Below are 115343 nucleotides of genomic sequence, written 5' to 3' on the forward strand. Positions count from 1 at the left end.
AGGGGCTTGCACTTCTATTAAGCCTAGTTGTTGTTCCAGCTGACTCGAAAAAAACTGTTTCACCTTGCTGATTTGCTGCTGCTGTTGCAGGTAGTGTGAACTCATAATAATTGGCCTCATTCCCAGTTATTGTTACTTGCTTATTTGCTTATTTGCTTATTTGCCACTGCGGCAAAAGCTCAATAACGTAATCCTCAACCATTTATACATTTAATTCAATAACCAATAATAAAAATACCTTTAATGTATTAAATCCATTAATTTAATGGTATAAAAAACAAAGATTCAATAATTACTAAGTACTATTCATATGGAAAGTTATCAAATCGATAATCTCGATAAACAGATCCTCTATGCTTTAATGGACAATGCCCGCACTCCCTACGCAGAACTGGCTAAACGCTTTACTGTCAGTGCCGGCACAATTCATGTACGAATTGAAAAAATGAAACAAGCCAATATTATTACTGGCACTCAGGTAACTATTAACGCGAAACAACTCGGTTATGATGTATGTTGCTTTATTGGTATTAACTTAAATAATGCCCGTGATTACCCACAAACCTTACTGCATTTAAAGGAGTTAGAAGAAGTCGTTGAGGCCTACTACACGACGGGCAATTACAGTATTTTTATTAAAGTGATGACTCGCTCGATCGATCACTTACAAGATGTGTTGATCAATAAGATTCAAGCGATTGAAGCAATTCAATCAACCGAAACTTTAATATCACTACAAAACCCAATTAGCCGCTCAGTTATGCCTTAGCAATGATATACTTACAAAAAATTGAAATTTCAGACAAGGTTAACAATGCAAAACACTCGCTATCACCGTGTTAAAGAGGTGCTTGACCGTCGCCAAACAGACTTAACCGTGTGCCTTGAAGATGTACATAAACACCATAATTTATCCGCTATTGTCAGAAGCGCAGATGCTGTCGGGTGCCATCATGTTCACGCGGTATGGCCTGAAAAACAAAAGTGGTTAACCAGCAACACCTCTGGTGGCAGTAAAAACTGGGTTGCTACTCATTTACATAGAGATATCAACACCGCTGTCGCCACCATACGCAAGCAAAATCCTCAAGTTCAGGTACTTGCTACCAATTTAAGTCCTGATGCTGTTGATTACCGCGATATAGATTACACTAAACCAACCGCTATTATTGTCGGCCAAGAAAAAACAGGTATTTCAGAGCAAGCGCTTGCTCATGCAGATAAAAACATCATCATTCCCATGCAAGGTATGGCGCAATCACTTAATGTATCAGTTGCTGCCGCACTGATTTTATTTGAAGCCCAAAACCAACGTCTTAATGCAGGTTTATACCAACGCAATATGCTTGATAAAGATATTAAACACACTATGTTGTTTGAAGGTTGCCACCCTATTATCGCGCAAAAGTGCAAAGAAAAATCATTACCTTACCCAGCTCTTGATGAACAAGGTGAAATAGTTGCCGATAATGCATTTTGGCAGCGACTAAAACATACTTGATGACAGCCGTGTTCGCACGTAAACTCAAAAGCACCTAAAATGAAAAGTTTGAGCAGACTTTGTCAACGTTAACATTAAGCCGCTACCCAATTACGGATCTTAAAGGCGTGGGCCCTAAAATGGCTGAGCGCTTAGTAAAACTTGGAATTTATACAGTGCAAGACATGCTCTTTCATTTACCGCACCGCTATGAAGACCGCACCCGTATTTATGCGATCAATCAGTTACAACTACATAGCCATGTAAGCATTGAAGCAACAATTGAAACGAGCCAAATCACCTTTGGTAAACGCCGTATGCTGGTGTGTCAGGTTAATGATGGTACCGGACGTTTAACCCTGCGCTTTTTTAACTTTAGCGCGGCGCAAAAAAATGCGCTAAGCGCAGGAAAAGTAATTCGTTGCTTTGGTGAGGTCCGCCGTAGTCGTAATGGTCTTGAAATGACTCACCCAGAATACAGCTTAAGCGATAGTCTCTCAGAGCAACCCTCAACGACGACCTTAACGCCTGTATACCCCATTACTGAAGGATTAAAACAACTATCGATTAGGGCCCTTAGCGATCAAGCTATCAGCTTATTAGAAAAGTACACTGTAGAAGAGTTATTGCCACCTGAGTATCAGCTATCACAATTGAGCTTAACTGAGGCGCTGCTCACTTTACATCGCCCGCCTAATGATGTTGACTTAATAGCACTTGAACAAGGCTTGCACCCAGCACAGCAGCGTTTAGTTTTTGAAGAGTTACTGGCACAAAACCTCAGTTTATTAAAATTACGACAACAAGGACAAACAGTAAAAGCCGTTGCATTAAAGCCAAATAACCCGCTTGAACCGCAATTTTTAGCAAAGCTGGCTTTTGCACCAACTAATGCACAAAGTCGTGTAGTCGCAGAAATAAAAAATGACTTGCAAGAGCCCTACCCTATGATGCGATTAGTGCAAGGTGATGTTGGTTCTGGTAAAACCTTAGTGGCTGCCCTAAGCGCGCTTACAGCTATAAGTAAGGGCTATCAAGTCGCATTGATGGCACCCACCGAAATACTTTCAGAGCAGCATGGCATTAACTTCACTCAATGGTTTGAAGAGTTAGGTATTAATGTCGCTTGGCTAGGCGGTAAAACCAAAGGCAAAGAACGCGTTGCTACTCTTGAAAAAATAGCCTCAGGCAAAGCGCAAATGATTGTTGGTACCCATGCACTCTTTCAGCAAGATGTAATTTTTAATAACCTCGTACTTATTATCATCGATGAGCAACACCGTTTTGGTGTCCACCAGCGTTTATCACTCAGAGAAAAAGGCCGTTTCGGGGATTGTTACCCACACCAATTAGTGATGACTGCCACCCCTATTCCACGCACTCTTGCGATGACGGCATACGCCGATTTAGAAACATCAGTAATTGATGAGTTACCGCCAGGACGCACACCTATAACAACCGTTGCAATAGCAGATACTCGTCGCGAAGAAATTATTGCTAGAGTAAAAACCGCCTGCACAGAGCAAAGCCGCCAAGTTTACTGGGTTTGCACCTTAATTGATGAATCGGAAGCATTGCAATGCCAAGCAGCAGAAGATAGCGCACTGCAGTTAACTCATGCACTGCCTGAGTTAACTATAGGATTAGTTCATGGCCGTATGAAAGCAGCAGAAAAGCAAGCTATTATGAGCGAGTTCAAAGCTGGAAAAATTCATATATTAGTGGCGACAACGGTTATTGAAGTCGGGGTTGATGTGCCGAATGCCAGTTTGATCATCATTGAGAATCCTGAACGGCTTGGCCTTGCACAATTACATCAGTTACGTGGCCGAGTTGGTCGTGGTGCAATCGCATCCCATTGTGTGCTTTTATACCACGCCCCCTTGTCTCATACGGCACAAAAACGTTTAGCTGTGCTAAGAGATAGCAATGACGGTTTTGTAGTTGCTGAACGCGATTTAGAAATTCGTGGTCCAGGTGAAGTGCTCGGCACTAAACAAACAGGTTTAGCGGAATTTAAAATTGCTGACTTAACCAGAGATAAACACACACTCAACTTAGTCAGACCTATCGCACTACAAATGCTCCGCCAGTACCCTGAACAAGTAGAACAACTTATCAATCGCTGGCTTGCGGGTAAATCAGTGTATGCACAAGCTTAATAGTAAACAGCCTTACTGTAAGAAGTAAGGCTTTTTCAATAGTCTCAAGACTAAAACTTGTATTCCATGCCAACACCTAAGTAATCTTGATCAACATTGCTGTCCATATCAAAATTAGTATAGAAGGCAAATAACGTGGTGTTTTTGCTCAATGAGTGATCAACACCTACTGAGATCGCAGAGTTGTTATCACCATCTTTAAAATCAATCGTTTGATACTGTAATTTGAACGTATTGCTATTCAAAGTATATGCCGCATTGACTAAATAGCCATCAGCTTCACCAGTCCCATCAACTTTTTCTTGCTTTTGATACATAGCGCCTAATTTAATATCAGCCACTTTACCTTGAAGACTTGCGCGGATGACATCATACCCATTTACTTCGCTATCTGCTGCAATTGAAGCATACACATTGCTTTTTTTAAGACCTGAATCGCCATAAGTAATAGCCATTGAATAACCGCTATCACCTTCACTATCTTGCTCAGCCACATAAGTAGCAAACACTTTAAAACCGCTAAAATCATTAGAAGAGTAAGTGACGGTATCACTTAAACGATTTTCACCTTGAAAGATATTTTTAACATCACCTTCAAGGTCATTAAATAAATCTATTTTTCCTTGTGATACTTTTAAAGCCGTATCGTTACGGCCAATCACAACCTGACCAAAACCACCTTTTAAACCTACGTATTGATTACGTGAAGTAACCGTGTCTTTAGAGTCATCGGATATATTAACTTGAAACTCAAACTTATAAACGGCTTTTAATCCATCGTTAATTTCTTCAGAGCCCTTAAAACCAAATCGTGATGCATTACTTTTAACTTCAGTGAAAGAGCCCTCTCCATCATCTGATGATTGTACTGTCACATTAGCTTTACCATAAACGTCAACCTCGGCTAAAGCTGAAAAAGGTAAACAGCTAAGAGTAGCAAAAAGTAAACCCGATTTTGCAAAATTCATGTAATTTCCTCAGTAAACGCAACAAACTAATATTTAAAACAGAAGCAGTCTGCCAGCAGTAAATGACAAAAATATTACAATAGAAATATAATTGTCGTTTTTTATTCATAAAAATAAACCAAAAAAGACATCAAAGTGACACAAATGAAGTAGCACCCCACCATTTAAGCAGGTTGGGTTAATAAATTGACGAGAGTTTCTATTAATGGCTTTTGTTCATTATCACGATGATAAGCAACGAAAATATCACGAGAAGTATGAGCCACATCTTGAACATGATAGAGCTCGCCCTTATTTAAATGCGCTTGTACCAAAACTTGTGGAATAAACGCGCTCCCTCCGCACTGTAAAATAAGATCAAGCGCAATACGTCCTGTACTTGTTCTAAAGTATGGCGGCGTTCGAGCTGTAAATTGGCGCGCATGCCAAAGTGAAAATGTCGTGCCCCAATCAACATAAACATATTGGTTATCAAAAAAATCTTCGTTAATGGCGCCTGCAAAGCTACTAACAGCAATAATCGGCAACTCACAAATTTTTTCAACCACCAACTCATCGACTTTTGGCGGATCAAATAAAATGGCTAAATCGAGTGTTCGCTCCAGTAATAATCGAGTGCTTTCTTGTTGCGCTTTTACCTCAGCAACCAAAGGCACTCCAGGCATCGCTGAGACAATATTAGTAATACCAAACTGTAAAAATGCATCCCAAATATTTGGCGTACCAGCTAAGCTCACTTGTTTGTGTATGTTATCAGCAAGGGCAACATCAACTTTGGCGCGTTGCATGGCAGTAATAATCATCTGTGCATGTGGCAATAAGCGCTCGCCCGGCGCGGTTAATTGGATATTATTGCGCTGACGAATAAATAAGTTAACCCCTAACACTTGTTCGAGTTGGCGAATCCGAAAGCTCACAGCTGACTGCGTTATATATAAATTCTCTGCAGCTTTACCAAAGTGGCGAGTACGTACCACTTCAACAAAGGTCTTCAATAAATCGATATCCATTACTTACCCTTACGATAAAAATAACTTGTTTAATAAATCACACAACTTACCTCAACTCTAGCTAAGCAATAAGGTATCAGGAAACAACTATGAGCTATGATTTTTACCACTTCGCTAAGCGCTTATTTGCTAACGTCAGTTTTATAATGTTCAGAGTTTTCCAAGCGGATTCGCCCGTAATAGCTACTTTACCTTGCTTAAAACAAGCATATTAGAACAGCATAGTATGGTATTAAAAAGTTTATACAACAAAACCTTCGCACTACCAATGAAATTAAAGAACAACTTTAGCCGTTTTTACTAATGACCATGAAGCCAGCAATACAATTAAGCGTGTTTAGATAAAGAATTTAAAGCGACCCCGTAAAATCAAACCTCACACCTAGAGAAGTCCTCAAAGACTTATCCGTGTACTTTACTAGGGGCTGTTGATCTTTGTAGTACATATATCAATCAGCCCACATTGGTAGCCACATCATAGTAAATGCTAAAGCGAGCATTGAATGATAATTTCGTTCAAGCTTTTCATACCGCGTGGCTATCCCTCTATATTGCTTAATACGGCCAAATGCATTCTCAACCAAGTGCCGATATTTGTACATGCACCAGTCAATATCTTCATTGCCTACTAAACTGTTGCCCTTACGTGGAATAACGGGTGTAGCGTTATTATCACGAACAAACGCTCTCAGTTTTTCACTGTCGTAGCCTTTATCTGCGACAACCATATTACTTGTTGGGCAATTAGCTACGAGTGACTCTGCATGGACGATATCATGCGTATTCCCACAGGATAATTCATAATAAACAGGCAACCCTCCGCTATCGACTGCAAGATGAATTTTCGTAGAATTTCCACCTCGGCTCTTTCCAATTGATTCATTGTCAGCAGTTCTTGCACCGCAACTATGTTGATGAGCCCTGACAATACTGCCATCAATGAAGACCCAATCCATGTCCGCATCACGAGATAATGCGCGAAACAGTTCATTCAAAATCCCTTTTTTGGACCATAAATTAAACCGTCTGTAGATAGCACTCCAACGGCCAAAATCAGAAGGTAAATCTCGCCATGGAATACCTGTGCGCATCTTATACAGTATGCCTTCGAGCGTTTTTCTATGGTTGGGCTTATTATAAATTCGACCACTTAAGTACATTACTTTTGATAAGACATTCCATGTCCCGTCTGTTAACATTAATCTTGGCATGTAGGTTCGGTGTAAAGTTTTCTGGCGAATTCAATTATACCTTATCTTCATGCTGTTTGTTTTTCATACCACAAAGATCAACACGCCCTAACTACTTTAAAAAATATTTAGTTGTCCGATTAGCCGGGGAAGAGTTTGTGGTTTATTTTGCCAATACGGATAAAGGTGAAGCACTCAAATGTTTAGGAGGGTTTCGACTGTTCCTTAAAAAATAGCCCTGAGTTTACCAATAGAATATTAAATTTACGCTGTCTATTGGCTATGCTCAAGGCAATATAACGCTAAATAATCTGGCTACAACCGCATTGCAGACCAGACACACTCTAAAGCGGTTTAACCACTGCCAGCTTTGCTTGTTGCTTACGCTTTTTAGACTGGTAAAACGAATCCCAGCTAAATATTGCCAGCGCACTCCAAATAAAGGCAAACGTAACCAGCCTTTGGGTATCAAATACTTCACCATAAAATATCACCGCCAATACAAACATAAGGCTTGGCCCAATATATTGGAAAAAGCCCAGAGTAGTATATTGCAAACGCTTAGCTGCAGCAGTAAAGCACAGTAACGGTAAGGTCGTTATGATCCCTGCGCTTATAAGCAATACATTGACCTGCCAATCATTTATAGTTAAATCAGAACTTGTCGTTGGTGCCATAAACCACCAATAAATAAGCGCTACTGGCAACAAAACAACGGCTTCAAGTAGTAGTCCGGGTAAAGACTCAACGGCTAGCTTTTTACGTAATAGACCATAAACAGCAAACGAACCTGCCAATGAAAAGGCCACCACAGGAAACGAACCAAAGCTAATTAGCTGAATAACCACACCACTGAACGCCAATGCAACTGCAATAGCTTGCCACTTTCTAAGCCGCTCACCTAAAAAGAACATACCAAGAAGAACATTTAATAACGGGTTGATGTAATAACCTAGGCTTGCATCAAGCATGTGATTATTATTTACTGCCCAAATAAATAGCCCCCAGTTAAAGCCCAGCAATGTCGCGGTGATCATCAACATTAGCCTAGGCTCTTTGATTATATGGCGAATACGCGGCCATTGTTGGCGAATAGTTATAATTACCATTAAAAATAGTACCGACCAAATAACCCGATGCATTAAAATTTCAAATGCCCAGATATTCTGTAAAAGCTTAAAATAAATAGGTGCCAGACCCCACATAAAAAAGGCCATACACGCAAGAATAGCTCCTTTACGCTGCTCTAAATCGGTTGACATAACACGCCCTGAACTGTGAAAAAGGCCGCTAGTCTACGCTCTTAAGCTTGGTTATCCAACTAAATAAGTCCCTGTGCCAAACGCAATTTGTACGCCTTGTTCATTGTGTAATTCCATTCTGCACACGCACACCTTATTACCCGCACGAATGAGCCTCGCACTAGCGGTAAACTCCTCCCCTTTTCCTGGGCGTAAATAATCGGTGCGTAAATCAATCGTACCCAAGGTCGCAAGCTTTTGCTGCACTTTGGTAATATCAAAATCAGTTAACTTATTTATTACTGAGGCCGCCGCCAACATACCCCCTACATTATCGAGTACCGCAGAAATAACTCCGCCATGGAGAATCTTTTGTACTGGGTTGCCAATCAATACATCTTGAAATGGAAAACTAATTTGCGCCTGCTCACTATCAAGCGACTTAACACTCAATTGTAAAAATTGATTAAATGGCATTTGGCTTATAAATACATTCGCAACTTGTGACATCAACATGGTTTTATTCATTTTTATTATTCACATTTTAGACTGGTATGATGAGTAAAGCACAATCAACATAAAAGTGCGATAAAAAGCACCTATGCAAGGGGCCATAAAAACACTAAAATGTCGGCGATGAATATTCAAACTCCAACTTCAAGCGCACCTGTTCGTACTGTGCAAGCTATTTTAAAGCAAGTGTTTGGCTACAGCGAATTTCGCGATGGCCAGAAGGCAGTGATAGACGCAGCGTTACAAGGTCAAGATTCGTTAGTACTGCTGCCCACGGGCGGTGGTAAATCAGTGTGTTACCAAGTTCCTGCACTTGCGCTTGATGGCGTTACCGTTGTGATCTCCCCGCTTATTTCTTTGATGCAAGATCAAGTATCACAATTAAGAGCCCTAGGCGTGCAAGCCGCATACATTAATAACAGTTTAAACCGTGATGAGCAGCAGAAAATATACCAACAACTGCATAACGGACTTATCAAATTGCTTTATGTCGCGCCTGAAAAAGTATTACAACATGAATTTAAAGAGCGCTTGAGCCATTTAAAAATCAGCTTATTTGCTATTGATGAAGCCCACTGCGTGTCACATTGGGGCCATGATTTTCGCCCACATTACTGTCGACTAAGCGAGCTTAAACAGCATTTTCCACATGTGCCGATGATGGCGCTGACTGCCACTGCCGATAAAGCCACCCGCTTTGATATTGTTCAGCAGCTTGGTTTAACCACCCCCTATATTCATACTGGCAGTTTTGACAGACCCAATATTCGTTACACCATAGAAGAAAAGTTCAAGCCGTTAGCGCAATTACTTCGCTACTTAAAAGAACAACACAATCAAAGTGGTATCATTTATTGCACCAGCCGTAAACGGGTTGACGAAATAGCAGAAAAAATTGCCGATGCTGGCATGAATGCAGCGGCTTACCATGCCGGTATGAGTAACGAACAACGCCAATTTGTGCAAACAGGCTTTGCCCGCGATGATATTCAAATTGTGGTAGCCACCGTTGCCTTTGGTATGGGGATTAATAAACCCAATGTCCGTTTTGTATTGCATTACGATATTCCCAAAAGTATTGAATCTTACTATCAGGAAACTGGCCGCGCTGGCCGTGATGGGCTTGCAGCTGAAGCAATTATGTACTTTGATCCTGCTGATATTGGCCGGGTAAGACGTTTTTTTGAAGACATTGAAGATGAACAGCGCCGCCGCGTTGAAGAGCAACGCTTTAATGCCATGGCAAGCTTTGCAGAAGCACAAACCTGCCGCCGCCAAATACTGCTTAACTATTTTAGTGAATACCAACGTGAACCCTGTGGTAACTGTGATATTTGCCTGAACCCACCAAAAAGCTTCGATGGTACCTTAGTTGCCCAGCAAGCTCTGTCATGTGTGTATCGCGCCGAACAGCGCTTCGGTTTAGGTTACATCGTAGAATTACTACGCGGAGCTAACACCAGCCGTATTCGTGATAATAATCACCATCAGCTCAGCACTTACGGTATTGGTAAGGAGCACAGCAATGAGTTTTGGCTTAGTATTTTACGCCAATTAATCCACCAGGGATTATTAAGTCAAGATATAACCCAAGGTTCAGCCCTTCGCCTAACAGAAGCAGCTCGCGCCATTTTAAAAGGCGAATATGCCTTGCAGCTCGCTGAACCTCGCTTACAAGCTAAGCACGTTTACCAAGATAAGCTTACGCAGTTTAACTATGACAAAAAGCTTTTTGCCAAGCTACGTAACTTACGTAAAGAACTTGCTGATGCGGATGATGTACCACCATATGTAGTATTTAACGATAAAACCCTAGCAGAAATGGCGCAGCTTATGCCCACCAACGACAGTGAATTTTTAAAAATATCAGGGGTTGGTTTTACTAAACTCAATAAATATGGCAGTCATTTCCTGCATGCCATTCGCAATTATTTAGCTACCTCATAGGAAACCAGTCATGACTCAAGCTGAGTTTGATAGCCAACACAATGTAATACTTATTACCCCCAGCGAAATGCCTAACGATGAAGACTTTGAGCTATGGGCCAAATTTTACCTAATGGGCGAGGAGATCACGTTAGGTGATTTTACGCCTGGCGCTGATCGCCATCAATTACGTTTTAGTTATGAACTACAAACATTCAATATACATTATGAACATTATAGCCAAAGTGTCTGGATCACCGCAGAAGGCAGTGACGCAGAGCACTTATTAGCAGCGCTAACTTATTATTTGACCCTATAAATTGTGCTGAGTTACTAATAATAAGCTAGACTTAGTCATTGAGTTAGTATGTAGTAGTAAATTCATGTCGCAGCCAATATGGAACTATATGGTATTGAATAAAAAGTTTGCCAACATGCTTATAAACAGTTGCTCATTATTTTTATTCGCAACCAATAGCTACGCTGCAAGTGAGCATACAGAATCAGTTGAATCTTGCCGATCACAACAAACATCCTCCCACCATTCGACTAATTTATTACGCCAGCTTGATGGCGACCAACAACTTCCAACTAAAACGGCTAATGCAAAAATAGTCAACATTGAGTTAAAGCAATTAAACATTTTTAATACTGAGTTAGAAGAGGAGGATAACGCCCTCTTTCGTTTTGCTAACGATGTACATATAACCACTGAACATGACGTAATTAACAGCATTTTATTATTTAAGCAAGGCGACGAATATGACCCTCGCTTACTCGCTGAATCTGAGCGTTTATTGCGTCGTCAAAGTTACTTATATGATGCCCGAATTAATGCTCAAAGTGATTGCCAGGGTAATGTCAATGTTACGGTAATTACACGAGATTTATGGACACTTTTACCTGAGATAAGCTTTAGCCGCAGTGGTGGAGAAAATAGCTCGAGCATAGGCTTTCGTGAATCTAATTTATTTGGTTGGGGCAAGCGTTTATCTATTTCTCGCACCAGTGACGCGGAGCGTAATGGTTACTTGTTTGTCTATGACGACCCAAACATTCTTTCAAGCCGTTATCGTGGTCGTGTAGAATACTCAGATAACGACGATGGTAAGCGCCATTTACTTGAACTAACTTATCCGTTTTATTCAATCGATACACCGTTTAGTTATGGATTACTGAGTTTTTCAGATCAACGCGTCGAATATTTATATAACCGCGGTGAAATAATTAGCGAATTTGAACAAAAAACAGACCTTAACCGTATCCACTTTGGCCACTCAAAATCATTAGGTGACGGTTGGACTCAGCGTTTAAGTGTAGGCTATGTACACGAGCAACATCGTTTTGCTGAACTAACAGATACCACCACTGCCATCGCTGAACTACGAGAGCTTAGCTACCCTTACTTAAGCGGTCACTGGTTTGAAGATCACTATATAAAAGTACGTAATTTTGACAGTATTTCTCGCACCGAAGACCTTAATTTAGGCTGGAATATTGAGGGCCTTTTTGGCTATTCAGATGAAAGCTTAAGTAATGACGACAGCCGTTATATCTATTCATTTAACGCTAAAACAGCCCACTTTAGTGGTGACAATACACTTTGGCGCTTTCATACAGATCTCAAAGGCTATTGGAATGATCCACAAGGCCAAGTTGAAAACTTATTCGCCAGTAGCCAAGTACAATATTACCTTAATACCAGTGTTGACCAGTCATGGTATGCCAAAGTACGTTTAGACTACGCAAAAAACCTCACAGCCGATAAACAACTTACTTTAGGCGGCGAAAGTGGCCTGCGCGGCTACCCGTTAAATTATCAACAAGGCGACCGTAGCTTTTTAGTCAACCTAGAAAAGCGCTATTACTGGGAATATGATTTACTACAATTATTTAAGGTCGGCGGAGCTGCATTTTTTGATATTGGCCGCGCTTGGTTTAACAAGAAAAACAATGGTGAAAACGGCCAAGTACTGAAAAATATAGGTGTAGGATTACGCTTTGCACCTAGCCGCGCCAATGCAGGCACTGTCATTCACTTAGATGTTGCCGCGCCACTTGATAACGCTAACGATGTAAATACCCTGCAATGGTTGGTGACGGTTAAGAACTCATTTTAAAAGAAGCTATTAATTTTTAACCATAGGGCTAAACTAGACCCTAAATACAGTTAAGTAGGACTTACCTTGGAATTGTTAGATATTCTCAGCACTCAATACCGCTTAGTCGTTACACTCGCTGCGGTTATATTATTCCCAATATTACTTAAACTAACCAATAAGTTGCTCGAAAAAACAATTAAAGGCAAAGTCGACGAGCACCGAAAGCATCGTGCTGAACTATTACTAAAAATCATTCTTGCCTTTGTAATGCTTTGTTTAGTACTGGTCTTTTGGGGCATAGAGCTACGAGGTTTACTGGTGCTTGGCTCCTCTTTATTTGCTATGTTAGGTGTGGCACTTTTTGCTGCTTGGTCGCTGTTAAGTAATCTAACTTCGTTTTTACTAATGTTTATTCAAAACGACTGCCGTGTCGGCTTTTGGGTGCGCGTGGTCGATGGCGCTAACTTTATTGAAGGGAAAATTATAGAAATGGGCCTAATGAATGTAGTGCTTGAGCATATTGACGGCCATCGAGTTATTTACCCTAATAACCTATTTGTAACTCGTCCGGTGATGGTATTAGCCAAAGAGCCTAAAGCAACTAAAGCACCCGTTATAAAAAAAGTGCTGGGACCAAAAAAGTTCTAACCCAAAAAATTACAAACAAAAAAGCCGCTAACAGTAGCGACTTTTTATTAGCGTTGATCTTAACCCGTTGGTTCATTTACAGCTTGGTTAATTGTTCAGTTCAGCGGTTTTAAGCTCATCTTCAATATCGCTTATTTCACCTATAAAAGTACCTAACTGCTGCTCTACCAAGCTATTTGCATGCGCAAAGTAAGCTAAGTGGAATACCGCATCACCTTCGTTAACTAATGGCAAAGTTTGCTGACCAATTACAATACCACTGCGTGGTGCTAGTAACGTAAGCGCGCATTTAAGCAGTGCGCTTAGCTATAATCGAAGTCTAGCTGCACATTCCACGGCATTAGGTCGGTAAAATCATCATCACCCTCATCTCGATTCGGCAACGTTTTAAATAAATGCACAAAGTAGTTATAAGGATTGATGTCATTGGCACGACACGTCATCACAATACTATAGAGTGTGGCGCTTGCTTGGGCACCATTAATTGACTTTGAGAATAGCCAGTTTTTCCTACCAGTGGTAAACGGCCGAATATCTCGCTCAGTAATATTATTATCAATCCCTAGTTCGCCATCTTCACTATATCGCATTAATTTCGGCCATTGATTAAGCGTGTATTTTATCGCTTTGCCAATATAACTCCCCGCCGTTACTTTACCTTCGGCTTCATCAAGCCACGCTTTAAAGTGCATTAATATGGGTAAGGCTTTTTCTTGTCGTAACTGATACCGCGCTTGAGGGGATAACTGTTTGTTTTTAGCCTGGGTTTCCAGTTTATATAATTGGCTGATAAAGCTGATGGCTTTATGCGCTCGACCTTTGTTTTTCGACTCTGCTTTTAAGGCATCGTTATATTTGCGTCTAGCGTGTGCCCAACAACCAACAGGGGTAATGCCTTCAATACCGTCATAAACACGGTAACCGTCGCACTGTAAATAGCCTTGATAACCGGCAAGAAATTCTTTTGCGCAAGCGCGACTTCGACCTGCTTGGTAATCGTAAATCACGACAGGCTCATGGCTAACCTCATTGCTGCGATAAACCCACATGTAGGAATTGCTGCTAGGATTGTCACCTTCATCTAAGACTTGTGTACGGGTTTCATCGGCACATAAACTGTGCTCATTAAGCAAGTGACGTTGCATGGCTGCCACTAAGGGGCTGATTAGCAGGCCCGCTTTAATACACCAATTAGCTAATGTTCCGCGCGATAGTTCAAGGCCGCCACGGCCCAGTATTTCAACGAAACGATAAAGCGGTAAGGCATCGCAGTATTTGCCTGTCACAACCGCCGCTAATGCCTCGGGACTGGCAATACTCCCCGGTATCGGTTGTTTAGGTTTAGGCGCGGTGATGATTTTACTGGTCAATTGTTCATGCTCGCAATGTCTGCAAGCATATTTAAATTGTTTGTGCTTAATGACGCTGACTTTCGCCGGAATAATTTTAACTTGTTCGCTGTCTTCACTACCACATTGATGTAGTTGCTCACCGCAACACTGACACGTTAACTCGGTTAAGGTGTGCTCAACCTCTTCTCGTTCAAAGTGCTCAGCCAGCGTTTGTTTGCCTTTCTTATGGTGTTTAGGCGGCTCAGTCGTTTTATGCTGCTCCGCTTCATTGAAGGTGCCCCGTGGGGCTTTTTCACTTTTTTTACCGTATTTTTGGGATTTACTTAACTTAAGCTCAGCAAGCAAGTGGTCAATCCGCGATTGCATTTCAACCTTATCTTCTTGTAAAGCATCAAGCTTAGCCTGCATAAGTGCAAGCTGATTTTGTAGTTCGGTGATGAGAATAGTGTCTGGCATTTTAATAGCATGACACATGGGAAAGATCGTTCAAGTAAAAAAAACGATCTGATTAATTTACATCACCGATAACCCCGATAAAGTCGGGTGCCGTGTTTGATTACTGACCGGTAACCCTGATAGCAACCACTGTAATTGGCGTTGCTCGATGCCCATAGCCGTGTGTTCATTAGTCTGTTTTGGCCACTGAAATCGTCCTTGTTCTAAACGACGATAATAGAGCCAAAAACCGTTGGTATCCCAAAATAAAATCTTTAATTTATCGCGTTGTTTATTACAAAAAACGAACCACGCTTGGCTTAAAGGATCGAGAGATAGGGTATCGCTGACAATAATACTTAGGCCATTGATTGATTTGCGCATGTCGGTGAACCCCGTGACCAAGTAAACTTGGTGTGTGCAAGGTGTCACAGTACGCTCAATAATTTGGCTAGCGTTTGGTTAGCTAATGTCGACTCGAAGTCTATTTGATAGCCGTTTGGTGTGGTGAGTTTAATGATTGAAGGTTGCGTAAAGGCTTGCTCATGAATAACAAACGGGATCACCTGTTGCTTTTTAACCCTTACCGTTTCGTCAGAAAGGCGTTTACGCCAAACATAGAAAGTCGATGCGTTAATGTTGTTATCACGACAAAATTGAATGATGGCTAAACCACTCGATTTTTGCTGCTCAAAAATGCCTTGCCAGTGTTTTATTTTTTGCTGTTTATTCATAATTACCTCAGGTTAATATGCTGAGTAAATTATGCATAGGTGCCATTAACATTGGTATGTGGGGCTAATTACGCGCTTACCTAGTAACTCCAGTTCAGAGTCACCCAGCGGGCTACTAATATACGCCAGTACTTGGCCTTTAGTAACACGCTCACCAAGGGATACTTGTGCACGTAAAATGCCATCAACTTCAGCACGAACCCAACTTGTTGAGTCAGCAATAACCGGCTCTGGCAGTTTCTTAGCTCGTTTGCCTCGCACCATTTTTAAGTGACGCATTACATAATCAACACCTTGTACACCCGCAGCAATTGCAATGGGATCAAAGCGTAGTGCTTCGCCTGCTTCATAGGTAATTACAGGAATACCTAAGTTAGCCGCTTCGCTGCGCAAAGAGCCATTACGCAGCGAAGCATCAATTACCGCAGGTGTACCAAATGCTTTAGCCATTTCAGCGGTAGCTTCATCACTTAAATTGGCGCGAATTTGCGGTAAATTAGTGCGATGAATAGCGCCAGTATGTAAATCAATAATATGCGTGCAATTCACCGCAACTTGATTAAAAAAGCCATGCGCCATGCGCCCAGCAATTGAGCCACTTATTGAACCTGGAAAGCTACGATTTAAATCACGGCGATCGGGCAAATAACGTGACTTATGAATAAAGCCAAACACATTAACAATAGGCACCGCGATTAATGTACCGCGTAACTGTTCAGGGTCAATCTTTGCAATTAATTGCCTAACAACTTCAACCCCATTGAGTTCATCACCATGAATTGCTGCACAAACCATCAGTACAGGCCCTGCATGCACACCGTTAACCACTTCAATAGGAATGTTTAACGGTGAGTGGGTGTAAAGCTTAGCGGCTTCAAGGGCCAACGTTTTACGCTCGCCTGCAGCCACTTCTTCACCAAGTAATGTAAACGAACTATTCTTCTTAACCTTTGCCACGCGTTGCGGTCCTTTTGCTTGCGGCTGTTTTCTCAATAAACTCGATAACCATGCCCGCAATATCTTTACCTGTTGCTTGTTCGATACCTTCAAGACCTGGTGATGAGTTAACTTCCATCACTAACGGTCCACGAGATGAGCGAAGTAAGTCAACCCCAGCTACATTCAACCCCATCGCTTTAGCTGCCGCCACTACTGTTTTACGCTCTTCAGGTGAAATGCGTACCAATGTTGCGCTACCACCGCGATGCAAATTAGAGCGAAACTCGCCCTCTTGAGCTTGGCGTTTCATAGCAGCAATCACTTTATCACCAAGTACAAAACAACGAATATCAGCACCACCAGCTTCTTGAATATATTCTTGCACCATGATGTGTGCCTTCAAGCCCATAAAGGCTTCAATTACGCTCTCTGCCGCTTTACGCGTTTCGGCAAGTACGACACCGATACCTTGCGTACCTTCTAGCAACTTAATAACCAGTGGCGTGCCACCAACCATAGAAAGTAAATCTTTCACATCGTCAGGCTTACTAGCAAAACCAGTTACCGGCATGCCCACATTTTTACGAGAAAGTAGCTGTAATGAACGTAGCTTATCTCGTGATCGAGAAATCGCAACAGACTCATTTAGAGGATAAACCCCCATCATTTCAAATTGACGAAGTACCGCACAGCCATAGAATGTAACTGACGAGCCAATTCGCGGCACAATAGCACCGAACTCTTTTAAGTTTTCACCACGGTAGTGGATTTCTGGTTGCTCAGAGTTAATATTCATATAGCAACGTAAAGCATCAATTACTTTTACTTCATGGCCGCGTTGCTCTGCCGCTTCAATTAAACGTCGAGTTGAATACAAGTTTTTATTACGAGATAAAATACCGATTTTCATAGTTAAACCCTTAACTATCTAGAAAATAAGATAAAGCCGGATCAACGACTATACGATTTTCCATGGCTGTACGCCCTAATAACATTCTAAATTTCATACTTGCACGACTTGTTAGTGTCATCTCAATAGGCCAACTTTGTCCACCAGCAAAAACTGTAGTTTCAATAAAGTAGCGTAGTTCTTTTTGCCCACTTGAGCTGGTTACGTGCTTATGCTTTTTTACTTTAGCCTGACACTGCACTTTATAGTCAAGGTTGTCTTGTAGCGGCTGCGCTATAAACTTCACCCATTTTTCCCCCTCATACTCATACTCTTGAATATCAAGTGCATGAATACATGAAGTACGTGCACCGGTATCAATTTTCGCTTTTATTTCTTCGATACCAAGCGCGGGTAAACTTAACCACTCACGCCAACCGACCACTAACTTTGTCGTCATAAATGCGCCCTTTAATTAAAAAATGCTTTATACGTTAGCTGAGAAAAAACACCAACAAAATAAATTCATCGACTCTACAAATTTTTTCGATTGACCCAACGTACTTTATAATTAACTATATTAACCATACAGTAATAATGGAGATTTACTATGTTCAACGGTTTGCTGCATGCACTACATCTTGATGGTCAAGGAGGTGTAAAAAAAATTGCAAATCCCCAAGTCCTTCAGAATTGGCGTCCAGAGCAAGGTAAACTTTGGGTGCACCTTGATTATAGTCAAAGTGAGGCGATAGATTGGCTTAAAGGCTGTGAGTTTTTAACCGATTATGAGCTGGAGTCTTTAACTGCAGATGAAACAAGACCTCGCCTTACAAAGGCAGCTAATGGCTGCATGCTGTTTTTACGTGGAGTGAATTTAAACCCAGCGCAAAGCCCTGAAGATATGGTGTCATTACGTCTGTTTATTAATGAAAATGTGCTTATTACCACTCGTAAACGTCGTTTATTATCAGTGCAAGATGTACTAAATACATTTGAAGATGGCAATGGTGCGCATAATATTTCACAGCTTGTCACACAACTTGCACAAGACCTGACCTCGCGCATGCAAGATGTAATAGATGACCTTGACGACACACTCGATACTTTTGAAGAAGAAATAGACGAGCCCAGTAAAAAGTTTAACAACCAAGGGTTATCACAACTCCGCCGCCAAACGGTTGGCTTAAGACGCTACTTAAAACCACAAAAAGAAGCGCTTTGCACTTTAATGAGCAACACCTTTAACTGGCTTAATGATGAAGATAAACCACGTTTAAATGAAACCACTAACTTACTCATTCGCTATATTGAAGGGTTAGACAGCTCAATTGAACGAGCGCAAATAATTCAGCAAACAATTACTAATCAGGTTTCTGAGCAACTTAATCAACGTATGTATGTAATGTCGGTTGTGGCCGCATTATTTTTACCTCTAGGCTTTTTAACCGGTCTTTTAGGGGTTAACGTGGGAGGCATCCCTGGTACTGAAAACCCCTATGCCTTTAGCGCATTTGTAATATTTTTAATCGTGCTAACCGGTGGTATAGGTGTTTACTTTAAAAATAAGCAATGGCTTTAATTTCATCAAGGCGAACTTTATGTTCGCTTTGCTCTTTAGTTGATAAATCATAACAATTAGATCCACCATCCAACTATCGGTAACGCGTAACTCGCTTTTTAGCTAATATAGTCACTACAATCAATGCACTCAATGACAATTGTCCACACCACCAAACAATAGCCGAGCCCGTGCTTAATTGTGTAACATTTATAAGCAACGAAAGGCTGATAATAATCAATCCAGTGACTAAATACACTTGCTCTCTAACAGAGGATATTGGAGTCAACGCAAACGTTTTACGATGTCTTGCCATACCTAAGGCTAATACTGTGAAGCCGACAAAACTAATAATTAAACTAATAAATAATATCATCAACGCGGTTCCACAAGCTGGTGCTTTTTCAGCATATCACCGGCATAAAGCGCTGCACTTGACACTGTAATACCTATAATAATAATTAAACTACAACGCATTAATTTATTGCTAGCAAATATCCACATTACTAAGCAGCAATACAAAATAATGCCAATTAACATCAGCCATAACATCAATGTCGCTTTGCTCAAAGCAAATAAAGCACTCCCAAGGCTTGCCACCCCAGCGATAAATACACTTAAAAAAACAAACCCTACAACACTTGCCAGCACTACACGCCATAGTGTTTGCATACGCTGAGTATTACTAATTTTTTGAAGAGCCTTGATTATCATTGTGAGACTCCTTGTGTTTGTGCTTTAGGACGGGAGGTAATAGCTGAAGTTTGGCCTTTGCGTCTTACTACTCTGGCAATATAAATGAACAACCCGCCGGTAAAAAATAACAATAAATCCATAAACAGCAAAGTCGCATCTCGGTCATATTGGTAGTGGATAATATTTCGTGAGGTAGAGAAAATACTGACTACAGGTAATGCCAAATAGCTTAAGCCTGTTATAAAGCTCAGCTCTTGCCAACTTTGTTTAATCCCTCTTAGTAACGGATAAATAAACGCTACAAGCCAAACAATAAAAAAATAATGAATTTCCCATTCTGCGCGACCTTCGAGCTGCAAAGGCAATAATCGGTTTGCGGTAAAGTACCCAGCAACAGCTAAAGGCAACCCAATTACTGAGCCTATATTCATTACATCCATGGTTTTGTAACCCCACTTATAGCGTGGATTGGCTTTTTGTTTACGTTAATTTGCCCATAGCAACAAACCCGTTGCCACCATTATGGACCCCATAATGCCAGATAAAAAATACAGCCAACGCGTTGTAATATCAGCAAAACGTCCTGCGTGTAGACTTATCATAGTACGGCGCGCTTGCTCTGCTGCGTTGGTTACAGCAGTATCAGATAATAATTCACCACTTACGCCATGAAAACGAAGAGTACGATAATCAGAGGTTAACGCTGTAGTGGCATTTTCATAAACTTCAACCATGGCATTACTGTCTCCAGGATGGCTAACAACAAGCGAACCAACTCCACTATGACCTAGTTGGGCTTTGGCTTGGTTGTATATTTCCCCTAGGTTCACCAACGGCGCAGACTGTCCGGTCGCTTTCAAAGCAGGTGTTTGTTCAGTAAGTGCTGAAAAAAAACTGCCTCTGTCGCTATCACCCATATTTATTGCCCATGAGAAATATATAAGCATTAGCGTCACTATGCCGGTATAGGTAATCATAATATGAAAGGGCAATGCCAACACTGAGCACACGGTATGGCCATTCAACCAACTCTTGCTGCCTTTATTAAATTGCAGGGTAAAAAAGTCTTTAAAAATCTTTTTATGGATCACAACACCAGAAAAAATGGCTATCAGCATTAAAGTGGCACATATTCCAACCAGCCATCTTGCATAAAACGCTGGCATATAATGCAAATCAAAGTGAAAACGATACAAGAACTCACCACCACGAGATGCACGACTTGCAATTTTTTGCCCTTGCTGATCAAATCGCGCAACGCTAAAGCGTCCTTGAGTATTTTTATCACGCCAATAAGTTGTGATAGGTGAAAAGCGCTGTGTCGGAGGGATTATTGTCCAGCGGGAGGCACTTTCTGTGTGCTCTTGAAGGTATTGCTGAGTATGAGTAATGGCCTTATCAGGCGCAGTGATCTCTGCGACTTCTGGTTGCATCCACTGCGTTATTTCATGCTGAAAATACGCTAATGTTCCCGTTAAAAATACTGCGAATAAAAGACAACCAACCAGCACCGAGCTCCATGTATGCAGCCAGTTCATACTATCTCGAAAACGCGCTTTCACATGTACGTCCTAAAATGAGTTGCGAGTAAACATAAAGGGCGCTGTTAACGCCTTTACAGTCACGGCTAGCGCATTTTAATCCCAGACTCTAACAGGGTTGAGCGGTAATCATCGTCTAGCCCTGCCATTTTCTTTTTCCTCGCCATACTTGCTGACTTAGATGCATCTTGTTTAAAAAGCGCCATGGCTATCTTTCGCATTACATTAAACATTAATGGCCCTTGAAGTTTGCGTATTCTCGATTCATCTTCTCTGAAGTTCATATCAAGCATCCAATGCATGCTTTCAACCTGCCAGTGACTGCGTACTGCATTGAGTGCTTGCGCTGCATTTAAGTCTAATGAACTTATATACCAGCGTGTTTCAGTGGTATCCGACCCTGCCGACTTATCATGAACTTCAGCCCTGACCTTAATAATACTCGTTAAGCCAGGCCAACGATAATCCTTGCCTAGCCAGCTTTTATCTATAAGTAACTGCTGGCATGTACGTGTTTCAACACGCCCATGTCCTGAGCTTATTTCGGTATGTTCATCACAATTATGCTTAGTTAACCTTTCACGCTCGCACTTGTGCCACCACGCTTCTAGTTCCTTTTGCATGCCTGAATGATTACCTTTAAGTGCAAGAATATAATCTGCTTTTTGTTGGATGATTTGTTTTGCTATTTCTTGTTGGCATCCCATCGCATCTAACGTAATGATACTGTTTTCAATATCGAGCAGGGTGAGTAATTCTGGTATTGCGGTGATTTCATTTGTTTTATTATCAACAGCCGTCTGCCCAAGCACTAACTGGTGTTGGCAACTCCATGCACTGACCGTGTGTAAGGCACTTTTTCTGTCTTTTGTGGTAAATGAACGCCGTGCGGTTTTGCCATCGATAGCGATGATATCTGCACCTGTAGTTTCAATCAGTGATGATATCCAAGATTGAAATGCCCTTTCTATTTCATTTGCTTTTAACCGACACATGACGCGAGCAATCGTGTCATGTTTTGGAATTCCTGCGTTGAACGTGCCGTATTTTTTTAACCAATCAAGCTTTAGGTGCCCAAAGTCTTCAATATCTTCCCATCCTTCTGCACCAGAGAGTACAGCGCTAATAGAAAGGAGAAGAATATCGATAAGTTCATGCTTTTTACAACGTTCAATGCGAGGATCTGTAATTGAATTAAAATGTTTCAGAAAAGTAGTGCTCATATTTATGCGACCAAGTAATTATTATGCCTTGATCTGATCACTACTTGCTCTATAAGTTCAATTTATAATGATCTTGCCGTGCCTTTACAGTAAGACGGGCCTTAGTTTGCAGGCCCAACGTAATAATAAATTAGAATTTATAGATAAAACTTAATAATGCATTGCGCGATGTACCATAACGATAGTTATTGTAATAACTCGCCGTGATATAGCTATAAGAGATGAGTTTAGACTACACGCCTAATGCACTTCAAAACTGACACTTACAATATTATATGTACTGTCAACCTGATTACCGGCAATCATGGCCTTCCCTTCAACTGGATAATCGCTAGAAATAATATACGTACCCTCCTCTTTGGTGGTTATAGTCAGCTGGCCATTTTTATCTGTTTTTGCTTTTACTTGCTGACTCGGTGTCTGTATTAAAACGTCGTGCTCATTAACAGGATTATTTTTGTAGACTAAGGTAAAGGTGTTGCCTTGTGACTTTGTTGGTACAAATTCGAGATTTTGTTTCGCTTGAGTATCTTCACGTCCTGCTTTGGCATAAAGTTTAGCGGCTTGAAGTTTATCAACCTCTTGCTCAGACGCTTTTTTCATTTTCCAAGGCTCCCATAGATCATCAGTATAAGCTCTTACGTCTCCTTGCTCTTTAAGCGCAGCGGACCAATAATTTTGATGCTGAGTAAGTGCTAACGCCGACTGCGTTGAATTTAAAAATACTTTTGTGTTTTTAAGTCCTGCAATTTTGTCACCCGATTCAGGCTCTCCCGGCTCACCTAAATAAAGCCTTACACTATCAGTCGCTGACTTCTCTAGCCAAATTTCATGTGCGTGAGCCATGTTACTAAAAATAATAAGTCCCGAAATAAAAAGTAGTTTTTTTAAACTTAGCATAGAGCTTCCTTTGAGTTTATTTTGTAGTTTGTTATTCAACAGTGTGGAAAACTTAGTATCAAATCGATTAAATCAATTTAAAGTAATATGAATATTTCAAAACAATAACAAAGATGATAATTATTATCAATTACAATTTAACCACCTTATTGTTCATATAATAAAATTATCCAAAGTAAGCTAGTTAAAAAATATAAAAATTGAAAACTACTTTAATATATTTAAAAAGAAAGTATTACAGCTAGGTGTAATTCAAAAGAGATGCTGAGAAGGTATATTAAAAGCTAAAATAATAATGCAGTATTGATATTGCAAGAATTGAAGAAAATGGCGCTCTCGGCAGGAATCGAACCTGCAACTTAGCTTCCGGAGAGCCACGTGATATCCATTTCACCACGAGAGCCATTTAGTTGCCACCACACTAACTCGCGATATCAGCGCTTAGGCATGGCAATAATAAAGCCATCTGCACGTAATTACTAGTAGCTAGTCACTATATGCTTATTAATTGGGCTATTTATAATAAATTACTTCACAAGTAAGCACAAAATCGTTATCAAGTAACAACAATTAATAAAATGCGTTACGAGAAAGCACTAGTGATTTTTATTTTCGCGGGTCAGCTTGCTTATTTTTTAGATGTTAAAGTTAAGCATGTCAGGGTTTCGTAAAAGATAACTCATCTTGCAAAGTCTCAGATGAGAATAGAGAACCACAATTTGATACTTGATAAAGTCGCTAAATATAAAGAGATTGCAACATGCTTTAATGGTATTTAAAACGTAACTTCTTTGATCAGCTCATCTAATTGAGCGCATAGTAAAAGCACCTTTTTGTTAATTTCATGCTGGTTAATTGCGCACTGACTAATTTCATACTGATCGTACCAACAAATACATAACACTAAAAATACCACTTGGTAGCAATGCAGCTTATCAAGGGAGTTATAAAATAACGGCTCTTTTGGTGACTGCAGCTGTTTTAATTGCTGTTGATAGTCATCAAGTAATTGCTGCTTTTCAGTAGCGCTCATGTCAAAACTAACCACCAGTGACGCTAAGTCAAAATAAACATCATTAGTTTTAGCATATTCAAAATCAATTAAATAAGCCTGAGATTGGTTAATAATAATATTTTCACGCACTAAATCATTATGACAAAAACCAAAGTTACCTGGAAGTTTTCCAATCGTTCTAAGCGCCTTAGTAATGACCTGACTATAAAGCTGGTATAACCTACAGTTTTTATAATATTCAAGCTCCCAAGTAATGTTCATACACGCTGTCTGCACTGAATACCCATGTAGCGACACTAGCTGTTTAATTAAATCAGGGTGATAGCATGTGCCAACTTCACCTTCAATGTAGTTAAAAATAGCAATACGATTCTTTTTTTCACGCCATACGGGGGCTGGGCAAAACCCTTTAGTTGCATAGTGCTGCTGTGCATCAAGGCCTATATCCGGCCAATGATCACGATAATATTTTATTAAAAATGCAGCGTCTTGGCAGCATATTAAGTAGTTATCGTTACTCAAGCCACTTAATAAGGGGGTGATAGAGCTTAGCGTTAACTGTGGATTATAGCGATGAAAAACAGATGTAATTTGCTGTTTCGTCATTTATAGTTGCTCAAGCGGTTTTTCATGACTTTGCTCGTATTCTTCATACCAAGTTTTAAATCCCCACACGGCCATAATAGTGTAAAAGACGAATAGTACAAGCGTTGGGTAATAGCCTTTCTCGTAATAAAGGTACATAGATGCAGCATCAATAACGATCCAGTACAGCCAATTTTCGAGAACTTTTTTTGCAACCAAATAAGTTGTTACAACAGCAAAGCAGGTGGTAAAACTGTCTAAATAGGCAAAATCAGCATGGGTGTAGTGAGACATCAAAAAGCCAATCGCTACTGATACCAATGACGTCATTAATAAAATAACCATATGGCGATGTACTGACCACGAAGTAATGGATAAACTTTGTGGCTCGCCTTTATTTTTTCGCCATAACTGCCAGCCATAAACGGCCATATACATATAGTAAAAATGCAGTAATGACTCCATCAATAAAGCACCATTCCAATACATAATGGTATAAATTAATGTGCTTACAAATGCAGCAGGCCAACACCATAAGCTTTCTTTTATCGCTAATAGCAAGTAAGTCATTGAAAGCCCAACCGCTATATATTCCCATACTGACATAGCAGTAAAACCTGCCAGCATTTGCGTAATCATGTCCATTATTCAGTCGCTATACTAAAAGGTTATTGTTACTCTGGCGACAGATCGCCTGAAATAAACTTACACACAAAAATCGCTTTGCCAAACTCTTCATATGAGCGCTTTATTTCAGTATTAATTACAGACATTACTAAATCGTAGTCACCAAAAATTTGCGTCGACATGGTATTGGTGATCACTTTAAGGTCGTCATATTCGTTTAAACGGTCAATAAAGCCTTTAATAAAAGGGATGTAATCTTGATGTAATGGGTATTTGCTGATCTCTACAGATAATTTCATTGTTACTTCTTATTGGGCTAAAAATAGTTTCCTTATTGTAACTTGACCTTGCCCACAAGTCATTCAAAGGTAGAGAGGTGCCTCAAGAATGTGTAAAATTAGCTTAACTTCACATATTAACCGAGCTTGTTATGGCACGACGCATTACCTACACATTTAAAAATCAGCCCCGTGAGATTAATTTTTCAAAAGATAAGTACCACGATATGTATCACGCAATTGCTGCCGCTGAAGGTATTGATCTGACTAATTACTTACGCATGGTGCAGCAAATCGAAATGACTTCTAAAGGCTCTGCCGCAGTACGCAATTTTCGTGACCAAGAATTTGCTCGCATGGGGTTTAGTGATGTTTACTTTATAAAAGAATAATTAAGCCCACAAAAAAGCCCCGTATTTGCATACGAGGCTTGTATAATTGTTTAGCTTAAAGCTCTGTTAGACCATCGCTGTTTGTAGCTTTTTCATTGCTGTCTTTTCAAGCTGGCGAACACGCTCTGCAGATACACTGTACTTTTGTGCAAGCTCTTGCAATGTAGCTTTGTCGTCAGACAACCAACGCGCACTAACAATGTCTTGAGAACGCTCATCTAACGTTTTTAAAGCGCTAAATAAACGAGAGTGTGATTGCTCTTGCCATTGCTGCTGTTCAACGTCATCCGCTAAATCATTACTGCCATCAGTAAGGTACTGTACAGGTGAATAAGTGCTAGTTGGTGCGTCATCATTGTCGTCACCGGTTAGATCAAAACCCATGTCTTGACCGCTCATGCGCGATTCCATCTCACGAACTTCTTTTTCACTCACACCTAGCTCGCTAGCAACAGTGCTAACCTCAGCTTGGTTAAACCAACCTAAACGCTTTTTATTTTTGCGCAGATTAAAGAATAATTTACGTTGTGCTTTAGTGGTTGCCACTTTCACAATGCGCCAATTTTTAAGCACAAATTCATGAATCTCAGCTTTAATCCAATGCACTGCAAAAGAAACTAGACGAACGCCGACTGTTGGGTCGAAACGTTTTACCGCCTTCATTAGGCCGATATTACCTTCCTGAATTAAATCAGCTTGAGGTAAACCGTATCCTGAATAGCTTTTCGCGATATGTGCGACGAAGCGTAAATGCGACATAATGAGTTGCTTTGCAGCACTAAGATCGCCTTCTTCCTGTAAGCGGGTTGCTAATTTCTTTTCTTGCTCAGCTTTTAGCATAGGAATGGTACTTACCGCTTGAAGGTAACCGTCCATACTTGCGCTTTGTTGCCCTACAGTCAGTGCCATCGCGTATAAATCTTTACTCATTTTTCACCTCAGTGATAAACATTTGAAACTATCTTAGCACTCTTTAACCGAGAGTGCTAACCTGAATTAAAAACTTTTTTAAAGTTTAAATCAAGTGGTTTTTTACTATTAATTAATTTTACGCTAAGCCACTGAATAAGCGATGAACTATAGCTTTGCGAGCAGTTTAGAAAAATAAAACTTATTTTTCTAAACTGCTAAAAAGAGAGGATAACAACTCATTATGACAAAAATAAGATCATACTTTGTCAGGTTCTATTTCTTTAATATAGCGATTAACCGATAAATAAGAGCCAATAAAACCAAGGCTGGTTGCCAGTAAAACTAACACCCCAAACTCACCAACACTCAAGCCAATTAAATCAAACGATGTTTGATAAACCCCTGCCACTTCACTTACCGCAGCGCCTAGCCACCACATCATCAACGCCACACAAATAAAAGCGAATAAACCACCTATAACGCCATACCAAATACCCGTCCATAAAAATGGCGCATGGATAAAGGTATTCGTTGCACCAACTAGTTTCATCACTTGGATTTCTTCTTTTTTATCCATGATTGATAACCGTATAGTGTTGCCGATAATTAAAGTAACTGAAGTTAACAGTAGTAAGGCAATGGTAATAACACTCTCTTTTAATAAGCTCAGCAGCGCATTGAGTCGCTCAAGCCAAGCAATATCAAGTTTGCCAAAGTCGACCTCGCGTTCTGCTTCAAGCTTTTTTAAAAGCGCTTTGGCAGTCTCTGCTTGTCTAAAGCGTGAAGTAGGCGTAACCACCACCACATCAGGTAAAGGATTGGCATCCAGATACTCTAATGCTTGACCAAACCCTGACACCGACTTGAACTCAACTAGCGCGTCATTTTTCGCTATAAACCGTACTTTATCTATTTCGGGATAAAGCCCAAGACGCTTAACTAAGGTCTGGGTTTCTTTCTCATTTATGGTCTCTTTTACGAATAAAGAAATCTCAGCGGCTTCTTCAAAACCACTACTCACTTGTGAGACATTTTTTACCACTAAATAAAGTGTCGCAGGTAAGGTTAAACTTAAGCCTAGTACCGCAATAGTCATTAACGATGCAAGTGGTGTTCGCCACATTTCACCTAAACTATGCACACCTTGACGAAATATATTGATTATAAAAAAGTAACCGCCAGCTATCGCTGATTTTTTCGGTCGTTCAGTGGTACTTTTTCGCCCTTTAAAAAGTAAGCTCATAGCGTAGCCTCCGCTAAAGGGTCTTGACTCATGCGACCATCGCTTAATGTTAAACTGCGATAACGCATACGCGAGATCAAACCAATATCATGGGTGGCAATTAATACCGTAGTACCATGATTATTAAACTCTTCAAATAACCTTAATATGTCCATTGAAAGCTCAGGATCAAGGTTACCCGTTGGCTCATCGGCAAGTAATAATGGTGGCGAGTTAACAATGGCACGAGCTATACCAACTCGCTGCTGCTCACCGCCTGAAAGGGTTGATGGATGGCATTTAACTTTATCAAGTAAGCCAACCTTATCAAGAGCACCATGCACACGCTTAGCAATTTGCTTATGGTGAGTGCCTTCGATAATCAATGGCAAAGCGACATTATCAAACACTGTATAGCGCTCTAATAAACGATGGTTTTGAAAAATAATCCCAATATCACGGCGCACATAAGGTATTTGCCGAGACTTAACAGCGTTTAAATCAACACCATTAATAAGTATATTGCCAGTTGAAGGTCGTTCCATCAAACTGATAAGCTTTAACAGGGTACTTTTACCTGCTCCACTGTGACCGGTTAAAAAAGCCAGTTCTCCGGGTTTAATATGAAAACTGACTTTCTCCAGCGCACGGTGGCCACCAGGGTATGTTTTACTAACTTGCTGAAAATTTATCATTTTTTATTATCAATCATCTTACAGCGAAAAGGGAGCACGCTCCCTATATGAGATTAAACCTCGTCCTCGTCTTGGCTAAATAACGCATCAATGAAGTCGTCACTTTTAAAAGCGCGAAGATCATCAATACTTTCACCAACACCAATGTAACGAATAGGAATATTGAATTTGTCTGCTACAGCAAAAATGACCCCGCCTTTAGCGGTTCCATCAAGCTTTGAAAGTGTGATCCCGGTTAGCCCAACACATTGGTTAAACAAGTTAACTTGGCTAATAGCATTTTGCCCAGTGCCCGCATCAATTGTTAGCATCACTTCGTGCGGTGCATCAGGATCAATTTTTTTCATAACGCGGGCTATTTTTTCAAGCTCTTGCATTAAGTTATCTTTATTTTGCAAACGCCCTGCTGTATCTGCGATTAACACATCAACATTGCGCGCTTTAGCAGCCTGAAAAGCATCAAAAACCACTGAGGCACTATCGGCGCCAGTATGTTGCGCTACAACCGGAATGCTATTACGCTCGCCCCACACTTGTAATTGCTCAACTGCAGCGGCTCGAAAAGTATCACCCGCAGCTAACATCACTGACTTGCCTTCACTTTGAAATTGCTTAGCAAGCTTACCAATAGTTGTGGTTTTACCCACGCCATTTACGCCGACCATTAAAATAACAAATGGCTTTTTATTTGCTGGGATCTCAAGTGGTTGCTCTGCCGTTTTAAGCATGGCTGCCATTTCTTGTTTCATCAACTCATAAAGGGCATCACCATCTTTAAGCTGTTTACGATTAGCTGCATCAGTAAGGCTATCAATTAGCTTCATGGTGGTATCTACGCCTAAATCGGCTGTAAGTAGCTGCGTTTCTAATTCTTCAAATAAGTCATCATCAATTTTTTTACCACTAAAAATTGATGAAAATCCAGAGCCAATATTAACTCTCGTTTTTAATAAGCCCTTTTTAAGACGTGAAAAAAAGCCTTCTTTTTTTGGTTGTTCTTTTTTAGCTTGTTGCGCTTCTTTTGCCTCTTGCTCAGCAAGATGTTGCTCTTCAAGTTGCTCAGCTTCTGCTAATTCTTGACGTTCGGCCTCAGCGTTTTCAGCATCAACTTGCTCTTTCTCTAAACGAGCGGTCTCTTGCTCCGCAGCAACACGTTCTTGCTCTACACGCTCAGCTTCTGCTTGCGCCTTTTCAGCGGCAACACGTTCTTGCTCTACGCGCTCAGCTTCTGCTTGCGCCTTTTCAGCAGCAATACGTTCTTGCTCTACGCGCTCAGCTTCTGCTTGCGCCTTTTCAGCAGCAATACGTTCTTGCTCTACACGCTCAGCTTCTGCTTGCGCCTTTTCAGCAGCAATACGTTCTTGCTCTACACGCTCAGCTTCTGCTTGCGCCTTTTCAGCAGCAATACGTTCTTGCTCTACGCGCTCAGCTTCTGCTTGCGCCTTTTCAGCAGCAACACGTTCCTGCTCTACGCGCTCAGCTTCTGCTTGCGCCTTTTCAGTGGCAACACGTTCTTGCTCTACACGCTCAGCTTCTGCTTGCGCCTTTTCAGCAGTAATACGTTCTTGCTCTACGCGCTCAGCTTCTGCTTGCGCCTTTTCAGCAGCAACACGTTCTTGCTCTAGGCGCATAGCCTCTTCTTGCTCTGCAAGTCGTGTCGCTTCATCACGACGTTGTTGCTCTGCTTTTTGTTCGGTAGCTATTTCTGCATGCGCTTTTTGTGCAGCAACACGTTCTTGCTCTACACGCTCAGCTTCTGCTTGCGCCTTTTCAGCGGCAACACGCTCTTGTTTTTCACGTTCAGCTTCTGCTTGTTCGGCTGTGAGGCGTTCTGGTGTTTGCTGCTTGTTTTGCTGTTGTTGGTTATCAGCATCTGTTACTGCCTGCTCTTCTTGTTGTTTGTTTTCTGATTTACCAAAACCTAACCAAGACAGGAATTTACTTTTTTTTGCCATACTTGCTAATAACCACTTATAAAAATCTGATAAACTAATATGAATAATAGTCTGATGATTGACTAGCCCATGGCCAGCAGTTAACCAACTATTGCCTAAGGTATTAATGGTAACACTTTTAGCGCAGTTGAAAAATGACGCGCTACGATATGCCTATATATTATCTGAGCTACGTTTCAGATACCATTTTTTAGTGAGCGAAATGAGAAAAAAATCCCCCCCTAAAAATAGCAAAAACACCATGAGTGACGGCTTTATTCGTATCATTAGTGGTCAGTTTCGAGGTCGGAAATTACCCGTTAAAGATGTACAAGGTCTGCGACCAACAACTGATCGCATTAAAGAAACTGTTTTTAACTGGTTAATGCAAGATACGCACGGCGCTAAGGTACTTGATTGCTATTCGGGTTCTGGTGGGCTTGGTTTTGAGGCTTTATCACGTTTTGCACAGTCCGCACTTTTTATTGAGCTAGATAAAGCAGCAGCAACGCAATTAACCAATAATATCACTACCCTCGAACTGACAAACGCAAAAGTAAAGCAAACAAACACGTTGACTTTACTTGCTGATAATACAGACTCAGAGCAATTTAATTTAATCTTTATTGACCCACCATTTCGTCAGAATTTGGCTGAAAAAACCTGCCAATCACTTGAAGAAAATCGCTGGTTAAGCGACCAAGCTTTGATATATGTGGAAGTAGAAAGTGAACTTAATAACCTTAACACACCCGCTAATTGGTTGTTAATAAAAGAGAAAAAAGCAGGCCAAGTATTATGTCAGCTATATCAACGAGGCTCAAATTAACCCTGTTGCGTATTGCGACTTTCTGTTATTATTATCCTTTACATGTGGTGCCCCTTCGGATTATAATGCCGCACCATTTTTGAACCACTTGATCATTGTTTGATCAACTTGAGCAACGCTCATTATTTAGGTAGGTGAATTTTTAATGCCAGTAATTAAAGTAAGAGAGAACGAACCGTTTGACGTAGCACTTCGTCGCTTCAAGCGTTCATGTGAAAAAGCAGGTATCCTTTCAGAAGTTCGTCGTCGCGAACATTATGAAAAACCAACTGCTGAACGTAAGCGTAAAAAAGCTGCTGCCGTTAAACGTCACATGAAAAAGCTTTCTCGCGATAACGCACGCCGCGTTAGATTATACTAATCAGTTTGGTCTTGTATAAATGAGCCTTTTAATAACGCTAAAAGATGCGCAAAAAGATGCAATGCGAGCGAAAGACAAACAACGTCTTAACCCGATCCGCATGGTACTTGCTGCAATCAAACAACGTGAAGTTGACGAGCGAATTACACTTGACGATGACGCTATTACCGCCGTTTTAGTGAAGCTTGTTAAACAACGTCGTGATTCTTACACCCAGTACAAAGATGCCGGTCGTGAAGATTTAGCTGAAGTTGAAGCCAATGAGATTAAAGCACTTGAAGAATTCTTACCTCAACAATTGAGTGAAGAAGAGATCATTGCTCTTATTGACACGGCTATTGCTGACACTAACGCAACAGGTATGCAAGACATGGGTAAAGTAATGGGTACAATCAAAAGCAAAGCCGAAGGTCGTGCCGATTTAGGTAAAATCTCAGGCTTAATTAAGCAACGATTAACTGCCTAATATATCCCACATACGATTGTATGATTTAAGTAAACCGAGCCAAGTGCTCGGTTTCTTGCTTTATAGCATTTATAAATTTGTTATTTAACTTTTATAAGCTAGTCTTTTGTGTTCAAATTTACTATCTGCGTTTTTTTGAACATATAAACATTTTGATATTCTCTCAGGAAATAGCTTAACCCATGGCTGGAAAGATCCCCCGTAACTTTATAGATGACTTACTTGCCAGAACAGATATTGTTGAACTCATTGACGGTAAAGTGGGTTTAAAAAAAGCAGGTAAAGACTATCAAGCCTGTTGCCCTTTTCATAATGAAAAATCGCCTTCTTTTACAGTATCGCAAGATAAGCAGTTTTATCATTGCTTTGGCTGTGGTGCTAACGGCAACGCTATTTCATTTATGATGGAATACGAAAAGCTCGAATTTGTTGATGCCATTGAAGAGCTAGCCAGCATGCTCAACATTGATGTCCCCCGAGAACACGGTACAAGTAATGGCCCTGAGCGTACTGCGGCGCAAAAACGCTCTGATTATGATTTAATGCTTCACGCAGCTCGTTTTTATGCGCATCAATTAAAGCATCACAGCAATTCTAAAGCCGTTATTGATTATGTTAAAGGCCGTGGCTTAAGTGGCCAGACTGTTAAAAAGTTTATGATTGGTTATGCTCCCAATGAATGGGAGGCTCTTTGCCAACAACTCGGTCGTAATAAAGAACAAAAAGAACAGTTGATTGAACTTAAGCTCGCCTCAGAAAAAACGCCAAGCAGACAGTTTGATTTTTTCCGTGATCGTTTAATGTTTCCTATCCGTGACAAACGCGGACGAGTCATCGCTTTTGGTGGCCGTGTTATGCAAGCAGATCAAGGTCCAAAATATTTAAACTCACCAGAGACGCGTATTTTTCATAAAGGTTTTGAGCTTTACGGCTTATATGAAGCTAAACAAGCCCATAAAAAGCTCGAACATGTATTAATTGTTGAAGGTTACATGGACGTGGTTGCACTTAGTGAGCAAGGTATTGAATACGCAGTTGCAGCACTTGGCACCGCCACCACCGCTGAGCATATGCACACCTTATTTAGAACCACCGATAAAGTTATTTGTTGTTACGATGGTGATCGTGCTGGTCGTGATGCTGCTTGGCGCGCCCTTGAAAATGCGCTACCGTATTTAAACGATGGTAAATCCCTACAGTTTGCATTTTTACCAGATGGTGAAGACCCTGACTCACTCGTACTGCAAGAAGGTAAGAACGCTTTTGAACAACGCTTATCGCAGGCGGATGATTTTACCAAAGTGTTATTCAACAAGCTCAGCCAAGACATTGATTTAACAACTGATGCAGGTAAAGCCAAATTACTTAGTGCAACCTTGCCACTGATTGAAAAAATCCCCAGTGACTTCTATCAAGAAAATATTTTAGAACACTTAGGCCGATTAATTGGTCGCACTAAAGAGCAACTTAATAACCGTTTAAAAACACCAAAACAGCAACATGCTATTGAACGTAAATTCAAAATTACTCCCATGCGCCGTGCTATTGGCTTATTAGTGCAACACCCAGAACTTGCCAAAGCCATCCCCTATTTGCCAGATTTAGCACAAATGAATATCGCAGGGATCAGCTTGTTGTTGCGCTTGCAACACTTTGCATTAGAAAAAATATCAGTAACCACAGCACAATTACTCGAAGCTTTTAGAGAAAGCTCGGAATATGAAGCACTTATAAAATTAGCCACTTGGCGTCATGAGATAAATGAAGAGCGCTTAGAAGCTGAATTCAAAAATACTTTTAAATTTATTGAAGATCAGTGTTTAAATTATCGACTAGAGACCTTATTAATTAAGGACAAGACACAAGGCTTAAATAGCGAAGAACGACTTGAGTGTCATTTATTGACTCAAGCATTAAAAGGCACTACACCTAAGTAACCTTAAGTTGCATGGGTTAGCGGCTAGTCAGAATTGATAAATGCTGTTATACTGTGCTATTCACTGCGTCTAATAATACTTAGTTTAGCTTGATAAGTAAGCAAACTGGCGCCTGTTGTATCAACTTTCAGTGTGGAAGAATAAATCTCTATGGATCCAACTCCTCAGTCACAATTAAAGCTTCTGATTCAAAAAGGTAAAGAGCAAGGTTATTTAACTTTTGCAGAAGTTAATGATCACCTTCCACAAGATATTATCGATTCAGATCAGGTAGAAGATATCATTAGCATGATCAATGACATGGGTATCAAGGTTAGCGAAAACGCGCCTGATGCTGATGAATTGATGATGCAAGAAACGACGACAGACGAAGACGCGGCAGAAGCCGCGGCCGCTGCCCTTGCGACTGTAGAAAAAGAGATCGGTCGAACGACTGACCCAGTGCGTATGTACATGCGTGAAATGGGCACGGTTGAACTTCTTACTCGTGAAGGCGAAATTGTTATCGCTAAACGTATTGAAGAAGGTATTAACCAGGTTCAAATTTCGGTAGCAGAATACCCGGAAGCGATCACTTATCTACTTGAACAATGGGATAAATTTGAAGCAGAAGAAATGCGCTTAAGCGACATTATTTCTGGCTTTTTCGATCCTAACGAAGATGAAGCGCCAATTTCAGCAACCAATATCGGCTCTGAATTAAGCAAAGAACAGCTTAATGAATCAAACGATAATGATTCTGATAGCGACGACGATGAAGACGAAGAAGAAGTCGATACTGGCCCAGATCCTGAAGAGGCCCGTGTTCATTTTGAAAACCTTCGTGATTTATACAATAAAGCGCGTGAAACATTCGACGCAAAAGGTCGTTCGCACCCTGATTCGAAAGCCGCTATTTTAGAAATTGGTGATCTGTTCAGAACCTTCAAGCTTATTCCTAAGCAGTTTGATCGCATGGTTAATAATATGCGTGAAATGATGGATCGTGTACGTATTCAAGAACGTTTGATCATGAAGCAAGCTATACAAATTGCCAAATTGCCTAAGAAAACCTTTGTTAAGCACTTTGCTAACAATGAAACGGATGCTACTTGGATTGATATAGAAATTGCTGCTAACGACAAGCATTCAGCTAAACTTGAAGAAGTTAAGCCTGAAATTATTCGTTGCGTCAATAAACTTCGCGTTATTGAACAAAGCACAGGCTTAAATATCGAGCGTATTAAAGATATCAACCGTCGTATGAGCATTGGTGAAGCAAAAGCCCGTCGTGCGAAAAAAGAAATGGTTGAAGCAAACTTACGTCTTGTAATTTCAATTGCTAAAAAATATACAAACCGTGGTTTACAGTTCTTAGATTTGATCCAAGAGGGTAATATCGGCCTGATGAAAGCGGTTGATAAATTTGAATACCGTCGTGGCTATAAGTTCTCAACTTATGCAACGTGGTGGATCCGTCAAGCAATCACACGTTCGATTGCCGACCAAGCCCGCACTATTCGTATTCCGGTGCATATGATTGAAACGATCAATAAATTGAATCGTATTTCTCGTCAAATGTTGCAAGAAATGGGTCGCGAGCCAAATCCTGAAGAATTAGCTGAGCGCATGTTAATGCCTGAGGATAAAATTCGTAAGGTACTTAAAATTGCTAAAGAGCCGATCTCAATGGAAACACCAATTGGTGATGACGAAGATTCGCACTTAGGTGATTTTATTGAAGACTCCACCATTGATTCGCCTATTGATTCAGCAACGATGGAATCTCTTCGTGGTGCAACGAATGACGTACTTGCAGGTCTTACCGCCCGTGAAGCTAAAGTACTACGTATGCGTTTTGGTATTGATATGAATACCGATCACACTTTAGAAGAAGTAGGTAAGCAATTTGACGTTACTCGTGAGCGTATTCGCCAAATCGAAGCGAAGGCATTGCGTAAACTACGTCACCCCTCTCGTTCAGACTTACTGAAGAGCTTCTTAGACGCTAAGTAACTAGCGACTAACAAATAATAATCAAAAGGCCGCTAAGCGGCCTTTTTCAATTTGTAGGAAAGATAATGGCTTGGATCCAAATTCGTATAAATGCAAATGCCAGTAATGCAGATCTTATTAGTGATATTTTAATGGACGCCGGCAGTGCATCTGTAACCTATGTTGATGCCAAAGACACACCTATCTATGAGCCAAAACTTGGTACTGTAGAGCTATGGACTGACACTACTGTTATTGGCTTATTTGAAGCCACTCATGACATGCCAAGCGTCGTTGCTTTATTAAATGCAGATGAATCACTTACAGATAAACTCGTTTATAAAATTGAACAACTTGAAGACAAAGACTGGGAACGTGAATGGATGGATAACTTTCACCCTATTCAATTTGGCGAGAAATTATGGGTGTGCCCAAGCTGGCGTGATATTCCAGATCCTGACGCGGTTAATGTGTTGCTTGATCCAGGTCTTGCGTTTGGTACGGGCACCCACGCGACTACCGCACTGTGCTTAAAGTGGCTTGAAAGCCAAGATTTAACCGGTAAAACTGTGGTTGATTTTGGCTGTGGTTCTGGCATTTTGGGCATCGCAGCGATTAAGCTCGGTGCAGAGCGCATGATAGGTATAGATATCGACCCTCAAGCACTCGCTGCAAGTAAAGATAATGCACAGCGTAATGGCGTCGCAGATCAGCTCGAGGTTTATTTACCTGAAGATCAGCCTGAATTTACCGCTGACATTGTTGTTGCTAATATTTTAGCGGCTCCTCTTAGAGAATTATACAGTGTTATTCTAAGTCTATTAAAACCCGGTGGAAAAATTGCTATGTCGGGTATTTTAGAAGAACAAGCACAATCTGTGACTGATGTTTATACGCCTTTTTTGAACCTCGATGAAGTTGCAGTTGAAGGTGAATGGACACGTATAAGCGGCATAAAAAAGGCCTCCCCCGAATAAAAACTCTAAATTAAAGTGCACATACCAGTATTCTTGTAAAGCCTGTTGTTAACAGGCTTTACCTAATATTTACACAGGTGATAATAATCATTTTAATTAAGCTAAATTATTATTGGTTAAATAACAAACAAATAAACCTACTTATCAAACCGTTATCAAATGTCAATACACAAAAGTTAAAAAAAATCACTTTTGTTCAATTTATAGCCTTTGATTTTTGCTAAAAAAACCGTAAACTTAGCGCCCCTTGAAAAGAGGCCTATTGAATAAAGTGCGAATCGGTTCATACCAACTTGAGAATAATGTAATTGTCGCTCCAATGGCGGGTATTACAGACAGACCATTTAGACAACTTTGCCGTCGCTTAGGTGCCGGGCTTGCTGTATCTGAAATGTTATCGTCAAACCCAAAGGTATGGAAAACCGAAAAGTCGATGAACCGTATGGATCATATCGGTGAGTCGGGTATTCGTGCAGTGCAAATAGCAGGAGCTGATCCTGAGCTAATGGCTCAGGCCGCACAATTCAATGTAAGCAATGGTGCACAGATCATAGATATTAATATGGGGTGTCCAGCAAAGAAAGTGAACAAGAAACTCGCAGGCTCTGCCCTGTTACAGTTTCCTGATTTAGTGGAACAAATTATTGATGCGGTGGTTAGCGCTGTTGATGTACCTGTGACACTAAAAATTCGAACAGGATGGGATCAGGACAACCGTAACGGTGTAAAGATTGCGGGCATAGCTGAACGTTATGGCATCGCTTCATTAGCCGTACATGGGCGTACTCGCGCATGTATGTACAAAGGTGAAGCTGAATATGCCACGATTAGGGATATAAAACGTTCAGTGTCGATTCCTGTGGTTGCTAATGGTGATATTACGTCACCCGAAAAGGCAAAACAGGTATTGGACTATACGGGTGCAGATGCCATTATGATTGGTCGAGCCGCCCAAGGTCGCCCTTGGATATTTAGGGAGATAGACCACTATTTGCAAACTGGAGAACATTTACCTGCACCTGCAATTGCAGAAGTGCGCGGTATATTGATGGAACACTTGGTGAACCTTCATGCGTTTTACGGCGAGCCAATGGGAGCGCGTATCGCTAGAAAACATGTATCTTGGTATTTGCAAACCCATGACAGTGACGGTCAGTTTAGGCGAGTATTTAATGCTCTCGATAATCCACAGGCACAAATCGAGACATTAGAGCAATACTTTAAAACACTAGCAGCTAACTAAGAAAGAAAGAGATATAAACAATGTTCGAACAAAACGTGACTTCTCCATTTATCACTAACCCTCATGTCCAGTCACACGAGAAACCGCAGCCATTACGCGATGCAGTGAAAAAAGCTGTTCATCATTATTTAAAACAGCTTAACGGTCAGGACGTGCAAGATGTGTACGACCTTGTTCTTTCTGAGCTAGAGGCGCCATTACTTGAAGAAGTAATGACTTACACACGTGGCAACCAAACACGTGCGGCAATCTTACTAGGTATCAATCGTGGTACTTTACGTAAGAAACTAAAGAAATACGGGATGAACTAATCCCCTTTGTATTGGCTTACTGATCCAATACAAAGAGTATTTTGTAAATATACTTTTAAAAGCACCTTAGGGTGCTTTTTTTATATCCAAAAAATATTCTCAAAAAACACCTAATTGCAAAATCCTCACTCTTTAAGCATCGTTTTTTAAGCTGTATTCAGTTAAAATAGCGTCTTTCTAAGCTAGCTCAAACACTGAGGTAATCAAACTACAATGGATACACATCGTCCAATTCGTCGCGCACTACTAAGTGTGTCAGATAAAACCGGTATTGTTGAATTTGCTCGCGCTCTTGAATCACAAGGCGTAGAACTTTTATCCACTGGCGGTACGTGTAAATTACTTGCTGATAACGGCATTAAAGTCACTGAAGTATCTGACCACACCGGTCACCCTGAGATCATGGATGGTCGCGTTAAAACCCTTCACCCAAAAATTCATGGCGGCATTTTAGCCCGTCGTGGCCAAGATGAAGCTGTAATGAGCGAGAATCACATCTCTGCTATCGATATTGTTGTAGTTAACTTATACCCCTTTGCGAATACTGTCGCTCAAGAAAACTGCAGCCTTGAAGATGCCATTGAAAACATCGATATCGGCGGCCCAACAATGGTACGCGCAGCGGCTAAAAACCATAAAGACGTGACGATTGTTGTAAACGCTAATGATTACGACCGAGTCATTAGCGAAATACAAAGCAATAACGGTTCAACTACCTACAAAACACGTTTTGATCTTGCCATTGCCGCTTACGAGCACACCGCACAGTACGATGGCATGATTGCTAACTACTTCGGTAAAATGGTTGCGGACTACACTGATGAAGCGGCTGAGGAAACTAAATTCCCACGTACAATCAATATGCAGTTCACTAAAAAGCAAGATATGCGCTACGGTGAAAACTCACACCAAGACGCTGCTTTTTATGTTGAAAACGATGTACAAGAAGCTTCTGTTGCAACTGCGACTCAACTACAAGGTAAGGCACTTTCTTTTAACAACATAGCTGATACAGATTCAGCCCTTGAATGTGTTAAAGAGTTTGATGTGCCAGCCTGTGTTATTGTTAAACATGCAAACCCCTGCGGCGTTTCAATCGGTGAGAGCATCCTTGAAGCCTATGACCGTGCATTTAAAACGGATCCTACATCTGCATTTGGTGGCATTATTGCCTTTAACCAAGAGCTTGATTCAGACACCGCTGAAGCAATCGTATCGCGTCAATTTGTTGAAGTAATTATAGCTCCTAAAGTATCTGATGCTGCAGCGCAAATTATCTCAGCAAAGAAAAATATACGCTTACTTGAGTGCGGCCAATGGTCAGCAAAAGCAACCGGGCATGACATCAAACGTGTTAGCGGTGGCGTATTAATTCAAGACCGCGATTTAGGTATGGTAACTCAGGGCGACTTAAAAGTTGTTTCTAAGCGCCAACCGTCTGAGCAAGAACTTAAAGACTTATTGTTTTGCTGGAAAGTCGCTAAGTTTGTTAAATCAAACGCTATTGTTTATGCCCGTGATGGTATGACAATTGGTGTAGGTGCAGGCCAAATGAGCCGTGTTTACTCAGCTAAAATAGCCGGTATTAAAGCCGCCGACGAAAACCTTGAAGTGAAAGGCTCTGTAATGGCGTCAGATGCGTTCTTCCCATTCCGTGATGGTATTGATGCAGCACGCGATGCGGGTATTACAGCAGTAATTCAACCTGGTGGTTCAATGCGCGATGACGAAGTTATCGCTGCAGCTGATGAAGCTGGTATGGCAATGGTATTTACTGGCATGCGTCACTTCCGCCATTAATTACGCAAAGAGCTAACGGCATAAGTTAGCTCTTTTTGTTTGCACCAAATTCACGTACTCTGCTTATTCTATAACCCAACGTATAACAATAATGTGAAGGAACAAACGATGAAATTTGCACTAAAAACGTTACTGGTTGCCACTTTGGCTGTTAGCTCAACTATCGCCGTTGCCCATAACCATGGCCATGACTCGGCATTAAAACAGGCAGTTAAAGCAACTGAACGTAATGCCGAACGCGATCAATACCGTCACCCAATAGAAACACTGACGTTTTTTGGTTTTAAACCAACCATGACCGTGGTTGAGATTGCACCTGGCGATGGCTGGTATGCTGATATATTAGCGCCAGCACTTAAAGAGCAAGGTACTTATTATGCTGCACATTTCCCGGCTGACTCATCAGTTGGCTATTATCAACGTTCACTAGCTGGTTTTAAAAAGAAAGTAGCCGAAGATGAACGCTTTAGTAACATAAAAATTACTGAGTTTGCTCCTTCAACACATTTAGATATTGCCCCCCCAAGCAGCGCGGATATGGTATTAACCTTCCGTAATGTTCATAACTGGTACATGGGTAAAGATAAAGAAGCAGCGTTAAGCGCTTTTAAATCGTTTTATAAAGCCCTTAAACCAGGTGGCACTTTAGGTGTCGTTGAGCATCGACTCCCTGAAGAACGCGCAGACGAAATGCAAAAGTCATCAGGTTATATGAAGCAAAGTGTCGTGGTTAAGCTTGCAAAACAAGCTGGCTTTGAACTTGAAGAAACAAGTGATATTAATGCCAACCCTCTTGATACAGCCGATCACCCTAAGGGTGTATGGACACTACCACCAAGCTTACGCCTAGGCGAGCAAGACGCCGCTAAGTATAAAGCTATCGGTGAAAGTGACCGCATGACGCTGAAATTTAAAAAACCGCTTTAATAGATAGGATATTTTCGCCATGAATGTTTTAGTCATTGGCAGCGGCGGCCGCGAACACGCACTTGCGTTTAAGGCCGCTCAAAACACAAAAGTTAATACTGTATTTGTTGCCCCAGGTAACGCCGGTACCGCGCTTGAGCCAAAGCTTGAGAATGTTGCCATTAATGTTGAAGACTTAGATGATCTACTTAATTTTGCAAAGCAAAATAACGTTGGCCTTACTATCGTAGGCCCTGAAGTACCACTGGTACTAGGTGTGGTAGATAAGTTCCGTGAACACGGCTTAGCAATATTTGGCCCAACTGCAGGTGCTGCACAACTTGAAGGCTCTAAGTCGTTCACCAAAGACTTTTTAGCACGTCATAATATTCCAACTGCGGATTACCAAACGTTTGAACAAATCGACCCAGCTCTTGCTTACTTAAAAGAGAAAGGCGCGCCGATTGTTATTAAAGCTGACGGTCTAGCTGCAGGTAAAGGCGTAATTGTTGCCATGACTGAACGCGAGGCCGAAGATGCTATCCGCGACATGCTCGCAGGTAATGCCTTTGGCGAAGCGGGCAGCCGCGTAGTAATCGAAGAGTTTTTAGAAGGTGAAGAAGCATCTTTCATCGTGATGGTCGATGGTAAAAACGTACTACCGTTTGCTACTAGCCAAGATCATAAACGCGCTTACAATGGTGATAAAGGGCCAAACACAGGTGGTATGGGTGCTTACTCTCCGGCCCCTGTAGTTACCGATGAAATCCATCATCGTATAATGAACGAAGTGATCAACCCAACTGTTGAAGGAATGGCAAGTGAAGGCCATCCATACACTGGTTTTTTATATGCAGGCTTGATGATCGATGACTCCGGTACGCCAAAAGTGATCGAATACAATTGTCGTTTTGGTGACCCTGAAACACAGCCTATGATGCTGCGCTTACAATCAGATTTAGTTGAATTGATTGAAGCCGCTAATCGTGAAGAGCTTGATAGAACCACTATCGAGTTTGACCCACGCGCAGCTGTTGGTGTTGTACTTGCGGCCAGTGGTTACCCAGATGGCTATCCAAAAGGTGATACTATCAATGGCCTAAAAGTAAACTACCCTACAGGCGAGAAAGTATTTCATGCAGGCACTAAACAAGATGGAAAAAATGTCGTAACGGCCGGTGGCCGTGTATTATGTGCAACTGCGCTGGGTAATACCGTAACCGAAGCACAACATCGTGCCTATCAATTAGTTGACGAAATTAGCTGGAAAGGTATGGAATATCGTACAGATATTGCTTATCGTGCGATTGTCCGCGAGCAATAATTAGCTAACTTAACTTAGTCTACGGGTTAATTAAATACAAAAAGCGCAGTTTATCTGCGCTTTTTTGATGCTACACTAACTAAATAAAAGGAACAATTTCATAAGTAGTTAAGTGGAACATAAAACTATACGATATCATTTTATAGCAATCGCTATTTTGCTTACTTTATTTTTTATTACCAGCAACTTTGCAAGTCATCTTGTGACGCCAACCCGCTATACTATTGATAAAACAGCCGCAGTTTATACCACTTATGCCTATCGTATTGACCCAACTAAAGAACTGACCCTACAACAACTACTAGCGTCTCCTGATGCGCTAATAAAGCAACCTTTAAGCAATATTAGTTGGGACTTAAAGCCGCAAAACTATTGGCTAGTCGTTAACCTTAAAAATAAGCAGTCTACTCCTGCACATATGAACGTGCATTTTGATAACCCAATGGTTGACCATCTCACTGTTTACCAACTAGATGAACACCAAAACCTGCTTAATAGTGTAAAGCTAGGTGATAAAACACCCAATTTAACACTCTTTCAATATAGCGTACCGCATATAGCACTCACCCTTGATGCCAATCAAGCACAGCAGTTAATCATTAAAGTGGACACCGTTGGCATTAGCAAAACCCCTATTAATATTTATGGCAGTAAAGAGTTTAAAGACCTGATCAGATCACAATCGGCTATTTGGGGAGTTTTTGTTGGCGTACTGATCATGGCAGCCTTATATAACTTGGTGCTTTATTTTGGTATTCGCGATCGCGTGTACTTAGTATATATAGGCTATATACTCTCGGCGCTGTTATTAATGGGGTCAGTACTGGGCTTCGGTTTTTATATTTGGCCACTGTCATGGCAACTATTTTTTAATCATCATATTGTTGTTAGTAACTATTATATAGCCTTTTTCACAGTGGCTTTTTGCACCATGTTTTTACGATACCATAAAGATAAGTGTCGTTTATATAAAACCAGCATCGCATTTTTATGGCTACTAACAGTATTAGGTGTAAGCAGCTACTTTATTGTGGAGTACACCGCTTCAAAAGTCTTTTTTGTGATTATGATATTCATTTATATTTTATGTTTTATCATGATTTATAAAAAACTTATGAGTGGCTTTCGTTGGACAAAATTTTATATTATTTCATGGGTACCATTGATCATCGGTGCAGCAGTACAACCACTTGAACTAACCGGCTTTATAGCTTATAGCTTTACTACACGCCACCTATTCTTAGTCGCTATTTTGTTTGAAGTTGTACTAATGGCTATGGCATTAGCCGATCGCGTTCGCTACCAACGCGAAAAGGCGCTTTATCATGCCACCCACACCCAGCAAACCAAGTTACTTAATCAAGCAATGCTAAAGCAGGCGTATATGGCCCTCAGTCATAACCAGCGAAGTTCAACTTTATGCCTGATAAAAATTCGTCACTTCAATACATTAATGAGTATTTTAAGCCCTCAACAAGGCAGTGATATTGTAGCAACAGTTGCCGCAACACTTGAGCAAAGCCTATTTAAGCGCCGCCAATTTGCTAACCTAGATATAAGCCTTGATAACAGCCCTAAAGTAGCCGATTTAAGCGGCGGTGTAGTCGCTTTTATATCTACAAAAATACAACCTGCACAAAGCACCTATGAATTACTAACAAGTATGGTCAAATTACTACCTAAGCACTATGCAGTATCCGGTCTCGATTTACAGCTAGAGTACAACTTAAGTGTTGCTACCCCCATCGAAAATGATGCCTTTGATACCTGGTTACAGCGTGGTTACATGCATTTAAATCAGGCGCGTAACCCCATAGAAAGTAGTAACACTATGACTGTAAACCTTGCCTTAGCAGCAGCCTTACAAGACGCCATTCGTAATAATCAGCTGGTTATTTATTTACAGCCATGCGTTGATTTAAAAACAGATAACGTCACGGGTGCAGAGGCATTATTACGCTGGCCTAATGCAGCGCAAACTATAGATATTAAAGCGCTAATAAACCTTGCTGAAAAAACCGGAATTATAAACGAGCTTACTTTATGGGTTATTGACCAGGCCTGCAAGACTCTCGAAGTACTTACAAAAGAAGGTCATCATAACCATTCAATAAGCGTAAATTTAAGTCCGAAAAACTTAACGATACCCAATCTTATTGAGAAAATAGAAAACACCTTACTTAAATATAATATCTCAGCAGCGAAATTACAGTTTGAATTAACTGAATCGGCTTTCATAGAGCAACAAGAGGAGATGAAGTTATTTATTTCTCAATTAAAACAATTAGGAATAAATGTAGCATTAGATGATTTTGGTACAGACTACTCTTCACTCAGTTATTTATTAAATTACTCATTTTCAACACTCAAAGTAGATAAGTCCTTTGTAAATGACTTATCTAGCAACGAAAAAAGCCAAGTCATTGTTAAAACCTCGATTGAGGTGGCTCATAACTTAGGTATGAATATCACAATCGAGGGGGTGAAAGACAAAGCCACTGCCACCCTATTAACACAGCTCGGAGCCGATAAAGCACAAGGTTACTATTACACTGAGCCACTTCCTTTAGATAAGTATTTAACATGGCTTGCTACAGAACATAAATAACCACAAAGCTTTTTTTCGGCGGGGATGATAAAATACTTTTTTAAACATCTTTAGGGGCGTAAAGGTGCAAGGAACACTGAAAAAACTAAAATCTTCTTTAACTCAACCTATTCAATATCAATTACCTGTTGGTGATGAACTAGTTGACCTTAATGCTTATATTGGCAAACCGTTGACACTAACGTTTAGTGGCACTATTTTGTGCTCTAATTGCGGTAAAAAAACTAAGAAAAGTTACTCTCAAGGACATTGCTTTGTATGTATGCGTAAGCTTGCCAGCTGCGATATGTGCATTATGAAACCCGAAACCTGCCACTACGACCAAGGCACTTGCCGTGAGCCACAGTGGGGTGAAGAAAACTGCATGATTCCGCATTATGTTTACTTAGCAAATACCTCAGGCCTTAAAGTCGGTATTACTCGCCATACGCAAATTCCTACTCGTTGGGTTGACCAAGGTGCCACCCAAGCATTACCTATTTTCAAAGTGCAAACACGCTTACAGTCAGGCTTAGTCGAAGTTGCTTTAGCGCAATTTATTGCTGATAAAACTAATTGGCGTAATATGCTCAAAGGACAAAATGAAGCATTAGACTTAAAAGCCGCAGCTGCAAAACTGCTCCCTCAAATTGAGGGTAAATTGTCTGAGCTTGCCGAACTGTTTGGTGCCACCGCCATTGAGAAGCTTGATCAAGACGTGGTTGAACTAGAGTTTCCGGTTACTGAATATCCAACAAAAATTAGCTCTTTTAACTTTGATAAAGACCCCATAGTAAGTGGTATTTTACAAGGAATTAAAGGCCAATATTTAATTTTTGATAATGGCGTTATTAATATTCGCAAATTCACTTCGTATGAAGTATCGGTAGGTTAACCAATGAGCACGCTTTTAAATTCGACACTTTTCCCGCAATTTATTATTTTTAATAATGAGTTAGAAGTCGCAAAAAGCGAGAAAGAGCGTGCAGATTTATTATATGGCTTAAACGACCTTGAACAGCAAAGTGTAGTTATCCTGAATTACCAGCAGCAATATACTCAGCTAAACAATAAGCCATGTAATGCTATATCGGCAAAGGAACTCGCTGACTTAGTTAAAGACTATTTACACAAAGAAGGCCATTGTTGTTTAGCCAAAATAGACTCTTTAACCCCAGAGCAAGCTTTTGCGCTAGTCGCTCTCAACTAGCGCTTTTAAGTGCACCGCCACACTGCGCCCAAGTGCTGATAAGGCATAACCGCCTTCAAGGTAAGAAATAATCCCCTTGCAATTATACTGCGTTACAAATAAAGCAAGCTGTTCAGTTATCCAACTGTAATCGTCTTCGACGAACTTTAAACTTGCCATATCATCCTCAAGGTGTGCGTCAAAGCCAGCGCTAATAAATAATAACTCAGGCTGAAACGCTGTGAGTTTAGGCAACCACTGATCATTATAAACTGCCTTTAAATCATTGCCATCACTGGCAATCGGTAAAGGTGAATTAACTAATGTCGCATTGTTTTCAACCGCAGTATTAGGGTAAAAAGGATGCTGAAATAACGAACAAAACAACACATTTTCATCATCCATAAAAATATCTTGCGTGCCATTGCCGTGGTGTACGTCTATATCAACTATCGCAATACGCTTAATGCCTTTACTTTGCGCGTATTTAACACCTATAGCCAAGTTATTAAACACACAAAACCCGGCAGAACTTGATTTATTAGCATGATGCCCCGGCGGACGCACGGCGCAAAATGCCGCATCGAGCTTATCTGCTAATATTTCATCAACGGCTAAAATCCCTGAGCCTGCCGCACGCTCTATCGCCATTAAAGATTCGATGCCAAGCCATGTATCGCCGTCTAAAGAGGCTAATCCTTCACTGGGGATGGTTGTTTCTACTTTTTTTACCAATGCCTCATCATGTGCAAGCAGGTAATGTTCCCGTTCTGCTTTTGGCGCTTGCAATTGCTGTATTGCGATATCTAAACCACTTGCTAATAAACGGTCGTTGATAGCATCCAAACGCTCTGGGCACTCAGGATGATCATCGATCATTTTATGTTTTCGACAAAATGGATGAGAAATAATAGCAGTACGCATGCCCGCTCCAAATTAGTGAATGAATAATGAGTAATAAATTAATCATAACAAAGCCGCTCATTGGCGGCTTTGCGACTTTGGTTTACTATTTAACCTGCCCCCCAAAAAGGTGAGACGTATGTTGACAGTTTAAGATCAATTTATGAGTTAATCTTTTAACTACAGAACAGGTTATTTAGCATGTAAATGTAGATTTCTAAAATCAAAACTAAAATCTGTAACCGAGGTTGAGACAGCGTGCATTTTTGCACTATTTACGCGGTTATTGGTGCCCATATCAAACTCAATAAACGCATCAGCTTCGAGCAACTTTTCATCCCATTTCACGATAAAGGTGTTACCCGAGTAATGCTCAAGCTGGCCTTTTAAACGCTTAGTATGTGTAAAATCAATACGTAACTTGCCATTAAGTTCTTCAATAATTACATCACCATACCAATCATCATTCAGTGTACCGGTGTAATTAATACTAGGTAGTTGCGGCTGATAATCTGCTGGAGCCTCAGGTTTAGCATTGGCATACGCTTTTTGTTTACCTTCAAAATGCTTTTTGGCTAAATCCTCTATCCAATCCTTATCTTCGAGATCCATTGCATCTTCAAGTACTTCATAAGTAACGGCTGAAAGCGCACCAAACGCTTGCTGGTTAGATAAAATAACAATGCCTAGGTTTTTCTCTGGCACTAAAGTAACTTGAGACACCATTCCTAAAATACCACCACCATGACCTATTTTTTTTATGCCATGAAAATCTTCAATACTCCACCCTAAACCATAGCCTCTAAATTGCTGATGGTAGGCTTCAAAAGCTCTTTTAGACGCCATTGAAGTAATATGCGGATGCCACATTTGCGCTTGCTGTTTTTCGCTAAACAATTGCTCGCCATTTGGCATCTTACCACCAGCAAGTTGAGTACGTAGCCACTGGCTCATGTCATTAACACTTGAAGCAATCGCCCCCGCGCCGCGAAAATCTTCTAAGTAGTTTACAAAAAACGGGTGTAATTTACCGTCCATTGGAATATGGCCTGTTGCCCAATTTTTATTACTTTTTGGAATCCGTGAGAAACCCGCGTGTGAGTTTTTCATATTAAGCGGCTGCAGAATATTTTGCTCGATGTAATCATTCCAGCTCATACCTGAAACACGTGCAACGACTTCACCGGCGGTGACAAACATTAAATTGTTATAAGCATATTTACTACGAAAACTACTCGCTGGTTTTAGGTGTTTAAGGCCGGCTAAAATTTCTTCAATTGATTTATCAGTATCTGGCCAAATCATTAAATCGCCTTGACCAAGCCCCAAGCCACCTCGGTGACTTAATAAATCACGAATAGTCATTTCACGAGTTACGTACGGGTCATATAAGCGAAACTCTGGTAAGTGATCAATCACTTTATCATCCCAACTGAGCTTACCTTCATCGATTAACTTAGCCAGCGCAGCACTGGTAAATGCTTTAGTATTTGATGCAATACCAAATAAAGTATCTTTATTTACTTTACTGCCCGTTTCTAAATTGCTTATGCCAAAGCCTTTAGCGAGTATTACTTTATCGTTTTCAACAATAGCGACAGCCATACCCGGCACATCAAAACGTGCCATAGAAGCTTTTATTACTTGTTCTATATTATCGCTATTAACTTGCGCAACGCTTGAAAATGTACAACTTAATGCAAGCGTTGCAATCACCGCTAAACTTTTTAATTTCATCGGATACCTTGGTTTCTTAATTATTTTTGTTATGGACTGCAAATTCAATGTCTGCACGTTTTTTATCATTATCTTGGCGCATTGGTCGCGCCTTTATCGCTTCACTGTAACCACTTGGTACACCTGCTTCAAGTGAGCCGCGATAAACGTGTTCAATATACCAATCATACGGTAATAAATTACTATCAAGGGTGTTGGCGATATAACAATGTACTGCTAATTCCTGACCATCTAATAGCTCAACTTGCACATCAACACAGTCGTAATTAGGGCCTTCGATAGTATCTAAAATCGCTTTTTCATCAGTCGTAAGTTCATAAACTACCCCATATACAAGTGCATCGTGTTTATTACTTTTTTTTATGCTGCATTTGCCTGAGCCGTCATGGCTTACCATGTTAAATGTCAGTTCATAACCTTTTAATGATGCCGTACCAACACGCTTTGCTTTAGGTAAACGCGCTAATAGTCGATTTGACGACATATTTGAACCAAATGAAAAATTATATAACGCCATGTTTCCTCTTTTTATAAGTTAAAGTTTGTATATTTATTTACAGTACCACACGAACTGCAAGTAAAATTAAGATCACGCCAATACCACGATCAAGCCAATAGCCACTTTTTTGAAAAAAACCACGCACCGCAGGTTTTGATAGCACCAAAGATAAAAATGAAAACCAAAGCCAAGTAGCTAAAGCCATATAAAGTCCATACCCTGCTTGTACAATTAACGGGGTTGATTGATTAATTACCAATGTAAATAAAGACATAAAAAATAAAGTCGCTTTGGGGTTTAAGGCATTAGTAAAAAAACCACGACGAAAAGCCAGCCCAATTTTTTCTTCATTTTGTACTTTTGTAGCGTCTTCAGAGCTTGTGGTTGCGGGTTTTGCGCTACGTAAGGCTTGTACACCGATATAGGCTAAATAAGCACCGGCTAAGTATTTTAGTGCCATAAAAACGCTAGGTGATTGGGCCAATAAAACTGCCACACCTAATAAGCAATAACTAACATGTAATAATATAGCAAGGCCTACACCAGCACTTGTCCAAAGCGCATTGCGCCTGCCGTGCTGAATACTTTGCTTAAGCACAATAGCAAAATCAGGACCTGGGCTTGCTACTGCAAAAAAGTGCGCTAGGGCAATCAATAAAAACTCATCAATGTAGGGCATTTCTACCCTGCTTTTTTATCATCAAGAGCTAACAATACCGGATGCGGTGAATTATTTATAAGCGCTTTAATCTCACGTTGTGCCTTTTTAAACTGGCCGCGTAAGTGCGGTTTTAAATACTTTTTAGATTGTTTATCGCCTTTAAAGTGACTTACAAGTGCATGCATAAATAGCGTTTGCGACTCACTAAGTGCCGCTTCGCGGTTTGCATAAGGGTTATAACAAGAGCCGCACCCTCCTTTAAATTGATACACGGTGTTGCTCATCATCACTCCAAATCCAAAATAACAGGCTAAAACATCGCTTGCTTGCGGTAAAAGCGCTTTTCCACCGGGCGGTAAAATGCCTACATGATGAATCATAATCGTCGCTAAAGTACCAGCAAAGCTGGCCACTAAATCTTGTGGCTGGTTAATTTGATTCGGGTTAAACGACACATTAACTTGATGCGGCGGGGCAACAATTAACTGGCTATTTTCACCGCGTAGCTCATTGCTAAATGCAAAGTGCGGAAATACCTGCGGTTGCAACTGCTGCGGCTTAACCAGGTTGATTGGCCACGCACTCATGCCCGCATAATCAACAACTCGCTGAAAAACCTTGTCGGCCATTTCTTCAATACTCGATACCGAGTCAGGAAAAAACTGATGATTTGGTAAAATTAATTGTGTGTTATTTAGAAAAAACTCACTATCAAAATTTTCCGCAGCCCATATAAAGGTATCAATAAGCCATTGTTGTTCTTGCTCATCGAGTAATGACTTAGTTTTAAAAAGTGCTAACATAGTTTGCTCTATAAGTTATTTTTTCTTTTGTTCTTGTGACCAATCCCATGCTTGGGTGTTATATAAAGGCACGGTTGAAAGAGCATGATGATGACTGCCCGTAGACTCTTTTGTTGAGTACGATAAATACAATAGACTGTGGGTTTTAGCATCATAAATACGGCGTACTTTTAGTGATTTAAATAAAATGCTTTTCGATGATTTAAATACGACTTCCCCTGACTTACTACGATCAATAGCTTGCAGTTGCTGTGCAGTGATAGGCCCTGTTTGACGACACGATATTGACATATCAGAAGGGTCAGCGAAGTCTAAATTAGCTTCAATATGGCTAATATGGCAAATCACTCCTTTAACTAACGGATCTTGCTGAGAAATCACTTTAATATCTTTGGTGGTAAATAACCCTAAACTTACCGAAGCCGCATCATCCGAACAACCCGCAACCATAAATAAAGACACGACTGCAGCGGTTAATTTTAATAGTTTCACTGTATTCTCCCGTAAGTTATTACTAAGCACCGCGGTGCCAGCTTACAATTATTTTTCAGCTATGTTTCAATACTACCCCATAATAACCGTAACAACGAGCACCGACACGATGAAAAAAGCACTTAGTTGTCTCAGCTTCCTGTTCGCCAGTTATGGCGCATCAGCGGATTATTCAGTTAGTTTATACACTGGTAAAAGCTTTAATCAATCACTCGAAACCGAAAATGGTTTAGCAATAGAATTAGATGACAGTAACCATGTTGCTTTTAGTATTGATAGAAACCTTGACTCAGCTCGTTATGGCTTTTATTTTTCAAAGACCGAAAGTAATCTTCTATCCTCCCCTAATAAAGACGTTAAAATGCAATATGCGCTTTTCCAAAGTGCGATTGAAGTGTCGCTAGCTAACCGCGTTAATGGCTATGTTGGCGCACAAGTTGGCGCAAATCATGTAAAAACCAACTTCACCAGTTCAGATACCTTCTTCGCTAGTGGTTTATATGGTGGTTTTGAGTACTTATTTAACGACCAAACACGAATTTTATTTGAAACTCGTTGGATTGCCACTATTGTAAATAACGCGAGTAACGTATCATGTACGCTCCCGACTGATGAAGACGACCAATGTTTATGGCATTTTGATGGCGATGTACTGAATCAGTTCCAAACAAGTTTAGGTTTTACTTATCGTTTTTGAGGAGTTTACGATGCCACATATAATTATTGAGCACTCTGAAGATTTACCAGTACTGCCACAAGTACTGGTCGAAAAAATTCACAAAACCGCTTACGACAGTGGTTTATTTGAACTCCATACAATCAAAACGCGAGCAATTGCGTACCAACAGTACCTTTTAGGTGAAGGTAAAGGGAAAAGCGGTTTTATACATATCGCAGCCCACATTATGGCAGGACGTAGTATTGAGCAAAAGCAATTGCTCAGTGAAGAGCTCCTAACCTGTCTAAAAACATATTGCCGTGAATCTGATAGCTTAAGCGTGAATATTCAAGATGTTGACCACGAAATTTATCGTAAGTGCTAAAACGGTAAATATTGCGCTTTAATACGCTTAATATCTATTTGCGGCGACTTATATGAAGTGAACACTAACCAGTGTTTGTCTGCAATATAAGTTAGCCCTGACGAGCGACTAAAAGCACGCTCTGGTAAGCGAATCGCATCATGATGTATTTGCTTATCAATATCATAATAACTCAATCTATAATCATCTGCTTTAACATTAAAATAGTAAATACGTGCTGTGGTCGTACTATCTTCTTGTGCAAAATGCCAGGCAAAATTGTTTGATAAGTTAATGTTATCAACCAATAATTGCTCCTTCATACTACCCGCAGGCTTTATCCATAACTGAGTATTTTCTTGATTGGCAAAAATAATATCGCCAGCTGTATTTTCATAACCATACATAGCTTTGCTATCAAGAGCTTGTGTCACTTGGCCATTATTTAAATCAATACGAAACAAGTTACTCCCATTTGAAATCAAGATACTTTGATTATCATGACTCCATGCAGGCTTACCATGATAAGTTAATTGCGTATCTACTTTTTTGATCTGCTCTTGAAGGGTGTCATAAAAATATAAGCCATTTTCGCCTGACTTAAACAAAGTAAACGCAATAAAGCGACCATCATAAGACCAAACAGGGTTATAAATACTGCCCTCTAGCTGGGTTAGCTGTACACGCTCTGTGCCGTCTAAGCTGGCACGCCAAAGCTCTGTAAAGCCAGATTCGTTTGAGGTATAAGCCAGTTGCTTGGTGACTTCACTGTAATCTGAAAAACGAGAGCTAAAGTGCGATGACATAATAGGAAAAGGCGAGCTGGCCACATCGTCACCGATAGCAACACGCATCAAAGCAGAATCTATTTGCCATTGATGAAAATACAAACTGCCGTCACTTGCAAACTCCGGAAAGCTCAATCCTTCTATATCAGCGTTAGTAAGCTTATCGGTAGTTAAGTCATAAAAATAACCATGACGCTGGCCTTGTTTAATCCCCGAAAACACCAGCATTGGCTTGCTTGGATGCCAATCAACCCCACGAATATCGACAAAGCCATTGGTGATCTGAGTAGCCTTGGCGGTTTTTATATCAAGAATAAATAGCTCTTCGTGGCCTGTTGGTAAATTACGTGAAACCACTAATTGCTCACCTGTAGGAGAAAAAGCCACTGATTCATCATAAAAATTACATGCTTGGCAAGCAACCTCCGTGACGGAATGATCATTAAGATTTATTATTTTAAGCTGGGCAAAATTATTTATTTGTTGGCCGTTATCAGCACTACTTCTAGGTCCTAAAAAAACTAACTTATCACCTTGGTTAGTTATATCGAGGTCGCTACTTAACGATTCAATACACTTAGCCAGTTTGGTTATTTTACCGCTACTAATCACTTGCTCAACCAGTTGACACTCACCACTGGATTGATATTGATAATAATAAATCGACTGCGCGTCATGGCTAAACACGACTCGCCCTTCAATTGCTTGGTTATCAGTAAGCGCAATAGATGCTTTATTGGGTGATAATAAATCATGTAAGTAAAGGTTACTTTGGCTCCCTAATCGCCGCCATGAGTAAGCTAAGTAATGGTTATCTTTCGATATGGTCGGAAACAGCTCACGCCCGGGACTGCTAGTAATGGTTTCAACATGTTCACTAAGGGATTTTTTATTTATGGGGGAATTGTCCAGTGACATACTCGTAATAACAGCGCTTATCAATGCGAGAGTTACGGCTAATATTAAAAACCAATAACGCTTAAATATCCCGTTATTAACAGGCACAGCTTCATATTGATCATTACTTACATAGTGAGGGAGCTGCGCTAATCGATAACCAGTTTTGCGCAAAGTATCAATATAATCATTATCTGGATCAAGCTCTTTAAAGGCTTTGCGTACATGCCAAATGCCATTCGTTAGGGCTTTTTCACCCACAAAATGATTGCCATCCCAAACGTTATTTATTAACTCTTCACGCGTGACAATCTCTGGGTAGCGAGAGGCTAGAAAACCAAGCAGCTCAATAAATTTAGGTTGCAACACGCGCTCATCACCATTACACGTCAGCGTGTTTTCAAGCACATTAACTTGACATATTCCAACTGAAAATGGCTGTTCAATACTCATAAATAACGTGTTTACACCTTAAATTTAGACATCTAGAAGGATAACCTTTATTTGCTAAGAAAAGCAAAGTAACGCGATAAGCTACATGAACACAATTTAACATACTTGTAAAAAATTATCACAACCGTCTGATTATAAAATAATAGATATTTAATAGATATAGAATAGGGATATAAACGAGACGTCATTCATTGTGTTTTATTTCACAATTACTTACAACTAATTTCGACAAACCCCATCAGCTAAAGCATTGGTCGTAGTACTTTGAACTGCCCGTCAAAGTGACCAATGTTTTAGCTTTATAAAAATAAAACATAACAACTAATAAACAATAAATAGGGAAACTGCATGATCCAGTTATCAACAAATAAGTGTGCATTAGCACTCGCAATCACAGCATGCTTTTCAAGCCAAGCCATTGCTAATAATGCTGAAATTGAACGCCAAGCCACTGCATCAAAACATAGCACTGCAGAAGCAAAACTAGAAATACCAGAAAAAATAACGGTTACAGGTTCACGTATTAAACGTGATAGCTTTTCTGTCGCCACACCGCTGGTAACCATGGATCGTTCTGCTATTCAAGATACTGGCTTAGGTAACTTATCAGATGTATTAATCGATAACATGCCAGCACTGAGCCAGAGTATCGGTAATACCACCAGCCAATCGAGTATTTCAGGCACTGGGCTTTCAACAGTGCAATTACGTGACTTAGGTGCTAATCGTACATTAACACTCATTGATGGCCGTCGCGTTGTGTCTAATAGCTACGGCGGTAATTACGTTAGTTTAAATACTATTCCTAGCGGTATGGTTGAGCGCGTTGAAATAATTAGTGGCGGAGCCTCTGCTACATATGGCGCTGATGCGGTTGCTGGTGTGGTTAATATAATTACCCAGTCAAAAAAAGAAGGCTTAGATTTTCAAGCCCGAGGCGGTCAAACCACAGAGGGCGGCGGCAAAGAATTTACGCTTGATTTAAATTACGGTACATCATTTGGCGATGACCGTGGTTACGTCTTTTTTAGCTCAAACTGGGATCGCGACTTTGGCATGACCTTCTATGACCGCGACCGCGCGCAAATAGAAGCATCGCACAGCTATGATGATGAGCTGATGTGTAACCAAATGAATACCGCAACCGGTTATCAATGCATGAGGGATATCAGCCAAGCTGATTGGATGAGCAAAAGCGACGGTACCTTAGGCGGTGTATTTTTAGAAAACAGTAAAAATGACACTCAATTTTGGTACGACGGCCAAACACTCCGTGATGACTGGAAAGGCAACGAAGAGGTTTACGGGATCAACTCAAGTAAATATGTAATGCTTGATGTACCCAGCGATAATTTATCTACTGCAGTAAAAATCGATTACGATTTGACTGACGATATCATGGCTTATGGCCAAATTCAGTACAGCAAAAGTGGCTCGTTCAATAGTAAATCTCCTGAAGACGAGTATGAAGGTGCTGCTGTTCCTCGCTATGACGCTGTAACAGGCGATCCAGTTGCCGATATTGCACCCGGTTATATCCCAATTGATAACCCGTATGTACCGCAACAAATTATTGATAGTAACCCGTATAAAGACCGTATTTATTGGGACCGTCGCTTTGGCGAGGTAGGTAATATTAGTACTGATAATGACCGTACAACAATTCGTACTTGGGCAGGCCTGCAAGGCACAATGTTTGACCATGAGTGGGATTGGGATGTATCAGCAGGCTATGGCCAGTTTAAGCAACACCAAGTGCGTAATAACGAATTAAACACGGTACGTGTAAATCAAGCGTTGCAGGCAGAGCAATTAGCAGATGGAACCATTCAGTGTATTGATGCTGACGCTCGCGCACAAGGTTGCGTTCCGCTAAATCTATTTGGTGAGGGTTCTATTACACCAGACATGGCTGATTGGATCCGTACGAATCCGATTATTGATACTAAGATTCAACAATACACCTTAATGGGCTATATCACCGGCGACTTATTTGAATTACCAGCGGGCAATGTATCTGCCGTATTTGGTGGTGAATATCGTAAAGACTCGCAAAGTTTAGATACGAGTGAAGACATGAAAGTCGGCGGGATCACATTTAACGTTGTACCCTCTTTTGATGGTGAAGTAGAAGTCTACGAAGCCTTCGCAGAGCTGGCAGTTCCACTTTTACAAGATGCGCCGCTAGCAAAAAGCTTATCAGCTGAAACCTCTTTACGTTTAGCTAATTACAGTATGGAAAACGTCAATACTGTAGCCAGCTATAAACTCGGTTTATTATGGCAACCCGTTGATGGTTATATGGTACGTGCTAACTATGCACGTGCTCAGCGTGCACCAACTATCACCGAATTAATGTCGCCACCACGTGGCGATTTTGACTCATATGATGATATTTGTGATGGTTTAACGGCTACATCAACTAAACCTGGCCATGCTAATTGCCGCCTAGAGCCAACGCTTGCGAATCAGCTTGCTGAAAACCCTGATTTTGAGTTTGAAAGTGAAGACAACAACTACTCACCCGGCACTGGTAACCCTAACTTAAAAGAAGAAACCGCTGATACTTACACCTTTGGCGTAACATTAGCACCTGAATTTTTAGGTGGTTTTAACCTTGCTATTGATTACTACGACATTGCCATCGTTGATGCAATTGACGAGATCAGTAACGAAAATATTATGTCCGAGTGTTATGACTCAGAAGCTGCATGGGGCGATGATAATGAGTTTTGTAATGACATTACCCGAAATAGCGAAGGTAATATTATTAAAATTCTACAACGCGAATATAACTTAGATGAACTCACTGCACGCGGTTATGACGTAGTCGCAACCTATAAGGTTGATATTGGCAACTACGGTAATATTTCACTTAAAGCTGATTACAACCACGTCATTGAAAATTCACAAACGTATGAAGGCTTAGACGGCAAAGATGTCACCACACAGTATGCAGGTTATGGTCGTACGAAAGATAAAGCCGCCATGTCATTAGTATGGAGTATGGATGATATTCGTATTCGTTGGCGTACAAACTACTTAGGCTCATTTAAAGCTGATCAACAAGATGAGGAAGATTACTTAGATGCTATAGCAGCAAACGACGAACGCTGTGCAGCAAGTGAAGCTTCCTGTGTTGCAAACCCCGAGCCGCTAAAGTATCAAGACTATGGTTCATACCTAAAACATAGCTTATCTGCTTCTTACACCATGGCGTTAACAAGCCAGAGTGACTTACGTATATTTGCTGGCGTTAATAATATTTTTGATAATAAAGGCGCATTCTACCCAGGTGGGCGTGGTAACTACTACACCGAATATGGCGGTGGCGCTGGGCGCTATGTGTACTTAGGTGCGCAATATAGCTTTTAACTAATTCATTAAATAAGCCAAGGCTTATTTAATGTTCCAACTAGGTTGTTATCAAAGGCATGTCTTGCAAGAGCATGCCTTTTATCTTTTTTAACTGCTAGCTACCAGCTTTGCATTTCAACTAACCGCGACTCAGTACGACGATATTCAAACGCCAAACGTTTACCTTGATACAGCATTGCTATATCCACGTCAGCGCTAATAACCACTAATTTTCCACGGTCGTAAAACTCATCAATTAAGGCAATAAAACGCCTTGCTTCATCATCTAACTGATGCTCTTGTAAGTCTTGCTTTTCACGCTGATAACTATCTTCAATACCATGCACTATTTGTTTACCCGTGGCATTTCTCCCCATAACTGGCACGTTAATTATGTATAAGCGGCTAAAGTGCTTAGCTAAATAAATGTAGTCACGGGTACTGCGTGCGCCAGAGCAAAGCGCCATAAAATCAAACATAATAGCTTTTTTACTTTGTTGCATAATTGGCACTTGCCGATTACAAATTGTGATACTGCCATTACTTTTATCAGCGGGAGTAAATGCATTAAAGTGCGCGGTTAATAATGCTGGCTCAGCCTTTATAAAGTAATAGTTATGATATTTGCCAAAGCGAAAACGATGATCAACCTGCCCCGCAACATTAAGCACCTTGCAATGTTGATTAATCAAATCGATAGTGGGTAAAAAACGCACTCGCTGTAAACCATTATAATATAGTGCAGCAGGTGCGCAATTTGACGTAGCAACCAACACAATTTTCTTAGCAAACAATGCCTTAAAAAGTCCAGCCATTAACATCGCATCTGCTATATCAGAGACAAAAAACTCATCAAAGCAAATTAACCGAGTTTGCGTTGACCATTCTTTAGCGATGAGCTCTAGCGGGTTTTTAATACCTTGCAGTTCATTTAAGCGCTGATGTACTTTAACCATAAAATGATGGAAGTGTAGTCGTGTTTTTTGTGTAACTGTAACCTGCTCATAAAACACATCCATCAGCATCGACTTACCACGCCCCACTGGGCCATATAAATATACGCCAGGTATGAAAGGCTTCCTTTGCCACCATTTATGTGGGGTTTGTAATTGCCCTGCCAGTTCATCAAGCGCTTTAACAGCGGCAAGTTGAGCTTGATCTGGCTGTAATTTACCAGCTGCAATTTGCGTTTGGTAAAACGCATCTATAGGCCCACAGACTGTTGTCATAATTTGTCGCTATTTTATAAAAACTAAAGCATTGTAGCGGACTAAAAATGCGACCCCAATAAAAAAGCAAACGTTTTTAGTCGACTCTGTTCAACTAAGCCATTATTTACCTTGTTTATAAATAGACCCCTCTCTAGCTGAATATTAAAGAGTTGGTTAAAGCATAGCTCAGGAATAAAGAATTAAATTATCTTCCTTTATCACTGCTGTACTTTAGCTGATAAACAATAATAACCAAAACTAACAACCTCATCCCAATGCAATTTAATGAGTAAAGTAACAAATAAAGACTTATTGGCATCGCTATTATGGTTTATCACTATCGTTTATAATTACTGGTATTGTTGTCGATTAAAGAAGTAAATCAAATGAAATTCCCTTGCCGCTTAGATAAATTTATCAGCCATTTAGCAGAAACAACACGCACCCAAACCCGCGCAGGAATAAAGCGAAAAGCAGCCACCATCAACGGAGAAGTAGCCACTAGATTTGATCAACCAGTAACCCAAAATGACACTGTCGTATGGCAAGGTGAAACGCTCAGGTATTTAGGTAAACGCTATTTTATGCTTAATAAGCCGGTGGGCTATGTTTGCGCCAACAAAGATAACCTACACCCAACAGTATTCGACTTGCTTGATGAACCCAATTTAAGTGACTTTCATGTTGCTGGGCGACTTGATATTGACACCACGGGTTTGGTACTTATTACTAATGATGGTGATTGGTCCCATCGAATTACCTCACCGAAGCATAATAAGCTTAAAACATATTTACTTGAAGTTGCTGAGCCACTAACAACAGAAGCTGCTGAGTTATTACGTGATGGTGTACAATTACATAACGAAAAAGAACTAACCAAGCCAGCTATTGTTGAGCCAATTGAAAGCTATAGTTTACGGTTGTCTATTTGCGAAGGAAAATACCATCAAGTAAAGCGCATGCTTGCTGCCGTTGATAATAAAGTAGTTGAATTACACCGCGAGAAAATAGCCAATATTATCTTAGATGATAATTTAGCAGCGGGTGAATATCGTCAACTATCTACCAATGAAATCAATATCTGAACGCTTATATAGATGCAAAGAAACATGCCTTACATTTTTTAGTAAGACTGTTAGTAATAAGATTTAAGATTTGATTTCTACGAGGTCGAAATCGCTCATACTAGGAACAATAGCCTGTAGCTTAGATTCAGTGGCATCTAAGCTATTTAAGCACTCACAATACTCTGCAGCTTTAAGCTCTAATTGCTGAGCTTTTTTTTCTAGTGATTTATCAATTTCTTGAGTAATGATATCCATTCGTTGTCCCATATCATTGATACGGTCTTCAATATTACCTTCACGAGATTTAAACGCATCACCTAAAGACATTAATATAGCGCCTAATGAACCATGTACGGCTGAGTGAATTTTTTGGCTGATTTCTTTGGTAAAAAAATCATCTATTTTTGATAGCGACTGCGGAGCAATAAAAAAGAAGTCATCACCACGTTTAAATTTATCCATCAACGCACGTTCAACATATTGTAGCTGGGTTTTGAGTACTTCAGGCTCTTTATCAGACATTCCTTCAACCACTTGCTCTATAGCACTCAGCCCTAGGTTTACACCATCTGTAGCAAGATCAACAAGTTCTGGAACTGTGTCTCGAATACCTAAACTAAACTGCTCTACGACCTTACTTTCTTCAGGAGTTAAGTCAACCAATGAACCACGAATAAACAATTGATTATTATTGTTTATTTGTACCCGAGTTTGGCCTTTGTCGACGATACGAATAACATCATCAGTAATTATTAAGCCGTGGCTGAGTTCAACATCACATTGTTTTTTAGGAAGAACTGCTGCACTGGAAAAGCTTGCAAAGGCAATGGTCATCGCTAGCAACGAACGAGATAATAACACCATACACACCTCTGCAACTCTTAATTTGGGAGGCGCTTAGGTTATCAAAAAAACACTTTTATGCAAGAAAAACTGATTTTATGAACCAAGCACCATAGCCGCGACCTCACATCACGCTTAAGTGATCATAGCAAACCACACTTCCCTTTAAATAGGTGAACCCGGCGGAATAGGAAGCACTTTAAAGTTTTCAGGCCACTTGCCATTGTCTATAAATAACTGAACTTGATCTGCCAAATATTGCTTAAAGGCACTATCACCAACACTAATATCAGATAAAAACGATTCTTGCTGATAGTCTTGCACTAGTTTGCTAAGGTAATAACTAAGCTGTGCTTGGACTTCAGGCGCGAGTTTATTGCTGGCAACTAAATCAGCCATTTGCTTTGCTGTTAATAACTGTACTCGCTGAATCACTTTACCCGTCATCCCTGTTGATGACTTTTGCTCAAAGGTTTGGGTATAAAGCTGTTTAAGTAAACTGTCTAAGCTAAAAAATGCCTTACTACGTGCTTGTTGTTGAGCAAGACGATTCAAACGTTCAGGGTTTAATAATAACGATAAACTATGCTGCGCGGCCACTTCAGGCAGTGCCATAGCATCTAAAATAAGCCCAGTACGACCAACGATACTTTCCCGTGATTTTTTCTCGCCATACGCTTTAGGCGGAATGAGTGCCAATATTGACTCAGGCAAGACTAAATTCTCAGCGTGTAAAGTGGCAAGCAATGCATCCAATGCAGCTTGCTGGGTTTGCTTAACGACTACCTGCGCACCTTTTACGGGTTCCTCACCACGCATTTCATAATCATAGTCAACACCCGCAATTAACTTAACGGCGGCTTCGACCTGATAACGATGAAATAAATACAACGGCACTAGCATTTCTTCAAGCTGTGAAAGTGCAGTACCCGCTTTTATGTTATGTAAACCAAAACTAGCCAAGGCATGTTTACGCACTTCAAGCACACGCATTAATTCATCACTTGGAGAAGTGCCATTATCCCATAAATGGGCTGTTGGATGTGCTCCCCCCTGAGCGCGAGCATCACGATCTGAAATAAACTCCAAACCTTTACTTTTATTTTCAGCTAGAATGGCAGTCAGCTCGGCACTTTCATCTTGATTGGTGAAATCACTGTAACCATATTTGATTACTTGTGTATCCCACACACCCATACCATGCGCGTAACCTCGGCTTACATCAAGCTCATTGTTATCGTTATAACTAAGTAATGGGTGCGGGTAGTCCATCACGGAGGCTCTGTCGGCTACTGAGGCAGCAAAGTTATGAGCAATACCTAAGGTATGACCAATTTCGTGAGCACTTAACTGACGAATACGATCAAGCGCCATCGCTTGTAACCGTGTTGTTACTTCATCACCTTCAATATAGGGGGCTGCGAGCGCTTCAGCAATCAGAATATCTTGACGAACCCGAAGCGATCCTAACGTTACATGCCCTTTGATAATTTCACCCGTACGTGGATCAATCACTGATGATCCATAAGACCAACCACGCGTTGCACGATGCACCCATTGAATTACGTTATAACGGATATCCATCGGATCGGCATTATCTGGTAATACCTTAACTACAAAGGCATTTTTATAACCTGCCGCTGAAAATGCTTCATCCCACCATTTAGCGCCGTCTAATAACGCCGTTTTAACAGGCTCAGGTACACCGGGATCTAAATAATAAATAATCGGTTTAATTGGCTCGCTAATAGGTAAGCTTGGATCTTTTTTACTAAGTCGGTGACGCGGGATAGTGCGCACCAGCATTGATTCACTAAGCGGCGTAGCATAATCTTTATGCTCAATGCTCCAATAGCCTGATTGCGGGTGGAATTTACGCGGGGTATAATTATCATCAGGCAGTTCAATCAATGAATGGTGCTGATGTACAGTTAGTGCATAAGGGTCAGCACTTACCTGACGAATATATTTTCCAGGTTGTGAGCCTTTAAAAGTAAGTACCGCTTCAAGTTCGGTGTTTTTTACAAACGCTTTAGAACGATTCATTTCAACCGCGCTGCGGCTTTCATCTAAATTAAAGTTACCCTGTTTACGCGCCGCTAAGGTGCGGCTAACACCATGCACGTCACTTAATAAATAAGGTGTGTAATCAATTAACAAAGTATTTTCGCGCTCAGCAACCACTTTAAAACCTGCTAAAATACTCGATGCAAAAGCCTCTTTTATACTTTGTTGCTCGGATTTATTACTGGTGTTTGCGCGATAGTAAGTATTGAGGGCACGCAACATTACCTTATTGCCAAAGTGCTCAAACTGCACTAAATGTGTATCACCAAGCTGACCTCGATCAAGGCCTATATCGTTAGAGCCTACCCCATAAGGCAAGCTTTGTTGTAACAAAAAAGGTTGTTTTAGTTTATCTACCTGTAAATAAATTTTTCCGCTTTCAGTATCGTAATAAAATGAAAAGTAGCCTGGAAAATGATTCATTTGCTGAGTAAAATCATTTATGGACTTAATTGCTGCCTGCGCATGAGGTATCATAGTCAGTAGCACAGTGAAGAGCATGTAACGTATCAATGGTATTTTTTGCATAATCTTATCTTTGTTATTCGCGTTTTAAATACTTTGGAGTGTACCCAGTATAAGGGTTTTGATCCAAAATACAGCTATTTAAGATGAAATTCAGCGCTTGCTTTGGCATCACTCTCACACTTAAAAATGCCATTGCTATTAACGTTATCAGGAAAATAGAATGCGTAGACTTCCACCAGTATTACTTGAAGACGGTTGCCCAAGGGAACTTATCTCGTTGATCAGAACTATATTAGCGGCTTGTAAAGAAATTTCATTTCGGGTTGGCCAAGGTGCTCTTTCAGGTGCTTTAGGCTCAACACTCGATGAGAATATTCAAGGCGAAACACAAAAAAAACTAGATGTACTCACCAACCAACTACTTAAAGATATATTACTGGAATCAGGCTATGTAAAAGCGATTGCCTCTGAAGAAGAAGATTACACCGTAGCCGGTAACCCAGATGCAAATTATATAGTTGCCTTTGACCCATTAGATGGCTCGTCAAATACTGATATTGACTCATTAGTGGGCACTATTTTTTCAATAATGAAAGCGCCTGAAGGCTCAGATCCTACCGACCAAAGTATTTTTATGCAACCGGGTAAAGACCAAGTTGCCGCAGGTTATGTATTATATGGCCCATCAACCGTACTTGCGCTAAGCACAGGTAAGGGAACGCGTTTTTATACACTCGATAAAACTCACGGCAGCTTTTTATTAACGCAAGATTTTGCTCAAGTACCAGAGCAAACAAGCGAATATGCTATTAACGCCTCAAACCAGCGTCATTGGCAACCAGCTATGCAAAACTATATTAACGACTTAATTGCTGGCGATACAGGCCCACGCAAACGTAACTTTAATATGCGCTGGATAGCCGCCATGGTCGGCGACGTACACCGCGTGTTATGTCGTGGTGGTATTTTTACCTACCCTACCGACACTAAAGATCCAAACAAGCCTAATAAGCTACGCTTACTTTACGAGGCTAACCCAATGGCTATGCTAATAGAGCAAGCTGGCGGCATAGCCTCAACAGGCAAAGAGCGCATCATGGATATTGAGCCTGACGCCATCCACCAGCGCGTAGCCGTGATCTTAGGCTCAAAAGACGAAGTAGAAACGTGTTTGGGATATCATAAATAATAGGTTTTAGGGGCCAAGCTCTAGAAGCTAGATAAAAGGCTCTGAGAAAACCGGCCTCAGATAATACTTATACCGTAGGCGCGGCTTTATGCCGCGCTTTTTAGTTTCAGACATTTTAAGGTTAAGTTAGCTGCTATATTGCTATAACCTACCCCTTATTCACTTGCCAACAACTCAACCAACCTCGCGACTTTACTCTTATCAAGCTCCCCCATTTGCTCACTATTACTTAGCGCAAAAATAACACCTTCGACAGCACTATGGTCTATGTCGGTTCTTGATTCTATAACATTGGCCCACAACTCAAGGTCGTCTAAATCGATTTCGCCTTGAATACACCGATTGAGTAAATTTAAAACTGTTTCTAAGGTTAATGTATAATTTGTAGCTTCATCGGCGGTTGATGACACGATAATACCGATGGCCTCATCTTTATGTTCACCAAAGCTAGCAAACTCTGTTAATGCTTGTGCTCTGTTCATGTTTAATTATCTGTTATTCTATGGCTGAAAATTTATTTTTTAAATTGACCTAATATTGAATGACTATTTTAACCTGCTCACAATGCCAAGTCATACTTAGCTGTAATGCTGATAATATCACTGCATGCTGGTGTAATGAGCTACCCGCTATTTTACCACCTGATAACAAAGCAACTCGTTGCTTATGCCGAGGCTGTGCGCTGGATAAAATTAATCAGTTTTTAAATAACCTCTATCAACAACCATTAAAACAACAACTCGCTTTTGCTAGGCCTTTTTGTAATAACGAAAATTTAATCGAAAATCTCGATTATGAGATGCAAAATAACATGATGGTATTTACTCGCTGGTTCTTTTTAAAGCGCGGTAAGTGCTGTCAAAACAACTCCTAAATTCGGATAATAAGTGCAATTTCTCAGATTAGATGGCCAGCTGTTATAATTCGGCCATTTTCTCGCCAAAGGAAATTGCTTTAATGAAATATAAACAGCTGACACAAGAAGAAAGATACCAGATTTACGCGTTAATAAAAGCAGGAAATAACCAAAAGCAGATAGCTGAAGAACTAACTCGTTCACCGTCATCTATTTCTAGAGAGCTAAAACGCAATAAAGGACTTAAAGGCTATCGGCCTAACCAAGCCAATAACTTTGCTGAACAAAGACGTAAGTCATCTTTCAAAGCAAGTAAGTTAACAGAGGACGTCACTCACTGGATTAATAAATTGTTGCATGACGGACTTTCCCCTGAGCAAGTGGCAGGCCGCTTAGCTTTAGAGAAACAGGTCGTTTTACATCATGAAACAATTTATCAATATATTTACAGAGACAAGGCTCGTGGTGGCAAGCTACATAAGACACTCACTCGTGCATGTAAAAAGTATAAAAAACGCTATGGAAGCTATGATAAACGTGGACAGATAGTTAATCGAGTCAGCATTGATGAACGCCCAAGTATTGTGGATTCAAAGTCTAGGATTGGTGATTGGGAGGGCGATACAGTGATAGGTAAAGGGCGTAAAAATGCGCTTGTCACAATGGTTGAACGTAAAACGTTATATACAGTCGTTCACAGAATTGAAAGCAAGCATGCGAAAATAACAGCCGATGCGCTGATCACGTGTATGACACCATATAAAGGTAAGGTTATTACCGTGACGTTAGATAATGGAAAAGAGTTTGCTCACCATGAGCATGTTGCACAAAAATTAGAAGCTGATGTGTATTTCGCTCATCCCTATTCATCATGGGAGCGGGGCATAAATGAGAATACCAACGGCTTACTTAGACGCTTCTTCCCCAAGGGAACTGACTTTATGGCGCTAAGTGAAGCAGAGATACAGGCGGCAGTTGATAAGCTCAACCATCGGCCAAGAAAAACAAGAGGGTATAAAACCCCTCATGAATTATTTACGGGGCAATCAGAAGTTCTGGTGGCTGCATAATGATTGCACTTAATACTTGAATTCAAGACTGCAAGAACTGTCCTTTTCGAAAATATTAACTTCGCTTAGGACATACGCCCGTTTCAATAGGTAAATCAGAGCGGGCGCCCCATTCACTCCAAGAGCCATCATAAACGCTTAGCTCAGTATAGCCGCATTCATCTGCAAACAGCGCAAGAATACACGCAGTCACCCCGGAGCCACAGCTAAACTGTAACTTATTTTGCCCCTTTATACGCTTAGCAAACTCAGCTTTTATCTCTTTAATCGCCTTAGCTTCACCATTTTCAAGCAATGTAGTAAAAGGCAACGATACGCTGTGCGGAATATGACCACTGCGCATCCCTTCACGTGGCTCAGCCATTTCACCTGTAAAACGCTTATAGCCACGAGCATCAAATAGCAAAACATCGTCGTCATCAATACCATTAAACACCGCCGCGGCGTGAATGAAATGATCTGTTCGGGGTTTGGCGATAAAGTTACCTTTATGATGATGGCTATGGCTGTATTCAACTTGTGTGAAATAACCTAATGCCTGCCACTTGGCAAGACCGCCGCTAAGTACCTTAACATTGTCAAACCCCATCGCTTTAAACATCCACCAAGCGCGAGCAGAGCTAAACAAGCCTTGGTCTTCATAAATAATCACTAAAGAGTCATTGTTTACGCCCATCAACTGCATTTGCTCAGTAAATTGCTCAGCACTACACATCGTATGTGGCAGCAGGTTACTGCTATCGGCCAACTGTTTTTTTAAGTCAAAACGTTGAGCATTTGGTAATATAGCCTTGGGGTTATAATTACCCAGCTTACCGGGACGCACCATACCGGCATCAAAAATAACTAAATTATCATCATTAAGATGAGTGTTTAACCATTGGCAAGTAACTATATTTTTCATTATGGCTCTTTCCATCTTTGATATGCTCTCTAAAAAATTTACAGCTTATTAAATGGCTGTAAAGCTTGTAAGATAAATAAAAATAAGCATCAAGATCTTACTAACTTGTGTAAAATAGGCAATGATATAATTAATTGAAAAGTTCTATTATAATAGAGCTTTGATTTAGCTCCGCAAATTATAGCGATAAGTAAATACCTAGCATTTACAGTATATTAAGGGATCTCTTTAGATGCGCAAGAATAACCAATTAAATAACAGCCAAATAACAGGTAATATTTTAATAGTATTACCTACGTTTATAGGTGACGCTATAAATTGTACTCCCGCATTACAATTGATCGAAAAATTATACCCCAACCAAAAAATAATATTGCTTGTAAGGCCTCAATTTGTAGAGCTATTTGAACGTGATTTAAATTACTCGATCATACCTGACGAACGTTTCAAATCGTCTAATTCAGTTTCGATGTTGGCGCAGGCTAAGCAATTAAGAGCCGCGAATATCCAAATAGCCTTTATAATGCGTAACTCACTATCTGAAGCTATTTTATGCTTTTTAGCAAACATCAAATATCGCGTCGGTTATGCTAAAAATGGCCGTTCACCGTTGCTTACGCATAAACTAAAACTTAATAAAAATCATCATTATATTTATCGCTATTGTAGACTTGTAAATGAACTTCACGGTAATCCATTTTCAATAATGCCAAGTACATTATTGACTAAAGAAACAAGTAATTTAGTACTTAAACAAGAAAAAAAATCTATCGGGGTTTATTTTGGTGGTCAGAATAAAGGCCTTCGCCACTACCCTCACGATCTTGCATTAGAAAGTCTTGAAGAAGTAGCAAAAAACATCGATTGTACTTTTTACTTATTTGGCGATCCTAGTGAAAAAGAAGATGCATTATATATACATAATCAGCTAATAAACAAAAATATTGAGTCAACAATACTTGCAGGCAAAACATCAATTGCAGCCATGGTAGATGCAATTGCAGCAGTCGACTTGATGATTACTATTGATTCTGGTCCTATGCATATTGCAGCGGCATTTAATGTCCCTTTCGTAGCAGTGGTTGGACTCGGTACATCTCCTTGGAGTATCGTTGATCCAAAAATGATAAATAAAATAGCATTGGTAGCTAATGGTCAGCAACTGCTACAAAATGAAATTATAAAGGCAATAGAGCCCCGACAAATAGCTCAAGCAGTACAAACGCTACTAAATTAGTTAAATTTTAATTATCTCTGAGCGCAATGGCACCATTCTAGAGAGAATTTAATTTTGTAGCGAGTGATTAACGTTTTGCTCATCCATAGCAGCAATGAACAAGTCAACAACATGGCTAAAATCTCGCTCTGAAATGCACATGCCGGTGTGTATATCGACCATATTGTAACCTTTATATTTACATGGTTCATCGGTTAGTGCGCATAAGTGAGAAACAAACCCTTCGCGAAAATGGCTTATATCTGCATGCTCAAAAATGAATGTTCTGCTCATCATTACCAATTGGGTTAATAAAACTATCAACTAATCGCTCAAGGCCAACCAACACGTTGTTGATATAAATTAAGGTTATTAGCTGAGCGACATCCCAACTTTAGCTATGCTGTTAATCTAAAATTCAGTTAATTAAAAACTGGCTATAAATGTAAGGATAAAAGCCCAGTAACAATAAATTAAATTTAAGTAACTGCGCTTTTTTCATACTTTATAATTACTATTTGACGATTAAATCATATTCCTTGTCTAAAATAGCAATGACTTCACTGCGCGGATCTGTTGGAATCGAAATGTTTTGGCCAATAATTTTACTCGCAATACCAACATAAGTATTTGACACTTCGAGCATCACTGATTCAGGTAAGGCATAACTTTGCGCTAACTGCTCACGCTCATCCATACGGTCTTTATTAAGTAGTACATCGCTGTCTGATACGTTATTTATAAGCAATTGACGAAACCCTTCTTTAGAGTTCTCAATTATTTTACCATCTTGATAAGCCGCTTCATCCCAAATACGTGACGAATCCGGCGTACCCACTTCGTCGATATAAATAAGTTTATCCGTGCCATCAACACCTTCGACATAACCAAATTCAAATTTAGTATCAACAAATACTTGTCCAAGTTTTGCAAGTTCTTGGCTTATTAAGCCAAAACCTTCCACTAATAGCTTTTCGTATTTAGCCACATCATCTTCAGATTTAAAGTTAAATACACTTAAGTTATTAATAATATTTTCACGGGTAATATTTACATCATCAACCGGTGGGATCTCAGCAACCCCAGTAATAACCCCTTTAGTAGAAGGAGTAATTAAAACTTCATCCAGCTTTTGGTTGGCCGTTAAGCCTTCAGGTAAATCAATACCACAAAAATTACGAGTGCCTTTCGCGTAATCGCGCCACATGCTGCCAGTAATATACTGACGCGCAATAGCTTCTACTTTTACCGTACTGGCTTTACGTACAATCCATACATAAGGGTGTGGAATATCAACAATGTGATTACCTGCAAGACCTGCTTGATCAAATAGTTTAAACCAATGAGAAGCAACTGAGTTAAGTGCAATACCTTTACCCGGCACGCCATTTAGGCCATTTTCACCTTGCCAAATACAGTCAAACGCAGAGATGCGATCAGAAATCACCATTATCGCAAGCTCAGTGTCTTTAGGTACGTTGTAACCTTTGTCACTAATTAAGCGGGCACTATCTTCATCAGTTAACCAATAAACCGAACGTACTTTACCACTGTGTACTTCACCTTTAGTGCGGATGGGTAAATCATCGTTAACGTCTAAAACTTTATAGCTAGTCATGCTATCTCCGGATGTATGGCATGCGCTTGAAAAACGCAATATGGGATTGGGGTTATAGCTGCCTATAATAATCTAGACTCATCGAAAGCTCAATCTCTGGCCTGCTATACATCAGCACAGAAATAAAAAAGATAAAAAATATTAATTTTCAGGTAATTTTGCTGTCATAAACAATATACCGTTATAATAGCGGTCTCAATCATGGGAGGTAACACTTGGATTATTTAGCCGCGACTCAGCAAAAAAAATATTTAATGTACATTTCTCAAAATTATTCATTTGCGATTTTGCGCCCATTGCAGCATGAAATTTTAGCTCGTGGTGGCGAAGTAAAGTGGTTTTTGGAAGGCTGCAATGTGAATCCGCATTTTTTACACCCAGATGAAGCACAGCTAACTTCAGTTAATCAAATATGTCAGTGGCAACCTGATGTCGTTTTTATACCAGGAAATACCGTTCCAAACTTTATCCCAGGTAAAAAAGTAGCTGTTTTTCATGGTTTTAATTCTGGTAAAGTTAACCGAAGAGGTTTTGAGGATCACTTTAATATTAGAGGCTGTTTCGACCTTTATTGTACGCAGGGACCAAATACAACAGATAAGTTTAAGCGGTTAGCTAAGAAACATGGTTTTTTTGAAACTAAAGAGACCGGCTGGCCAACTTTAGACCCACTTTTTTCGCCAACCTTAAATAATCCTTATATTAATAGTTTAAACTCTCGAAAAACATTATTAATTTGTTCAACATTCTCTCGTAACTTATCCCTTGCACCAAAGCTTTACCAGCAAATAAAGCACTTTAGCGAGCAAGGTAAGTGGCGTATTTTGGTACAATTTCATCCAAAAATGCCGCAGTATTTAGTTGAACAATATAAAGCCCTCGAGAATGAAAATTTAACGTTTATTGAAACCGATAATGTACTGCCGTTACTACAAGCAGCAGACGTCATGCTATGCGACACATCATCAATTTTATTGATGTTTATTTTACAACGTAAGCCGGTGGTCACTTTTTGCAACCAAGACCCTGGTGAACATTTAATTGATGTTACTGACGCAGATAAACTCGAGGCCGCAATCGATTATGCATTAACTCACCCACACGATCTTATGAGTAAGATTGAACAGTTCTGCCAGCAGTTGCACCCATACCAAGACGGTTTATCGAGCCGGCGTGTACTTGCCGCTAGTAATGAATTATTATTTAACAATCTGCCACTTAAGCCAAAGCCTCTTAATTTAATTCGTAATTTTAAGATGCGTAAAAAATTAAGTTACTGGCGTTGGTAACACTGCATAGGTTCTCATGATCACACTTAACAATGTGCTTTTTAAATGGCACGCTCAACAAGTAAAACCAACTCTCTCAATTGATAGCTTACATATACGCCAAGGCGAGCATGTGTTTTTACACGGCCCCAGCGGTTCAGGTAAATCGACTGTACTATCATTACTTGCAGGTATTAATACGCCAACAGCGGGTGAAATAACCCTGCTTGACACCTCGATTCAAACACTTAGCCACGCTAAACGCGACGCTTTTCGTGCTGATCATTTAGGTTATATTTTTCAAAACTTTAACTTACTGCCTTATTTGTCACCAATTGAGAATGTCATGCTTGGCTGTCAATTTTCAGAAAAACGTAAGCAAACAGCGCTTGCCAGCAGTGCTCACTTAGACGTAGAAGCAAGCCGTTTACTTGATGCTCTAGGGCTTGAAAAACAGTTACAGCAGCAATCAGTGGCAGAGCTAAGCATTGGCCAGCAACAGCGAGTTGCTGCAGCACGTGCGTTTATTGGCAGCCCTGAAATAATTATTGCTGATGAGCCTACTTCAGCCCTTGATGCCGATAACCGAGAGGCCTTTATTAAATTATTATTCGCACAAGCAAAGGTAGCCAACAGCAGCTTAATTTTTGTTAGCCATGATAAATCGCTAGAAGCATTATTTACTCGTTCTATAAGCTTAGTAGAGTTACAAGGAGCCAACCCTCATGCTACTAACTAAACTAGCTTATAAAAGCTTACTAAATCGCCGTGCAAGCGCATTTCTAACCTTGTTTACTATTGCCATCAGCGTGATGTTACTGTTAAGTATTGAACGTGTCCGCGTTGATGCAAAGAGCAGCTTTAGCAATACGATTTCAGGCACCGACTTAATTGTTGGTGCACGCACGGGTGATATTCAATTATTGCTTTCGTCAGTGTTTCGTATCGGCCATGCTAACAACGGCCTCAGCTGGAAAAGTTATCAGTATATTAAGCGCCAGCGCGGAGTAAATTGGACCATTCCAATTTCTTTAGGTGATAGCCACAAAGGACAAGCAGTGCTTGGCACTTCCCCCGATTATTTTAGCCATTATCGTTTTGGTAAAAAGCAATTATTAAGTTTTTCTCAAGGCCAACCATTTACTCATATTGATGAGGTGGTGCTAGGCAGCGATGTAGCCAACTCACTTAATTATCAACTAGGTGATGAAATAGTTATTTCTCACGGCATGGGCAATACCAGTTTTCATCACCATGACGATAACCCATTTAAAATAGTGGGCATTTTAGATGCCACCGGCACCCCCGTGGATAAGACTCTGCATATTCCGCTTGCTGCCATTGAACTTATTCATGGTGGTAACTCACAAGGTAGCCACGATGATCACAGTCACGAACCAAGCCATGAACACGAACACGAACATCAACATGATTTAGTCGGTGAGCCAAAGCAAATTACAGCATTTTTAATGGGTTTTGATTCGCCTTTGTATACTTTGCAAGTACGTCGCAATATCAACCAATATAAAGACGAAGCACTACTGGCAATTATGCCTGGTGTAACATTACGTGAGCTTTGGGAAATGCTATCCATAGTAGAAAAAATATTGCTGCTGTTTTCTATTGTTGTGGTATTAGTTAGCTTGCTTGGCATGCTTACTACATTATTGGCAAGCCTTAATCAACGCCGCCGAGAGCTAGCAATTTTGCGTTCAGTGGGAGCGAGACCATGGCATGTTTTTTCATTGATCAGTATCGAGTCGCTACTTATCACCAGCCTTGGTTGCTTAGTCGGTGTTGGGCTGTTTTATTTGTTGATGGCATTTGCTGCTGGGTATTTGCAAAGTCAGGCCGGCATTACTATTACGATTACCATGCTCTCATACTATGAACTAACACTAATCGGCGCTATTATGGCGGCTGGTTTTATTGTTGGTTTAATACCCGCAACACGTGCTTATTTTTATTCATTAGCCGATGGCATGAGCATTAAAATTTAATAAGGGTTGTTATGCAGTATTTTAAAAAAATAAGTGTTTTATGCTTATTGGTTGTTAGCCTCACTAGTGTGGCAGGTGAACCAAAAGAAATTTTTTGGGAAGACTTAATTCCTCAAGGGCATGTGCAAATTGATACTCAAAATCAAGCTAACCACGAAGGCTCAGAGCAAAACTGGGTACAACCAGAGTTAGACGCACCAATAGTTAAAGAACTGAACGGCCAATCAGTGAGCTTACCGGGTTTTGTTGTGCCGCTGGAAGGCGATGATGAAGTAATCACCGAATTTTTGCTTGTTCCTTACTTTGGTGCTTGTATTCACGTACCACCACCGCCGCCAAATCAAATTGTTCACGTAACCATAAAAGGGGGCGTGCCAATCGAAAGCCTTTACGATGCCATCGTAGTGACCGGCGTGATCAGCACAGAAACCTGGTCAGGCGAAATAGCCCAAGTAGGTTATAAAATGAAAGCCGTTGGCGTAGCTCCTTTTGAGCTTTAAATCATTTCGTCCTAAAAGCACTTACTGATTTAGGACGAAACTCACCCACTACACCCTTATTTATTTTTGGCACTGAGAACAATACACCGTGCTACGTTGACCTAAACGAATTTCAGTTAATGGCTGTTGGCACTTCATACATGGCTCGCCTTTGCGCCCATACACTAATAATTGCTGAGCAAAGTAACCCGGCTTACCATCACTTTGCGCAAAATCTTTTAGTGTAGTGCCGCCTTGTACTATCGCTGCTGCCAGTGTTTCTTTAATAATAGGCACTAATCGCTGATAACGTGCTAGTGAGACTTTACCCGCTTCTCGCTTTGGATGAATACCCGCTTTAAATAATGATTCATTGGCGTAAATATTACCCACGCCAACTACCACCGCGTTATCCATAATAAACTGTTTTACCGGTATTTTTTTATTTCGTGACTGCTCGTAAACACGTTTAGCTGCAAACTCATCGGTTAACGGCTCAGGGCCCAGCTTAACTAATAAAGTGTGACACTCATTGGGCGCTTGCCATAAGCAACAGCCAAAACGGCGCGTATCGTTTAAGCGCAGCGCTTTATTATTAGCAAAAATAAATTCAATGTGGTCATGTTTTTTAAGTGGCTCTGTTTTATCAACCACTCGTAAGTTACCCGACATTCCCAGGTGTAAAATCACACTGCCGAGCTCACAGTACAAAAGTAAATATTTTGCTCTGCGCTCTACTTTTGTCACTTTTAAGCCCTGAATCTGCTTTACATCATCAGGGACTGGCCAGCGCATGTTGGGATTATGGATATTCACCTGAGTAACTTGCTGGTTCAGTATGTGTGGGGTGATGCCTAAACGGCTCACTTCAACTTCAGGTAATTCAGGCATCAGCTTCACTTTTTTGAAAGTTAATTAACGACAGTAGCTGCTCGCCGGCAAGCCATAAAGCAGCAACATAAATACGCGTTAGGGTTTGCTCATTAGTTTTGCGCTCAACAAGTGTAAGCTCAACACTTTGCCAATAACTAATTAAGTCAGCAACTTGCTGCTGAGACATGAGCCCTTTTTTTTGTTCTGGAAAAGCAAGCGCTAACACAAAATTCTGTGCGGGCAACACAGCCTGTACATCTTGCTTCGTAGGCACGCTATTAAGCTTTTTGTGCAAACCATTAAAGAAGAAAATCATCAACAGCATGGAGAATATAAGCACATTGTTCCAGCCTTTGCGGCTTAACTGCATTTGAGCCCTTCCTAAAAATTCAATTAGTTAAAGTGTAACCAAAAAGAGCCGTAAATGGCAGCCGAATTTTTTATCAATAATATACAAATTCAGCAACCAGAGTGTGTCAATATTAGATAACTTTGCTAAAATAACGCAAAACTTAAGGAGCTCCGTCAATGTCAATGTATGTAGTAGGTCACAAGATCCCAGATTCAGATTCTATTTGTGGTGCAATTGCACTGGCTTATTTGAAAAACCAAATCGAAGAGCCAGCAATCCCCACTCGCTTAGGTGAAGTATCACCTGAAACACAATTTATTCTTGATAGGTTTGGTTTCGAAGCCCCGGAACTTAAATTAAGCTATGCGGGTGAAGATGTGTATATTGTAGACCACACAGAAAAAACCCAAGCTCCTGATGATATCGACCAAGCTCACGTTGTTGGTGTTGTTGATCACCACAAACTTGGTGACCTAACAAGCTCTGCTCCACTTGAGTGCTGGATCCGCCCTGTTGGCTGTTCAAATACCATTATTAAAATGATGTACGACTTTTATAATGTTGAAATTCCAAAAGACATTGCAGGCATCATGCTATGCGCAATTTTAAGCGATACCGTTATCTTCAAATCACCAACGTGCACGACCGCTGACATTAAATGTGTTGAAGCCCTTGCAGAAATTGCTGGCATCGAAGATTTTAAAGAACTTGGCATGGAAATGTTTAAAGTAAAATCAGCTGTTGAAGATACCCCTGCACGCGACTTAGTTATGCGTGACTTTAAAGACTTCAACATGAACGGTAAGCTCGTTGGTATTGGGCAATTAGAGGTTATTGATCTTGCCGTATTTGACGATATAAAAGCAGATCTTGAAGCTGATATAGCTAAATTAAAGCAAGAAGGCGGTCGTCACTCAGTATTATTACTGCTTACCGATATTATGAAAGAAGGATCGCAAATGCTAATTGCCTCAGACGATATCACCGTTATTGAAGGTGCGTACAATGTACAGGCCGAAAATGACCAAGTATGGTTAGACGGTGTACTGAGTCGCAAAAAGCAGGTTGTCCCGCCACTACAAGATACTTTTGCTAAACTATAAGTTTGGTGCGGTTTAAAGCCGCACCAAATGTCTATTTTGTTTATCAGCGCGATTTTAATCGCGCTTTTTCATAACTCGTAAATTGTTATCGAGCTCGGCGTTTTTTCAGCATCATTTTTGTACCAAATCCCGCCATTACTAACAGCAGTAATAAAGTAATTACAATCATACCATCACGCAAAATTCGCCCAGTAAACGATGTTAAGTGGCTCCATTTATGTAACAGTGAAAACGATAATCGCTCTAGACGGTCTTGACTGCGACTTTGATCAACCAAAATACCACTTATTGGATCAACGAATAGCCAACTGCTTTGAGTATCATCTAACTCAACCTTCCATACCGGTAAGCGCTTATTACGAAAATCATAATCAGCCCCATAACGAGTTACAATTTGGCTATCGTCAACACTCACTTGCTCGTCTTTTTTAAACTTCTTTGCCAATAGTGTGGCTTGGCTTTTATCGTTTATATCATTGCGCTCATTACCCGAGTATGGGTTGATATAAACGGCTGGTGCTTCACTAGGCATGCCCTTAAAACGGCTATTACGATTAGCATTAGCCACTTTTTTAGTTGCTATTCCTAAACGGTAAACAGCATTATTTTGTGCATCACTAACAACACTAATACTGGTTAAGCTTTTACTTTGATAGCGAGCAAGCCAATCATTATTTAAGGTTTGCTGTGTATTAATACACCCTATGCTCTGTAAACGTAGGCCACTAACACTTGTCGCTTGCGAACTATATAATAAGTGATAGAAGCCACTGGCAGACCAGCCAAGTAATGGTAGCCAAAGTGCATAAGCTAAATAGCGATGATAACGACGACTCGTTTGCTTTATAGCGCGTTTACGCATAGCAAACACCAACCCAAGTCCAGTAACGGCCATTGCAAATAATGTAACCATTAATAAGCCAATAATAACTAAACGGCCATACTCAATACTTTCTAACCAGGCAAAGGTATGAAGTTGCATAAATACAGCTTTTAGCGTGTTTTTAAAGCCATTAGTAATACTGGCAAGGCTGTTAGTTTCGGTAAATACATAAGTGCTAGTGCCGTTATTAAAGTCAACTTTATAAACGGGCAATAAGCGATTAACTGCGGGGTAATCATCACTAAAGTGCTCTATTACGCTTATAGCATCAATTTTATTACTGGCAATACCACTATAGTAACTGGCTAGCCACTTAGCCTGTTGTTTATCAAAATCAGTGAGGTAATCTAGAGTCTCTAAATTATAGTAATCACGGCTCGCTTTACCTTTGCGTGTAACCTGTAACAGTCCACCATACTGCTCATTAGCAACCACTTTGACCACTTGCGCGCTCGCAGTCACACTAGGCATTTTTACTAGTTGGTTAAAACCGCTAAGCTGCGCGTGGTTAAGTTGTAATTTAGGCGCTGAAAAAGCCACTGTCTGCGGGCCAAACCAGCTCATAATTGGGTGACTAATTGCGCTACCTCCCCAAATAAGTAGTGCTGCAAGCCCCCACCAACCTAACTTTTTATGCCATGTATTTAATAGTTTTCTCATCACCTACCCCTTACAAGCCATAACGAAAGCCAACAAAGAAACTTCGTGGCTGTCCAGGACGATAGCTTAAATCAGGATCGCCAACTTGGTTTGAGGTATATGACGAGTATAGCTCATCGGTTAGGTTCATAACTCTAAAATAGGCTTGCATTTTGTCGTTAATATCGTAGTTAAAACGTAAATTTATTAAGTTATGGCCGTCATCAGTTTGGGTATTAGTTTGATCGGTGTAATAACCACCTAAGTAACTGTATTCGAGTTCGCCGCGCAGGCCATTTAACCAATTAGGATAATAAACCAATCGTAAGTTACCACTATGATCAGGCGCTTTAGCTATTTTATTGTCAGCAAAGTTAAGCTCTTGCGAGCAAAAACAATCTGTGGAAAAGTAAACATAATTAAAGTCTTTATAGGTTTGGTCAGTATAAGTATAAGACATACCTAGCTGTAACTGCTTGCCCAGCATGGTGTCTACCCCTATCTCAATGCCTTTATGTTCTGTTTCACCGGCATTAGTTGTAACCCGCGATCCTGCTTCGATAATTGAAACAATATCGTCCTCAGTATTCATATCATAAATTGCGATTTCATAATCAAACTGGTTGCCAACCTGACCGCGAAAACCAATTTCAGCACTTTTACTGTGTACTGGTTCAAGCTCGGTTGAACCTTGTGAAGAGCCAGGACGAAATAAATTACCTACCGTAGGCGCACGAAAGGCATAACGGTAACTAACGTACATATTATGTGAATTGTTAAACTGATAGATTGCCCCAAGTTTAGGGCTGGTGTTGCTGTAACTAATAGTTTGGCTTTCAGGGCGCAGATGGGCGTAATCAAATGCGGCATCGCTTAAATTATTAGTGTAATCCACTTCAAAACGGTCAAAGCGTACACCTGCATTAAATCGTAGCTGCTTGTTTAGTTGGTACTCCCCATGCAAATAAGGGGAAATAGAGCGTTGGGTGGCATCATAATCGTAATTAAGCTGCCCAGTTTTACTATAGTTGGTGTATATATCAGCTTGTTGATCTATGGTTATTTGCTCTTCACGGTAACTAGCTGGTGTACTATCAATATCAACACCCGCTATAAACTCAACATTACCTGAATCACTTCGGTATCGATATTTACTCATTAAACCATAAGATTGAAACTCAGTTTCAGCTAAATTAGCATCATAAGTGATCATCCAGCTTGGCATCATTTCAGATTCATTATTACGATAATAAGGCGTAAACGACAGTAAGCTTTGCTCACTTAGCGTATAATTTAACTCTATAGAGATACGACTAGCACTGACCTTACGGTAGCCAATTTCACCATGGTAAAGGTTTTTCTCAGGGTTATTTTGATAATCGTCATACTCAAGCGATGAACTACCTGACTGGTCAATCTGTGAATGGGAACCCGTTAGCTTCAATTGCCAGTTTTTACCAAGCTCAGCATCTAAGCGACCATTTACTGAGTGACGGTCGTAATTACTCTCATCACGAAAACCATCACTTTGGGTATAGTTATAATCAACTCTACCTGCGGCATTATCATTGAGGCTATTACTGAGTGAGAGTAATCCCCGCTGCCAGCCATCACTGCCCAGCTCAGCATTTATTTCAGCAAGAAAGTCTGTGCTCGGAGCTTTGGTAATACTGTTAATAACCTAAAGTATCCCCAAAATTAGCCTTTATATATCAATGAACTAATAGTGTTAAAAAATATGGGTAGTGAGGGAACATTCATGGTGTTTTGTGATCTTATGAATCGCTTAAAAACAACAGAACTAAACACCATGAATGCGTCTACTATTTTGCACAATATGCTCCGCGCTGTCACCCCTAACTCTATTCATAAAGCCAGATTTAATACTCTAGTCGCTGCCGTTAAATCTCTTTTGCACTGTCAGCAATGCACCTTGACATCTATTGGTCGCAATTTGGATTCAAAAACAACTGAAAAACATGATATTAAGCGTATTGATCGACTACTCAATAACCACGAGCTTTTGCGTGAATCGACATCGGTTTATGTTCGCTTAAGCCGTTTTGTGGTCACTGAAAAGCATCCCGTCATATTGGTTGATTGGAGTCATGCAGATACACAAACCAAATACTGTATTCTGCGTGCTAGCATTGTCAGTGAAGGTCGCTCTTTGACCTTATACCAGGAAAGTGCATTCAGCTTTCAATATCATTGCCCAAAAGTACAAAAACGGTTCTTGAAGATGCTCAAACTGATCTTGCCGAGTGATTGTCGGCCCGTTATTGTTACGGATGCGGGCTTTAAAGTTCCTTGGCTCAAAGCCGTGCGAAACAATGACTGGCATTATATTAGCCGAGTTCGAGGTACGGCACACTTGAAAACGCAGGGCAGCGATGAGTTTGTTCCATGCCAGTCACTATTCAAGAGCAATCAACGTAAGAGCCAGTATCTTGGCGCGACCGAGCTGACCAAAAGTGCAAAATATCAAACGCATGCAGTGTTGGTTGGCAAGGGACATAAGTTATTAAAAAGAGATAAAGAACGCGGTTATAAAGAGCCTTGGCTACTCGTTTCTTCACTTCCAAAAAGGCACCATTTTCTCGAAAAAGTGCTCAAGCTATATGGTATGAGAATGCAGATAGAGGCAGGGTTTCGAGATCAAAAAAGTGTTAGATTCGGCTTAGGCTCAGATCTGCACAGAACGAACAAACTCAATCGATTAGACATACTTTTACTGCTCGCAACTCTGGTTCATTGGTTCTCAATGATGCTGGGGGCAGTGATAGACAAAGCAGGAAAGACAGGCGCTTTTCAAGCTAATTCAACCAAAAAAAGACGAGTAGTGTCATGGGCATTTGTTGGGCTGCGATACTTCAAAAAACAGTCCATTAAACTGCGACGGCGAGATTATTTGGAAGGGCTAGCCTATTTCGTACAGGTGGTAGTGAAACTCGATTGGAAAAATATGGATGGAGTGATGTAATTGAAACTTAATGATTATTTCTGGGGATCCCTTAGGTTAATAACGCCACCAATCGCATCACTGCCATAAAGTGCCGATGCGGGACCTTTTATTACTTCCAAGCGGCTACTTTGTGGCACATTGATTTCATACAAACCATTGTGGTTAAAAAAGCCCGTGGGGCGGGTAGGAATACCATCTTCTAAAAATAAATAAACGCCTGCGGTACTTAAAGGCTGACGAATCGCCGTCATATGCCCTTCACCACCTAAATTATTAATATACACACCAGCAACTCGGTTTAATGCTTCCGCTGGATGAGCTGGCGCTATGTCGGCCAGCATTTGTTCAGTAATAACTCCCACCGATTCAGAAAGTTCAACGTTTGCTTTTGCTTCTCGAGTACTGGTAACCACCATATGTTCTAAGTTTTCATTATTTGGTGTTTGTGCGTTTATCGATGAGCTAATAGTAAGGGTAAGTATTGAGAGTTTTGTGAGCCGCATTTTTTATTTTGTTTTTAGAAAATTTGGATTATTTTAATAACTTAGTCAGCGGATGTCGCTGCGACATATTGTCACACCCAAATTTTATAAACTCTAAAAACAAAAACCCAGCCTAGATAGGCTGGGTTTTTAACATTCTCTGAAAGAACTAAAATTACTTGATTTTAGCTTCTTTGAAAATCACATGTTTACGAGCCTTAGGATCGAATTTTTTGATTTCCATTTTTTCAGGCATGTTACGCTTATTTTTGTCAGTAGTGTAGAAAAAACCAGTACCGGCAGTTGAAACTAAACGGATCTTATCGCGCATGATTCAGCCTCTTAAACTTTTTCGCCGCGAGCACGGATTTCTGTAAGAACCGTGTCGATGCCTTTTTTATCGATAATACGCATACCTTTAGTAGTAGTGCGTAATGTTACAAAACGTTTTTCACTTTCAACCCAGAAACGGTGTGTTTGTAGGTTAGGTAGGAAACGACGTTTAGTCGCGTTTCTCGCGTGTGAACGGTGATTACCAACCGCTGGACGCTTACCTGTAACTTGACATACTTTAGACATGTCTATATATCTCCAATAACTTCGCTCGAGCTTAATTTTCCCTAAGGCCATGTATTTTGAGCCCTAGGTATAAATCGAAGGGCGCTCTTTATACAGCTTATACAGGCAAAGATCAAGTATTTGATCTAATTCAACCAGCTCATATGTAAATTTGATAGCGGCCAATTATAAAGATCGAATGCCCTTAGGGAAAGTAAAAACTGCATTTAAATTAAACTAATTTCAAAAAAAACGCTAAACCGCTCATTTTTAACACTGTTAAGCATTTAACAAAGTTTAAATAAAGCCTCGCTCAGCAAACGAAACGCAATTATCTCCACCCACAACGATGTGATCGAGCACATTTATGTCAACCAATTGTAATGCCTTTTGTAGTTTTTGGGTAATTAACTTATCTGCTTGGCTTGGTTCTGCAATTCCTGATGGATGATTATGCGCTAATATTAATGCAGCAGCATTATTTTTAAGCGCCGCTTTAACAACTTCTCGCGGATACACCGATGCCGCATTAATCGTTCCGTAAAATAATGTCTCATCTTTAATCAAACGATTTTGGCTATCGAGATAAAGCACCATAAACACTTCTTGCTGTAAACCTCGTAACTGAATAGTTAAATAATCATAGACCGCTTGTGGTGAGTTAAACACGGCATCACGCTGGCACTGTTCAAGCATATAACGCCGACTTAGCTCGAGCACCGCTTGTAACTGTACAAATTTAGCAACTCCTAGCCCTTTTTGTGTACAAAACTCATCTAAGCTTGCATTAAACAAATTATGTAAGGTGTTATTTTGGCTCATTAAGTGCTGTGCTAATTCAATGGCATTCATGCCAGGCAAACCTGTACGTAAGAATATCGCTAATAATTCAGCATCACTCAAGGCACTAGCACCCTTTGCTAATAGTTTTTCTCGTGGTCGTTGCGATAACGGCAAAGAAGTTAACTGCATTATTTCGTCCCTAAAATAAAATGTACTCTTTTAACTGTAATGCAAAAATAAAATTTTTCCTGCTCTTGTTATCTAAATTCAATTTAATAAACGTCGTGCCTGCTTTAAAGATTTGCTATCGTTAAGACATATCAATATTAGGCATTAATGAGTTATGACAGAGTTAGCAAACAAAAAAATTTTACTGGGTATCAGTGGCGGTATTGCAGCCTATAAATGCGCCGAACTTGTGCGCCGCTTAAAAGAACGTGGCTGTATTGTAAAAGTAGTGATGACTGATTCAGCTAAACATTTCATCACCCCACTAACAATGCAAGCAGTGAGCGGTGAAGCGGTATCTGACTCATTACTCGATCCATCAGCAGAAGCCGCCATGGGCCATATTGAATTTGCCAAATGGGCTGACTTAATTTTAGTCGCCCCTGCCACCAGCAATATTATTGCTAAAATGTCTGCGGGTATCGCCGATGACTTATTAACCACCTTATTACTGGCAACCCCCGCTAAAGTGGCTGTGGCTCCTGCAATGAATCAGCAAATGTATGCCCACCCTGCAACTCAAGCTAATTTAAACACCCTAGCAGAGCGCCAAATAGCAATTTGGGGCCCGGGTAAAGGTGAGCAAGCCTGTGGCGATGTAGGCGCTGGCAGAATGCTCGAACCTCACGAGCTTGTAGAGCTATGCACCCAAACAGCAAAGCCACAACTACTAAGCGGTAAAACAATTACCATTACCGCAGGGCCAACTCATGAAGCGCTTGATCCGGTACGTTTTATATCTAATCGCAGCTCAGGAAAAATGGGGTATGCCCTTGCCGAAGCCGCCCTTGAATTAGGGGCTAAAGTGAATCTTATTTCTGGCCCAGTAAATATTAAAGCGCCGGTAGGGAGTAATTTGATAAACATAGAAAGCGCCGAACAACTACTTAATGAATCGCTCAGGCTTGCTGTACATTCAGATGTATTTATTGGCTGCGCGGCGGTCGCTGATTATCGCGCAAGTAACGTTGCGGCTCAAAAAATGAAAAAACAAGGTGATGAACTAATACTTACATTGACTAAAAATCCTGACGTCATAGCAAGTGTTGCTAAACTTACTAAGCAGCGCCCTTATACCGTTGGCTTTGCCGCTGAAACACAAAATGTTGAGCAATATGCCCAAGGCAAACTTAAAAATAAAAATTTAGACATGATTTGCGCTAACGATGTATCGAAAGTAGGTGTTGGCTTTAACAGCGACAATAACGCGCTAACCCTATTCTGGGTTGATTCAAATCGCACACTACCACTTAGTAGTAAAACCGATTTAGCCTTAAAAATCATGAGTGAAATTGCCCAGCGTTTGTAAAAACGCTGGAAAGAACCTGAATAAAACATTAACATGAGCCTTTCATTTGCAAAAAATAGACACTGCAAGTAATAAATTTAAGAAAGGAATGTTCATGCCTGCGACAAAAAGAAGTAATCGCAAAGAGCAAATACTGCAAGCCCTAGCACAAATGTTAGAAACAAGCCCAGGACAACGTATTACCACAGCAAAGCTGGCTGCTGAAGTAGGCGTTTCTGAAGCTGCACTTTATCGCCACTTCCCAAGTAAAGCACGTATGTTTGAAGGGTTAATTGAGTTTATTGAAGATACCTTACTGTCACGAATCAACTTAATTTTAGAAAACGAAAAAGAAACCCAAAGCCGTATTTACAACATTCTATTATTGCTACTCGCTTTTGCTGAAAAAAACCCTGGTATTACGCGTATTTTAACAGGCGATGCCCTACAAGGTGAGCAAGAGCGTCTGCGCGAACGTGTGCAAGGCTTATTTGAAAAGCTCGAAACCCAATTAAAACAAGTATTAAGAGAGCGAAAGCTTCGCGAAGGTAAAACCTTCCAAAGTGATGAGCTTACGCTTGCAAACTTTTTACTGGCGTACATTGAAGGCAAAATGAACCAGTTTGTACGCAGCGATTTTAAAGCAAATCCAAGCGTCCAATTTGAAAAGCAGTGGCCTGAACTACAAAAAATTTGGTTATAGGCTAAATTCACGACTCCCAAGAGCTGATTATATTCATCAATCCAATTAACCGCTAAAACCTCTTCGATCTCACCTATTTTGTCTGCAATTTATAGTTGAGATCTTAGTGCCCCACCGCGACCTTTTGCGTAAGATAAAAAACGTACATAACCGTTCGTTACTTTTCGCTGATGACCCACTGCAATATTTGAATAAGTAAAAAGAGCCGAACGCACGCGACCAAACCAGTAGTTCTTCAAACACCAACATAGTCTCATACAAAAATAAGACAGGAACAAAGTTTAGTCCCTATTTATAACTTGCCGCTTTAACCTTGTAACTTTCAACCTCCATTTTTGACCACTTATCGTATCTACTCGAATCATTATTGAAACGCGTTACAATGAGTGACCACTGTAAAACGAGAAATAATAATGAAAGCACAATTTTCCTTACTCAGTTTAGCGTTAATTTCAAGCCTGAGTAGCACTGCATTAAGTGCCAAAGAAGCATTGCAATTTAAAGACGTGTTTGACTTTAAATATGCACAAGAAACGCAGTTATCTGAAAACGGCCAGATCTTTAGTTTTAGTGCAAAACCCTATCGAGGTGATAGCAATGGCAAAGTGTACAACTTAAGCAGTAATAAATTAATTGCAGAGGTTGAACGCGGCACTGCTCCGGTTATAAATAAAGCCAGTAATTGGGTCGCTTTTACACAAGTCCCGAGCTTATTGGAAAAAGAAACCAGCAAGAAAGAAGATCAGCTTAAAAATAATCTTGTATTAGTGAATAGCCAAACTAGCGAGCAAAAAAACTTTAGTGATGTAAAAGACTATAAACTGTCTGATGATGGTGTATGGCTTGCTTATCGGGTTGATAAAGAAACTAAAAAATCAACAGATGAAACACCTGAAAAAATCAGCGAAATAACGCCAGATAAAAAAGATAACGCTTTTGATCTGGTTGTTATTAACCTCGATAACCAAACCACTCATAAGCTCGATAATGTGTTTAGTTATGCCATTAGCGCCACCGGCGAGCAGTTATTGGCAAGTCAAAGTTACCTTGATGGCAACGATAACCAAGTCATACTTGTTGAACTTAACAATGATTTTAATACTAGCGTGTTAATTGATGAACCGGGTGTGATCGTAAATAAAATAGCATGGCAGCCAAAAAGTAATACCGCCGCATTTACACTAGGTAACTATGTGAATGACGATACTCGCAGGCGCAATTATAGCTTACAGCTTTGGAGAAATGATTCTCTTAGCGCTATTAATTCAAGCAACACAAACAACAAAAACTGGCGAATAGGTAAAACGGCCAAACTTGAATGGTCTGATGATGGCGATCGCTTATACTTTCAAAACCACCCAAAACTTGCAGAAAAAGTAGCCGCAAAAGAATATACCGATGAAGCTTCACTGTATGACCCTGCCACAATTCGCGAATACAAAGAACTAAACGTTTGGCACAATAACGATGCAGAGATAAAACCTCGCGAAGAACAGCAGTGGAATAAAACCAATAAAAATCGCCACTACCAAGCGGTTTACCATATTAATAACGCTAAGGTGGTGCAATTAACCACACCAGAAATTGCTGAAACTGAACTTAACACTCAACGTACGGCATTACTGGGCTACTCTGATAAGCCTTATTTAGAACGTATAATGTACGATGGTTTTTTTGCTGACTATTACGCTATTGATGTACCAACGGGTACTCACAGTGAAATTGTTAAAGAATACCCATTTAAACCCAGCCTATCGCCCAATGGCAAGTTTGCGACGTACTTTAAAAATGGCCAGGTACAATTAAAAGACTTAGATAATAATAAAATCACCGCACTTACAACTGCAATTAAAGCAACGTTTGCTGATGACAAGCACGATTACCCTTCTGCCCAACCTAGTTACGGCGTAGCAGGTTGGCGTGTTGATAGCAGCCAAGTATTAGTGTATAGCAAATACGATATTTGGGCATTCGATGTCAAAAGCCAACAAGCCACACAGCTTACTCAAGGTAAAGAAACCAATACTCAATACCGTGTTATCAAGCTTGATAAACAACAAGTCGGCTTTAAAACCAACGAAACATTATTATTAAGTGCCAATAACTTACAAACAAAACAAACCGAAGTAGCCAAGCTAAATTTAGCAAGCAATAATGTAACAACCATACTTGCCGGTAAAAAACGTTTTGATGTAGTGAAAAAAGCCAAAAATGCCGACAAGTACCTATTCACAGAACAAACCTATCAGCAGTTCCCTGACTTTTATCAAACAGATTCGAGCTTTGAAGAGCCGCAGCGTGTTACTGATTTAAATCCACAAATAGCAAACTTTGCTTGGGGCCAAAAACCTGAACTTATTAATTACAAAGGTTTTGACGGAGAAGACTTACAAGGGGTATTACTCAAGCCAGCAGGCTACAAAAAAGGCGACAAAGTACCAGTAGTTGTGTATTTTTATCGTTATATGAGTCAACGTATGTATGACTTTCCTAAAATGGAATTAAATCATCGCCCCAACTTCCCTATGTTTACCTCAAACGGTTATGCGGTATTTTTACCTGACATTCGCTTTGAAATAGGTCATCCGGGTAAATCATCAACTCAAACCATGATCAATGCCACCCAAAAACTGATTGATTTAGGGATTGCTGATCCAGATAAAATTGGCTTACAAGGCCATTCTTGGGCGGGTTATCAAAGTGCTTTTATGATCACCCAAACCGATATGTTTAAAGCCGTCGTATCAGGCGCACCAGTATCAAATATGACCAGTGCTTACAGCGGCATTCGTTTAAAATCAGGTCTAGCCCGTCAGTTTCAATATGAGACAGGACAAAGCCGTATCGGTAAAAGTTTATTTGAAGCACCAGAACTTTACATTGAAAACTCACCGGTATTTTTTGCTGATAAAGTGAATACGCCGATCTTAATTATGTTTGGCGATAAAGATGATGCCGTACCATGGCATGAAGGTGTGCAGTATTACCTAGCACTTCGCCGTGCCGGTAAAGATGCAACATTTTTACAATACGAAGGTGAGCCCCATCACTTGAAAAAGTTTTCTAACCAAGTGGATTTTTCAGTAAGAATGATGGAATACTTTGATCATTACTTAAAAGGTAAGCCCGCTGCAAAATGGATGACAAAAGGTGAAGCATTTATAGAAGAGTAATAATTCACAGAGCAGCCAAATAAAAAGTACCTTGTAGGAGGTGCTTTAGCGCCAAAAGAGTTTAAAGTAGGCTCATTCATGGCTAAAGTCACTTCCTATCAGCCTAACCCCAGTCGTCCGTTAGCGATTACCACCTATTTTAGCTTTAGCACTGCCCATTTATTAGAGCACTCCACAGATCATCGGCCAACCGGCACAAAGTGATAACGCAATATCACTTTGTATAAGCGACATTGCCGCAAACCTTTTGGTGTACGGCCATTTGCTCAATCTTATTATTAATATTACGTAGTGAATTTATTTCGGTATTTTTTAATACGTTTATCATTTTTATCGATGTGGTACATTGTCAATCATATATCATTCATAAACAGTTATATTTATCATTCATAAACAGTTATATTCGATGATGTTAATCTTGTTATTACAGTAATAATAATTAGTGAGTGGGAGCCAGCTAATCAAACTTATATATGCTTTTATAAAATCTATAATACTCATTTCCATTGTTACTTTGGTGGTGGGCTTGTTGCTACCCCAGCAATATAAAATAGATAAAACCATTGTAATTGAAGCTCCCCCCTCTCAACTACAAGCACTCATTAGCGATTTTAAACAATGGCCAAAATGGTCTCCATGGCAAAAAGTAGCGCCTGACATTAAATTTTCACTCGGTAATCCAAACGCAGGCGTTGGAGCACACCAGTTTTGGCAAAACCGCTGGGGCAGCGGTGAAATGACTATAACAGATATAACCCCCTCTAAAATTGGTATTAATATACTTTTTAATCAAGAGCATATAGCTGATGGCAACATTAGCTTTATAAAAGAGAAAAATACGACAATACTTTCTTGCCAATTGATTGGCGAAGTAAACACACCGATTGTAGGGGGCTATCTCGCACTGTTAAATAAATATATTTTAACTAATAGTGTCAAAATGGGCTTAAATAACTTAAAAACCACCACACAAATTAATCCGATTGAGCTTGATGAGAAAACTGATGAGTATAAAAGCAGCGCAAGCAAAGATTAATCGAGCCACTATTATTGAATCTCAACTTGGCTACAGTATTAGCAAAAAGCACAGAAAGTTAGGCGAAGCTAGTGACAACCGTTATGTTAATCAAGGCAGGACCCCCTTAGGGTATCAAATAAAAAGTGACTGTTCGCGATTAAGTAGAGCACAAAAACGTCAGCAGCTACGGCTTATTAAGCGACAGCAAAATATTGAAACTATTATGTCACTGGCAATGAGTTTTTGTTGTGACGTTACCAGAGTTAATTCCCCTGATAGCGATTGAATCGAGCGCTTTATTGCTCTTTGTGAAGATACGTCTAATGACCCCTCCAAAACTGTAAGTACAGCACTAGGAGATGAGTTTGCAGTAACGTGGCACAGTAAAAATAGTGCCACGTTATCTACTAACTCAAAGCAAATTAAGCCTATAAACTTAATTTGTTAGAAGTGAATTTGCACACCCGCGAATGGGCCTGATGCGTCGATATCGGTATAAATGCCATCAATATCATCAAGCTCTAATGTCATTGAGCGATAACCTGCTTTAACATCTAAATCAATCGCTAGGTTATCAAGTAATGCATACGCAATACCGGCTTGGTAGTCTTGTACTTTGCTGTCATCTATTGCCAATAAGCTACCTTCAAAGAACACGCTTAACCCCGTAAGCGGTAAACCCACTTCGGCACGGCCATAAGCAAGAGGTACAAAACCTGAAAATTCTACAGTTTCTGTATTTAAACCTGTTGCACTGTCACGCACAGTAATTTCACCGTCAAACTGTTTAGCATTAAGACCTAAATCAATAGACACTAAATCGTTGTCGAATATTTCATAATATAAAATATAATCAACGTGTGATAAGTCACTAACCGTATTAACTGAAGAGCCTAGAGGAAACACAGCATCACCAAACTCAAAACCTTCATCTAGAGAAGCTGAGCCATTAAGCTCTAAATCTGTATACTTAAGCTTGATATTAGGCACCAACGGAATTGGATGCTCTAAAGCTGCATAATAACTAGTATAGGTTTCATCTTCAAAATCGAAGGCTTGCATATTTCCTTTATCAGCAAAACTACCGCTGTTATCCGAATGCCAACCGTCTGCACCTATATAAAGTCCCAATAAAGTATCAGCCTGCACGGCGGGGGCTACACATGCCATTGAAAGGGCGGCTGCTAAACAATACTTTTTCATTTTTTATCCTTGCGCTAAAAGTTCGCTAAGTTCAATTAAAGCCGCATTGGCTCGAGATATATAGTTTGCCATTACTAGTGAGTGATTGGCAACAAAACCAAAGCCATCACCATTTAAAATCATCGGGCTCCATAAACTTTCTTGAGTGGCCTCTAACTCACGAATAATTTGCTGCAAACTGACACGGGCATTTTTCTTTTCTAAAACATCCGCAAAATCATATTCAACGGCTTGTAAAAAATGCAATAAAGCCCAGGTTGCACCACGAGATTCATAAAATACATCATCAATTTTAAGCCACGGTGTTTTCGTTTGGTTTTCAAGTGGCTTGTAGGTTGCCTGATGTGCAGCGCTGTCACCGGCTAAATCAGTGTTAAGGCGGTCTTGACCTACACTTGCACCTAATCGCTGGCTTAAACTACCTAAGCGCTTTTCAGCTTCTTTTAACCATCCACGCAAGTTATCTGCACGGGCATAAAACTGACTTTGTCGATCGCCACTGTCACTGATCTGGCTGCGATAGACAATCAGTAAATCAATGCCTTGTTGGTACTCACTCTCTGCACTTGGCCACGCCCATGCTTCTGAATTAATATTAAATTGTGGCTGAGCGTTTTTAAGCGCTTCGTGCTCAGTTGACTGTGATTGAGAACGGCTAAAACCTTTACGCATGGAAAGCACTAAATCGCGCGTCATTTCTAAAGCCCCATACTCCCAAGCTGGCATGTTATCCATTATTACACTTGGTGGTAATACATCATTTGATAGATAACCACCGGGCTTATTAAGTAAAGTGCTGGCCACCTCAATAAGTGTTGATGTGGTTGTATAGCCGGTCACAAAATCTTCACCGCGTTGTTGTGCCTGTTGCTTAGCGTGACTTACTACATCGATTCGGTTTGGTTCACTGCTCCAATAAATAGCGATAGCATAAAAAGCAATCAATATTAATACCAGTGCTGTAACAATCTTCCCTTTGTGTTGTGACATTTTACCTCCTAATGATGTGAGTGCGAGTGCGTATCTTCAGTTTTTTTCGCCGCTTGGCTGGCAAGTGATACCACCGTTGCTTGAGTAAAAATTCTATTGCCATCACTAAAATATAGTGTGAGTTTGCGTTGTTGGCCTTCTTTTAATGGCTCTTCTGGTTCAAATGCCATTAAATGGTAGCTGCCTGGCTGAAACTTTATTTCACTATGGGCTTTTATTTCAAGGCTTTCAACTTGCTGCATTTTCATCATACCATCAACATGGCGATGCTCATGAATCTCAACGCGCCCTAGGCCATCTATTTCGGCTTTAACTAAAGTAATAGCGGTATCACTATGATTTATAAGATTTAAGTAACCAGCAGTTGATTTACTCGCAGGTAAAAACTCACGCACTTGTGCATCGCTAACCATTACATTAACTGCACCATCATCATGGCTGTGGCCGCTATGGGCGTTTACATTAAAAACCACAAAGCTTGTTGCAATAAGTATAGTTGTTAATAGAGAAGATACTCTTTTACTGATCATTTAAGCCCCTAGTATAAACATGTGTATAGGTGTAAATATAAATTAATAACCCCCTAAATTTAACATGTTTATAAAAAAATAGTCAGTTAATTTAAGAAGCCACGGTTTTGTTATCACTCACTAACCAACAGACCAAGGCTATCAGTATTAATGGCCACGCAAAGGCACTTAAACCAAATAAAATGGCGAATAAACAAATTAAAGCTAGTAGTGCAAATACACCAACAATACCAAGGCTTATCAATACTGCCCCGGCTACTATTGAAATAACTGCAAACAGCGCACCAAATACTTCCATGCCCGCCCAGCTTAAGTCAGCAATCCATAAAGGGACTTGCCATATATCAAAAGCACTCAGTTCAAAAGGGCTAACAAAGTAAAGAAGCGCCATGAAAAAAAGCAGAGCTGTTATGGTGGTTTTCATTAGAAACTCCTAAGATGCGCGTTCGTCTAAGCAAAAATGGGCTATTAAATAACCGACACCAATTAGCACAGGTAATTGAATTAATAAAATAACACTGACAATTCTGGTAGCCCAAACAGGTAATTCAAAGCGTCTTGCTAAACCACTGCACACACCAAATATTTTTTTATTAGCTGGATTTTTTGACCACTTTTGATGATGTTGATAGGTATTCATAATGCCTCCTAAGCGAGTTCTTGTCGTTTACTTTTAAGTGCCTGCAACTCTTGCTCAAGTGCAGAGTTTTTAACGAGTTCATCTATCTGCTCAGCCGTATTATGGGCACTATTACTACCCGTTAAGTCGTAAGCATCAACTTGTGACTCAATTGACTCAACGCGCCTTTCTATAATTTCAAAACGCGCGAGTGCATCTGCTACTTTATCGCTATGTAACTGCTGCTTAACTTTTACGCGCGCCTGAAGTACTTGCTCTTTACGCAGATAACTCAGCTGCTTTGCTTTTGCTTCAGTTAACTTATTTTGTAAACGCTGGCAGTCGGCGGTTAATTTTTCTATTGATTCAGCGACGTTAGTAAGCTCAACTTGCTGATTTTGGATTTGAGTAGTAGTACGCTGCTTTTCAAGTAATGCCGCTTTAGCTAAATCATCGCGGTTTTTAAGCAGTGCTTTTTCAGCTTTAACCTGCCAAGCATCGCTATTTAATTGCTTAGCTGCTAGCTCACGTTTAAGTTGTTTTTCTTGCATTAAAAAAGTAGCGGCTGTCGCACGACACTCAACAAGAGCATCTTGCATTTGCTGGATCAGTAAGTTTAATAATTTTTCTGGATCTTCCGCTTTATCTAAAGCCGCTGAAATATTCGATTGAATAATATCGTTAACGCGATTAATAACACCCATTTGATTCTCCTGTTGATTATCTTTTACAACTAAGAGATTCCAATTCTTATGCCAAGTTACATAGCTAGCATTTTACATATTTAAAATCAATACCTTGGCGATTAAAACTCATAAATTTAGTGACTGTAAGCTGAATGTAAAAATGCTAATTTGACTAAAAAATTAACTTTTTCACTAAATTTTAGGATCAAAAAAAGCCACTTAATAGCAGCTTTTTAGGCAGATTACGGATTACCTACTCGGGCACAAAACTAAGCGCTTTATCCATTACCGATAAATCAGCTTGCTTACCATGACCATTTTCAGACAAATGACGCCTAAATCCTCGTGCACCCGGTTGACCCTGAAATATTCCCAGCATATGGCGGGCAATATGCCAAAAGTTAGCACCTTGGCGCATTTCATCTTCAATATAATCATACATAGCGCGCACAACATCATGGCGTGAAAGTATAAATGGGCTATCACCATAAATTTTTTCATCTACTTCGCTTAAGATAAATGGATTGCTATAAGCTTCACGACCAATCATAACGCCATCTATTTGATTAAGATGCGTTAAACTATCAGCAATTGTTTTAACACCACCATTAATGCTTAAATCTAGTTGCGGGTAATCTTTTTTAAGCTGATAAACACGCGGATAATCAAGCGGCGGGACATCGCGGTTTTCTTTTGGGCTTAACCCACTGAGCCATGCTTTACGGGCATGAATAATAAAGTCATTACAACCCACTTTATGGCTTGCTTCAATCAGCGCACACAAAAACTCATAAGAGTCTTGTTCGTCAATTCCAATACGGGTTTTAACTGTTACCGGAATATCTACCTCAGCCTTCATCGCAGCTACACATTCAGCAACAAGTGCAGGTTCGCCCATTAAGCAGGCGCCAAAGCGGCCTTTTTTCACGCGATCTGATGGGCAACCTACATTTAAGTTTATTTCATCATAGTCACGCTCAGCGGCAAGCTTAGCGCATTTGGCTAAATCATCAGGATCAGAGCCACCTAACTGTAAAGCAACAGGGTTTTCGTGGTGGTTAAAATGTAAATAATCACCGCGACCAAATAAAATAGCACCAGTTGTTATCATTTCTGTGTAAAGCACCGTATGTTTTGTCATTTTACGGTGAAAAGTGCGACAGTGACGGTCTGTCCAATCAAGCATTGGAGCCACACTAAAGCGACGAAAGCTTTGATTTAAAGGAGCTTTATTTTGAGTTAAGGTCTTACCATTCATAAAAATTATTCCAAATTGCCTTACTGGGCACACTTAATTAATCGCGGGGTTTTTAAAAACGTAATTGCTTTTAAAAGTATAAAAATCAAGCGGCGGATTATATACCCAAACCACCTCAAGATGCGAGTTTCAGTTGGAATTAAAAGCGATTTAGGCAAGGCATTGATTGCAAGTAATAGTGGTTCTATTATTAAAATCAATAACGCAGTATAAATCGCTTTAAACCAACCTATTGGGCGTTTCACAGGCACTTACTCTCATCGTTGCTACTTCTTAAAAGGGACTGCCATTGTTGCAAAGTAACGCCTTGATATTAAGCCCCTGCGAAACGCTGAATTCTGCATCTTGAGGTGGCTTGGGTATAAATCAGCTAACCACGTATAACATTGAAGGAGGAAGGTATCTTATTAGGTAGGTCTTAACATTGGCTGCACTTTTGCAAGGAGCGCTATATCATGCTCATCACAAAAGCGAATTAAATAATGCCAAATATCTTAAGGCTTATTCATACTTTGCCAGCTGCTGCGCAGGCTGTTGGCAAAACTGACAAACTTTTCTTTAATGGTACGTTTTATTTTAATTTCAACTGAGCCTAATATCACCTCGCCTTCGATGGTAATCGTCGGACCTTGACGTTTATTAAGCGAGACCGATTTGTTTTCAACACTGCCTATAATACTAAATATTTTTGATACAACATTAACGTGTTCAGGTACATAAATTTCGTCGCTGCCTAATACGCAACGCACATGAATAGTGACGTGTTGGTGTTCAAAAATAGCATCCGTAAAATCAAGCTCAATAGAGCCCAACACGTTAGTTAGGTAAATATGCTTGGGCACTAACCACTGGCCGCTACGTTCGTTAGAACCTAAGATACTACGTAGCTGTAGGGTTTCTTCTGTGCTGTTGTGGCTATAGTTTGGCGTAAATTGCGCATGCTTTTCGCTATGGTAGTTTTTATCTACTTTTAGTTCTAAATCACTGACTAAACCAATCAGTGCTTCATTATTGCTAGCCTCCATGGCTTTATCTAAGCGTCGCTCAAATGCATCAGCAGAGATCACTGCATGGCTGTAGTTATAGATCAGCTGGTCTATCACTTCTTCTCGCACTTGTTCGATGGGACGATCTGCTAATTTTACGCTCATGGTTATTCCTTATATATTTTTAACAAACTAGAAAGCAATACTCACGCCACTTTTTTTACTAATAATATCAGCTAATTATATTTAAATGTAATTATAATCATTAGTTATATTAACGATAGATTAATAAAAAATGCTATTTTATAGTCAATTCTACATTAGCTGAATAAATTACTTGTCCGTCTGTAAATAATTACCAAAGATATTATTCACTGTTAAAGTTAAACCGTAACCTACTGATTATTAATAATTATAATCTTGGCATGCTATTCGCTTAGATATAACTGTCTTTAATCAGAAGGAGAGAGATTATGAAAACATTTAATAAGTCTATGATCGCCGCATTAGTTCTAGGTACAACAGCTATGGGTGCAAATGCTAGTAATTGGGAAAATGAAAGTAAAGATGCGTGGATTGATGGTAAAGCAGAAACCGTTCTGCTAATGAATACCAACTTAAATAATTTTGACATCAATACAGATGTTAAAAACGGCGAAGTCGTTTTAACGGGTAAAGTAAATAACGACCTTGATAAAGAATTGGCTGAAGAGCTAGTGTTAAGCCTTGAAGGCGTTAGTGATATTGATAATCAACTTACCGTGGTTAAAGACGCTAAAACAGCAAATTCTGCGATGGATAAAGAGATGGACGACTCAGAAAGTGATTTAACAGATGCTAAAATTAGCACGGTGATCACTACTCGTTACTTATTTACCTCAGAAGTGGGTGGCACTGACATTGATGTCGATACCGACAATGGTGTAGTAACACTTAATGGTTCTGTTAAATCAGATGCTGAAAAACAATTAGCGGTTAAAATTGCCAAAAATGCTGAAGATGTTCGCAGCGTAGTTGATGAACTGACTGTTGTTGCTGAATAATTTAAGTTATAAATTATCAAAAAGCCCAGTATTGCTGGGCTTTTCTATGTTTAACGGCTGTCTATTTAAGATCAAACACCTTAATCAACTATTTTAGCAAAAGCTTCACCCATGCGGGTCACTGTTTCAGGCTGCTCTGAGTCTAAAATATCCGCTTTATTAGCACCCCAAGCAAGCACCACTGTCGAGCCCAATTTAAAGCGCCCCATTTCTTCACCTTTTTTAAGCGTAATAGCTTGTTCGCCTGATTTAGGGTAGTTCCAGCTAAATACATCTTTACCTGCCGGTGGCGTGACAGTACCCGCCCAAACAGTTTCAATGCTTGCAACAATTGTAGCACCAACTAAGACCATTGCTAATGGGCCAATTTCAGTATCAAAAATAGCCACAACACGCTCGTTACGCGCAAATAGGTTAGGGACATTTTGTGCTGTTAATGGGTTTACAGAAAATAAATCACCTGGCACGTAAATCATTTTACTCAGCGTGCCATCAATCGGCATATGAATTCGGTGATAGTCTTTCGGCGCTAAATAAATAGTCGCAAATTTACCACCAAGCATAGGCTCGCTGTCTTTTTCATTACCACCTAATAACGCTTGTAAGCTGTAATTGTGGCCTTTAGCTTGGATTAACTGTCCATCAACAATGTCACCTAACTGACTAATTGCGCCATCAACAGGCTGGCTAATAATGTCTTTATCTTCAACGAGCGGTCTAACGCCATCTTTAAGAGGACGTGTGAAAAACTCATTAAAAGTTTTATAATATTCTGGGTTCGAATGCTCTGCTTCAGCCATGTTAACTTTATATTGTTTAATAAATAACTTAATTAAACTTGTTGTTAGCCAACCCGCTTTTGCAGCCGCTAATTTACCCACCATGCGTGATAAAAAATGTTTGGGCATTACGTACTGCAGGGTAATTTTTAATTTATCTAAGCTCACTTTTTTTCTTCCTAAAATTATACGCGCGGAGCACGAGCACCGGCACGGCCATCGGCCATTGTTTCTAAAATTCTGTGGTAGCTATCAAAGCGTAACCCTGAGATGTCACCGTCATCCACTGCTTGGCGAATAATACAACCTGGATCGTTCAAATGCTTACAGTCTCTGAAGCGGCAACCACCTATAAATTCACGAAACTCTTTAAAACACCACGTCACTCGCTCAACATCTAAATGCCATAAACCAAACTCACGAATACCTGGTGAATCAATCAAATTACCGCCTGACGGTAAATGGTGTAATCGTGATACGGTGGTGGTATGTTGCCCTAACCCACTATTTTCAGAGACTTGTTTAGTTAGGATTTCCGCATCAGGTAAAACAGTATTAACTAATGTCGATTTACCCACACCACTTTGACCAACAAAAATATTATTTTTGCCTACCAATGCTTGTTTAAGCTCAACGATACCTTCGCCGCTTGTATTACTCACTAATAACACTTGATACCCAAGCCCACGGTAAATATCTAAAGTGCTATTAATAACTGCTAAACCTTCGTCATCTATTAAGTCGATTTTATTCAGCACTAAAATAGGCTCGATACCCATATCTTCACAGGCAACAAGGTAACGGTCGATAATACTCGCGGTAAATTCAGGTAATACTGCCGACACCATTAATATTTGATCGATATTAGCAGCAACTACTTTTACACCGTCGTAAAAGTCAGGGCGAGTTAACTGTGAACGGCGCTCTTGGATTGCTTCAATAACGCCCGCTAAATCACCTTCGCTGACTTTAGCGCGGCGAAAAATAACTTCATCACCACATACAATACCAGACACGGTACGGCGAATATTACAGCGTAAAACTTCACCGGTTTGGGTTTCAATATCCGCATGCTGTCCAAAACGGCTAATCACCACCGCATCTTCAGTGGGGCCTAAATTGTCTGTTTGCCATTGCGAGCCTTCACCTTTTGCAGGTTTGTCACCAGCACTTGATAAACGCTTTTGATGGTTAGCCTTTATCCTACGGGATTGGCCTTTACTTAATTTTTTCTGCTTCGCCACTTTTGGCCTTAAAATAAGTTAAATGTCGGCTTTTTGGAAAAAAAGCTTTAGGTCGACGGTTGATACTAATATGATATATCGAAATGCGCTGGATCTAAAGGAAGCACCGCTTAGGTAATTATGTCTTTTCATAAATCAAATTTAATCTGGCTTGACCTCGAAATGACAGGTCTTGAACCAGTAACAGATAAAATACTCGAAATTGCCACTATTGTCACCGATAGTGAGTTAAACATTCTGGCTGAAGGGCCAACAGTCGCTATTCATCAAAGCGACGAACTGCTCAATGGCATGGATGAATGGTGCACCACGCAACATGGCAAGTCTGGGTTAACAGCACGCTGTAAAGCCAGTAAATTTAACGAGCAAGATGCAGTTGAGCAAACCTTAGAATTTTTAAAGCAATGGGTTCCAGAGGCCACATCACCTATGTGCGGTAACTCGATTGGCCAAGATCGTCGCTTTATGAATAAATATATGCCAACACTTGAAGATTTCTTTCATTACAGAAATTTAGACGTAAGCACAATTAAAGAGCTTGCTCGTCGCTGGAAACCTGATGTACTTGAACAAGTGAACAAAAAAGGCTCACACCTTGCTTTAGACGACATAAAAGATTCGATTATGGAATTAAAAATCTACCGAGAAAATTTCTTTAAATTGTAAAAAACACTTGCAAACACATCGGATTATTGTAAAATCCTGCCCCGCTTAAGACGATAACCCTCGCGGGGTTAATGTGTTTAAGTAACTTGATAATCAATATTTTTTATTTGAAAAAATATTGATACGGCACTAGCTCAGTTGCCAGAACGTTCTACCGCGACTTGTCGCGCACAACGGACAAATTACTGACTAACTTGAAATGCGGCACTAGCTCAGTTGGTAGAGCGCGACCTTGCCAAGGTCGAGGTCACGAGTTCGAGCCTCGTGTGCCGCTCCAATTTCAACCAAAGAAATTGCAGCAACTAGATAATTTCAAGTTAAATCTTCAAAATGAAGTTACAATGCGGCACTAGCTCAGTTGGTAGAGCGCGACCTTGCCAAGGTCGAGGTCACGAGTTCGAGCCTCGTGTGCCGCTCCAATTTCAACCAAAGAAATTGCAGCAACTAGATAATTTCAAGTTAAAATCTTCAAAATGAAGTTACAATGCGGCACTAGCTCAGTTGCCAGAACGTTCTACCGCGACTTGTCGCGCACAACGGACAAATTACTGACTAACTTGAAATGCGGCACTAGCTCAGTTGGTAGAGCGCGACCTTGCCAAGGTCGAGGTCACGAGTTCGAGCCTCGTGTGCCGCTCCAATATCTTATTTATATTTTCCCTCATTATTCATTACCAAATATTATTTAACTAATTCTTTTTACTATTTTTTATCCAGCCATAAAAAAACGGCACTCAGTACCGTTTTTTAATTCTTATAGCTTTGTATCAATAACTACCAAATTTTTACGCGATCTTCAGGTTTGATATACATTTTGTCACCTTCTTTGACATCAAACGCTTCATAAAATTCAGGCATATTCGACAAAATACCAATCACACGGTAGTGGCTTGGCGAATGAGGGTCTGTCATTAATCGGTTACGCAGTTCTTCATTACGATACTTACGACGCCAAATTTGTGACCACCCCATAAAGAAGCGCTGATCGCCTGTGTAACCATCAATAATTGGCGCTTTGTCCTTATCACCTAAGGATAGTTGGTAAGCTTTATAAGCAACAGTTAGGCCGCCTAAATCACCAATATTTTCGCCTAATGTTAGTTCGCCGTTTACACTCGCATCTTCAAAAGGTTTATATTCGTTATATTGTTCAACTAACTGACTTGTACGCGCTTCAAATTGCTTAAGGTCTGACTCGCTCCACCAATCACGTAAATTGCCGTCACCATCATATTTAGCACCTTGGTCGTCAAAACCATGACCTAATTCATGACCAATTACAGCACCAATCGCACCGTAATTAACTGCATCATCAGCTTCTAAATTAAAAAATGGGGGCTGTAGAATAGCCGCTGGAAATACAATCTCGTTATTGACTGGATTATAGTAAGCATTCACTGTTTGTGGCGTCATGTGCCACTCAGAGCGATCTACAGGCTTGTCTAGTTTTGCAATCATATCGTCGTATGACCACTGACTATGGCGAATATAGTTACCCACTAAATCATCCGCTTTAATTTCAAGATCAGAGTAGTCTTTCCATTTATCTGGATAACCAATTTTAGGGGTAAACTTATCAAGTTTTTGCTGTGCAGCCACTTTTGTTTCAGGGCTCATCCATTCAAGGTTTTTAATTGCTACGCCATAACCTTTGATCACGTTATCAACCAGCTCTTCCATACGCGCTTTAGCTTCAGGCGGGAAGTTTTCTTTAACGTATACTTTACCTAAAATTTCACCAAGCACACTATTTGATGCATCAACGGTTTTTTTCCACAGTGGCGCTTGTTCTTCAACGCCACGTAAAGTGGTGCTATAAAAATCAAAGTGAAGATCAACTAAATCTTTATCTAATAAGCCTGCATAGTTGCTAATAAAATGAAACTTAAGGTAATTCTGCCACGTAGCTAAATCGGTATCTTTATAAATATCCGCAAGTTTTTCAAAGTAACTCGGTTGACGAACAATAAGCTCTTCGGTGTTAATACCTGACGCTTTAAAGTATGCTTCAAGGTCAAGTTCACCGGTTAACTTACTTGCATCAGCCACTGTCATTTTATTGTATGCTTTAGTGGCATTACGGCTTTCAACACGGCTCCACTGAGCATTGGCAATGCTGGTTTCAAGAGCGACGATACTTTCAGCTGCAGCTTCAGCATCTTTAACACCAGCACGGGTTAATACGTCACTAATATAAGTTTGGTATTGCGCACGAATAGTAGTGAACTTTTCTTCTTCTTTTAAGTAGTAATCGCGATCAGGTAGGCCTAAACCCGACTGAAAAACATAAAGAGCATTTTCACTTGAGTTTTTAGCGTCGTTATTTACATACCAACCAAATGGGACACTTCCGCCTTTGGTGCGAAGATCTGCCATTAACTCAACTAGATCTGATTTATTTTTTATTGTATCAACGCTATCAAGCGTGCCTTGTAATGGTTTTATACCTAGCGCTTCACGCTTGGTTTCGTCCATATAGCTGTTATAAAAATCGGCAAGCTTAGCTTCATCAGAGCCTGGTTCAACATTTGTGTTTGCTGCGGCTTTTTCAAGCACGGTTTTCATGGCTTTTTGCGACTCGTCAAAAAGCTGAGTGAACGAGCCATAATTAGACTTATCGCCCGGAATTTCAGTTTTCTCAAGCCATTGTCCGTTCATGTGATAATAAAAATCATCTTGAGCACGTACAGATTTATCCATGTTCTCAAGTTTTACACCTGAGTTTAATTGTGTTGGCGCTTCGCTTACAGTTGTTTGCTCTGGTGTGTTAACTTCTTGTTGTTTTTCACCACAACCAACTAACCCAAGCGCAAGTGCGATACTTGCCGCGGTGAGTGTTACTTTTTTCATATAAATCTCGTTTGTTAGGTAATTTAATGAACAATTTTCTTATCGATTTTGATAAACCATCGATTGAGCATTCTCAATGCCATCATAAACCGCATTAGCTAAACATGAAAATTGAATATGTAACAAATTTTATCAAAAAGAGGTGAGGTGCATTTTTATGCGATGAAAAGAGGAGTAGAACTCTTGTTAGGACGACTTTATAACGTATTGCCAGTTACAGCAGGTGACAATAAAAAGCGCAAAATACGGTTTAGAAAGTAAGTCTGCGCCTTTCGCTGATACTAATTAGAAGATGAGCTATAAATACTTTTTATCTTATTAATAATTGCTACATTCGCTGCAGGGAAGTTATAATCATCAAGTGCATTAATTACAATCCACCGTCCTTGCTGCCCTTCAGCGCCATGTGCTTCGCCACTAAAGTCATCAACAATGTGTACATCTAAACGCACAGACTTATCATTATAGTCATGTTCAATAACCATAAGTTCTTTGGAGCTATGAACGTTCAGGCTTACTTCTTCACGTAATTCACGTTTAAGGGCCGCTAATACGGTTTCGCCTTGCTCAACTTTACCGCCTGGAAACTCCCATAAACCGCCTTGGTGCTTATCATCTGGACGCTTACAAATAAACAACTGATTACTTTTATAAATAACTCCAACAGCGACATGGATGATTTTTTTTGTCATTTTTTCTATTCCTAAAAATAATTATAAAAAAAGCGACGCTAGCGTCGCTTTTTCTATATTACTACAAGCTTATATTACTTTAACTTACCGCAACATTGCTTATACTTTTGACCGGAACCACATGGGCAAGGCTCGTTACGCCCTACCTTTGGCTCTGCTCGCTGGTTAGCTACAGCGCCTTGTGGTGTTTCGCCACCAACGTGTTCAGCCTCTTCATGTTGATATTCGCGAGGTGTATTTTCGCTTTTGCGATGTTGCTCTTCAACTTTATCAACATCTTCTTCAGCGCGAACTTTTACTTTACTTAGAATACCAACTACATCAACTTTTAAGTTCTCAAGCATTTCTGAAAATAACTCGAAAGACTCACGCTTATACTCTTGCTTAGGGTTCTTTTGCGCGTAACCACGTAAGTGAATACCTTGGCGTAAATGATCCATCGCAGCTAGGTGATCTTTCCAATGTTGGTCTAGGCTTTGCAACATAATCGCTTTTTCGAATTGACGGATAACTGAATCACCTACCATCTCTTCTTTTTGCTTATATGCTTGCTCTACTGACTCTTCAATACGTTCACGTAGCTTTTCTTCGTAAAGTTTATTGTCATCTGCAAGCCATTGAGCAATTGGCAGCTCAATTAAGAAGTCTTGTTTTAAGCGCTCTTCAAGACCTTGAATATCCCACATTTCAGCTAAGCTTTGCGGTGCAATATATTGGTCAATTAAGTTACCCAGTACATCGGCACGAATAACTGCGATGGTTTCTGAAATATCACCTTCTTCTAGTAACTCGTTACGTTGAGAGTAAACTACACGACGCTGATCGTTAGCCACATCATCGTATTCAAGTAGTTGTTTACGTACATCGAAGTTACGTGCTTCTACTTTACGTTGGGCGTTTTCAATTGCGCGATTAACCCATGGATGCTCAATAGCTTCGCCGTGTTGCATACCTAGTTTACGCATCATATTGGTCATGCGCTCACCAGCGAATATACGCATTAATGCGTCATCCATTGATAAGTAGAAACGGCTCGACCCTGCATCACCCTGACGACCCGAACGACCACGTAGTTGGTTATCAATACGACGAGACTCATGACGCTCAGTACCGATAATATGCAAGCCACCAGCTTCAATTACTGCATCATGGCGTATTTGCCATGCATCTTTAATAGCTTTTATTTGTTCATCTGTTGGGTTGTCAAGTTTTTCAATTTCACTACCCCAGTTACCGCCTAATACGATATCAGTACCACGACCCGCCATATTAGTCGCAATAGTCACTGTACCCGGTAAACCTGCGTCTGAAACGATATCCGCTTCTTGAGCATGGAACTTGGCATTTAGTACATTATGCTTAGTTTTTTCTTTACGTAAAAATTGCGATAAGTACTCTGAACTTTCAATTGAAACCGTACCAACAAGTACCGGCTGACCGCGCTCTTGGCAATCTTTAATATCAGCCAAAATCGCTTCGTACTTTTCTTCTTGAGTTAAATACACTAAGTCAGCACGATCATCACGAACCATCGGTTTATTAGTTGGGATAACAACAGTATCTAAACCATAAATTGACTGAAACTCAAAAGCTTCAGTATCGGCAGTACCTGTCATACCCGCAAGAACATCGTACAAGCGGAAGTAGTTTTGAAAGGTAATTGATGCCAGCGTTTGGTTTTCGTTTTGAATTTTTACATTTTCTTTCGCTTCAACAGCTTGATGTAAACCTTCAGACCAACGGCGACCTTCCATAGTACGACCAGTATGCTCATCAACAATGATTACTTCGTTTTCTTTTACAACGTAATCAACATCTTTTTGATACAGCTTATGGGCACGAAGCGCTGAGTAAACGTGGCTTAACAGGGTGATACTGCTTGCTGAATAAAGTGAATCTCCTTCTTCAATCAAGCCTCGCTCAGTTAATAAGTCTTCAACCTTTATTTGACCACGTTCAGTTAAATGAACTTGCTTTGATTTTTCATCAATCGTGAAATCGCCATCGCCTTCTACGCCCTCTTCATCTTCTTTTTCTTGAAGCTCAAGTAACGGAACAACCTTGTTGATTTCAATATATAGCTCAGAACCATCTTCAGCAGGGCCTGAAATAACCAACGGTGTACGTGCTTCATCGATCAAAATAGAATCCACTTCATCGACGACCGCATAATAAAGTGGACGCTGTACACGTTCTTCAATATTAAATGCCATGTTGTCACGTAGGTAATCAAAACCGAACTCATTATTGGTACCGTAAGTTATATCAGCCGTATACGCTTGTTTTTTTTGGTCTGGCATCATGCCTGGCACGTTGCAACCGACTGTTAAACCTAAAAATTCAAACAATGGACGGTTAGTCTCCGCATCACGCTTTGCAAGATAGTCATTCACGGTAATAACGTGAACACCTTTCCCGGTTAAACCATGCAAATAAGCAGGTAAAGAAGCTGTTAAGGTTTTACCCTCACCGGTACGCATTTCTGCAATGCGACCTTGGTTTAAAACCATGCCACCTATTAACTGTACGTCAAAGTGACGCATGCTGTTTACACGTTTCGATGCTTCACGTACCACAGCAAATGCTTCTGGTAAAATGTCATCAAGACTTTGTCCGTCATCGTAACGTTGTCTAAATTCAGCTGTTTTGGCTTTCAGATCTTCATCTGAAAGTGCTTCTAATTGCGTTTCAAGCGCATTGATAAGCGCGACCGTCTTTCTAAGATTTTTAATAGTGCGATCATTGCGACTACCAAAAACCTTGGTAAATAAATTAGATATCATGATAAAACCGTTACAATCTTCTGTTTGTTAGTTGTGTATCAACTAACCCATTTGTTATAATTGATAATTAATATATGGCTTATAAAGAACATATTAATTATCAATTTAATACTTTTCGTATATCAAGCGCCGCTTAATACGTGCGCTACTATAACAGACTCTGCCACACAACAAACTACCCGTTTAACCTGATAGCCATTTTAGTCAAAAAATTAGTGACATATACGTAAAGTTAAAATTATTAGTGTTCTGAATTATCAGCAACTGTATAGATATGGCGGCACTTTATGTCGCTGCAAGCAAAGCGTGACATACACTGGTTAAATATATTAGTAACTTACAATTAATCTGCAACCATTCAATGACATAAAATACAACCATACAATGACATAATGACATAATGACATAATGACATAATGACATAATGACATAATGACATAATGACATAATGACATAATGACATAATGACATAATGACATAAATATTATTACACTAAAAACAAAAAACCAGCCTTTAAATATAAGACTGGTTTTTTCAATTACTACTCACTGCCTTTTCGGCAGAGTTACATTAACTTAAACATCGAATCGATTGTTTTTATCTTCAGCTGCCTATACGGCAGGTCACATTGAGCGGTCAACTATTATAATAGAGCCGTCATTATCAGCTGCCTATACGGCAGATCACCTTTATTTCGATGGCACATGTAATCCAAATCCATTCTCAGCTGCCTACTCGGCAGGTCACTATAAAAGTAGCTAAGCTTATTTATATAATTCATATAATTAAAAAGCAAATTCAATTTTACCCATATTTTTATATGCTTGCTCAGAGGGTTCTGTTATCAACGGCTTATAATGAAGACATTAATAAAGGTTAATTACTTTCTATTAAAGGTGATAAATCAGGAACCGTGCCCTTAAACTTTTCATTTGAGGAAAAACCATAATTACTCAAGACTGGCTCTGCTTGGCAATCGGCATCTTGCTTTTGAATATGAAGAATATAATCTTCTTGTGAACTCTTACTAGTCATAGCTACCCTATGAAATATATCAATCTCTCGGGGAGCTTCGAGCTTTTTAGGATTAAAATCTTCACCTCTTGCTAATGCTCTTTTTTGCAGGCGCTTTAATCTTCTCCTACTTTCACCTGTGAATATTTTTGCTACCGACTGATTACGTATAAAACGTACTTCTTGGCAACTGTCAGGAACGGTTGAAATTTGGCTTATTTTAAAAAAGCCACAATCTTGCATGTCAACAAAGTATGCTTGCTCTTTAAGGCTGTTTAAAACCTCCATATCCTTATGAACAAAAGCAATTACATTGCCAATTGATGAGTCTGACCAAGCAGGAAACGTAACTCCCATTCCTTCAATATTATGCTTTAAAATAAACCCATGCATGATAGAAATACAACGGCCAGTAAGCAGCGCTAGATTGGCTTGTTTTGGTAAAAAGTGGACTGTGAAGTAATACCTTTGCATAACTACGCCTTTTTAGCCTCTGCTTTTTTCTGGAACATTCCGCCCTTAATCAATACAGAAAATAAATAATAAATAGCTGGGTCTATATTTTCATTTTTATTAGTAATACAATTTTTAAGGGCTGATAAATACCATTCAGTATTTTTGAAAATAGAATAAAAGTTCTGCTCAGAATCGGGAGGACGTCGGGCAATGCCTATTTCTTTATCTGCACCAAACTCATGCACACGTAATCTTTTACTTGCATCCTCATCCCACCAATCATCAATTGACTGAAGCGCTGCACCTATTTTTACTGAATTAAAACTTACAGCGTAACGGCCATCTGCACACTTAGATTTTACAAACTGTTTTGAGGCCTCTCCTTGCTTAACCTTGTCGTTAAGGGTTTGGCTTGGGTAAACCTCTTGGCAAAATGAGGCTTCTATTTTCGCGGTTATATCGGCACTCCAAAACACATTGGGATCAGTTAATGCGCTCTCAATTTCATTACTTAGTTCCTCTAGTACTCTTTGATCATCAGAAGCCCACTTACTTTCCCAAGCCAACTTACGGGTGTTATCGATTAAATAACGATTCCCTTTGCTGGTTTTAATTTCAATTTGAGTGTTACCCGTGTTTTGATTACGCCAAAGCCATGTACCCAACAAAATATTTCGACAATATCTTACAGCTAACTCTTTATAACCCCCGCACTCTTTAAATGTTGTGGCCAACTCTTTTAATAAAGAGAAAATCTCTGGGTCACTACAGCCTGAAGGAGCCAACGAGTTAGCCTTTACCCTCAAAGAAAACCTGCAAAATATATGTTCGACATTTGGAGGCACATAACACTCTTCTAGAGTTAATATATTGTTATGTGTTAAGTCCTGAGGTGAGATGTTTTTTGGAAAAAACTGCGGGGTGAATGCTTCAGTAAAACCAGATTTAGGGCCTCGAATTTTATTAATATCAGCCTCTAGAGGAACAAAATCAGAGTCAGCCGTTTTATAAAAAAACACAGCTTTACCAGGGTAAAGCGAGCGGTCATATTTTAATATATTACATAGTTCCATTAAGTATTTTCCGGTTAAACTTTTTTCATTAGCATAAACTTTTCTTGTGCATCTAGCACCCAAAAAGCGCTATTAAAATAGTTACCAATACCTTTTAACCTAACACTAATGGCCGTTTCGTATTTCACCACTCCTATTGCTGGTTCAGCATAACAATGTAGCTTTTCAAGCGCTCCTACTCTAGCTTTGGCTTCAGTAAGTAACATATACCCCGTCATAGATGGGCTCAATTTAGAGTCGTTATTTAATAGCAAGAGTAGCGCATCTAAATCCCCTATTTTGTGCTCCGTTGGCATTACCCAGCAACCTGATAAAGGGAGTCGCCTTAACTTTTCAAACAGCTGATTTTCATTACTATACAAACAGCACCAATTTACGTTTGAAGAAAGCTGAGGCTGATGCATAACACCACCTGCAAAGGTAGATGGGAAATGCGCTTTCAAAATATCTGGCTCACTATCTACTTTTTGTAAATCATCATCATAGCCATCAATATGTACTATTAAATCAAATACCAAGTCACAGTATTTTCCATCAATAATTCCTGGGCGCTTAAGCTTATTTCGCTGAGCGCCTTGCAGGCTGAGTTCAGGAAGCTTTTTCCCTGCAACCGCAGCGTAATCCTTAATAAACCATGAAAAAGATGTGAATCGTACATTTGTCCTAAGCGCCTCATTAAGTTTTCTTTGGTAGCTATGAAGCATGCCCCAAACAGCGGTTAAAGATGGAATACCTGAGCAGTAAGGGTTCGATAACGCTTGTGCATCAAACACACGCAAGCCGCTTAAATGTAAATAACGAAAATGTTCTTCATCTACTTCTATCGGTTCATTTTTTTGATCTGTAAGGTTGATAAGTAGCCAATGTAAAGCTGCTTTCAAAGGGCTCATTAATTTAGGATGAAAAGCATACCTTTGTGTCATATGCACTTTGCCCAGCATCTCATTTAGTAAGCTAAATAAGGGAATAGTTAGCGAAGGGAGTTCATCGTCGGGCAGCGATAGTATTTTATACTCTAGTTGGTCTGAAGCACTCTCAAGCTGTTCTAAGTCATGCCCATTCTCAATAATGATCTGAACCAATAGTTTTGGACACCTCATTAAGTGAGTAAACTAACTCATAGAGGTGAAACATGACAACTAAGACCAAACGTAAATCCTATTCAGAAGAATTCAAAGAAGAAGCACTAAAGCTGGCGAGTAAAGTAGGTTTTGCTCAAGCTGCCAGAGAATTAAGTGTCGCAGAGTCCCAGCTTTACTATTGGCGAACTGCTGCTCTGAAAAAGGCATCTACATCAGATAGAGAAAGTACGTTAGCTACCGAGAATGCTCGTTTGAAACGCCAACTAGCGGTGCAAGCAGAGGAGCTAGACATATTAAAAAAAGCCGCCACCTACTTCGCGAAAAATCAAAAATAACACGATTTGAATTTATGCAAAGCTACCGAAGCACATTCAGCGTTATCAGAATGGCTAAGGTACTTTGTGTATCGCCAAGTGGGTTTTATGCATGGATAAAATCATGTGAGCACGTGTGTAAGCGCAAACAACAACAGCAAATGTTAGATACTCAGGTCAAAGCCGTATTTGTTGACAGTAAAGAGCGAGACGGTGCGAGACGTATCCAAGTCGAGCTGGCGGAGCAAGGGAATAAACATGATGTAAAAACCATCAACAGAAGCATGGGACGTCAGGGTTTAGTAGCTAAAGCAGCTCGTAAATTCAAGTCGACCACCGACAGTAAACACAATTTACCTGTGGCCCCTAATTTACTTGAGCAGAACTTTACCGCCGATAAGCCCAACCAAAAATGGGCAGGTGATATCACGTATCTAATGACCAGCGAAGGATGGCTTTACCTCGCTGTGATTATCGACCTGTACTCGCGCTCAGTGATTGGTTGGTCAATGAGTACACGCATGACATCATCTTTGGTGTGTGACGCCCTGCAAATGGCTATCTGGCGCCGAGGTAGACCTAAAGATGTCATTGTACATAGTGATAGAGGCAGCCAATATGCTTCCCATGCTTATCGTGATTTATTAAGCGAACATCATTTAATGCAAAGTATGAGTCGTAAAGGCAACTGCTGGGATAATGCGTGTGTGGAAAGCTTCTTCCATTCACTCAAGGTCGAAGCCATCCAATATGAGCCTATTATGAACCGAGAAACCATGAGGCAGCATGTATTTGAATATATAGAAATTGATTACAACAAAAAGAGAAGGCATAGTGCGTTAGGCTATTTAAGCCCCGAGAAATTTGAACAACTAAATGTCGCTTAACGAAGTGTCCACTAATGATGGTTCAGATCAGACGGTCAGATAAACTCGTTTTTGGACAAAAACGAGTTAGAGCCGGAGGGCGGATCTGTAAAATGTATAGTGATAACAACATCCTGCTAAGCCGCAGAAACGGAGTTGATTGTTTGATAGCTACCAGTACAATTAAGTATTTAGGAGCCTCATCACATAATTGCATTCCCCAGCCTTTATTTCTATGTAGGGCTAAATAAACTAATCAGTGTTTAAGGCTAAAGAGAATGTGATTTTTCTGTCACTAACTTCTGCACTTAATTGCGCATCAATTGCTTTACTAAGCGTTTTAGCGATTGATAACCCCAATCCAAAGTTATCATTCGATGTTCTTGAAGTGTCTTTTTGCCATAAAGGGTCAAATAATTGGTCTATATCATTATCACTCAAAGGTTCAATAAGGGAGTTAGTAACTGACAAAAATAAAAGTTTTTCTTTTGAAATCATTGTCGAAACTAAAATTTTTGAATTTAGTGGGCTGTATTGTTTAGCGTTGTTAACTAAATTGCTAATAATTGATTCGAGGGCAAACAAGTTGCTTATAATTGCTGGTGCATTCTCATTCAACTCCAAATTTACACGCGATAAATCAGTGTTTTCTAAGACTCTGGTAATGACTTGATTTAAATCACAAGCATCTTGTTTGATTAGCTTACCATTACTGTATTTATGTAATAGCAATAAGTTCGACACGATATTTTTAAGCCGTAAACTTATTTTCAACGCTTCAGGCTTAAAATCCTCATTGAGTTCTATCTCATTTGGAAACCTGATAACAACTTCTGCCATATTTATAAGTTCGGCAATGGGCGTTTTTATTTCATGGGCAATATCGGATGTAAGTCGCTTTTCCTTTAGGTAAAGTTGTCTATTCTCTTTAATAAAGGCGTTCAAACTTTCAACAATAGGCAAGAGCTCTTTAACTGGCTCTTGTATAAATATCTGTGAACCTTCACTGGTAATACTTAACTGACTGATATCTTGGTTGAGTTTAATTAATGGCGCAAGTGATGTATCTATTGCCTTCCTGACAAATAATCGAATAAATACAATAACTGTAATTATGGTGACTATAAAAATAACGTCAATCAACCAAAGTACAAAATCAACTTCCTCAGAAGACGCTGCATAAGCTAAAGTCAGTGGCTCATCATTTGTTTTTTTATATGTGTCTACTGATGTATTGTCTTTTTCTTGTGGTATAAAACGACTATAAAACACCCGACCATCTCGGCCATCAGATAATTGTATAGGGAGTATTTTTGACTCGCCAATTTCTAAGCTTTCATATGGTAGGTTTTTAACTTCAAATAAATCTAAACTTTTTGAGCGGGTAAAAACACTTTCTTTGCTCCATAATTGAAAGTACTCAGGCTCTATTTCCCCTTCTAACTCGGGCAAAAACTCACTAGAAAAGTTAAACGAAAAACCTTCATTAGTTTTATGTACTAAGGTCATTAACATACCTGCTTTGGATTGCAGGCTGCGATCAAACTCATTATCTATCCAACTATCAACAGCAATGTCGGTTGCCAACAAAATGCATAAAACAAAGCTAGTTATAGTTACCGAAAGTGTAACAACTAATTTACTGCGAATAGATTTCATTATTGTCCTTGTACAATATAACCAAAACCACGTTTGGTCTGAATTGGCAGCTCCCCTCCTGCAACTCTTACTTTTTTGCGAGCAGATGATAAATGGGCTTCAATCGAGTTCTTTGATATCAAATCATATTGCCCTGCAAGGTAGGTACTTAGCTTTTCTGCACTAAACACTTTATTTTGATTGCTAAATAAACATTCGACAATTTTGTACTCGTTGGGTGTTAAGTCGATAACATTGTCAGCAACTTTTAGCAGTTTTAACTGTAAATTCAGTGCTAAATTATCAATAGTTATGATATCACTCATCATCTTCAATCCTCCACGGCGCATTAAATTTAGCAGTCGAGCGTGGAGCTCATCAAATGAAAAGGGTTTAGTCAGATAATCATCCGCTCCTGTTAAAAGCCCTAAAACACGGTCTTCAGGTTCTTGCTTAGCTGACAAAATTAAGACTTTAGAATCAAGCTGTTTGGTTCTTATGGTTTGCAATAAAGTAATACCATCGATACTCGGTAACATAATATCAAGTATTATAAGCTCATACTCACCTGTCATCGCCATACTCAGCCCTTGTGCACCATCACCGGTGTCATCAACCGCAAAGCCTAGATTTGCTAAGCCAATTCGTAAACTACGCCTTAGTGACGCTGAATCTTCAATTATTAATAACTTCATGTGTTACTCATTCACCTGAAATGCATCTTCATCATTAGGTTACGCCATATAGCTTAAGTTTTACTTAAGACTTGCTTAAGTTTCCATAGTTTAGCCAATATTAAGTTTAGACTCAGGATTTCTTAAGTTTCGGTTTTTAGTATTGCTGCAATTATTAAGATCGAGCACAACTATGACAGCAAATACTTCCGTTTTAAAACCCTTGTTGCGTTTTACTATTATATTGATATCAATCTTTATAACTTCCCGCATTGCTTTATTGTTTTGGCAACATTCAAGATTAAATGATGGTGATATTTGGCCGATCATATCAGGAGCAATCAGAATAGACTTAAGTAGCATTGGATACTTAGCAACTATTGGGGTTTTTATACTGATACTACATGTAGTTGCACGCCCTAAAACAGAGCTTTTCCAGCGTATTTTTACACTTTACGGTAGCTGCGTTGTAACTGTAGTTGTTATTGTTGAAGCATCAACACCTGCATTCATCAATCAATATGATGTAAGGCCTAACCGATTATATATTGAATACCTTGATTACCCACAAGAAGTCTTCTCAATGTTAGTGCATGGCCATCTTTTTGCAATGCTAAGTACATTGCTTTTGGCCTCGTTAACAAGCGTTTATAGCTATCGCCTTTTATGCAGAGCATTCACACAACCACCGTCACTGAAAAAAGCATCCAATTTACCCATTCTAATGGCTGCTTTAATAATCTGCTTATTTGCTGCTAGAGGTACATTAAATCACCGACCGCTTAACCCTGCATTAGTCTATTTTTCTCAAGATTCACTAGTAAACTCACTTGTTCTTAACTCCACTTACAGTGTTGCGTTTGCGCTGAAAAACATAGGTAACGAAAAAAGTGCCAGTAATTTGTATGGCACAATGCTTCGTCAACAAATTATAGATACGGTCAAAAAGGCTTCTTATCGAAAACAGTTTGTCGTTGGAAATATTCCAACCTTGGCGCACAACAAGCCTTTTGTGTCTGGTGTTAAAAAAAACTTAGTTATAATACTTGAGGAAAGTTTAGGTGCCCGATTTGTTGGAGAACTTGGTGGGTTAGATATTACGCCCGAACTTGATAAGCTATATCAACAAGGGTGGGGGTTTGACAACCTTTATGCTACGGGCACGCGCTCCGTAAGAGGTATTGAAGCAATTACTACAGGTTTTACACCATCACCATCTCGCTCAGTAGTTAAACTATCTAAATCGCAGCATAACTTTTTTTCACTAGCGGATGTATTCAGTCAAGAAGGTTACAAAACACAGTTTATCTACGGCGGTGAAAGCCATTTTGACAATATGAAAAGCTTTTTTCTAGGAAACGGGTTTAACGATATTGTTGACATCAACCATATTGATAATCCCCAATTTATCTCCTCTTGGGGGGTAAGTGATGAGGACTTATTCAATCAAGCAGATAAAGAACTGACTAAATTAAGTAATTCGACAGAGCCATTTTTTAGTCTTGTATTTACTTCTAGTAATCACGATCCGTTTGATATACCACAAGGCAAAGTATCGCTACCCAAAGGACATAACCCTGAAAACTATAAGCGTGATCTTGCAATTAAGTATGCCGATTACGCACTAGGTAAATTTATAAATAAAGCAAAAACACGGTCGTACTGGGAAAACACCGTATTTTTGGTTGTGGCAGACCATGATGTGCGTGTTTTTGGCTCTGAACCTGTCCCTTTGAAGTCTTTTCATATACCAGCTGTTATTTTAAACAGCGATATGAAAAGTAAACGCGATCCAAGACTCGTTAGTCAAATTGATCTACCTGTTACTTTGATGTCACTTTTAGGAATTGACCAAGCAACCCCTATGCTGGGCTTTGATCTGACTAAAAGTTATCCAGTTGAACGCG

The 115343-nt window shown here is 40.0% G+C and carries 110 protein-coding genes, 4 tRNA genes and 4 pseudogenes (2 of these 118 running past the window's edge); 51 read left to right on the forward strand and 67 right to left on the reverse strand.

The features are described 5' to 3' along the window. Positions 1 to 105, reverse strand: the start of a protein-coding gene (gene asnA, locus ACT3S9_RS13130; RefSeq protein WP_441835067.1) for an aspartate--ammonia ligase. It extends 891 nt beyond the left edge of the window; 105 of the gene's 996 nt are visible here — the first part of the coding sequence; it begins with the start codon at positions 103 to 105; the stop codon falls past the left edge of the window. A 205-nt stretch (positions 106 to 310) separates the two neighbouring features. On the opposite strand from asnA, the gene asnC reads away from it, so the two are divergent. The 3 genes from asnC to recG are packed head-to-tail and all read left to right on the forward strand — an operon-like array spanning position 311 to position 3642. Beyond that, positions 311 to 769 carry a transcriptional regulator AsnC gene (gene asnC, locus ACT3S9_RS13135; protein ID WP_441835068.1) on the forward strand — a complete coding sequence of 153 codons (459 nt, stop codon included), beginning with the start codon at positions 311 to 313 and terminating at the stop codon, positions 767 to 769. Positions 770 to 814: 45 nt separating this feature from the next. Then, on the forward strand, positions 815 to 1501 hold the full coding sequence (trmH, locus tag ACT3S9_RS13140) for a tRNA (guanosine(18)-2'-O)-methyltransferase TrmH (protein WP_441835069.1): 687 nt from the start codon (positions 815 to 817) through the stop codon (positions 1499 to 1501). A 59-nt stretch (positions 1502 to 1560) separates the two neighbouring features. Further along, the gene (gene recG, locus ACT3S9_RS13145; RefSeq protein ID WP_441835070.1) at positions 1561 to 3642 is read left to right on the forward strand and encodes an ATP-dependent DNA helicase RecG; all 2082 of its coding nucleotides are present in this window, start codon (positions 1561 to 1563) and stop codon (positions 3640 to 3642) included. A 50-nt stretch (positions 3643 to 3692) separates the two neighbouring features. Here recG and ACT3S9_RS13150 read toward each other — a convergent pair whose 3' ends face one another. Together ACT3S9_RS13150 and ACT3S9_RS13155 are read right to left on the reverse strand one after the other, a co-directional pair. Then, positions 3693 to 4610 (reverse strand): porin, encoded by a 918-nt coding sequence (locus ACT3S9_RS13150; RefSeq protein WP_441835071.1) that lies wholly within the window; start codon positions 4608 to 4610, stop codon positions 3693 to 3695. 164 nt (positions 4611 to 4774) lie between these two features. Further along, positions 4775 to 5620: a LysR family transcriptional regulator gene (locus ACT3S9_RS13155; RefSeq protein ID WP_441835072.1), complete on the reverse strand. Its 846-nt coding sequence runs from the start codon at positions 5618 to 5620 to the stop codon at positions 4775 to 4777. Between the two features lie 148 nt (positions 5621 to 5768). On the opposite strand from ACT3S9_RS13155, the pseudogene maoP reads away from it, so the two are divergent. Then, a pseudogene (maoP, locus tag ACT3S9_RS13160) lies at positions 5769 to 5924 on the forward strand (DUF413 domain-containing protein); the annotation flags it as partial. 145 nt (positions 5925 to 6069) lie between these two features. Here maoP and ACT3S9_RS13165 read toward each other — a convergent pair. The 3 genes from ACT3S9_RS13165 to ACT3S9_RS13175 all read right to left on the reverse strand — a co-directional run bounded on the left by ACT3S9_RS13165 (position 6070) and on the right by ACT3S9_RS13175 (position 8579). Beyond that, positions 6070 to 6831: an IS5 family transposase gene (locus tag ACT3S9_RS13165; protein WP_089367531.1), complete on the reverse strand. Its 762-nt coding sequence runs from the start codon at positions 6829 to 6831 to the stop codon at positions 6070 to 6072. Between the two features lie 323 nt (positions 6832 to 7154). Further along, positions 7155 to 8072 carry an EamA family transporter RarD gene (rarD, locus tag ACT3S9_RS13170; RefSeq protein ID WP_444750981.1) on the reverse strand — a complete coding sequence of 306 codons (918 nt, stop codon included), beginning with the start codon at positions 8070 to 8072 and terminating at the stop codon, positions 7155 to 7157. 51 nt (positions 8073 to 8123) lie between these two features. Further along, positions 8124 to 8579, reverse strand: a complete 456-nt coding sequence (locus ACT3S9_RS13175) for a thioesterase family protein (RefSeq protein ID WP_441835074.1) — start codon at positions 8577 to 8579, stop codon at positions 8124 to 8126. A gap of 108 nt (positions 8580 to 8687) precedes the next feature. On the opposite strand from ACT3S9_RS13175, the gene recQ reads away from it, so the two are divergent. The 4 genes from recQ to ACT3S9_RS13195 all read left to right on the forward strand — a co-directional run bounded on the left by recQ (position 8688) and on the right by ACT3S9_RS13195 (position 13240). Further along, positions 8688 to 10511, forward strand: a complete 1824-nt coding sequence (recQ, locus tag ACT3S9_RS13180) for a DNA helicase RecQ (RefSeq protein WP_444750982.1) — start codon at positions 8688 to 8690, stop codon at positions 10509 to 10511. A gap of 10 nt (positions 10512 to 10521) precedes the next feature. Next, positions 10522 to 10809: a DUF3630 family protein gene (locus ACT3S9_RS13185; RefSeq protein WP_441835076.1), complete on the forward strand. Its 288-nt coding sequence runs from the start codon at positions 10522 to 10524 to the stop codon at positions 10807 to 10809. A gap of 88 nt (positions 10810 to 10897) precedes the next feature. Then, complete coding sequence (locus ACT3S9_RS13190; RefSeq protein ID WP_441835083.1) at positions 10898 to 12610, forward strand: ShlB/FhaC/HecB family hemolysin secretion/activation protein; 1713 nt, start codon at positions 10898 to 10900, stop codon at positions 12608 to 12610. Between the two features lie 66 nt (positions 12611 to 12676). Beyond that, a complete protein-coding gene (locus tag ACT3S9_RS13195) occupies positions 12677 to 13240 on the forward strand; it encodes a mechanosensitive ion channel domain-containing protein (protein ID WP_441835077.1) in 564 nt (187 codons plus the stop codon). An 87-nt stretch (positions 13241 to 13327) separates the two neighbouring features. Here ACT3S9_RS13195 and ACT3S9_RS13200 read toward each other — a convergent pair. The 7 genes and pseudogenes from ACT3S9_RS13200 to ACT3S9_RS13230 form a co-directional block, all read right to left on the reverse strand. Next, positions 13328 to 13522 (reverse strand): annotated as a pseudogene (locus tag ACT3S9_RS13200) (deacylase); the annotation flags it as partial. A 20-nt stretch (positions 13523 to 13542) separates the two neighbouring features. Then, positions 13543 to 15066: an IS66 family transposase gene (gene tnpC / locus ACT3S9_RS13205; protein ID WP_443489209.1), complete on the reverse strand. Its 1524-nt coding sequence runs from the start codon at positions 15064 to 15066 to the stop codon at positions 13543 to 13545. Between the two features lie 39 nt (positions 15067 to 15105). Next, positions 15106 to 15459, reverse strand: coding sequence for an IS66 family insertion sequence element accessory protein TnpB (gene tnpB / locus ACT3S9_RS13210; RefSeq protein WP_301563133.1), 354 nt, complete (start codon positions 15457 to 15459; stop codon positions 15106 to 15108). Further along, the gene (gene tnpA / locus ACT3S9_RS13215; protein ID WP_301563154.1) at positions 15456 to 15761 is read right to left on the reverse strand and encodes an IS66 family insertion sequence element accessory protein TnpA; all 306 of its coding nucleotides are present in this window, start codon (positions 15759 to 15761) and stop codon (positions 15456 to 15458) included. Before tnpA ends, tnpB begins: the two co-directional genes overlap by 4 nt. 72 nt (positions 15762 to 15833) lie before the next feature. Continuing rightward, positions 15834 to 16718, reverse strand: a pseudogene (locus tag ACT3S9_RS13220) (succinylglutamate desuccinylase/aspartoacylase family protein); the annotation flags it as partial. After that, complete coding sequence (gene rimK / locus ACT3S9_RS13225; protein WP_441996849.1) at positions 16705 to 17610, reverse strand: 30S ribosomal protein S6--L-glutamate ligase; 906 nt, start codon at positions 17608 to 17610, stop codon at positions 16705 to 16707. The gene rimK and the pseudogene ACT3S9_RS13220, both read right to left, overlap by 14 nt. A 10-nt stretch (positions 17611 to 17620) precedes the next feature. Then, positions 17621 to 18049 (reverse strand): ATP-dependent zinc protease family protein, encoded by a 429-nt coding sequence (locus ACT3S9_RS13230; RefSeq protein ID WP_441835080.1) that lies wholly within the window; start codon positions 18047 to 18049, stop codon positions 17621 to 17623. A gap of 150 nt (positions 18050 to 18199) precedes the next feature. Here ACT3S9_RS13230 and zntB point away from each other — a divergent pair, with 150 nt between their 5' ends. Further along, positions 18200 to 19171: a zinc transporter ZntB gene (zntB, locus tag ACT3S9_RS13235; RefSeq protein ID WP_441835081.1), complete on the forward strand. Its 972-nt coding sequence runs from the start codon at positions 18200 to 18202 to the stop codon at positions 19169 to 19171. Between the two features lie 73 nt (positions 19172 to 19244). On the opposite strand, the gene ACT3S9_RS13240 is transcribed toward zntB, so the two are convergent. The 10 genes from ACT3S9_RS13240 to ACT3S9_RS13285 form a co-directional block, all read right to left on the reverse strand. Beyond that, entirely contained in the window at positions 19245 to 19526 is a 282-nt protein-coding gene (locus tag ACT3S9_RS13240; RefSeq protein WP_441835082.1) for a DUF3325 domain-containing protein, read from the reverse strand. Continuing rightward, positions 19526 to 19864, reverse strand: coding sequence for a hypothetical protein (locus ACT3S9_RS13245; protein ID WP_441995917.1), 339 nt, complete (start codon positions 19862 to 19864; stop codon positions 19526 to 19528). Before ACT3S9_RS13245 ends, ACT3S9_RS13240 begins: the two co-directional genes overlap by 1 nt. Then, positions 19861 to 20286 (reverse strand): hypothetical protein, encoded by a 426-nt coding sequence (locus ACT3S9_RS13250; protein WP_444750983.1) that lies wholly within the window; start codon positions 20284 to 20286, stop codon positions 19861 to 19863. Before ACT3S9_RS13250 ends, ACT3S9_RS13245 begins: the two co-directional genes overlap by 4 nt. Positions 20287 to 20331: 45 nt before the next feature. Further along, positions 20332 to 21408 (reverse strand): PepSY-associated TM helix domain-containing protein, encoded by a 1077-nt coding sequence (locus ACT3S9_RS13255; RefSeq protein ID WP_444750984.1) that lies wholly within the window; start codon positions 21406 to 21408, stop codon positions 20332 to 20334. A gap of 65 nt (positions 21409 to 21473) precedes the next feature. Beyond that, positions 21474 to 22610: an ISAs1 family transposase gene (locus ACT3S9_RS13260; RefSeq protein ID WP_444750804.1), complete on the reverse strand. Its 1137-nt coding sequence runs from the start codon at positions 22608 to 22610 to the stop codon at positions 21474 to 21476. A 240-nt stretch (positions 22611 to 22850) separates the two neighbouring features. Continuing rightward, complete coding sequence (locus ACT3S9_RS13265) at positions 22851 to 23510, reverse strand: DUF4198 domain-containing protein (protein ID WP_441836297.1); 660 nt, start codon at positions 23508 to 23510, stop codon at positions 22851 to 22853. Between the two features lie 328 nt (positions 23511 to 23838). Further along, a tRNA-Arg gene (locus ACT3S9_RS13270) sits at positions 23839 to 23913 on the reverse strand. 372 nt (positions 23914 to 24285) lie between these two features. Then, entirely contained in the window at positions 24286 to 25131 is an 846-nt protein-coding gene (locus tag ACT3S9_RS13275) for a phosphotransferase (RefSeq protein WP_441836298.1), read from the reverse strand. Continuing rightward, on the reverse strand, positions 25132 to 25755 hold the full coding sequence (gene pnuC / locus ACT3S9_RS13280) for a nicotinamide riboside transporter PnuC (protein WP_441836299.1): 624 nt from the start codon (positions 25753 to 25755) through the stop codon (positions 25132 to 25134). 29 nt (positions 25756 to 25784) lie between these two features. Next, positions 25785 to 26036 (reverse strand): hypothetical protein, encoded by a 252-nt coding sequence (locus ACT3S9_RS13285; RefSeq protein ID WP_441836300.1) that lies wholly within the window; start codon positions 26034 to 26036, stop codon positions 25785 to 25787. A gap of 131 nt (positions 26037 to 26167) precedes the next feature. Here ACT3S9_RS13285 and ACT3S9_RS13290 point away from each other — a divergent pair, with 131 nt between their 5' ends. After that, a complete protein-coding gene (locus tag ACT3S9_RS13290; protein WP_441836301.1) occupies positions 26168 to 26407 on the forward strand; it encodes a DUF2960 domain-containing protein in 240 nt (79 codons plus the stop codon). 66 nt (positions 26408 to 26473) lie between these two features. Here ACT3S9_RS13290 and rpoH read toward each other — a convergent pair whose 3' ends face one another. The 4 genes from rpoH to ftsY form a co-directional block, all read right to left on the reverse strand. Further along, on the reverse strand, positions 26474 to 27337 hold the full coding sequence (rpoH, locus tag ACT3S9_RS13295; protein WP_441836302.1) for an RNA polymerase sigma factor RpoH: 864 nt from the start codon (positions 27335 to 27337) through the stop codon (positions 26474 to 26476). Between the two features lie 238 nt (positions 27338 to 27575). Further along, the gene (gene ftsX / locus ACT3S9_RS13300; protein ID WP_441836303.1) at positions 27576 to 28562 is read right to left on the reverse strand and encodes a permease-like cell division protein FtsX; all 987 of its coding nucleotides are present in this window, start codon (positions 28560 to 28562) and stop codon (positions 27576 to 27578) included. Continuing rightward, entirely contained in the window at positions 28559 to 29236 is a 678-nt protein-coding gene (gene ftsE, locus ACT3S9_RS13305) for a cell division ATP-binding protein FtsE (RefSeq protein ID WP_441836304.1), read from the reverse strand. The genes ftsX and ftsE overlap by 4 nt, the downstream gene beginning before the upstream one ends. A 53-nt stretch (positions 29237 to 29289) precedes the next feature. Next, on the reverse strand, positions 29290 to 31191 hold the full coding sequence (gene ftsY / locus ACT3S9_RS13310) for a signal recognition particle-docking protein FtsY (RefSeq protein WP_444750985.1): 1902 nt from the start codon (positions 31189 to 31191) through the stop codon (positions 29290 to 29292). A 202-nt stretch (positions 31192 to 31393) separates the two neighbouring features. Between ftsY and rsmD the strand changes: the two genes are divergently transcribed. The 14 genes from rsmD to ACT3S9_RS13380 all read left to right on the forward strand — a co-directional run bounded on the left by rsmD (position 31394) and on the right by ACT3S9_RS13380 (position 47095). Then, positions 31394 to 31999, forward strand: coding sequence for a 16S rRNA (guanine(966)-N(2))-methyltransferase RsmD (gene rsmD, locus ACT3S9_RS13315; RefSeq protein ID WP_441834226.1), 606 nt, complete (start codon positions 31394 to 31396; stop codon positions 31997 to 31999). 145 nt (positions 32000 to 32144) lie between these two features. Next, positions 32145 to 32360, forward strand: a complete 216-nt coding sequence (gene rpsU / locus ACT3S9_RS13320) for a 30S ribosomal protein S21 (protein ID WP_441834188.1) — start codon at positions 32145 to 32147, stop codon at positions 32358 to 32360. Between the two features lie 19 nt (positions 32361 to 32379). Then, entirely contained in the window at positions 32380 to 32826 is a 447-nt protein-coding gene (locus tag ACT3S9_RS13325; RefSeq protein WP_441834189.1) for a GatB/YqeY domain-containing protein, read from the forward strand. Between the two features lie 182 nt (positions 32827 to 33008). Next, positions 33009 to 34763 carry a DNA primase gene (dnaG, locus tag ACT3S9_RS13330; protein WP_441834190.1) on the forward strand — a complete coding sequence of 585 codons (1755 nt, stop codon included), beginning with the start codon at positions 33009 to 33011 and terminating at the stop codon, positions 34761 to 34763. A gap of 150 nt (positions 34764 to 34913) precedes the next feature. Continuing rightward, on the forward strand, positions 34914 to 36758 hold the full coding sequence (gene rpoD, locus ACT3S9_RS13335; RefSeq protein ID WP_441834191.1) for an RNA polymerase sigma factor RpoD: 1845 nt from the start codon (positions 34914 to 34916) through the stop codon (positions 36756 to 36758). Positions 36759 to 36823: 65 nt separating this feature from the next. Beyond that, the gene (gene prmA / locus ACT3S9_RS13340) at positions 36824 to 37714 is read left to right on the forward strand and encodes a 50S ribosomal protein L11 methyltransferase (RefSeq protein ID WP_441834192.1); all 891 of its coding nucleotides are present in this window, start codon (positions 36824 to 36826) and stop codon (positions 37712 to 37714) included. A 271-nt stretch (positions 37715 to 37985) separates the two neighbouring features. After that, positions 37986 to 38957 carry a tRNA dihydrouridine synthase DusB gene (gene dusB / locus ACT3S9_RS13345; RefSeq protein WP_441834227.1) on the forward strand — a complete coding sequence of 324 codons (972 nt, stop codon included), beginning with the start codon at positions 37986 to 37988 and terminating at the stop codon, positions 38955 to 38957. Positions 38958 to 38977: 20 nt separating this feature from the next. Beyond that, positions 38978 to 39268 (forward strand): DNA-binding transcriptional regulator Fis, encoded by a 291-nt coding sequence (gene fis / locus ACT3S9_RS13350; RefSeq protein WP_002957804.1) that lies wholly within the window; start codon positions 38978 to 38980, stop codon positions 39266 to 39268. Positions 39269 to 39481: 213 nt separating this feature from the next. Beyond that, positions 39482 to 41068, forward strand: coding sequence for a bifunctional phosphoribosylaminoimidazolecarboxamide formyltransferase/IMP cyclohydrolase (gene purH, locus ACT3S9_RS13355; RefSeq protein ID WP_441834193.1), 1587 nt, complete (start codon positions 39482 to 39484; stop codon positions 41066 to 41068). Positions 41069 to 41176: 108 nt separating this feature from the next. Next, positions 41177 to 41995 carry a class I SAM-dependent methyltransferase gene (locus tag ACT3S9_RS13360; RefSeq protein ID WP_441834194.1) on the forward strand — a complete coding sequence of 273 codons (819 nt, stop codon included), beginning with the start codon at positions 41177 to 41179 and terminating at the stop codon, positions 41993 to 41995. Between the two features lie 19 nt (positions 41996 to 42014). Next, positions 42015 to 43298 carry a phosphoribosylamine--glycine ligase gene (gene purD, locus ACT3S9_RS13365; RefSeq protein WP_441834195.1) on the forward strand — a complete coding sequence of 428 codons (1284 nt, stop codon included), beginning with the start codon at positions 42015 to 42017 and terminating at the stop codon, positions 43296 to 43298. A gap of 112 nt (positions 43299 to 43410) precedes the next feature. Beyond that, positions 43411 to 45906: an EAL domain-containing protein gene (locus ACT3S9_RS13370; protein WP_441834196.1), complete on the forward strand. Its 2496-nt coding sequence runs from the start codon at positions 43411 to 43413 to the stop codon at positions 45904 to 45906. Between the two features lie 64 nt (positions 45907 to 45970). Beyond that, on the forward strand, positions 45971 to 46780 hold the full coding sequence (locus ACT3S9_RS13375) for a DUF2797 domain-containing protein (protein ID WP_441834197.1): 810 nt from the start codon (positions 45971 to 45973) through the stop codon (positions 46778 to 46780). A 3-nt stretch (positions 46781 to 46783) separates the two neighbouring features. Next, a complete protein-coding gene (locus ACT3S9_RS13380) occupies positions 46784 to 47095 on the forward strand; it encodes a DUF4144 family protein (RefSeq protein WP_441834198.1) in 312 nt (103 codons plus the stop codon). On the opposite strand, the gene ACT3S9_RS13385 is transcribed toward ACT3S9_RS13380, so the two are convergent. From ACT3S9_RS13385 to ACT3S9_RS13410, 6 genes are all read right to left on the reverse strand, one after another. Continuing rightward, a complete protein-coding gene (locus ACT3S9_RS13385; RefSeq protein WP_441834199.1) occupies positions 47078 to 47998 on the reverse strand; it encodes a histone deacetylase family protein in 921 nt (306 codons plus the stop codon). The two genes, ACT3S9_RS13380 and ACT3S9_RS13385, sit on opposite strands and share 18 nt — an antisense overlap. A 171-nt stretch (positions 47999 to 48169) precedes the next feature. Beyond that, entirely contained in the window at positions 48170 to 49714 is a 1545-nt protein-coding gene (locus tag ACT3S9_RS13390) for a serine hydrolase (protein ID WP_441834200.1), read from the reverse strand. Positions 49715 to 49730: 16 nt separating this feature from the next. Then, positions 49731 to 50231 carry a gamma-glutamylcyclotransferase family protein gene (locus ACT3S9_RS13395; RefSeq protein ID WP_441834201.1) on the reverse strand — a complete coding sequence of 167 codons (501 nt, stop codon included), beginning with the start codon at positions 50229 to 50231 and terminating at the stop codon, positions 49731 to 49733. A gap of 37 nt (positions 50232 to 50268) precedes the next feature. Continuing rightward, on the reverse strand, positions 50269 to 50892 hold the full coding sequence (locus ACT3S9_RS13400; RefSeq protein WP_444750986.1) for a LysE family translocator: 624 nt from the start codon (positions 50890 to 50892) through the stop codon (positions 50269 to 50271). A gap of 2 nt (positions 50893 to 50894) precedes the next feature. Further along, positions 50895 to 51677 (reverse strand): hypothetical protein, encoded by a 783-nt coding sequence (locus ACT3S9_RS13405; RefSeq protein ID WP_441992789.1) that lies wholly within the window; start codon positions 51675 to 51677, stop codon positions 50895 to 50897. A 15-nt stretch (positions 51678 to 51692) separates the two neighbouring features. Continuing rightward, positions 51693 to 52127 (reverse strand): CreA family protein, encoded by a 435-nt coding sequence (locus tag ACT3S9_RS13410; RefSeq protein ID WP_444751109.1) that lies wholly within the window; start codon positions 52125 to 52127, stop codon positions 51693 to 51695. 103 nt (positions 52128 to 52230) lie between these two features. Between ACT3S9_RS13410 and ACT3S9_RS13415 the strand changes: the two genes are divergently transcribed. Together ACT3S9_RS13415 and ACT3S9_RS13420 are read left to right on the forward strand one after the other, a co-directional pair. Next, positions 52231 to 52866, forward strand: a complete 636-nt coding sequence (locus ACT3S9_RS13415) for a hypothetical protein (RefSeq protein WP_444750987.1) — start codon at positions 52231 to 52233, stop codon at positions 52864 to 52866. A 10-nt stretch (positions 52867 to 52876) separates the two neighbouring features. Then, entirely contained in the window at positions 52877 to 53212 is a 336-nt protein-coding gene (locus ACT3S9_RS13420) for a 5-carboxymethyl-2-hydroxymuconate Delta-isomerase (protein WP_441834205.1), read from the forward strand. Here the strand turns inward: ACT3S9_RS13420 and ACT3S9_RS13425 are convergent. Next, positions 53209 to 55329 (reverse strand): winged helix-turn-helix domain-containing protein, encoded by a 2121-nt coding sequence (locus ACT3S9_RS13425; protein WP_444750988.1) that lies wholly within the window; start codon positions 55327 to 55329, stop codon positions 53209 to 53211. The two genes, ACT3S9_RS13420 and ACT3S9_RS13425, sit on opposite strands and share 4 nt — an antisense overlap. A gap of 348 nt (positions 55330 to 55677) precedes the next feature. Between ACT3S9_RS13425 and ACT3S9_RS13430 the strand changes: the two genes are divergently transcribed. Then, complete coding sequence (locus ACT3S9_RS13430; protein ID WP_441834207.1) at positions 55678 to 58704, forward strand: TonB-dependent receptor domain-containing protein; 3027 nt, start codon at positions 55678 to 55680, stop codon at positions 58702 to 58704. Between the two features lie 101 nt (positions 58705 to 58805). Here ACT3S9_RS13430 and zapE read toward each other — a convergent pair whose 3' ends face one another. Next, the gene (gene zapE, locus ACT3S9_RS13435) at positions 58806 to 59915 is read right to left on the reverse strand and encodes a cell division protein ZapE (RefSeq protein ID WP_441834208.1); all 1110 of its coding nucleotides are present in this window, start codon (positions 59913 to 59915) and stop codon (positions 58806 to 58808) included. A 368-nt stretch (positions 59916 to 60283) separates the two neighbouring features. On the opposite strand from zapE, the gene rsuA reads away from it, so the two are divergent. Then, complete coding sequence (gene rsuA / locus ACT3S9_RS13440; RefSeq protein ID WP_441834209.1) at positions 60284 to 60982, forward strand: 16S rRNA pseudouridine(516) synthase RsuA; 699 nt, start codon at positions 60284 to 60286, stop codon at positions 60980 to 60982. A gap of 63 nt (positions 60983 to 61045) precedes the next feature. On the opposite strand, the gene ACT3S9_RS13445 is transcribed toward rsuA, so the two are convergent. Both ACT3S9_RS13445 and ACT3S9_RS13450 read right to left on the reverse strand, forming a co-directional pair. Further along, positions 61046 to 61828 (reverse strand): YggN family protein, encoded by a 783-nt coding sequence (locus ACT3S9_RS13445; RefSeq protein WP_441834210.1) that lies wholly within the window; start codon positions 61826 to 61828, stop codon positions 61046 to 61048. A gap of 144 nt (positions 61829 to 61972) precedes the next feature. After that, a complete protein-coding gene (locus tag ACT3S9_RS13450; RefSeq protein WP_441834211.1) occupies positions 61973 to 64402 on the reverse strand; it encodes a zinc-dependent metalloprotease in 2430 nt (809 codons plus the stop codon). Positions 64403 to 64562: 160 nt separating this feature from the next. On the opposite strand from ACT3S9_RS13450, the gene ACT3S9_RS13455 reads away from it, so the two are divergent. After that, positions 64563 to 65531 (forward strand): class 1 fructose-bisphosphatase, encoded by a 969-nt coding sequence (locus ACT3S9_RS13455; protein ID WP_444750989.1) that lies wholly within the window; start codon positions 64563 to 64565, stop codon positions 65529 to 65531. Positions 65532 to 65686: 155 nt separating this feature from the next. On the opposite strand, the gene ACT3S9_RS13460 is transcribed toward ACT3S9_RS13455, so the two are convergent. Beyond that, the gene (locus tag ACT3S9_RS13460; RefSeq protein WP_441834213.1) at positions 65687 to 66013 is read right to left on the reverse strand and encodes a hypothetical protein; all 327 of its coding nucleotides are present in this window, start codon (positions 66011 to 66013) and stop codon (positions 65687 to 65689) included. Between the two features lie 59 nt (positions 66014 to 66072). On the opposite strand from ACT3S9_RS13460, the gene ACT3S9_RS13465 reads away from it, so the two are divergent. Together ACT3S9_RS13465 and ACT3S9_RS13470 are read left to right on the forward strand one after the other, a co-directional pair. After that, complete coding sequence (locus ACT3S9_RS13465) at positions 66073 to 66405, forward strand: DUF5522 domain-containing protein (protein WP_444750990.1); 333 nt, start codon at positions 66073 to 66075, stop codon at positions 66403 to 66405. An 83-nt stretch (positions 66406 to 66488) separates the two neighbouring features. Beyond that, complete coding sequence (locus ACT3S9_RS13470; RefSeq protein ID WP_086959932.1) at positions 66489 to 67457, forward strand: IS30 family transposase; 969 nt, start codon at positions 66489 to 66491, stop codon at positions 67455 to 67457. A gap of 55 nt (positions 67458 to 67512) precedes the next feature. On the opposite strand, the gene ACT3S9_RS13475 is transcribed toward ACT3S9_RS13470, so the two are convergent. Further along, positions 67513 to 68361: a sulfurtransferase gene (locus tag ACT3S9_RS13475; protein WP_441834215.1), complete on the reverse strand. Its 849-nt coding sequence runs from the start codon at positions 68359 to 68361 to the stop codon at positions 67513 to 67515. Between the two features lie 232 nt (positions 68362 to 68593). On the opposite strand from ACT3S9_RS13475, the gene ACT3S9_RS13480 reads away from it, so the two are divergent. After that, complete coding sequence (locus ACT3S9_RS13480) at positions 68594 to 69598, forward strand: glycosyltransferase family 9 protein (protein ID WP_441834216.1); 1005 nt, start codon at positions 68594 to 68596, stop codon at positions 69596 to 69598. 48 nt (positions 69599 to 69646) lie between these two features. On the opposite strand, the pseudogene ACT3S9_RS13485 reads toward ACT3S9_RS13480, so the two are convergent. Then, a pseudogene (locus tag ACT3S9_RS13485) lies at positions 69647 to 69969 on the reverse strand (group I truncated hemoglobin). Positions 69970 to 70091: 122 nt separating this feature from the next. After that, a complete protein-coding gene (locus tag ACT3S9_RS13490; RefSeq protein ID WP_441834217.1) occupies positions 70092 to 71195 on the reverse strand; it encodes a phosphoribosylaminoimidazolesuccinocarboxamide synthase in 1104 nt (367 codons plus the stop codon). 215 nt (positions 71196 to 71410) lie between these two features. Between ACT3S9_RS13490 and ACT3S9_RS13495 the strand changes: the two genes are divergently transcribed. From ACT3S9_RS13495 to ACT3S9_RS13510, 4 genes are read left to right on the forward strand one after another with little or no spacing between them, the layout of a single operon-like run. Continuing rightward, positions 71411 to 72484 (forward strand): CDP-glycerol glycerophosphotransferase family protein, encoded by a 1074-nt coding sequence (locus tag ACT3S9_RS13495; protein ID WP_441834218.1) that lies wholly within the window; start codon positions 71411 to 71413, stop codon positions 72482 to 72484. A 16-nt stretch (positions 72485 to 72500) separates the two neighbouring features. Continuing rightward, positions 72501 to 73202, forward strand: a complete 702-nt coding sequence (locus ACT3S9_RS13500) for an ABC transporter ATP-binding protein (RefSeq protein WP_441834219.1) — start codon at positions 72501 to 72503, stop codon at positions 73200 to 73202. Further along, on the forward strand, positions 73189 to 74463 hold the full coding sequence (locus ACT3S9_RS13505) for an ABC transporter permease (protein ID WP_441834220.1): 1275 nt from the start codon (positions 73189 to 73191) through the stop codon (positions 74461 to 74463). The genes ACT3S9_RS13500 and ACT3S9_RS13505 overlap by 14 nt, the downstream gene beginning before the upstream one ends. 11 nt (positions 74464 to 74474) lie before the next feature. Continuing rightward, on the forward strand, positions 74475 to 74963 hold the full coding sequence (locus tag ACT3S9_RS13510) for a DUF3299 domain-containing protein (RefSeq protein ID WP_441834221.1): 489 nt from the start codon (positions 74475 to 74477) through the stop codon (positions 74961 to 74963). 60 nt (positions 74964 to 75023) lie between these two features. On the opposite strand, the gene mutM is transcribed toward ACT3S9_RS13510, so the two are convergent. After that, positions 75024 to 75833 carry a bifunctional DNA-formamidopyrimidine glycosylase/DNA-(apurinic or apyrimidinic site) lyase gene (gene mutM / locus ACT3S9_RS13515; protein WP_441834222.1) on the reverse strand — a complete coding sequence of 270 codons (810 nt, stop codon included), beginning with the start codon at positions 75831 to 75833 and terminating at the stop codon, positions 75024 to 75026. After that, on the reverse strand, positions 75826 to 76185 hold the full coding sequence (locus ACT3S9_RS13520; RefSeq protein ID WP_441834223.1) for a hypothetical protein: 360 nt from the start codon (positions 76183 to 76185) through the stop codon (positions 75826 to 75828). The genes mutM and ACT3S9_RS13520 overlap by 8 nt, the downstream gene beginning before the upstream one ends. A 158-nt stretch (positions 76186 to 76343) precedes the next feature. Between ACT3S9_RS13520 and ACT3S9_RS13525 the strand changes: the two genes are divergently transcribed. Beyond that, the gene (locus ACT3S9_RS13525; protein WP_441834224.1) at positions 76344 to 77270 is read left to right on the forward strand and encodes a manganese-dependent inorganic pyrophosphatase; all 927 of its coding nucleotides are present in this window, start codon (positions 76344 to 76346) and stop codon (positions 77268 to 77270) included. 85 nt (positions 77271 to 77355) lie between these two features. On the opposite strand, the gene ACT3S9_RS13530 is transcribed toward ACT3S9_RS13525, so the two are convergent. Further along, the gene (locus ACT3S9_RS13530; protein ID WP_441834225.1) at positions 77356 to 78813 is read right to left on the reverse strand and encodes a hypothetical protein; all 1458 of its coding nucleotides are present in this window, start codon (positions 78811 to 78813) and stop codon (positions 77356 to 77358) included. Between the two features lie 10 nt (positions 78814 to 78823). Next, on the reverse strand, positions 78824 to 80470 hold the full coding sequence (locus ACT3S9_RS13535) for a TonB-dependent receptor family protein (protein ID WP_441834229.1): 1647 nt from the start codon (positions 80468 to 80470) through the stop codon (positions 78824 to 78826). A 99-nt stretch (positions 80471 to 80569) separates the two neighbouring features. On the opposite strand from ACT3S9_RS13535, the gene ACT3S9_RS13540 reads away from it, so the two are divergent. Then, on the forward strand, positions 80570 to 81775 hold the full coding sequence (locus ACT3S9_RS13540) for an IS4 family transposase (RefSeq protein ID WP_444750991.1): 1206 nt from the start codon (positions 80570 to 80572) through the stop codon (positions 81773 to 81775). A gap of 14 nt (positions 81776 to 81789) precedes the next feature. On the opposite strand, the gene ACT3S9_RS13545 is transcribed toward ACT3S9_RS13540, so the two are convergent. From ACT3S9_RS13545 to radC, 4 genes are all read right to left on the reverse strand, one after another. Continuing rightward, positions 81790 to 82260, reverse strand: coding sequence for a TonB-dependent receptor (locus tag ACT3S9_RS13545; protein ID WP_441836259.1), 471 nt, complete (start codon positions 82258 to 82260; stop codon positions 81790 to 81792). A 154-nt stretch (positions 82261 to 82414) separates the two neighbouring features. Next, entirely contained in the window at positions 82415 to 82570 is a 156-nt protein-coding gene (gene rpmG / locus ACT3S9_RS13550) for a 50S ribosomal protein L33 (RefSeq protein WP_004587947.1), read from the reverse strand. Positions 82571 to 82581: 11 nt separating this feature from the next. Beyond that, positions 82582 to 82818, reverse strand: coding sequence for a 50S ribosomal protein L28 (gene rpmB / locus ACT3S9_RS13555; protein WP_008464111.1), 237 nt, complete (start codon positions 82816 to 82818; stop codon positions 82582 to 82584). A gap of 276 nt (positions 82819 to 83094) precedes the next feature. Then, positions 83095 to 83769 (reverse strand): RadC family protein, encoded by a 675-nt coding sequence (radC, locus tag ACT3S9_RS13560; protein WP_441836260.1) that lies wholly within the window; start codon positions 83767 to 83769, stop codon positions 83095 to 83097. Between the two features lie 154 nt (positions 83770 to 83923). On the opposite strand from radC, the gene coaBC reads away from it, so the two are divergent. The 6 genes from coaBC to ACT3S9_RS13590 all read left to right on the forward strand — a co-directional run bounded on the left by coaBC (position 83924) and on the right by ACT3S9_RS13590 (position 90276). Further along, positions 83924 to 85117, forward strand: coding sequence for a bifunctional phosphopantothenoylcysteine decarboxylase/phosphopantothenate--cysteine ligase CoaBC (gene coaBC, locus ACT3S9_RS13565; RefSeq protein WP_441836261.1), 1194 nt, complete (start codon positions 83924 to 83926; stop codon positions 85115 to 85117). A gap of 94 nt (positions 85118 to 85211) precedes the next feature. Continuing rightward, positions 85212 to 85799 carry a nucleoid occlusion factor SlmA gene (gene slmA, locus ACT3S9_RS13570; protein ID WP_441836262.1) on the forward strand — a complete coding sequence of 196 codons (588 nt, stop codon included), beginning with the start codon at positions 85212 to 85214 and terminating at the stop codon, positions 85797 to 85799. Positions 85800 to 86212: 413 nt separating this feature from the next. Continuing rightward, positions 86213 to 88972: a prolyl oligopeptidase family serine peptidase gene (locus ACT3S9_RS13575; protein WP_441836263.1), complete on the forward strand. Its 2760-nt coding sequence runs from the start codon at positions 86213 to 86215 to the stop codon at positions 88970 to 88972. Positions 88973 to 89050: 78 nt separating this feature from the next. Then, positions 89051 to 89176 carry a hypothetical protein gene (locus ACT3S9_RS13580; protein ID WP_441836264.1) on the forward strand — a complete coding sequence of 42 codons (126 nt, stop codon included), beginning with the start codon at positions 89051 to 89053 and terminating at the stop codon, positions 89174 to 89176. A gap of 316 nt (positions 89177 to 89492) precedes the next feature. Next, a complete protein-coding gene (locus ACT3S9_RS13585) occupies positions 89493 to 90008 on the forward strand; it encodes an SRPBCC family protein (RefSeq protein WP_441992852.1) in 516 nt (171 codons plus the stop codon). Further along, on the forward strand, positions 89977 to 90276 hold the full coding sequence (locus tag ACT3S9_RS13590; RefSeq protein ID WP_441836071.1) for a DUF2806 domain-containing protein: 300 nt from the start codon (positions 89977 to 89979) through the stop codon (positions 90274 to 90276). The genes ACT3S9_RS13585 and ACT3S9_RS13590 overlap by 32 nt, the downstream gene beginning before the upstream one ends. Positions 90277 to 90434: 158 nt before the next feature. Here the strand turns inward: ACT3S9_RS13590 and ACT3S9_RS13595 are convergent, their stop codons facing one another. From ACT3S9_RS13595 to ACT3S9_RS13630, 8 genes are all read right to left on the reverse strand, one after another. Then, positions 90435 to 91193, reverse strand: a complete 759-nt coding sequence (locus ACT3S9_RS13595; RefSeq protein ID WP_441836072.1) for a TIGR04219 family outer membrane beta-barrel protein — start codon at positions 91191 to 91193, stop codon at positions 90435 to 90437. Positions 91194 to 91196: 3 nt separating this feature from the next. Beyond that, positions 91197 to 92183: a DUF2333 family protein gene (locus tag ACT3S9_RS13600; protein WP_441836073.1), complete on the reverse strand. Its 987-nt coding sequence runs from the start codon at positions 92181 to 92183 to the stop codon at positions 91197 to 91199. An 8-nt stretch (positions 92184 to 92191) separates the two neighbouring features. Then, positions 92192 to 92713 (reverse strand): copper chaperone PCu(A)C, encoded by a 522-nt coding sequence (locus tag ACT3S9_RS13605; RefSeq protein ID WP_441836074.1) that lies wholly within the window; start codon positions 92711 to 92713, stop codon positions 92192 to 92194. A gap of 91 nt (positions 92714 to 92804) precedes the next feature. Further along, the gene (locus tag ACT3S9_RS13610; RefSeq protein WP_441836075.1) at positions 92805 to 93137 is read right to left on the reverse strand and encodes a hypothetical protein; all 333 of its coding nucleotides are present in this window, start codon (positions 93135 to 93137) and stop codon (positions 92805 to 92807) included. Positions 93138 to 93146: 9 nt separating this feature from the next. Further along, a complete protein-coding gene (locus ACT3S9_RS13615; RefSeq protein WP_441836076.1) occupies positions 93147 to 93353 on the reverse strand; it encodes a PspC domain-containing protein in 207 nt (68 codons plus the stop codon). A gap of 8 nt (positions 93354 to 93361) precedes the next feature. Beyond that, on the reverse strand, positions 93362 to 94036 hold the full coding sequence (locus ACT3S9_RS13620; RefSeq protein WP_441836077.1) for a PspA/IM30 family protein: 675 nt from the start codon (positions 94034 to 94036) through the stop codon (positions 93362 to 93364). A 235-nt stretch (positions 94037 to 94271) separates the two neighbouring features. After that, positions 94272 to 95276 (reverse strand): tRNA dihydrouridine(20/20a) synthase DusA, encoded by a 1005-nt coding sequence (gene dusA / locus ACT3S9_RS13625; protein WP_441836078.1) that lies wholly within the window; start codon positions 95274 to 95276, stop codon positions 94272 to 94274. A 494-nt stretch (positions 95277 to 95770) separates the two neighbouring features. Then, on the reverse strand, positions 95771 to 96427 hold the full coding sequence (locus ACT3S9_RS13630) for a LiaF domain-containing protein (RefSeq protein WP_441836079.1): 657 nt from the start codon (positions 96425 to 96427) through the stop codon (positions 95771 to 95773). Between the two features lie 308 nt (positions 96428 to 96735). Here ACT3S9_RS13630 and ACT3S9_RS13635 point away from each other — a divergent pair, with 308 nt between their 5' ends. Further along, positions 96736 to 97305, forward strand: a complete 570-nt coding sequence (locus tag ACT3S9_RS13635; RefSeq protein WP_441836080.1) for a BON domain-containing protein — start codon at positions 96736 to 96738, stop codon at positions 97303 to 97305. Positions 97306 to 97385: 80 nt separating this feature from the next. Here ACT3S9_RS13635 and asd read toward each other — a convergent pair whose 3' ends face one another. Next, positions 97386 to 98252, reverse strand: a complete 867-nt coding sequence (gene asd, locus ACT3S9_RS13640) for an archaetidylserine decarboxylase (RefSeq protein WP_441836081.1) — start codon at positions 98250 to 98252, stop codon at positions 97386 to 97388. 17 nt (positions 98253 to 98269) lie between these two features. Further along, a complete protein-coding gene (gene rsgA, locus ACT3S9_RS13645) occupies positions 98270 to 99328 on the reverse strand; it encodes a small ribosomal subunit biogenesis GTPase RsgA (protein WP_441836082.1) in 1059 nt (352 codons plus the stop codon). A 120-nt stretch (positions 99329 to 99448) separates the two neighbouring features. Between rsgA and orn the strand changes: the two genes are divergently transcribed. From orn to ACT3S9_RS13665, 4 genes are all read left to right on the forward strand, one after another. Continuing rightward, complete coding sequence (gene orn, locus ACT3S9_RS13650) at positions 99449 to 99994, forward strand: oligoribonuclease (protein WP_441993420.1); 546 nt, start codon at positions 99449 to 99451, stop codon at positions 99992 to 99994. 201 nt (positions 99995 to 100195) lie between these two features. Then, positions 100196 to 100271 (forward strand) — tRNA-Gly (locus tag ACT3S9_RS13655). Between the two features lie 66 nt (positions 100272 to 100337). Then, positions 100338 to 100413, forward strand: a tRNA-Gly gene (locus ACT3S9_RS13660). A gap of 145 nt (positions 100414 to 100558) precedes the next feature. After that, positions 100559 to 100634 (forward strand) — tRNA-Gly (locus ACT3S9_RS13665). Between the two features lie 134 nt (positions 100635 to 100768). Here ACT3S9_RS13665 and ACT3S9_RS13670 read toward each other — a convergent pair. From ACT3S9_RS13670 to ACT3S9_RS13695, 6 genes are all read right to left on the reverse strand, one after another. Further along, complete coding sequence (locus ACT3S9_RS13670; protein WP_441995049.1) at positions 100769 to 102844, reverse strand: M13 family metallopeptidase; 2076 nt, start codon at positions 102842 to 102844, stop codon at positions 100769 to 100771. 281 nt (positions 102845 to 103125) lie between these two features. Further along, the gene (mutT, locus tag ACT3S9_RS13675; RefSeq protein WP_441995050.1) at positions 103126 to 103536 is read right to left on the reverse strand and encodes an 8-oxo-dGTP diphosphatase MutT; all 411 of its coding nucleotides are present in this window, start codon (positions 103534 to 103536) and stop codon (positions 103126 to 103128) included. A 74-nt stretch (positions 103537 to 103610) separates the two neighbouring features. Further along, positions 103611 to 106319, reverse strand: coding sequence for a preprotein translocase subunit SecA (secA, locus tag ACT3S9_RS13680; protein WP_441995871.1), 2709 nt, complete (start codon positions 106317 to 106319; stop codon positions 103611 to 103613). A gap of 876 nt (positions 106320 to 107195) precedes the next feature. Then, the gene (gene cas6f, locus ACT3S9_RS13685; RefSeq protein WP_010554110.1) at positions 107196 to 107807 is read right to left on the reverse strand and encodes a type I-F CRISPR-associated endoribonuclease Cas6/Csy4; all 612 of its coding nucleotides are present in this window, start codon (positions 107805 to 107807) and stop codon (positions 107196 to 107198) included. A gap of 2 nt (positions 107808 to 107809) precedes the next feature. After that, a complete protein-coding gene (csy3, locus tag ACT3S9_RS13690) occupies positions 107810 to 108862 on the reverse strand; it encodes a type I-F CRISPR-associated protein Csy3 (protein WP_441995054.1) in 1053 nt (350 codons plus the stop codon). 14 nt (positions 108863 to 108876) lie between these two features. Further along, on the reverse strand, positions 108877 to 109944 hold the full coding sequence (locus ACT3S9_RS13695) for a type I-F CRISPR-associated protein Csy2 (protein ID WP_444750992.1): 1068 nt from the start codon (positions 109942 to 109944) through the stop codon (positions 108877 to 108879). A gap of 50 nt (positions 109945 to 109994) precedes the next feature. Between ACT3S9_RS13695 and ACT3S9_RS13700 the strand changes: the two genes are divergently transcribed. Further along, a protein-coding gene (locus ACT3S9_RS13700; protein WP_086957897.1) for an IS3 family transposase occupies positions 109995 to 111145 on the forward strand; the annotation gives its coding sequence in 2 pieces (ribosomal slippage) (positions 109995 to 110250 and positions 110250 to 111145; 1152 coding nt in all). Positions 111146 to 111376: 231 nt separating this feature from the next. Here ACT3S9_RS13700 and ACT3S9_RS13705 read toward each other — a convergent pair. Both ACT3S9_RS13705 and ACT3S9_RS13710 read right to left on the reverse strand, forming a co-directional pair. Then, entirely contained in the window at positions 111377 to 112783 is a 1407-nt protein-coding gene (locus ACT3S9_RS13705) for an ATP-binding protein (protein WP_441836387.1), read from the reverse strand. After that, positions 112783 to 113457, reverse strand: coding sequence for a response regulator transcription factor (locus ACT3S9_RS13710; protein WP_058429029.1), 675 nt, complete (start codon positions 113455 to 113457; stop codon positions 112783 to 112785). Before ACT3S9_RS13710 ends, ACT3S9_RS13705 begins: the two co-directional genes overlap by 1 nt. Before the next feature lie 172 nt (positions 113458 to 113629). Between ACT3S9_RS13710 and ACT3S9_RS13715 the strand changes: the two genes are divergently transcribed. After that, positions 113630 to 115343, forward strand: partial view of an LTA synthase family protein gene (locus ACT3S9_RS13715; RefSeq protein ID WP_441836388.1) — the 5' portion only. It continues 242 nt past the right edge of the window; the window shows 1714 of its 1956 coding nt (coding positions 1-1714); it begins with the start codon at positions 113630 to 113632; the stop codon falls past the right edge of the window.

Origin of the sequence: Pseudoalteromonas sp. AOP31-A2-14 (genome assembly GCF_052378035.1) — a bacterium.
GTDB lineage: Bacteria > Pseudomonadota > Gammaproteobacteria > Enterobacterales > Alteromonadaceae > Pseudoalteromonas.

Excerpts from the sequence above, each read along its gene's own strand:
- asnC (WP_441835068.1), top strand. The coding sequence starts at position 311 with ATGGAAAGTTATCAAATCGATAATCTCGATAAACAGATCCTCTATGCT.
- trmH (WP_441835069.1), top strand. The coding sequence starts at position 815 with ATGCAAAACACTCGCTATCACCGTGTTAAAGAGGTGCTTGACCGTCGC.
- ACT3S9_RS13150 (WP_441835071.1), bottom strand. The coding sequence starts at position 4,610 with ATGAATTTTGCAAAATCGGGTTTACTTTTTGCTACTCTTAGCTGTTTA.
- ACT3S9_RS13155 (WP_441835072.1), bottom strand. The coding sequence starts at position 5,620 with ATGGATATCGATTTATTGAAGACCTTTGTTGAAGTGGTACGTACTCGC.
- ACT3S9_RS13165 (WP_089367531.1), bottom strand. The coding sequence starts at position 6,831 with ATGCCAAGATTAATGTTAACAGACGGGACATGGAATGTCTTATCAAAA.
- rarD (WP_444750981.1), bottom strand. The coding sequence starts at position 8,072 with ATGTCAACCGATTTAGAGCAGCGTAAAGGAGCTATTCTTGCGTGTATG.
- ACT3S9_RS13175 (WP_441835074.1), bottom strand. The coding sequence starts at position 8,579 with ATGAATAAAACCATGTTGATGTCACAAGTTGCGAATGTATTTATAAGC.
- recQ (WP_444750982.1), top strand. The coding sequence starts at position 8,688 with ATGAATATTCAAACTCCAACTTCAAGCGCACCTGTTCGTACTGTGCAA.
- ACT3S9_RS13185 (WP_441835076.1), top strand. The coding sequence starts at position 10,522 with ATGACTCAAGCTGAGTTTGATAGCCAACACAATGTAATACTTATTACC.
- ACT3S9_RS13190 (WP_441835083.1), top strand. The coding sequence starts at position 10,898 with ATGGTATTGAATAAAAAGTTTGCCAACATGCTTATAAACAGTTGCTCA.
- tnpC (WP_443489209.1), bottom strand. The coding sequence starts at position 15,066 with ATGTGTCATGCTATTAAAATGCCAGACACTATTCTCATCACCGAACTA.
- tnpA (WP_301563154.1), bottom strand. The coding sequence starts at position 15,761 with ATGAATAAACAGCAAAAAATAAAACACTGGCAAGGCATTTTTGAGCAG.
- rimK (WP_441996849.1), bottom strand. The coding sequence starts at position 17,610 with ATGAAAATCGGTATTTTATCTCGTAATAAAAACTTGTATTCAACTCGA.
- ACT3S9_RS13230 (WP_441835080.1), bottom strand. The coding sequence starts at position 18,049 with ATGACGACAAAGTTAGTGGTCGGTTGGCGTGAGTGGTTAAGTTTACCC.
- zntB (WP_441835081.1), top strand. The coding sequence starts at position 18,200 with ATGTTCAACGGTTTGCTGCATGCACTACATCTTGATGGTCAAGGAGGT.
- ACT3S9_RS13240 (WP_441835082.1), bottom strand. The coding sequence starts at position 19,526 with ATGATATTATTTATTAGTTTAATTATTAGTTTTGTCGGCTTCACAGTA.
- ACT3S9_RS13245 (WP_441995917.1), bottom strand. The coding sequence starts at position 19,864 with ATGATAATCAAGGCTCTTCAAAAAATTAGTAATACTCAGCGTATGCAA.
- ACT3S9_RS13250 (WP_444750983.1), bottom strand. The coding sequence starts at position 20,286 with ATGGATGTAATGAATATAGGCTCAGTAATTGGGTTGCCTTTAGCTGTT.
- ACT3S9_RS13260 (WP_444750804.1), bottom strand. The coding sequence starts at position 22,610 with ATGAGCACTACTTTTCTGAAACATTTTAATTCAATTACAGATCCTCGC.
- ACT3S9_RS13265 (WP_441836297.1), bottom strand. The coding sequence starts at position 23,510 with ATGCTAAGTTTAAAAAAACTACTTTTTATTTCGGGACTTATTATTTTT.
- ACT3S9_RS13275 (WP_441836298.1), bottom strand. The coding sequence starts at position 25,131 with ATGACGAAACAGCAAATTACATCTGTTTTTCATCGCTATAATCCACAG.
- pnuC (WP_441836299.1), bottom strand. The coding sequence starts at position 25,755 with ATGGACATGATTACGCAAATGCTGGCAGGTTTTACTGCTATGTCAGTA.
- ACT3S9_RS13285 (WP_441836300.1), bottom strand. The coding sequence starts at position 26,036 with ATGAAATTATCTGTAGAGATCAGCAAATACCCATTACATCAAGATTAC.
- ACT3S9_RS13290 (WP_441836301.1), top strand. The coding sequence starts at position 26,168 with ATGGCACGACGCATTACCTACACATTTAAAAATCAGCCCCGTGAGATT.
- rpoH (WP_441836302.1), bottom strand. The coding sequence starts at position 27,337 with ATGAGTAAAGATTTATACGCGATGGCACTGACTGTAGGGCAACAAAGC.
- ftsX (WP_441836303.1), bottom strand. The coding sequence starts at position 28,562 with ATGAGCTTACTTTTTAAAGGGCGAAAAAGTACCACTGAACGACCGAAA.
- ftsE (WP_441836304.1), bottom strand. The coding sequence starts at position 29,236 with ATGATAAATTTTCAGCAAGTTAGTAAAACATACCCTGGTGGCCACCGT.
- ftsY (WP_444750985.1), bottom strand. The coding sequence starts at position 31,191 with ATGGCAAAAAAAAGTAAATTCCTGTCTTGGTTAGGTTTTGGTAAATCA.
- rsmD (WP_441834226.1), top strand. The coding sequence starts at position 31,394 with ATGAGAAAAAAATCCCCCCCTAAAAATAGCAAAAACACCATGAGTGAC.
- rpsU (WP_441834188.1), top strand. The coding sequence starts at position 32,145 with ATGCCAGTAATTAAAGTAAGAGAGAACGAACCGTTTGACGTAGCACTT.
- ACT3S9_RS13325 (WP_441834189.1), top strand. The coding sequence starts at position 32,380 with ATGAGCCTTTTAATAACGCTAAAAGATGCGCAAAAAGATGCAATGCGA.
- dnaG (WP_441834190.1), top strand. The coding sequence starts at position 33,009 with ATGGCTGGAAAGATCCCCCGTAACTTTATAGATGACTTACTTGCCAGA.
- rpoD (WP_441834191.1), top strand. The coding sequence starts at position 34,914 with ATGGATCCAACTCCTCAGTCACAATTAAAGCTTCTGATTCAAAAAGGT.
- prmA (WP_441834192.1), top strand. The coding sequence starts at position 36,824 with ATGGCTTGGATCCAAATTCGTATAAATGCAAATGCCAGTAATGCAGAT.
- fis (WP_002957804.1), top strand. The coding sequence starts at position 38,978 with ATGTTCGAACAAAACGTGACTTCTCCATTTATCACTAACCCTCATGTC.
- purH (WP_441834193.1), top strand. The coding sequence starts at position 39,482 with ATGGATACACATCGTCCAATTCGTCGCGCACTACTAAGTGTGTCAGAT.
- ACT3S9_RS13360 (WP_441834194.1), top strand. The coding sequence starts at position 41,177 with ATGAAATTTGCACTAAAAACGTTACTGGTTGCCACTTTGGCTGTTAGC.
- purD (WP_441834195.1), top strand. The coding sequence starts at position 42,015 with ATGAATGTTTTAGTCATTGGCAGCGGCGGCCGCGAACACGCACTTGCG.
- ACT3S9_RS13380 (WP_441834198.1), top strand. The coding sequence starts at position 46,784 with ATGAGCACGCTTTTAAATTCGACACTTTTCCCGCAATTTATTATTTTT.
- ACT3S9_RS13385 (WP_441834199.1), bottom strand. The coding sequence starts at position 47,998 with ATGCGTACTGCTATTATTTCTCATCCATTTTGTCGAAAACATAAAATG.
- ACT3S9_RS13390 (WP_441834200.1), bottom strand. The coding sequence starts at position 49,714 with ATGAAATTAAAAAGTTTAGCGGTGATTGCAACGCTTGCATTAAGTTGT.
- ACT3S9_RS13395 (WP_441834201.1), bottom strand. The coding sequence starts at position 50,231 with ATGGCGTTATATAATTTTTCATTTGGTTCAAATATGTCGTCAAATCGA.
- ACT3S9_RS13400 (WP_444750986.1), bottom strand. The coding sequence starts at position 50,892 with ATGCCCTACATTGATGAGTTTTTATTGATTGCCCTAGCGCACTTTTTT.
- ACT3S9_RS13405 (WP_441992789.1), bottom strand. The coding sequence starts at position 51,677 with ATGTTAGCACTTTTTAAAACTAAGTCATTACTCGATGAGCAAGAACAA.
- ACT3S9_RS13410 (WP_444751109.1), bottom strand. The coding sequence starts at position 52,127 with ATGGTTGCGGGTTGTTCGGATGATGCGGCTTCGGTAAGTTTAGGGTTA.
- ACT3S9_RS13415 (WP_444750987.1), top strand. The coding sequence starts at position 52,231 with ATGTTTCAATACTACCCCATAATAACCGTAACAACGAGCACCGACACG.
- ACT3S9_RS13420 (WP_441834205.1), top strand. The coding sequence starts at position 52,877 with ATGCCACATATAATTATTGAGCACTCTGAAGATTTACCAGTACTGCCA.
- ACT3S9_RS13425 (WP_444750988.1), bottom strand. The coding sequence starts at position 55,329 with ATGAGTATTGAACAGCCATTTTCAGTTGGAATATGTCAAGTTAATGTG.
- ACT3S9_RS13430 (WP_441834207.1), top strand. The coding sequence starts at position 55,678 with ATGATCCAGTTATCAACAAATAAGTGTGCATTAGCACTCGCAATCACA.
- zapE (WP_441834208.1), bottom strand. The coding sequence starts at position 59,915 with ATGACAACAGTCTGTGGGCCTATAGATGCGTTTTACCAAACGCAAATT.
- rsuA (WP_441834209.1), top strand. The coding sequence starts at position 60,284 with ATGAAATTCCCTTGCCGCTTAGATAAATTTATCAGCCATTTAGCAGAA.
- ACT3S9_RS13445 (WP_441834210.1), bottom strand. The coding sequence starts at position 61,828 with ATGGTGTTATTATCTCGTTCGTTGCTAGCGATGACCATTGCCTTTGCA.
- ACT3S9_RS13450 (WP_441834211.1), bottom strand. The coding sequence starts at position 64,402 with ATGCAAAAAATACCATTGATACGTTACATGCTCTTCACTGTGCTACTG.
- ACT3S9_RS13455 (WP_444750989.1), top strand. The coding sequence starts at position 64,563 with ATGCGTAGACTTCCACCAGTATTACTTGAAGACGGTTGCCCAAGGGAA.
- ACT3S9_RS13460 (WP_441834213.1), bottom strand. The coding sequence starts at position 66,013 with ATGAACAGAGCACAAGCATTAACAGAGTTTGCTAGCTTTGGTGAACAT.
- ACT3S9_RS13465 (WP_444750990.1), top strand. The coding sequence starts at position 66,073 with ATGACTATTTTAACCTGCTCACAATGCCAAGTCATACTTAGCTGTAAT.
- ACT3S9_RS13470 (WP_086959932.1), top strand. The coding sequence starts at position 66,489 with ATGAAATATAAACAGCTGACACAAGAAGAAAGATACCAGATTTACGCG.
- ACT3S9_RS13475 (WP_441834215.1), bottom strand. The coding sequence starts at position 68,361 with ATGAAAAATATAGTTACTTGCCAATGGTTAAACACTCATCTTAATGAT.
- ACT3S9_RS13480 (WP_441834216.1), top strand. The coding sequence starts at position 68,594 with ATGCGCAAGAATAACCAATTAAATAACAGCCAAATAACAGGTAATATT.
- ACT3S9_RS13490 (WP_441834217.1), bottom strand. The coding sequence starts at position 71,195 with ATGACTAGCTATAAAGTTTTAGACGTTAACGATGATTTACCCATCCGC.
- ACT3S9_RS13500 (WP_441834219.1), top strand. The coding sequence starts at position 72,501 with ATGATCACACTTAACAATGTGCTTTTTAAATGGCACGCTCAACAAGTA.
- ACT3S9_RS13505 (WP_441834220.1), top strand. The coding sequence starts at position 73,189 with ATGCTACTAACTAAACTAGCTTATAAAAGCTTACTAAATCGCCGTGCA.
- ACT3S9_RS13510 (WP_441834221.1), top strand. The coding sequence starts at position 74,475 with ATGCAGTATTTTAAAAAAATAAGTGTTTTATGCTTATTGGTTGTTAGC.
- mutM (WP_441834222.1), bottom strand. The coding sequence starts at position 75,833 with ATGCCTGAATTACCTGAAGTTGAAGTGAGCCGTTTAGGCATCACCCCA.
- ACT3S9_RS13520 (WP_441834223.1), bottom strand. The coding sequence starts at position 76,185 with ATGCAGTTAAGCCGCAAAGGCTGGAACAATGTGCTTATATTCTCCATG.
- ACT3S9_RS13525 (WP_441834224.1), top strand. The coding sequence starts at position 76,344 with ATGTCAATGTATGTAGTAGGTCACAAGATCCCAGATTCAGATTCTATT.
- ACT3S9_RS13530 (WP_441834225.1), bottom strand. The coding sequence starts at position 78,813 with ATGAGAAAACTATTAAATACATGGCATAAAAAGTTAGGTTGGTGGGGG.
- ACT3S9_RS13540 (WP_444750991.1), top strand. The coding sequence starts at position 80,570 with ATGAATCGCTTAAAAACAACAGAACTAAACACCATGAATGCGTCTACT.
- ACT3S9_RS13545 (WP_441836259.1), bottom strand. The coding sequence starts at position 82,260 with ATGCGGCTCACAAAACTCTCAATACTTACCCTTACTATTAGCTCATCG.
- rpmG (WP_004587947.1), bottom strand. The coding sequence starts at position 82,570 with ATGCGCGATAAGATCCGTTTAGTTTCAACTGCCGGTACTGGTTTTTTC.
- rpmB (WP_008464111.1), bottom strand. The coding sequence starts at position 82,818 with ATGTCTAAAGTATGTCAAGTTACAGGTAAGCGTCCAGCGGTTGGTAAT.
- radC (WP_441836260.1), bottom strand. The coding sequence starts at position 83,769 with ATGCAGTTAACTTCTTTGCCGTTATCGCAACGACCACGAGAAAAACTA.
- coaBC (WP_441836261.1), top strand. The coding sequence starts at position 83,924 with ATGACAGAGTTAGCAAACAAAAAAATTTTACTGGGTATCAGTGGCGGT.
- slmA (WP_441836262.1), top strand. The coding sequence starts at position 85,212 with ATGCCTGCGACAAAAAGAAGTAATCGCAAAGAGCAAATACTGCAAGCC.
- ACT3S9_RS13575 (WP_441836263.1), top strand. The coding sequence starts at position 86,213 with ATGAAAGCACAATTTTCCTTACTCAGTTTAGCGTTAATTTCAAGCCTG.
- ACT3S9_RS13580 (WP_441836264.1), top strand. The coding sequence starts at position 89,051 with ATGGCTAAAGTCACTTCCTATCAGCCTAACCCCAGTCGTCCGTTAGCG.
- ACT3S9_RS13590 (WP_441836071.1), top strand. The coding sequence starts at position 89,977 with ATGAGTATAAAAGCAGCGCAAGCAAAGATTAATCGAGCCACTATTATT.
- ACT3S9_RS13595 (WP_441836072.1), bottom strand. The coding sequence starts at position 91,193 with ATGAAAAAGTATTGTTTAGCAGCCGCCCTTTCAATGGCATGTGTAGCC.
- ACT3S9_RS13600 (WP_441836073.1), bottom strand. The coding sequence starts at position 92,183 with ATGTCACAACACAAAGGGAAGATTGTTACAGCACTGGTATTAATATTG.
- ACT3S9_RS13605 (WP_441836074.1), bottom strand. The coding sequence starts at position 92,713 with ATGATCAGTAAAAGAGTATCTTCTCTATTAACAACTATACTTATTGCA.
- ACT3S9_RS13610 (WP_441836075.1), bottom strand. The coding sequence starts at position 93,137 with ATGAAAACCACCATAACAGCTCTGCTTTTTTTCATGGCGCTTCTTTAC.
- ACT3S9_RS13615 (WP_441836076.1), bottom strand. The coding sequence starts at position 93,353 with ATGAATACCTATCAACATCATCAAAAGTGGTCAAAAAATCCAGCTAAT.
- ACT3S9_RS13620 (WP_441836077.1), bottom strand. The coding sequence starts at position 94,036 with ATGGGTGTTATTAATCGCGTTAACGATATTATTCAATCGAATATTTCA.
- dusA (WP_441836078.1), bottom strand. The coding sequence starts at position 95,276 with ATGAATGGTAAGACCTTAACTCAAAATAAAGCTCCTTTAAATCAAAGC.
- ACT3S9_RS13630 (WP_441836079.1), bottom strand. The coding sequence starts at position 96,427 with ATGAGCGTAAAATTAGCAGATCGTCCCATCGAACAAGTGCGAGAAGAA.
- ACT3S9_RS13635 (WP_441836080.1), top strand. The coding sequence starts at position 96,736 with ATGAAAACATTTAATAAGTCTATGATCGCCGCATTAGTTCTAGGTACA.
- orn (WP_441993420.1), top strand. The coding sequence starts at position 99,449 with ATGTCTTTTCATAAATCAAATTTAATCTGGCTTGACCTCGAAATGACA.
- ACT3S9_RS13670 (WP_441995049.1), bottom strand. The coding sequence starts at position 102,844 with ATGAAAAAAGTAACACTCACCGCGGCAAGTATCGCACTTGCGCTTGGG.
- mutT (WP_441995050.1), bottom strand. The coding sequence starts at position 103,536 with ATGACAAAAAAAATCATCCATGTCGCTGTTGGAGTTATTTATAAAAGT.
- secA (WP_441995871.1), bottom strand. The coding sequence starts at position 106,319 with ATGATATCTAATTTATTTACCAAGGTTTTTGGTAGTCGCAATGATCGC.
- cas6f (WP_010554110.1), bottom strand. The coding sequence starts at position 107,807 with ATGCAAAGGTATTACTTCACAGTCCACTTTTTACCAAAACAAGCCAAT.
- csy3 (WP_441995054.1), bottom strand. The coding sequence starts at position 108,862 with ATGGAACTATGTAATATATTAAAATATGACCGCTCGCTTTACCCTGGT.
- ACT3S9_RS13705 (WP_441836387.1), bottom strand. The coding sequence starts at position 112,783 with ATGAAATCTATTCGCAGTAAATTAGTTGTTACACTTTCGGTAACTATA.
- ACT3S9_RS13710 (WP_058429029.1), bottom strand. The coding sequence starts at position 113,457 with ATGAAGTTATTAATAATTGAAGATTCAGCGTCACTAAGGCGTAGTTTA.